The sequence below is a fragment of the Cellulomonas sp. Root137 genome, from assembly GCF_001426725.1.
Taxonomy (GTDB): domain Bacteria; phylum Actinomycetota; class Actinomycetes; order Actinomycetales; family Cellulomonadaceae; genus Cellulomonas.
The window spans coordinates 1-114,605 of sequence record NZ_LMFG01000004.1; the positions used below are offsets into that span (position 1 = coordinate 1).

The 114,605-nt window shown below is 71.6% G+C and carries 107 protein-coding genes, 2 tRNA genes, 1 pseudogene and 1 riboswitch (1 of these 111 running past the window's edge); of the genes and pseudogenes, 82 read left to right on the top strand and 28 right to left on the bottom strand.

Features of this window, described 5'->3' with window-relative positions:
- The first annotated feature begins 129 nt into the window (after nt 1–129).
- The 10 genes from ASD18_RS17575 to ASD18_RS17620 all read left to right on the top strand — a co-directional run bounded on the left by ASD18_RS17575 (nt 130) and on the right by ASD18_RS17620 (nt 8,982).
- Nucleotides 130–1,242, top strand: a complete 1,113-nt coding sequence (locus tag ASD18_RS17575; RefSeq protein WP_056096412.1) for a sugar-binding protein — start codon at nt 130–132, stop codon at nt 1,240–1,242.
- A complete protein-coding gene (locus ASD18_RS17580; RefSeq protein ID WP_056095308.1) occupies nt 1,239–2,843 on the top strand; it encodes a methyl-accepting chemotaxis protein in 1,605 nt (534 codons plus the stop codon). Before ASD18_RS17575 ends, ASD18_RS17580 begins: the two co-directional genes overlap by 4 nt.
- Before the next feature lie 75 nt (nt 2,844–2,918).
- On the top strand, nt 2,919–4,037 hold the full coding sequence (locus ASD18_RS17585) for a chemotaxis response regulator protein-glutamate methylesterase (protein ID WP_056095311.1): 1,119 nt from the start codon (nt 2,919–2,921) through the stop codon (nt 4,035–4,037).
- Nucleotides 4,028–4,945: a protein-glutamate O-methyltransferase CheR gene (locus ASD18_RS17590; protein WP_056095313.1), complete on the top strand. Its 918-nt coding sequence runs from the start codon at nt 4,028–4,030 to the stop codon at nt 4,943–4,945. Before ASD18_RS17585 ends, ASD18_RS17590 begins: the two co-directional genes overlap by 10 nt.
- Nucleotides 4,942–5,325, top strand: coding sequence for a response regulator (locus ASD18_RS17595; RefSeq protein ID WP_056095316.1), 384 nt, complete (start codon nt 4,942–4,944; stop codon nt 5,323–5,325). The genes ASD18_RS17590 and ASD18_RS17595 overlap by 4 nt, the downstream gene beginning before the upstream one ends.
- Nucleotides 5,322–5,807, top strand: a complete 486-nt coding sequence (locus ASD18_RS17600) for a chemotaxis protein CheX (RefSeq protein WP_056095318.1) — start codon at nt 5,322–5,324, stop codon at nt 5,805–5,807. Before ASD18_RS17595 ends, ASD18_RS17600 begins: the two co-directional genes overlap by 4 nt.
- On the top strand, nt 5,804–6,166 hold the full coding sequence (locus tag ASD18_RS17605; protein ID WP_082574212.1) for a response regulator: 363 nt from the start codon (nt 5,804–5,806) through the stop codon (nt 6,164–6,166). Before ASD18_RS17600 ends, ASD18_RS17605 begins: the two co-directional genes overlap by 4 nt.
- Nucleotides 6,163–6,651 (top strand): hypothetical protein, encoded by a 489-nt coding sequence (locus ASD18_RS17610; protein WP_056095321.1) that lies wholly within the window; start codon nt 6,163–6,165, stop codon nt 6,649–6,651. Before ASD18_RS17605 ends, ASD18_RS17610 begins: the two co-directional genes overlap by 4 nt.
- 174 nt (nt 6,652–6,825) lie before the next feature.
- The gene (locus tag ASD18_RS17615) at nt 6,826–7,440 is read left to right on the top strand and encodes a CAP domain-containing protein (protein ID WP_162251762.1); all 615 of its coding nucleotides are present in this window, start codon (nt 6,826–6,828) and stop codon (nt 7,438–7,440) included.
- A gap of 42 nt (nt 7,441–7,482) precedes the next feature.
- Entirely contained in the window at nt 7,483–8,982 is a 1,500-nt protein-coding gene (locus tag ASD18_RS17620) for an NCS2 family permease (RefSeq protein ID WP_056095326.1), read from the top strand.
- 54 nt (nt 8,983–9,036) lie between these two features.
- Here ASD18_RS17620 and ASD18_RS17625 read toward each other — a convergent pair whose 3' ends face one another.
- Nucleotides 9,037–9,663 (bottom strand): protein-tyrosine-phosphatase, encoded by a 627-nt coding sequence (locus ASD18_RS17625; RefSeq protein WP_056095329.1) that lies wholly within the window; start codon nt 9,661–9,663, stop codon nt 9,037–9,039.
- A 153-nt stretch (nt 9,664–9,816) separates the two neighbouring features.
- Here ASD18_RS17625 and ASD18_RS17630 point away from each other — a divergent pair, with 153 nt between their 5' ends.
- Nucleotides 9,817–11,682 (top strand): DUF4012 domain-containing protein, encoded by a 1,866-nt coding sequence (locus tag ASD18_RS17630; RefSeq protein WP_056095333.1) that lies wholly within the window; start codon nt 9,817–9,819, stop codon nt 11,680–11,682.
- 68 nt (nt 11,683–11,750) lie between these two features.
- Nucleotides 11,751–12,272 (top strand): peptidase, encoded by a 522-nt coding sequence (locus tag ASD18_RS17635; RefSeq protein WP_082574214.1) that lies wholly within the window; start codon nt 11,751–11,753, stop codon nt 12,270–12,272.
- Nucleotides 12,273–12,646: 374 nt separating this feature from the next.
- On the opposite strand, the gene ASD18_RS17640 is transcribed toward ASD18_RS17635, so the two are convergent.
- Nucleotides 12,647–14,206 (bottom strand): polysaccharide biosynthesis tyrosine autokinase, encoded by a 1,560-nt coding sequence (locus tag ASD18_RS17640; RefSeq protein ID WP_056095339.1) that lies wholly within the window; start codon nt 14,204–14,206, stop codon nt 12,647–12,649.
- A 279-nt stretch (nt 14,207–14,485) separates the two neighbouring features.
- On the opposite strand from ASD18_RS17640, the gene ASD18_RS17645 reads away from it, so the two are divergent.
- From ASD18_RS17645 to ASD18_RS17690, 10 genes are all read left to right on the top strand, one after another.
- A complete protein-coding gene (locus ASD18_RS17645; protein WP_082574216.1) occupies nt 14,486–15,967 on the top strand; it encodes a sugar transferase in 1,482 nt (493 codons plus the stop codon).
- An 8-nt stretch (nt 15,968–15,975) separates the two neighbouring features.
- The gene (locus ASD18_RS17650) at nt 15,976–17,076 is read left to right on the top strand and encodes a glycosyltransferase (RefSeq protein ID WP_235522463.1); all 1,101 of its coding nucleotides are present in this window, start codon (nt 15,976–15,978) and stop codon (nt 17,074–17,076) included.
- 25 nt (nt 17,077–17,101) lie between these two features.
- On the top strand, nt 17,102–17,995 hold the full coding sequence (locus ASD18_RS17655; RefSeq protein WP_162251763.1) for a glycosyltransferase family 2 protein: 894 nt from the start codon (nt 17,102–17,104) through the stop codon (nt 17,993–17,995).
- Nucleotides 17,995–18,891 carry a glycosyltransferase gene (locus ASD18_RS17660; protein ID WP_056095353.1) on the top strand — a complete coding sequence of 299 codons (897 nt, stop codon included), beginning with the start codon at nt 17,995–17,997 and terminating at the stop codon, nt 18,889–18,891. Before ASD18_RS17655 ends, ASD18_RS17660 begins: the two co-directional genes overlap by 1 nt.
- A complete protein-coding gene (locus tag ASD18_RS17665) occupies nt 18,888–19,799 on the top strand; it encodes a glycosyltransferase (protein WP_056095354.1) in 912 nt (303 codons plus the stop codon). Before ASD18_RS17660 ends, ASD18_RS17665 begins: the two co-directional genes overlap by 4 nt.
- A gap of 77 nt (nt 19,800–19,876) precedes the next feature.
- On the top strand, nt 19,877–21,154 hold the full coding sequence (locus ASD18_RS17670; protein WP_156388075.1) for an O-antigen ligase family protein: 1,278 nt from the start codon (nt 19,877–19,879) through the stop codon (nt 21,152–21,154).
- The gene (locus ASD18_RS17675; RefSeq protein WP_082574219.1) at nt 21,151–22,494 is read left to right on the top strand and encodes a lipopolysaccharide biosynthesis protein; all 1,344 of its coding nucleotides are present in this window, start codon (nt 21,151–21,153) and stop codon (nt 22,492–22,494) included. The genes ASD18_RS17670 and ASD18_RS17675 overlap by 4 nt, the downstream gene beginning before the upstream one ends.
- A 19-nt stretch (nt 22,495–22,513) precedes the next feature.
- Nucleotides 22,514–23,380: a glycosyltransferase family 2 protein gene (locus tag ASD18_RS17680; protein WP_156388076.1), complete on the top strand. Its 867-nt coding sequence runs from the start codon at nt 22,514–22,516 to the stop codon at nt 23,378–23,380.
- A gap of 115 nt (nt 23,381–23,495) precedes the next feature.
- Nucleotides 23,496–24,821, top strand: coding sequence for a UDP-glucose/GDP-mannose dehydrogenase family protein (locus tag ASD18_RS17685; RefSeq protein WP_056095363.1), 1,326 nt, complete (start codon nt 23,496–23,498; stop codon nt 24,819–24,821).
- 2 nt (nt 24,822–24,823) lie between these two features.
- Nucleotides 24,824–25,312, top strand: a complete 489-nt coding sequence (locus ASD18_RS17690) for a CAP domain-containing protein (protein WP_056095365.1) — start codon at nt 24,824–24,826, stop codon at nt 25,310–25,312.
- On the opposite strand, the gene ASD18_RS17695 is transcribed toward ASD18_RS17690, so the two are convergent.
- Together ASD18_RS17695 and ASD18_RS17700 are read right to left on the bottom strand one after the other, a co-directional pair.
- Nucleotides 25,313–25,732, bottom strand: a complete 420-nt coding sequence (locus ASD18_RS17695) for a VanZ family protein (RefSeq protein ID WP_056095368.1) — start codon at nt 25,730–25,732, stop codon at nt 25,313–25,315.
- A complete protein-coding gene (locus ASD18_RS17700) occupies nt 25,729–26,148 on the bottom strand; it encodes a VanZ family protein (protein WP_056095371.1) in 420 nt (139 codons plus the stop codon). Before ASD18_RS17700 ends, ASD18_RS17695 begins: the two co-directional genes overlap by 4 nt.
- A gap of 56 nt (nt 26,149–26,204) precedes the next feature.
- Here ASD18_RS17700 and ASD18_RS17705 point away from each other — a divergent pair, with 56 nt between their 5' ends.
- From ASD18_RS17705 to ASD18_RS17725, 5 genes are all read left to right on the top strand, one after another.
- Nucleotides 26,205–26,627 (top strand): MarR family winged helix-turn-helix transcriptional regulator, encoded by a 423-nt coding sequence (locus ASD18_RS17705; protein WP_056095374.1) that lies wholly within the window; start codon nt 26,205–26,207, stop codon nt 26,625–26,627.
- A complete protein-coding gene (locus ASD18_RS17710; RefSeq protein WP_056095377.1) occupies nt 26,624–27,955 on the top strand; it encodes an MFS transporter in 1,332 nt (443 codons plus the stop codon). The genes ASD18_RS17705 and ASD18_RS17710 overlap by 4 nt, the downstream gene beginning before the upstream one ends.
- A 170-nt stretch (nt 27,956–28,125) precedes the next feature.
- Complete coding sequence (locus tag ASD18_RS17715) at nt 28,126–32,580, top strand: carboxypeptidase regulatory-like domain-containing protein (RefSeq protein WP_082574225.1); 4,455 nt, start codon at nt 28,126–28,128, stop codon at nt 32,578–32,580.
- 135 nt (nt 32,581–32,715) lie between these two features.
- On the top strand, nt 32,716–34,545 hold the full coding sequence (locus ASD18_RS17720; protein WP_056095382.1) for a DUF4012 domain-containing protein: 1,830 nt from the start codon (nt 32,716–32,718) through the stop codon (nt 34,543–34,545).
- Between the two features lie 103 nt (nt 34,546–34,648).
- Nucleotides 34,649–35,353, top strand: a complete 705-nt coding sequence (locus tag ASD18_RS17725) for a hypothetical protein (protein ID WP_056095385.1) — start codon at nt 34,649–34,651, stop codon at nt 35,351–35,353.
- Nucleotides 35,354–35,410: 57 nt separating this feature from the next.
- Here ASD18_RS17725 and serC read toward each other — a convergent pair whose 3' ends face one another.
- The gene (gene serC, locus ASD18_RS17730; RefSeq protein WP_056095388.1) at nt 35,411–36,544 is read right to left on the bottom strand and encodes a phosphoserine transaminase; all 1,134 of its coding nucleotides are present in this window, start codon (nt 36,542–36,544) and stop codon (nt 35,411–35,413) included.
- A gap of 140 nt (nt 36,545–36,684) precedes the next feature.
- Here serC and ASD18_RS17735 point away from each other — a divergent pair, with 140 nt between their 5' ends.
- The 4 genes from ASD18_RS17735 to ASD18_RS17750 all read left to right on the top strand — a co-directional run bounded on the left by ASD18_RS17735 (nt 36,685) and on the right by ASD18_RS17750 (nt 40,445).
- Nucleotides 36,685–37,389 carry a metal-dependent transcriptional regulator gene (locus ASD18_RS17735; protein ID WP_056095391.1) on the top strand — a complete coding sequence of 235 codons (705 nt, stop codon included), beginning with the start codon at nt 36,685–36,687 and terminating at the stop codon, nt 37,387–37,389.
- 292 nt (nt 37,390–37,681) lie between these two features.
- A riboswitch (cyclic di-AMP (ydaO/yuaA leader) is annotated at nt 37,682–37,847 on the top strand.
- A 2-nt stretch (nt 37,848–37,849) separates the two neighbouring features.
- Entirely contained in the window at nt 37,850–38,629 is a 780-nt protein-coding gene (locus tag ASD18_RS17740) for a C40 family peptidase (RefSeq protein WP_056095393.1), read from the top strand.
- 288 nt (nt 38,630–38,917) lie between these two features.
- Nucleotides 38,918–39,379 carry an HNH endonuclease gene (locus ASD18_RS17745; protein ID WP_056096423.1) on the top strand — a complete coding sequence of 154 codons (462 nt, stop codon included), beginning with the start codon at nt 38,918–38,920 and terminating at the stop codon, nt 39,377–39,379.
- A 127-nt stretch (nt 39,380–39,506) separates the two neighbouring features.
- The gene (locus ASD18_RS17750; RefSeq protein WP_056095396.1) at nt 39,507–40,445 is read left to right on the top strand and encodes a universal stress protein; all 939 of its coding nucleotides are present in this window, start codon (nt 39,507–39,509) and stop codon (nt 40,443–40,445) included.
- Here ASD18_RS17750 and ASD18_RS17755 read toward each other — a convergent pair.
- Nucleotides 40,442–40,915: an Lrp/AsnC family transcriptional regulator gene (locus ASD18_RS17755; protein ID WP_235522464.1), complete on the bottom strand. Its 474-nt coding sequence runs from the start codon at nt 40,913–40,915 to the stop codon at nt 40,442–40,444. The genes ASD18_RS17750 and ASD18_RS17755 overlap by 4 nt on opposite strands.
- Before the next feature lie 187 nt (nt 40,916–41,102).
- Here ASD18_RS17755 and ASD18_RS17760 point away from each other — a divergent pair, with 187 nt between their 5' ends.
- Entirely contained in the window at nt 41,103–42,248 is a 1,146-nt protein-coding gene (locus ASD18_RS17760; protein ID WP_056095401.1) for a hypothetical protein, read from the top strand.
- 120 nt (nt 42,249–42,368) lie between these two features.
- Here ASD18_RS17760 and rocD read toward each other — a convergent pair whose 3' ends face one another.
- From rocD to ASD18_RS17775, 3 genes are all read right to left on the bottom strand, one after another.
- Complete coding sequence (gene rocD, locus ASD18_RS17765; RefSeq protein ID WP_056095404.1) at nt 42,369–43,577, bottom strand: ornithine--oxo-acid transaminase; 1,209 nt, start codon at nt 43,575–43,577, stop codon at nt 42,369–42,371.
- Entirely contained in the window at nt 43,574–44,419 is an 846-nt protein-coding gene (gene ddaH, locus ASD18_RS17770) for a dimethylargininase (protein ID WP_056095407.1), read from the bottom strand. The genes rocD and ddaH overlap by 4 nt, the downstream gene beginning before the upstream one ends.
- A 105-nt stretch (nt 44,420–44,524) precedes the next feature.
- On the bottom strand, nt 44,525–44,992 hold the full coding sequence (locus ASD18_RS17775; protein WP_056095410.1) for an SRPBCC family protein: 468 nt from the start codon (nt 44,990–44,992) through the stop codon (nt 44,525–44,527).
- Nucleotides 44,993–45,026: 34 nt separating this feature from the next.
- Between ASD18_RS17775 and ASD18_RS17780 the strand changes: the two genes are divergently transcribed.
- Nucleotides 45,027–46,016 (top strand): aldo/keto reductase, encoded by a 990-nt coding sequence (locus ASD18_RS17780; RefSeq protein ID WP_056095413.1) that lies wholly within the window; start codon nt 45,027–45,029, stop codon nt 46,014–46,016.
- Between the two features lie 3 nt (nt 46,017–46,019).
- On the opposite strand, the gene ASD18_RS17785 is transcribed toward ASD18_RS17780, so the two are convergent.
- From ASD18_RS17785 to ASD18_RS17795, 3 genes are read right to left on the bottom strand one after another with little or no spacing between them, the layout of a single operon-like run.
- Complete coding sequence (locus tag ASD18_RS17785) at nt 46,020–46,760, bottom strand: hypothetical protein (RefSeq protein ID WP_056095416.1); 741 nt, start codon at nt 46,758–46,760, stop codon at nt 46,020–46,022.
- Nucleotides 46,760–47,218 carry an OsmC family protein gene (locus ASD18_RS17790; protein WP_056095419.1) on the bottom strand — a complete coding sequence of 153 codons (459 nt, stop codon included), beginning with the start codon at nt 47,216–47,218 and terminating at the stop codon, nt 46,760–46,762. The genes ASD18_RS17785 and ASD18_RS17790 overlap by 1 nt, the downstream gene beginning before the upstream one ends.
- A 43-nt stretch (nt 47,219–47,261) precedes the next feature.
- On the bottom strand, nt 47,262–48,131 hold the full coding sequence (locus ASD18_RS17795; protein ID WP_156388077.1) for a hypothetical protein: 870 nt from the start codon (nt 48,129–48,131) through the stop codon (nt 47,262–47,264).
- 133 nt (nt 48,132–48,264) lie between these two features.
- Between ASD18_RS17795 and ASD18_RS17800 the strand changes: the two genes are divergently transcribed.
- Both ASD18_RS17800 and ASD18_RS17805 read left to right on the top strand, forming a co-directional pair.
- Nucleotides 48,265–49,560 carry a nitrate/nitrite transporter gene (locus tag ASD18_RS17800; RefSeq protein ID WP_056095425.1) on the top strand — a complete coding sequence of 432 codons (1,296 nt, stop codon included), beginning with the start codon at nt 48,265–48,267 and terminating at the stop codon, nt 49,558–49,560.
- 64 nt (nt 49,561–49,624) lie between these two features.
- A tRNA-Arg gene (locus ASD18_RS17805) sits at nt 49,625–49,697 on the top strand.
- Nucleotides 49,698–49,978: 281 nt separating this feature from the next.
- On the opposite strand, the gene ASD18_RS21625 is transcribed toward ASD18_RS17805, so the two are convergent.
- The 3 genes and pseudogenes from ASD18_RS21625 to ASD18_RS21630 all read right to left on the bottom strand — a co-directional run.
- Nucleotides 49,979–50,614: a relaxase domain-containing protein gene (locus tag ASD18_RS21625; RefSeq protein ID WP_235522465.1), complete on the bottom strand. Its 636-nt coding sequence runs from the start codon at nt 50,612–50,614 to the stop codon at nt 49,979–49,981.
- A 1,304-nt stretch (nt 50,615–51,918) separates the two neighbouring features.
- Nucleotides 51,919–54,666, bottom strand: coding sequence for an SIR2 family protein (locus ASD18_RS20850; RefSeq protein ID WP_082574231.1), 2,748 nt, complete (start codon nt 54,664–54,666; stop codon nt 51,919–51,921).
- Nucleotides 54,667–54,788: 122 nt separating this feature from the next.
- Nucleotides 54,789–54,996 (bottom strand): annotated as a pseudogene (locus tag ASD18_RS21630) (hypothetical protein); the annotation flags it as partial.
- Here ASD18_RS21630 and ASD18_RS17815 point away from each other — a divergent pair.
- Entirely contained in the window at nt 54,962–55,447 is a 486-nt protein-coding gene (locus ASD18_RS17815) for a hypothetical protein (RefSeq protein WP_056095430.1), read from the top strand. The pseudogene ASD18_RS21630 and the gene ASD18_RS17815 overlap by 35 nt on opposite strands.
- A 28-nt stretch (nt 55,448–55,475) precedes the next feature.
- On the opposite strand, the gene ASD18_RS17820 is transcribed toward ASD18_RS17815, so the two are convergent.
- On the bottom strand, nt 55,476–56,285 hold the full coding sequence (locus ASD18_RS17820) for a hypothetical protein (RefSeq protein ID WP_056095433.1): 810 nt from the start codon (nt 56,283–56,285) through the stop codon (nt 55,476–55,478).
- A 171-nt stretch (nt 56,286–56,456) separates the two neighbouring features.
- Here ASD18_RS17820 and ASD18_RS17825 point away from each other — a divergent pair, with 171 nt between their 5' ends.
- The 5 genes from ASD18_RS17825 (at nt 56,457) to ASD18_RS17845 (ending at nt 59,926) form a co-directional block, all read left to right on the top strand.
- Nucleotides 56,457–56,732 carry a hypothetical protein gene (locus ASD18_RS17825; RefSeq protein ID WP_162251764.1) on the top strand — a complete coding sequence of 92 codons (276 nt, stop codon included), beginning with the start codon at nt 56,457–56,459 and terminating at the stop codon, nt 56,730–56,732.
- A 284-nt stretch (nt 56,733–57,016) separates the two neighbouring features.
- Nucleotides 57,017–57,610 carry a hypothetical protein gene (locus ASD18_RS17830; protein WP_156388078.1) on the top strand — a complete coding sequence of 198 codons (594 nt, stop codon included), beginning with the start codon at nt 57,017–57,019 and terminating at the stop codon, nt 57,608–57,610.
- A gap of 242 nt (nt 57,611–57,852) precedes the next feature.
- Nucleotides 57,853–58,272 (top strand): hypothetical protein, encoded by a 420-nt coding sequence (locus tag ASD18_RS17835; protein WP_156388079.1) that lies wholly within the window; start codon nt 57,853–57,855, stop codon nt 58,270–58,272.
- A 119-nt stretch (nt 58,273–58,391) separates the two neighbouring features.
- Complete coding sequence (locus tag ASD18_RS17840) at nt 58,392–58,955, top strand: RNA polymerase sigma factor (protein ID WP_056095444.1); 564 nt, start codon at nt 58,392–58,394, stop codon at nt 58,953–58,955.
- The gene (locus ASD18_RS17845; protein ID WP_056095447.1) at nt 58,952–59,926 is read left to right on the top strand and encodes a hypothetical protein; all 975 of its coding nucleotides are present in this window, start codon (nt 58,952–58,954) and stop codon (nt 59,924–59,926) included. Before ASD18_RS17840 ends, ASD18_RS17845 begins: the two co-directional genes overlap by 4 nt.
- Nucleotides 59,927–59,954: 28 nt before the next feature.
- On the opposite strand, the gene ASD18_RS17850 is transcribed toward ASD18_RS17845, so the two are convergent.
- Nucleotides 59,955–60,365 (bottom strand): hypothetical protein, encoded by a 411-nt coding sequence (locus ASD18_RS17850; RefSeq protein ID WP_056095449.1) that lies wholly within the window; start codon nt 60,363–60,365, stop codon nt 59,955–59,957.
- A gap of 343 nt (nt 60,366–60,708) precedes the next feature.
- Here ASD18_RS17850 and ASD18_RS17855 point away from each other — a divergent pair, with 343 nt between their 5' ends.
- The 5 genes from ASD18_RS17855 (at nt 60,709) to ASD18_RS17875 (ending at nt 65,559) form a co-directional block, all read left to right on the top strand.
- Nucleotides 60,709–62,862: a DEAD/DEAH box helicase gene (locus tag ASD18_RS17855; RefSeq protein ID WP_056095452.1), complete on the top strand. Its 2,154-nt coding sequence runs from the start codon at nt 60,709–60,711 to the stop codon at nt 62,860–62,862.
- 84 nt (nt 62,863–62,946) lie between these two features.
- Nucleotides 62,947–63,768, top strand: a complete 822-nt coding sequence (locus tag ASD18_RS17860) for a VanZ family protein (RefSeq protein ID WP_056095455.1) — start codon at nt 62,947–62,949, stop codon at nt 63,766–63,768.
- Between the two features lie 18 nt (nt 63,769–63,786).
- Nucleotides 63,787–64,272, top strand: coding sequence for an isoprenylcysteine carboxylmethyltransferase family protein (locus tag ASD18_RS17865; protein WP_056095458.1), 486 nt, complete (start codon nt 63,787–63,789; stop codon nt 64,270–64,272).
- A gap of 20 nt (nt 64,273–64,292) precedes the next feature.
- Nucleotides 64,293–64,964 carry a Type 1 glutamine amidotransferase-like domain-containing protein gene (locus tag ASD18_RS17870; RefSeq protein WP_056096429.1) on the top strand — a complete coding sequence of 224 codons (672 nt, stop codon included), beginning with the start codon at nt 64,293–64,295 and terminating at the stop codon, nt 64,962–64,964.
- Nucleotides 64,965–65,016: 52 nt separating this feature from the next.
- The gene (locus ASD18_RS17875) at nt 65,017–65,559 is read left to right on the top strand and encodes a GNAT family N-acetyltransferase (RefSeq protein ID WP_235522466.1); all 543 of its coding nucleotides are present in this window, start codon (nt 65,017–65,019) and stop codon (nt 65,557–65,559) included.
- Here the strand turns inward: ASD18_RS17875 and ASD18_RS17880 are convergent.
- Nucleotides 65,533–66,174, bottom strand: coding sequence for a hypothetical protein (locus tag ASD18_RS17880; RefSeq protein ID WP_056095464.1), 642 nt, complete (start codon nt 66,172–66,174; stop codon nt 65,533–65,535). The genes ASD18_RS17875 and ASD18_RS17880 overlap by 27 nt on opposite strands.
- A gap of 86 nt (nt 66,175–66,260) precedes the next feature.
- Here ASD18_RS17880 and ASD18_RS17885 point away from each other — a divergent pair, with 86 nt between their 5' ends.
- On the top strand, nt 66,261–66,755 hold the full coding sequence (locus ASD18_RS17885; protein ID WP_056095466.1) for a hypothetical protein: 495 nt from the start codon (nt 66,261–66,263) through the stop codon (nt 66,753–66,755).
- Between the two features lie 11 nt (nt 66,756–66,766).
- On the opposite strand, the gene ASD18_RS17890 is transcribed toward ASD18_RS17885, so the two are convergent.
- Together ASD18_RS17890 and ASD18_RS17895 are read right to left on the bottom strand one after the other, a co-directional pair.
- Complete coding sequence (locus ASD18_RS17890) at nt 66,767–67,270, bottom strand: DUF6584 family protein (RefSeq protein ID WP_162251765.1); 504 nt, start codon at nt 67,268–67,270, stop codon at nt 66,767–66,769.
- 228 nt (nt 67,271–67,498) lie between these two features.
- Nucleotides 67,499–68,518, bottom strand: a complete 1,020-nt coding sequence (locus ASD18_RS17895; RefSeq protein WP_056095472.1) for a LacI family DNA-binding transcriptional regulator — start codon at nt 68,516–68,518, stop codon at nt 67,499–67,501.
- 136 nt (nt 68,519–68,654) lie between these two features.
- On the opposite strand from ASD18_RS17895, the gene ASD18_RS17900 reads away from it, so the two are divergent.
- Genes ASD18_RS17900 through ASD18_RS17915 form a run of 4 tightly spaced genes read left to right on the top strand, consistent with a single transcriptional unit; the run spans nt 68,655 to nt 73,923 of the window.
- Complete coding sequence (locus ASD18_RS17900) at nt 68,655–70,034, top strand: ABC transporter substrate-binding protein (protein ID WP_156388080.1); 1,380 nt, start codon at nt 68,655–68,657, stop codon at nt 70,032–70,034.
- Nucleotides 70,035–70,064: 30 nt separating this feature from the next.
- Nucleotides 70,065–70,991 (top strand): carbohydrate ABC transporter permease, encoded by a 927-nt coding sequence (locus tag ASD18_RS17905; protein ID WP_056095475.1) that lies wholly within the window; start codon nt 70,065–70,067, stop codon nt 70,989–70,991.
- Between the two features lies 1 nt (nt 70,992).
- Nucleotides 70,993–71,850 (top strand): carbohydrate ABC transporter permease, encoded by an 858-nt coding sequence (locus tag ASD18_RS17910; RefSeq protein ID WP_056095478.1) that lies wholly within the window; start codon nt 70,993–70,995, stop codon nt 71,848–71,850.
- A 30-nt stretch (nt 71,851–71,880) separates the two neighbouring features.
- Nucleotides 71,881–73,923, top strand: a complete 2,043-nt coding sequence (locus ASD18_RS17915; RefSeq protein ID WP_056095481.1) for a glycoside hydrolase family 2 protein — start codon at nt 71,881–71,883, stop codon at nt 73,921–73,923.
- 4 nt (nt 73,924–73,927) lie between these two features.
- On the opposite strand, the gene ASD18_RS17920 is transcribed toward ASD18_RS17915, so the two are convergent.
- Nucleotides 73,928–74,596, bottom strand: a complete 669-nt coding sequence (locus ASD18_RS17920; RefSeq protein WP_056095484.1) for a DNA alkylation repair protein — start codon at nt 74,594–74,596, stop codon at nt 73,928–73,930.
- A 54-nt stretch (nt 74,597–74,650) separates the two neighbouring features.
- On the opposite strand from ASD18_RS17920, the gene ASD18_RS17925 reads away from it, so the two are divergent.
- The 12 genes from ASD18_RS17925 to ASD18_RS17970 all read left to right on the top strand — a co-directional run bounded on the left by ASD18_RS17925 (nt 74,651) and on the right by ASD18_RS17970 (nt 88,168).
- Complete coding sequence (locus tag ASD18_RS17925) at nt 74,651–75,409, top strand: DinB family protein (RefSeq protein WP_056095488.1); 759 nt, start codon at nt 74,651–74,653, stop codon at nt 75,407–75,409.
- Between the two features lie 83 nt (nt 75,410–75,492).
- Nucleotides 75,493–76,182 (top strand): hypothetical protein, encoded by a 690-nt coding sequence (locus ASD18_RS17930; RefSeq protein ID WP_056095491.1) that lies wholly within the window; start codon nt 75,493–75,495, stop codon nt 76,180–76,182.
- 231 nt (nt 76,183–76,413) lie between these two features.
- Nucleotides 76,414–77,844: an MATE family efflux transporter gene (locus ASD18_RS17935; RefSeq protein ID WP_056095493.1), complete on the top strand. Its 1,431-nt coding sequence runs from the start codon at nt 76,414–76,416 to the stop codon at nt 77,842–77,844.
- A 47-nt stretch (nt 77,845–77,891) separates the two neighbouring features.
- A complete protein-coding gene (locus tag ASD18_RS17940) occupies nt 77,892–78,572 on the top strand; it encodes a TetR/AcrR family transcriptional regulator (protein WP_235522467.1) in 681 nt (226 codons plus the stop codon).
- A 51-nt stretch (nt 78,573–78,623) separates the two neighbouring features.
- A complete protein-coding gene (locus ASD18_RS17945) occupies nt 78,624–79,601 on the top strand; it encodes an NAD(P)-dependent alcohol dehydrogenase (RefSeq protein WP_056095497.1) in 978 nt (325 codons plus the stop codon).
- Nucleotides 79,602–79,633: 32 nt separating this feature from the next.
- Nucleotides 79,634–80,944: a helix-turn-helix transcriptional regulator gene (locus tag ASD18_RS17950; protein WP_056095500.1), complete on the top strand. Its 1,311-nt coding sequence runs from the start codon at nt 79,634–79,636 to the stop codon at nt 80,942–80,944.
- Between the two features lie 119 nt (nt 80,945–81,063).
- The gene (locus ASD18_RS21695) at nt 81,064–81,186 is read left to right on the top strand and encodes a hypothetical protein (protein ID WP_255355454.1); all 123 of its coding nucleotides are present in this window, start codon (nt 81,064–81,066) and stop codon (nt 81,184–81,186) included.
- Between the two features lie 82 nt (nt 81,187–81,268).
- A complete protein-coding gene (locus ASD18_RS21700; RefSeq protein ID WP_255355455.1) occupies nt 81,269–81,403 on the top strand; it encodes a hypothetical protein in 135 nt (44 codons plus the stop codon).
- A 359-nt stretch (nt 81,404–81,762) separates the two neighbouring features.
- Nucleotides 81,763–86,148 carry a hypothetical protein gene (locus tag ASD18_RS17955; RefSeq protein ID WP_056095503.1) on the top strand — a complete coding sequence of 1,462 codons (4,386 nt, stop codon included), beginning with the start codon at nt 81,763–81,765 and terminating at the stop codon, nt 86,146–86,148.
- Nucleotides 86,149–86,177: 29 nt separating this feature from the next.
- Entirely contained in the window at nt 86,178–86,432 is a 255-nt protein-coding gene (locus tag ASD18_RS17960) for a hypothetical protein (protein WP_156388081.1), read from the top strand.
- Nucleotides 86,433–86,500: 68 nt separating this feature from the next.
- Entirely contained in the window at nt 86,501–87,079 is a 579-nt protein-coding gene (locus ASD18_RS17965; RefSeq protein WP_056095510.1) for a dienelactone hydrolase family protein, read from the top strand.
- A 147-nt stretch (nt 87,080–87,226) separates the two neighbouring features.
- On the top strand, nt 87,227–88,168 hold the full coding sequence (locus tag ASD18_RS17970) for a DUF4862 family protein (protein WP_056095514.1): 942 nt from the start codon (nt 87,227–87,229) through the stop codon (nt 88,166–88,168).
- Between the two features lie 57 nt (nt 88,169–88,225).
- Here ASD18_RS17970 and mscL read toward each other — a convergent pair whose 3' ends face one another.
- From mscL to ASD18_RS17985, 3 genes are all read right to left on the bottom strand, one after another.
- Nucleotides 88,226–88,693, bottom strand: coding sequence for a large conductance mechanosensitive channel protein MscL (gene mscL / locus ASD18_RS17975; protein WP_082574233.1), 468 nt, complete (start codon nt 88,691–88,693; stop codon nt 88,226–88,228).
- A 107-nt stretch (nt 88,694–88,800) separates the two neighbouring features.
- Entirely contained in the window at nt 88,801–89,481 is a 681-nt protein-coding gene (gene cpaB, locus ASD18_RS17980) for a Flp pilus assembly protein CpaB (RefSeq protein ID WP_082574235.1), read from the bottom strand.
- Nucleotides 89,482–89,633: 152 nt separating this feature from the next.
- Nucleotides 89,634–89,945 carry an FmdB family zinc ribbon protein gene (locus ASD18_RS17985; protein WP_056095518.1) on the bottom strand — a complete coding sequence of 104 codons (312 nt, stop codon included), beginning with the start codon at nt 89,943–89,945 and terminating at the stop codon, nt 89,634–89,636.
- A 156-nt stretch (nt 89,946–90,101) separates the two neighbouring features.
- Here ASD18_RS17985 and ASD18_RS17990 point away from each other — a divergent pair, with 156 nt between their 5' ends.
- Nucleotides 90,102–92,669, top strand: coding sequence for a penicillin acylase family protein (locus ASD18_RS17990; RefSeq protein ID WP_056095520.1), 2,568 nt, complete (start codon nt 90,102–90,104; stop codon nt 92,667–92,669).
- Here the strand turns inward: ASD18_RS17990 and ASD18_RS17995 are convergent.
- Nucleotides 92,659–93,297: a 5-formyltetrahydrofolate cyclo-ligase gene (locus tag ASD18_RS17995; protein ID WP_056095523.1), complete on the bottom strand. Its 639-nt coding sequence runs from the start codon at nt 93,295–93,297 to the stop codon at nt 92,659–92,661. The two genes, ASD18_RS17990 and ASD18_RS17995, sit on opposite strands and share 11 nt — an antisense overlap.
- A 120-nt stretch (nt 93,298–93,417) precedes the next feature.
- Between ASD18_RS17995 and galU the strand changes: the two genes are divergently transcribed.
- The 5 genes from galU (at nt 93,418) to ASD18_RS18020 (ending at nt 97,502) form a co-directional block, all read left to right on the top strand.
- Nucleotides 93,418–94,320 carry a UTP--glucose-1-phosphate uridylyltransferase GalU gene (gene galU, locus ASD18_RS18000; RefSeq protein WP_056095526.1) on the top strand — a complete coding sequence of 301 codons (903 nt, stop codon included), beginning with the start codon at nt 93,418–93,420 and terminating at the stop codon, nt 94,318–94,320.
- Between the two features lie 26 nt (nt 94,321–94,346).
- Nucleotides 94,347–95,585, top strand: coding sequence for a gephyrin-like molybdotransferase Glp (gene glp / locus ASD18_RS18005; protein ID WP_056095528.1), 1,239 nt, complete (start codon nt 94,347–94,349; stop codon nt 95,583–95,585).
- Complete coding sequence (locus tag ASD18_RS18010) at nt 95,585–96,181, top strand: GNAT family N-acetyltransferase (protein WP_056095531.1); 597 nt, start codon at nt 95,585–95,587, stop codon at nt 96,179–96,181. The genes glp and ASD18_RS18010 overlap by 1 nt, the downstream gene beginning before the upstream one ends.
- Nucleotides 96,182–96,244: 63 nt before the next feature.
- Nucleotides 96,245–97,375, top strand: a complete 1,131-nt coding sequence (locus ASD18_RS18015) for a hypothetical protein (protein WP_056095534.1) — start codon at nt 96,245–96,247, stop codon at nt 97,373–97,375.
- Between the two features lie 54 nt (nt 97,376–97,429).
- Nucleotides 97,430–97,502 (top strand) — tRNA-Ala (locus tag ASD18_RS18020).
- Nucleotides 97,503–97,567: 65 nt separating this feature from the next.
- Here the strand turns inward: ASD18_RS18020 and ASD18_RS18025 are convergent.
- Nucleotides 97,568–97,843 (bottom strand): GlsB/YeaQ/YmgE family stress response membrane protein, encoded by a 276-nt coding sequence (locus tag ASD18_RS18025; protein ID WP_056095537.1) that lies wholly within the window; start codon nt 97,841–97,843, stop codon nt 97,568–97,570.
- A gap of 178 nt (nt 97,844–98,021) precedes the next feature.
- Here ASD18_RS18025 and ASD18_RS18030 point away from each other — a divergent pair, with 178 nt between their 5' ends.
- The gene (locus ASD18_RS18030; RefSeq protein WP_369817316.1) at nt 98,022–98,945 is read left to right on the top strand and encodes a bile acid:sodium symporter family protein; all 924 of its coding nucleotides are present in this window, start codon (nt 98,022–98,024) and stop codon (nt 98,943–98,945) included.
- 57 nt (nt 98,946–99,002) lie between these two features.
- Nucleotides 99,003–100,472 (top strand): family 20 glycosylhydrolase, encoded by a 1,470-nt coding sequence (locus ASD18_RS18035; protein WP_056095542.1) that lies wholly within the window; start codon nt 99,003–99,005, stop codon nt 100,470–100,472.
- A 4-nt stretch (nt 100,473–100,476) separates the two neighbouring features.
- Here ASD18_RS18035 and ASD18_RS18040 read toward each other — a convergent pair whose 3' ends face one another.
- Nucleotides 100,477–102,219 (bottom strand): dolichyl-phosphate-mannose--protein mannosyltransferase, encoded by a 1,743-nt coding sequence (locus ASD18_RS18040; protein ID WP_056095546.1) that lies wholly within the window; start codon nt 102,217–102,219, stop codon nt 100,477–100,479.
- 83 nt (nt 102,220–102,302) lie between these two features.
- Here ASD18_RS18040 and rsmI point away from each other — a divergent pair, with 83 nt between their 5' ends.
- From rsmI to ASD18_RS18090, 10 genes are all read left to right on the top strand, one after another.
- Nucleotides 102,303–103,163: a 16S rRNA (cytidine(1402)-2'-O)-methyltransferase gene (rsmI, locus tag ASD18_RS18045; RefSeq protein ID WP_056095550.1), complete on the top strand. Its 861-nt coding sequence runs from the start codon at nt 102,303–102,305 to the stop codon at nt 103,161–103,163.
- A gap of 46 nt (nt 103,164–103,209) precedes the next feature.
- On the top strand, nt 103,210–104,343 hold the full coding sequence (locus ASD18_RS18050) for a sorbosone dehydrogenase family protein (protein ID WP_056096443.1): 1,134 nt from the start codon (nt 103,210–103,212) through the stop codon (nt 104,341–104,343).
- A 33-nt stretch (nt 104,344–104,376) separates the two neighbouring features.
- Nucleotides 104,377–106,170 (top strand): methionine--tRNA ligase, encoded by a 1,794-nt coding sequence (gene metG / locus ASD18_RS18055; protein ID WP_056095555.1) that lies wholly within the window; start codon nt 104,377–104,379, stop codon nt 106,168–106,170.
- A complete protein-coding gene (locus tag ASD18_RS18060; protein WP_056095558.1) occupies nt 106,170–107,111 on the top strand; it encodes a TatD family hydrolase in 942 nt (313 codons plus the stop codon). The genes metG and ASD18_RS18060 overlap by 1 nt, the downstream gene beginning before the upstream one ends.
- Before the next feature lie 145 nt (nt 107,112–107,256).
- Nucleotides 107,257–108,456, top strand: a complete 1,200-nt coding sequence (locus ASD18_RS18065; protein WP_056095561.1) for a ubiquitin-like domain-containing protein — start codon at nt 107,257–107,259, stop codon at nt 108,454–108,456.
- Between the two features lie 336 nt (nt 108,457–108,792).
- The gene (locus tag ASD18_RS18070) at nt 108,793–110,055 is read left to right on the top strand and encodes a resuscitation-promoting factor (RefSeq protein ID WP_082574239.1); all 1,263 of its coding nucleotides are present in this window, start codon (nt 108,793–108,795) and stop codon (nt 110,053–110,055) included.
- 72 nt (nt 110,056–110,127) lie between these two features.
- A complete protein-coding gene (gene rsmA, locus ASD18_RS18075) occupies nt 110,128–111,075 on the top strand; it encodes a 16S rRNA (adenine(1518)-N(6)/adenine(1519)-N(6))-dimethyltransferase RsmA (RefSeq protein WP_056095567.1) in 948 nt (315 codons plus the stop codon).
- Nucleotides 111,072–112,010, top strand: a complete 939-nt coding sequence (locus tag ASD18_RS18080; RefSeq protein ID WP_056095570.1) for a 4-(cytidine 5'-diphospho)-2-C-methyl-D-erythritol kinase — start codon at nt 111,072–111,074, stop codon at nt 112,008–112,010. The genes rsmA and ASD18_RS18080 overlap by 4 nt, the downstream gene beginning before the upstream one ends.
- 48 nt (nt 112,011–112,058) lie before the next feature.
- Nucleotides 112,059–112,397 carry a helix-turn-helix transcriptional regulator gene (locus ASD18_RS18085; protein ID WP_056095574.1) on the top strand — a complete coding sequence of 113 codons (339 nt, stop codon included), beginning with the start codon at nt 112,059–112,061 and terminating at the stop codon, nt 112,395–112,397.
- 2 nt (nt 112,398–112,399) lie between these two features.
- The gene (locus ASD18_RS18090) at nt 112,400–112,873 is read left to right on the top strand and encodes an SRPBCC family protein (protein WP_056095576.1); all 474 of its coding nucleotides are present in this window, start codon (nt 112,400–112,402) and stop codon (nt 112,871–112,873) included.
- A gap of 6 nt (nt 112,874–112,879) precedes the next feature.
- Here ASD18_RS18090 and ASD18_RS18095 read toward each other — a convergent pair whose 3' ends face one another.
- Nucleotides 112,880–114,067, bottom strand: a complete 1,188-nt coding sequence (locus tag ASD18_RS18095) for an LCP family protein (protein ID WP_056095579.1) — start codon at nt 114,065–114,067, stop codon at nt 112,880–112,882.
- Nucleotides 114,068–114,154: 87 nt separating this feature from the next.
- Between ASD18_RS18095 and ASD18_RS18100 the strand changes: the two genes are divergently transcribed.
- Nucleotides 114,155–114,605, top strand: partial view of an ABC-F family ATP-binding cassette domain-containing protein gene (locus ASD18_RS18100; RefSeq protein WP_056095582.1) — the start only. 1,337 nt of this gene lie beyond the right edge of the window; only the first 451 of its 1,788 coding nucleotides appear in the window; its start codon is at nt 114,155–114,157; its stop codon lies off the right edge, out of view.

Here is a 114,605-nt window from a genome sequence, read left to right on the forward strand (position 1 = left end):
GGTCGCGTCCTCGGCGGCGTCGTCCTCGGAGGTGCTCGGTCAGATGGGTCAGGCCGTGGGCGAGCTCGCCCGGCTGTCCACCGACCTGCGCACCCGCGTCTCGGCGTTCCAGTTCTGATGGGCGCCTCGATGAAGCGCGCCGCGGCCGCCCTCGTGGCGGTCGGCCTCCTCGCGACCGGCTGCGCCGGACCCGGTGCCGACGACGAGACCCAGCTGGTCGGGGTCGCGATGCCCACCACGGTGCAGGAGCGCTGGATCGGTGACGGCGAGAACCTGGAGGCGCAGTTCACCTCTCTCGGCTACGACGTCTCCCTGCAGTACGCCGACGACAGCGTGGACACCCAGATCGCGCAGCTCACCGCGATGATCGACGCCGGGGCGGATGCCCTGGTGGTCGGTGCCGTCGACGGCAGCAAGCTCCGCGGGGTGCTGTCGCAGGCGGCGTCGGCCGGGATCGCGATCCTGTCCTACGACCGCCTCATCCGGGACAGCCCGGACGTCGGCTACTACGCGTCGTTCGACAACTGGAGCGTCGGCGTCCTGCAGGCGAACGCGCTGCTCACCGGCCTCGGCGCGATCGACGCGTCGGGTGCCCGGACGGCGGCCCCCGGTCCGTGGGCCGTCGAGATCTTCGCCGGTTCGCCCGACGACAACAACGCCACGGTCTTCTACCAGGGCGCCATGTCGGTGCTGCAGCCGTACCTCGACTCCGGCGTGCTCGTCGTGCCCTCGGGCCAGACCGACTTCGCCACCGTGGGGACGCCCGGCTGGAAGGGTGAGACCGCAGCGGCACGCCTGCAGACGCTGACCGGTCCGTACCTGGCGGGCCTGCACCTCGACGGGATCCTGGCCCCCAACGACGGCATCGCGATCGCGGTGCTGGACGCGGTGCGCTCGGGGCTCGGCTATGGCGGGGACGGACCGGCTCTGCCGGTGGTCCCGGGCCAGGACGCCGAGCTGGCGTCGGTGCGCTCGATCGTCGCGGGCGAGCAGTACTCGACCGTCTACAAGGACACCCAGCAGCTGGCCGAGGTGGCCGTGCAGATGGTGCGCGCGCTGCTGGCCGGCGACGAGCCCGAGGTGAACGACACGACCTCGTACGACAACGGCGTGCAGGTGGTCCCGTCGTACCTGCTGGCCCCGCAGCTGGTCACGCTCGACAACTACCGCGAGGTCCTCGTGGACGGCGGCTACTACTCGCAGGACGAGCTGGGCACCCCGCCCGCTGGAGGATCCAAGTGACGACGACCCGTACGCGCGCCCGCTGGTTCTGGGACCGGCCCATCGGCGCCAAGATCGCGACGGCCCTGGTGGTGCTGGGCACCATGTTCGGTCTGGTCGGCGGCGCCGGTGCGGTCGCTCTCTACCGCGCGGGCGAGCACCTGCAGGACATGTCCGCGCTCACCGGCCGGCTGCAGTCCGCGATGGCGGAGCTGCGGACCGCGCAGGCGCGCAGCCACCTGCTGGTGCACCGGGCGGTCGAGGCGGCCGACCCCGCGGTCCGCACCCAGCTGCTCACGTCGTCGGCCTGGGTGGACGGCGACGTCGCGCGGCAGATCGCCGTGATCGAGGAGTTCCCGCAGGCCGAGACCGCGCAGTGGTCCGACTTCGTCGCCCGCTGGGACGCCTGGGTCGAGTACCGGGACGCCACCCTCGTGCCGTTCGTGCAGGCCGGTGACCAGGTCGGTCTCGCCGCGGCGATCCGGGCGAGCGCGGCCGCCGACCCCGACGCCGCCGGTCGCCCGCTCGCGCTCGCGCAGGGCCAGGTCGACGCGCAGGTCGACGAGATCCTCGCCGCCGGCCAGGCCGAGGTCGACCGGACGATCCTGCTGCTCGCGATCGCGTTCGTGCTCGGTGCCTTGTGCTCCGGGGCGCTCGCCGCGGCGGTCACCCGGCGGATCACGCGCGCCGTCCGGAGCGTCCAGGCGTCGCTCGACGCCATGGCGGACGGCGACCTCACGGTAGTCTCACCCGTCGAGTCGGGCGACGAGACCGGCCGGATGGCCGCCTCGCTCACCCGCGCCCAGACGTCGCTGCGGGCCACGCTCGCGGGCGTCGTCGAGACCGCGGCCGGTGTCGCGGCCTCCGCCGAGCAGCTCACCGAGTCCAACGGGCGTGTGGCGGGAGCGGCGCAGGAGACCAGCGCGCAGGCCGGGGTCGTCGCCTCGGCGGCGGAGCAGGTCAGCCGCAACGTCCAGGCGGTGGCGGCGGGCGCCGAGCAGATGGGTGCCTCCATCCGGGAGATCGCGCAGAACGCGACGGAGGCCGCCAAGGTGGCGCACAAGGCGACCGGCGTGGCCGAGGCCACCAACCAGCAGGTCGCCCGGCTCGGGGAGTCCAGTCAGCAGATCGGCAACGTGGTCAAGACGATCACCACCATCGCCGCGCAGACCAATCTGCTGGCCCTCAACGCCACCATCGAGGCCGCGCGCGCCGGGGCGGCGGGCAAGGGGTTCGCCGTCGTCGCGGGGGAGGTCAAGGAGCTCGCTTCGGAGACGGCCCGCGCCACCGAGGACATCGCGCGCCGGGTGGAAGCCATCCAGCTGGAGACCGCCGGGGCGGTGTCTGCGATCGCGGAGATCAGCGCCATCGTCACGTCCATCAACGACTTCCAGCTGACCATCGCGTCCGCGGTCGAGGAGCAGACGGCGACGACGAACGAGATGTCGCGCGGTGTGGCCGAGGCAGCGACCGGGTCCGGAGAGATCGCCGCGAACATCACGGGTGTGGCGTCCGCGGCCCAGAGCAGCACCGACGTGCTCGTGGAGGTCGGCGGACAGGTCGACGAGCTCGCGGTCCTGTCGCACCGCCTGCGGGACAGGGTGTCCGCGTTCACCTTCTGACCCGCTCACAACGCCCGCACCCGCGCCGATAGGCAGCACGACACCGGAACCCCGGTGGCCGACCCAGGAGGAACCGTGACGAGGATCCGCGTGCTGGTGGTCGACGACTCGGTCGTCGTCCGCCGACTCGTCACCGACGCGCTGTCGAGGGACCCGGAGATCGAGGTCGTCGGGGTCGCGGCCAACGGGAAGCTGGCCCAGTCCAAGGTGGCCCAGCTGGCACCGGACCTGGTCACCATGGACATCGAGATGCCGGAGATGGACGGCATCGAGGCGGTCCGCGCGCTGCGACGCTCGGGGCACCGGATGCCGATCGTCATGTTCTCCACGCTCACCGAGCGCGGCGCGTCGGCCACCCTCGACGCCCTCGTCGCGGGCGCCCAGGACTACGTGACCAAGCCGGCGAACGTCGGCAGCGTCCAGGAGTCGCTCGCGCAGGTCGCCGACAACCTGATCCCCAAGATCAAGGCGCTGGTGGGACCGGTCCGCAGCCGCGGCCCGCTGGGGACGACGACTGCCGCGCGTCCCGCGGTGCTGCCGACGCCCGCACGGACGCGCGTCGCGGTGCGTCCGGAACCGGCGTCGCACCCCGTCCGCGCAGTCGTCGTCGGCTCGTCGACGGGTGGTCCGGAGGCGTTGTCCAAGCTGCTCGCGGCGCTGACGACGCCGCCGTCGGTGCCGGTGCTCGTGGTCCAGCACATGCCCCCGGTGTTCACCCGGCAGCTGGCCGCCCGGCTCGACAGGCTCGGGCCCGCGCACGTGGTGGAGGCAGAGGACGGCACGGAGCTGCGTCCGGGCACGGTGCACGTCGCTCCCGGTGACCGTCACCTGGAGCTCCACCGTCGCGGCGACGTCCTGCGGACGGTGCTCACGGACGGACCGCCGGTGAACTACTGCCGCCCGTCGGTCGACGTCCTGTTCCGCTCCGCGGTGCGCGTGTTCGGCGGCGACCTGCTCGCCGTCGTGCTCACCGGCATGGGCGCGGACGGCCGGACCGGGTGCGAGGACGTCGTCGGTGCGGGCGGGACCGTCCTGGTGCAGGACGAGGCGACCAGCGTCGTGTGGGGGATGCCCGGTGCGGTCGCGACCGCGGGGTTCGCCCACCGCATCCTCCCGCTGATGGAGGTGGCCCCGACGATCGAGCGCGTGCTCGCCGAGGCCCACGCCGGTGAGAGGAGCTCTCGATGGGTCTGACCCCGGAGTCCTTCTCCTTCGTCGCCGACCTGGTGCGGCGGCGCAGCGCGATCCAGCTGGCACCCGGCAAGGAGTACCTCGTGGAGAGCCGGCTGCTGCCGCTGGCGCGCGAGGAGGGGATCGTCGACGTCGACGCCTACGTGAGGCGCGTCCGCGGCGGCGGCCGGGAGGCCGACCTCGTCCGCGTGGTCGAGGCGCTGACCACCAACGAGACGTCCTGGTTCCGGGACTCCACCCCGTTCGGGGCGCTGCGCTCGACCGTCGTGCCGGCCGTGGTCGCCACCCGCGGGCCGGCCACGCGCCTGCGGGTGTGGTCCGCCGCGTGCTCGACCGGCCAGGAGCCGTACTCGATAGCGATGACCCTCGCGGACTGCCTGCCGTCGAGCGCGTCGTTCGACATCCTCGCGACGGACCTGTCCGAGCAGGTGCTCACCCGCGCACGGGAGGGCCACTACAGCCAGCTCGAGGTCAACCGGGGGCTGCCGGCGCCGATGCTCGTCCGCCACTTCGCCCGGGCGGGTGCCGGGTGGGAGGTCGCCCCGCAGCTGCGCACCCACGTGACGTTCCGTGCGCACAACCTGCTCGACGCGCCCCCGGCCGGCGGTCCGTTCGACGTGGTGTTCCTGCGCAACGTGCTCATCTACTTCGACCTGCCCACCAAGCGCGCGATCCTGCGCCGCCTGCGGCAGGTGCTCCGTCCCGACGGCGCGCTGCTGCTCGGCGCCGCCGAGACCACCATCGGCGTGGACGACGACTGGGTCCGCATGCCCGCCGGCGCCGGCTCGATCTACCGCCCGCTGCGCCCGGTGCCCGACCCGCCGAGCATCCCGCAGCCCCGGACCGCGACGTGGTCCGCCCCCACCCCCGTCGTCCCCGCCTCCGTGCTGACCCGAGGAGCCCCCCGATGAGAGCGCTCGTGATCGACGACTCGCGCACGATGCGACGCATCGTGTCCGGGGCCCTGCACCCGCTCGGCTTCGAGACGCACGAGGCCGAGCACGGCCGCGCGGCGCTCGACCTGCTCGAGGACGGGCTGCAGGTCGAGCTCGCCTGCATCGACTGGAACATGCCCGTGATGGACGGTCTCACGTTCGTCTCGGAGGTCCGCGCGAACCCGGCGTGGCGGAGCATCACGCTGATGATGGTCACCACCGAGAGCGAGCAGGGACAGATCGTGCGCGCCCTCGCCGCGGGCGCGCACGAGTACCTGATCAAGCCGTTCACCCCTGACGCCATCCGGGGGAAGCTCGACCTGCTCGGGCTCCTCGCGGTCGAGGAGCACGCATGAGCACCGTCGTCGAGCACGACCAGGTCCTGGCCATCGCGCAGGAGGTCTTCGCCGCGATGGTCGACGGCGACGTGGGCCTGCTGCAGCCGTGGCCCGGCGAGCTGCCGGAGATCGAGGACGGCGTCGTCGCGTGGGTGGACCTGCACGGCCCGTGGCCGGGCCGCGCGGAGCTGACCACGTCCGGCGCCACCGCGGACGACCTCGCCCGTGCGCTGCTCGGCATGGGCGACGACGAGGTCGTCTCGTCGCTGGACCTGGTCGACGCGTTCGGCGAGGTGGCCAACGTGGTCGGCGGCAACGTGAAGTCGCTCCTGCCCCTCCAGGGCAGCCTCGGCCTGCCGCAGGTGGCGCCTGCCGCCCCGGCCGTGCCCGGTGCCCAGCTCGTGCAGGAGCTCCCGCTGTCCTGGCGCGGCCGCCCGTTGGTCGTCGCCGTGTGGGCGTTCGCCCAGCCCGCTCTCCCGGAAGGAACCCGACTCCCATGATCCGAGTCCTCGTCACCGACGACAGCCGCGTGATGCGGCAGATCGTCATCCGCACCCTGCGCCAGGCCGGCTACGACTGGGACGTCCGCGAGGCGGCCGACGGCGCCGAGGCCCTGGAGGCCATCCGGGCCGACGAGCCCGACGTCGTCCTGTCGGACTGGAACATGCCGAACATGAACGGCATCGACCTTCTGCGCCGGCTGCGCGCGGAGGGGTTCGGGACCCCGTTCGGCTTCGTCACGTCCGAGGGCTCCCCGGAGATGCGCGCGCAGGCCGAGGCGGCAGGTGCCCTGTTCCTCATCGCGAAGCCGTTCACGCCGGACGCGTTCCGCGAGGTCATCGACCCGGTGCTCGCATGAGCGCGCAGACGCCGCTGCCCTCCGCGAAGGACGTCCGCGAGCTGGTCGAGGGGCTCATCGGGCGCGACGTCCAGGTGACCACCGGGGGAGCGATGCTCGACCCGAAGGACGGGGACGGCACCCTCGTGGGTGTCTACGTGGACAACAGGCTCGCCATGTCCGCGATCGTCCTGCTCGACCTGCCGCTCGCCGCGTACGTGGGTGCCGCGCTCGGGCTGGTGCCCGTGCGGGTGGCCGCCGACGCGATCACGGAGAGCGTCCTGCCGCCCGCACTGTCCGAGAACGCGGGCGAGGTGCTCAACGTCATGGCGTCGCTGTTCAACGCCGAGGGCGCGCCTCACGTCCGGCTCGACGCGCTCTACGAGCCCCGTCACCCGCTGCCGGCCGACGTCGCCACCTGGGTGCTCGCGTACGTGCGGCGCACCGACCTGGACGTCGAGGTGGCGGGCTACGGGGCAGGCAGGTTCTCCCTCCTGGTCCTGTGAGCACCCGGTGCGGACTGTCCGTTCTGTCCGGAAGCCGATAACGTCCCTCGGGTGCATCCCTTCACGCCCGTCCCGCGTGAGCACTGGCACCGCCGGGACCTGCGGGAACGTCGTGCTGGTGGCCGCCGATGGCCGCGTCGGTCGGCACTGGTCCTGCTGTCCACGCTCGCGCTGGTGACGACTCCGATCGCATTGAGCTCGGCCCCGGACCCGATCCAGCCGGGCGACTTCGCGGCGCTCCTGACGCTGCGGGACGACGACCCGGCCACGCGGTCGGGCGTACGGGCCCCGGCGAGCACGTCGCCGACCGCGACAGCGCCCGCGACGAGCGCACCGCCGGCCGCGGTCCCGCCGAGCGCCTCGGTCGCCCCGACCGCCCCGGCGACGTCCGCGGCACCCGTCGCGCCGGTCGCGCCCGCCCAGCCGCCCGTCCCGACCGTGAGCGACGAGATCGTCACGCGCACCAACGCCGAGCGTGCCGCCGTCGGGCTCGCGCCCTTGGCGGTCTCCGCCTGCGGGACGGAGCAGGCTGCGGCGCGCACCGCCCTCCTGGTGGCCGAGGACCGGTTCGAGCACGACCCGCTGGAGCCCGTCCTGGAGGCGTGCGCCGCGCGCGCGGTCGGGGAGAACCTGGCCCTCGGCTACCCGACGCCGCTGGCCGTGGTCGCGGGCTGGATGGGGTCCGACGGGCACCGCGCGAACATCCTCAACCCGACGTACACGCAGATCGGTGTCGCCTGTACCGCGAGCCCGAAGGGTCAGCTCTGCGCGCAGGTGTTCCTGGGCTGATCCCGCAACATCGGGGTCACACAGTTCTGCCACACTGCGCGCATGTCTTCGACCCCCTCCACGCAGACAGAGCGTCCTGCGCCCCCGACGAACGCCGTCGACCGCTACTTCAAGATCACCGAGCGCGGTTCGACCATCGGTACCGAGATCCGTGGTGGTCTCGTCACCTTCTTCACGATGTGCTACATCATCGTGCTCAACCCGCTGATCATCGGGACCGTCCAGTCCGGGGACGGCCTGTTCCTCGGTGGCGGCGACGCCCCGAACCTGGCAGCCGTCGCGGCGACGACCGCGCTGGTCGCCGGCGTGATGTCCATCCTCATGGGCGTCGTCGCCAACTTCCCGCTGGCGCTCGCGGCCGGGCTCGGCCTGAACGCCGTCGTCGCCTACTCCATCGCCTCGCTGCCGGGCATGTCCTGGCAGGACGCGATGGGCCTGGTGGTTCTCGAGGGCCTGATCATCCTGGTCCTGGTGCTCACCGGCTTCCGCGAGGCCGTCTTCCGCGCGGTCCCGCTCGAGCTGAAGACCGCCATCAGCGTCGGCATCGGCCTGTTCATCGCCTTCATCGGTCTGGTCGACGCCGGCTTCGTGCGGATCCCCGCCAGCATGGCCACCCCGGTGGAGCTCGGCATCGCCGGCTCGCTGGCCAGCTGGCCGCTCCTGGTGTTCGTGTTCGGGCTGCTGCTCGCCATCATCCTCATGGTCCGCAAGGTCCGGGGCGCCATCCTCATCTCGATCGTCTCGGCGAGCGTGCTGGCGTTCTTCATCGAGCTGATCGGCAACATCGGGAGCAAGACCGACGAGACCGGTGCCGTGGTCAACCCCGCCGGCTGGTCGCTCGAGGTCCCGCACTGGCCCGAGGGCGGCATCGTCGCGGCGCCGGACTTCTCGCTGGTCGGCCAGTTCTCGTTGTTCGGCTCCATCGAGTCCATCGGCCTGGTCGCGGTCATCCTGCTGGTGTTCTCGCTGCTCCTCGCCGACTTCTTCGACACCATGGGCACCATGGTCGCCGTCGGTGGCGAGGCCGGCCTGCTCGACAAGGACGGCAACCCGCCGAAGACCAAGCAGATCCTCATCGTCGACTCGATCGCGGCGGCGGCCGGTGGTGCGGGCAGCGTCTCGTCCAACACCAGCTACATCGAGTCCGCGTCGGGCGTCGGCGACGGTGCGCGCACCGGGCTGGCGGCGGTCGTCACGGGCATCGCGTTCCTGCTGGCCACGTTCCTGGCGCCGCTGGTGGCGCTGGTCCCGTTCGAGGCGGCCACCCCGGCGCTCGTCGTCGTCGGCTTCCTCATGGTCACCCAGATCGCCGGCATCAACTGGCGCAACTGGGAGGTCGCCATCCCGGCGTTCCTCACCATCATCATCATGCCGTTCTCGTACTCGATCACGGCGGGCATCGGCGCGGGCATCATCACGTTCGTGGTGATCAAGCTGGCCGTCGGCAAGGTGCGGGAGATCCACCCGTTCATGTGGGTGGCCTCGGCGATGTTCGTCGCCTACTTCCTCATCGGCCCGATCAAGGCTGCGTTCGGCATCTGACAGCTCACGCACGAGGGGCCGGGTCCGCGACGGACCCGGCCCCTCGTCGTCCGCTCAGCGCCGGACGGCCGCGACGATCGTCTCGACGGCGGGCAGCAGCTGCCCGAAGGACTTCTCGTACAGGGCCGCGTCACCGCGGTAGGGGTCGACCACGTCGTCGTCGGCCGGTCGGTGCGCCGCAAGCCCACGGCGGGCCGCGGCGACCGGGATGAGCGCCCGCAGGCGGTCGGCCGTCGTGGCGTTGGAGCCGGGGAGCGTGGCGGGGTCCACGTCGGTGGCCAGCCGTGCCAGTTCCCGCAGCGTGAACGTGCGGCGCACGGCGGCGGGGGCCAGCTCGACGATGGCGGACCGGTGCCGGCGGGTCAGCGCGAGCACCAGGTCGGCCTGCTGCACCATGCCGGCCACCAGCTGCCGCGCCTCGAAGTTGCGGGGGTCGACGCCCTGCGCCGCCACGAGCGCCGCGATCTCGTCGGTCATCGGGTGACCGACCATCGCGCCCGTGCCCGCCGAGCCCACCTCGATCGCCGGAGCCAGCCCGCCGGCGGCGTCCCGCCCGCGGTAGGCCGCGCCGAGCCCGGCGGCCAGCAGGCGCTCCGCCGCCGGCGACCGGCAGATGTTGCCGGTGCAGACGACGAGGACGCGCAGGGGCTCGGCCAGGTCAGAGGGGGTCACGGGCACCATCTTGGGGGACCGGCCCGCGGATCCTGGCATCGAGTGACCCGATCGGCGCACACATCTCACCCCCGACAGGGGGACCACCCAGGACACGCCGGTACCATTCCGACCGCGGTCGCCCGAGCCGGGCGGCGGCGTGTCCAGGGGGAGAGAGACGTCGTGACGCACCCGGGCTGGGGGGACGGCTGGAACGGGCAGCCGGTCCCGGAGGCGCCGCAGCACCCGGAGACGGTCCGGCGCCGGCGCTCCTCGTACGTCCGCGCTCGCCGTCGTCGCGTGCTCAAACGGGTGCTCATCGGGTGCGGCCTCGCGCTGCTGGTCGTCGTCGGCCTGGGTGTCTGGCTGGTGACCGACGCGCTGCGCGCCGCCGACGCCCTCGAGGCCGCGCGCGCCGACGTGCAGGAGCTCCAGGAGCAGGTGCGAGCGGGCGACTCGGAGGCGGCCGACAGGACCCTGGTGCAGCTGCAGGCACACTCGTCGACGGCCGCCCGTTCGACCACGGGACCCGTCTGGACCCTCGCCGGCTCCCTGCCCTGGGCGGGTCCGAACGTGCGGGCCGTGCAGACCGTCGCGGGCGCGGTCGACGACCTCGCGCAGAGCGCCCTGCCGTCGCTCATGCAGGCTACGACGATCGTCGACCCGGCGGCGCTGGCGCCCGTCGGTGGGCGCGTGAACCTGGCGCCCCTCCAGGAGGCCGCACCGGCGATCGTCGCCGCCGACGACTCCGTGCAGATCACCGCGCAGCAGCTCGAGGAACTCGACACCTCGGCGCTGATCGGCATGGTCGCCGAGCCCGTCGACACCCTTCGCGACCAGGTGGCCGACGTCGCGGTGACCACCGCCACAGCGGCCCGGGCCGCGCTGCTGGTGCCCGCAATGATGGGCGCCGACGGGCCGCGCGACTACCTGGTGCTCGTGCAGAACAACGCGGAGCAGCGTGCGACTGGCGGCATCCCGGGCTCGGTGATGCACCTGCACGCGGACGCTGGGGCGGTGACCGTGGTCGAGGAGCGGTCCGGTGGATCCCTTAGCGGACTGTCGGAGCCTGCGCTGCCCCTGACCGACGCTGAGAACGCGCTCTTCGGCCCCCTGCTCGGCACCGACATGCGCGACGTCACGTTCACCCCGGACTTCCCGCGGACCGGGGCGCTGGCCAAGGCGATCTGGGAGCAGAAGGTGGGCGGCACGATCGACGGCGTGCTCTCGATGGATCCGGTCGCTCTCGGGCTGGTCCTCGAGGCGACCGGGCCCGTGACGCTCTCGGACGGGTCGTCACTCTCGGCCAGTGACGCGGCGCAGCGCCTGCTCAACCAGGTCTACCTGGAGATCGAAGACCCTCGGCAGCAGGACGCCTACTTCTCGGACACCTCGCGCTCGGTCTTCGCCGCTGTGGTGGGGGGCCAGGGTGACGCGCCTGCGGTGATGGACGCGCTGGCCGAGGCTGCACGCCAGGGCCGGCTCATGGTGTGGTCCGCCGACGAGGACGAGCAGACCCAGCTGGCGCCCACGGTGCTCGGTGGAGCGCTCCGCGGGGTCGACGGCGACTCCGCCGTGATCGGGGTCTACCTCAACGACGGCACCCAGGCGAAGGTGGGCTACTACCTGGACCTGACCGTCGACGCGGAAGCGACGACGTGCCGTCCGGACGGCTCGCAGATCGTCGATGCCGTGGTCACGCTGACCTACGACGCCCCCGCGGACGCAGCCGCGCTGCCCTCGTACCTGGTGGGTCTGGACGACATTGTTCCCCTCGGGGACATTCGGACAAATGTCCTGATCTACGCACCGGCTGGTGGTGGAATCGAATCGGTGCGGGTGAAACCCGAGCCGCAGGGTGTGAACGCCCAGGTGCACGACGACTTGGGGGTAGCGGCTCGGACATTTACACTCAAACCGGGCGAGAGTGGGACGCTTGATCTGCAGATCGTGACCGGCCGGAAACAGACTGGAAACGTGCATATCCACACGACGCCGACTGCCCGCCAAAAGGGTGACGCAATCGCGGGTTCCGCATGTGAGAAGTAGCAGGTACGGTTGCCTCGGTACTCAACTCAAGCCACTCCTGTAACACGACCGTCCGGGGGGACACCCACATGAAGATTCGTCGCACCGCTCTGGTCGCTGTTGCTGCCGTGGCACTCGCGCTCGTTCCGTCCGCTGCCTTCTCCTACGGCGCCGGTGACTTCTCCAACAAGGGCACCGTCTCCGACGCCACGCCCGCCGCCGGTGAGAGCTTCACCGTGACCGTCACCGGCCCTGCCGGTGCCAACGTCACGCTGACCGTCACGAGCAACCCGGCCTCGCTGCCGGACTCGTCCATCACCATCGCCGGCACCAAGTCGCTCACCAAGGTCACCAACGCCTCGGGCACCGCGGTCTTCACCGTCACGCTGAGCCAGGCCGGCACGTTCACCGTGGTCGCCACGGACACGGCCTCGGGCGCCGTCCTGAGCACCCAGACGGTCGCCGTCGCGGCCGCTGCGGGTGCCGCGGGCAGCCTGAGCTCGACCGGTTCGAACGCGCTGCCGATCGCCCTGGGTGCCGGTGCGCTGGTCCTCGTCGGCGCCGGTGGCGTCGTCGTCGCCCGTCGTCGTCAGGCTGGCGTTCCGGCCTGAATGGCCTAGCACCTCACACGAGAGCCCCGCGCCGGATGGTGCGGGGCTCTCGTGTGTGTGGAGCAGTACGTGCGGTCTCTCTCGCCTGAGGGTTGAGCCTCTTCCCAGGCGGGTGCGGGTAGGCCTCCGGCTCCTCACGTCGGTTCGGAGCCTGGTCGAGCCTCCGGCGGCGCAGAAGCCCCATGGCGACCTCGCCGAGCGTTGAGAGCGCGGCGGGCGGATGCACGTGGCCCGCGAGTCGATGCGATGCTCCGGCACCGTCGGCGGATCCCCGGGTATCGCTCTGCGGCCACGCCGTGTCCTCACTGTGGAGGACATGCCGGTGGCCCCGGACACCAGTGAGTCCGGGGCCACCGTGACGGATCGCCGTGCGGTCAGCTGCCGGGGCGCTGGTGCTGCGCCGGAGCGTTCTGTGCCTGCTGACGCTGGAAGTCCTTCAGCTGTGTCTCGCTCAGGGAGTCGCCTGGCCAGAGGGTTGTGGGACCTGAGACTGCTCCGGTCGGCTCGGAAACCTGAGGAACGCGGCCGGTCACCGGGTTCTTGCGCTTCTTGCGGCTTGTCCGGCCGGAGTCCGCCGAGGTGGCTGGCGTCGGCGTGTAGTCGTAGTACGCGTACTGCTCGCCCTGCTTGCGTTTCTGGCGGTTCACCACGATGCCGAGGATGCGCGCGCCCACTGTCTCGAGGTTGCCAACGGACTCCGCCAGCTGGTTGCGGTGCAACTTGTCCGCACCGACGACGAGCAGCGCACCTCCGGTCAGCTTCGACAGGATCGCGGCGTCCGTCACGGGCAGCAGGGGAGCGGTGTCGACGATGACGACGTCGTACTGCTTCGTCAGCTTCTCCAGCAGGTTGGCCATGGCCAGAGAGCCGAGCAGCTCGCTCGGGTTCGGCGGCACCTGCCCGGCCGGCAGCACGTGCAGGAACCCGTTGCCCCATGGCTGGATGACATCCTCGACGCTTGCCCGACCGATGAGCACGGTCGTGAGCCCGACGCTGCCTTCGAGGCCCATGTACTTGGCCACGGAAGGGCGGCGCAGGTCTGCGTCGATGAGCGCGACGCGTGTGCCGGCGTCCGCCAGCGTGATCGCCACGTTGATCGAGGTCGTCGACTTGCCCTCGCCGGGGAGCGACGAGGTGATGACGATCGACTGCGGCCGGTCGGCGATGTCGAGGAACTGCAGGTTGGTACGAAGGCGGCGGAAGGCCTCGGACCGTTGGCTGTGCGGGCTGCTCTGCACGATTAGCGGGTGCTGTGGAGCGTCCTCGTCGTTCGGGATGATCCCGATGACTGAGGTGTCCGTGACGCGGGCAACGTCGGCGTCGGAGCGGACCCGAGTGTCGAGAACCTCGCGGAGGATTGCAGTACCGACGCCGACGGCAAGACCGACCAGCAGACCGAGCGCGATGTTCAGCTTGAGATTCGGCGACGAGGGGGCTTCGGGCGCTGCCGCGTCACGCACGATCGACACCTTGACTGAGGAGTCGCCGCCGCCGCTCGGGGTCTCGAGGTCCGCGATGACGTCCTTGAACTGCACAGCGACTGCGTTGGCCACCGCCGCGGCGATCGCCGGGTTCTCGTCTGTCACGGCGACGTTGATGAGCGAGGTGTTCAGCGGCGACTCGGCACTCACTCGCCCGGCCAGAGCATCCGTGCGCGTGTCGAGCCCAAGGTCGTCGATGACCGGCTCCAGGACGCGAGGGCTCGAGACGAGCTGTGTGTAGGACGTGACCTGCTGCCGTGTGAAGTTCGCACCCTGCAGGAGGTCGCTAGAGGACGCGCCGCCCTGGACAGACACGAAGAGCTGAGTCGAGGCGGTGTAGACCGGTGTCATGGCCAACGACGCGGCGACCGCAGCGGCGGTGGCGAGCACGGCGATGATCACGACGGACATCCAGCGCTTGCGCAGAATGACCAGATAGTCCTGAAGTTCCACGACCTGCTTCTCCCCGTGCCCCGTGCGCCGCGGGTGTGACGCGGGTCGATTCTCTCATGCGTTGAACCGGACAACTGCTCGGCGTCGATCCCGGGTGGGAGCGGACCCATATTGGGCGTCCGGGCGAGTTATCCGCCGTCTCGGATCGCGCCGAGCCAGCGCCCCGTGTCATCATTTGTCCGAATTGCTCGTGGAATTGGCGCTGTAGTATTGGGCACCTATTCGCGGTCAGATCGCGGACGCCTTCCAGGCCGGGGGACCAGGATGACCGATCAAGAGATGGCGCGCCGCCATGCCCCGGACACGGCGCAATCCGATGCGCCCTCCCGCGCAGACGGACTAGGGCGATGGTGGGTCGGCTACGCCGCCCGAACGGCCGCGACCGACGCAGTCTGCGTGATCCTCGCTCTCCTCGTGGCCTACGTGGTGCGGATCGATGGGAGCGTCACGACGGTCTCCGGTGAGTACTCGCCGAGCTATCTCGTCGTCACGATCGTGCTCGCTGCGGCCTGGCTCGCTTCGCTCGAGCTCGGCAGGACTCATGACAGGCGACTTGTCGGCACCGGACCAGCGGAGTACGCGCGGGTCTTCTCTGCGACATGGCGCCTCTTCGCCATCGTGGCCGTGATCGCCTACCTCCTGAAGATGGACATCGGGCGGGGATACCTGGCGATCGCCGCCCCTCTAGGTCTCACGATGCTGCTTCTCACGCGCTACCTCTGGCGCCAGTGGCTGCACGGCAAGCGCGACGCCGGCGGCTTCCAGTCCGGGATCGTCGTCATCGGACACCGGCAGCAGGCAGCCAGCCTCATCGATGAGCTCGGCAAGAACCCGCGAGCCGGTTACACCGTGGTCGGGGTCTGTGTTCCGGCTGGCGAGGTAGAGCCTGGCGAGCACGTCTACACGGTGCCGGTGCTCGGGACCCTTAGCGATGCTGCGGACGTCGCGGTGAGGATCCGCGCGTCCGCCGTTGCCGTGGCCGGGTCCGATGTCATCACCTCGGAAGCGGTTCGTCGGCTGGGCTGGGATCTTGAAGGAACGAACGTCGACCTCGCGTTGACACTCTCCCTGATCGACGTCGCCGGTCCCAGGGTGCTGATGCAACCAGTGAGCGGACTACCTCTGATGTATGTCGACGAGCCGCGCTTCACTGGGGTGAAGTACGTGGCGAAGGTCATCTTCGACTGGACGGCGGCTGCGGCCTTCACGGTGCTGCTCTCACCCGTGCTGGTCTTCATAGCCATCATCGTGGGATGCACCAGCCGCGGACCGGTGCTTTACACCCAGGATCGCATCGGCAAGGACGGCAGGAACTTCCGGATGTTCAAGTTCCGATCGATGGACGCTGACGCGCACAGCCGGTTGGGCGAGGTGCTGGCGGCCGAGGGGATCGGCGAGATCGGCATGTTCTACAAGCCCAAGAACGATCCAAGGGTGACGACCGTGGGGCGATTCCTCCGGCGCTACTCCCTCGACGAGCTTCCTCAGCTCTTCAACGTGCTTCGGGGAGACATGAGCCTTGTGGGACCGCGACCGCAGATCGCGGAGGAGGTGGCGCGGTACGACCGCACCGGCCATCGGCGTCTCCTGGTCAAGCCCGGCCTCACCGGGCTCTGGCAGGTCTCGGGGAGATCTGATCTGTCGCCTGAAGCTGGGCTCAGGATGGACGTGAACTACGTCGAGAATTGGACCCTTTTCGCGGATCTCCTGATCCTGGCCAGGACGATGAAGGCGATGCTGGGTCGCGAGGGCGCGTACTAGTGGGCGGCGTGATTGCTCACGAGTGGATCAGCAGGACCGGAGGATCGGAGAAGGTTCTCGACGCGATGGTCGCTGCTTTCCCGGGCGCGAAGGTGCTGACGCTGTGGAACGACGATGCCGGTCGGCGCTACCCCGGCAGGGACGTCCAGGAGTCGTGGATGGCCCGAACTCCGTTCCGTCGGCACAAGGCCCTCGCCCTGCCGGCGATGCCGATGACCTGGCGGGACCGCGACATCGCCTCGGTCGACTGGATCCTGGCGAGCTCTCACCTCTTTGCACACCATGTGTCGCTCGCCGGTGCACCCGACGTGCCGAAGTACGCCTACGTCTACACCCCGGCTCGCTACGTCTGGACTCCCGAGCTCGACACCCGGGGTGCCGGACTCGCCGCGCGTGCACTCGCGCCGGCCCTCAAGCACATCGATCGCAAGCGAGCGCAGGAACCGGACAAGATCGCAGCGATCAGCAACTTCGTCCGAGAGCGGATCGAGAGCTCGTGGCTGCGGGACGCCGATGTGATCTATCCGCCGGTCGACGTCCGCAACATCCAGGCGGGTGAGCCCTGGGCGGACACGCTGGAGGGGAGGGACCGGCAGATCTTCGAGTCGCTGCCTGCCGACTTCGTCCTTGGCGCCTCACGGTTCGTCCCGTACAAGCGACTAGAACAGGCGATCGAGATCGGTGAAGCGGTCGGGCTGCCCGTGGTTCTGGCGGGCGACGGGCCTGACCGGCGTCGGCTCGAGGCCCTCGCGGAAGATTCTGCGACGGACGTCTTCTTCGTCGGTGCGCCGTCGGATCAACTGCTCTACGCCCTGTTCGAGCGCGCAGTCGTGTACGTGTTCTTGGCCATCGAGGACTTCGGCATCATGCCCGTGGAATCCCTGGCCTTGGGCACACCTGTGATCGTCCCCGATGCGGGTGGGGCGAGCGAGACCGTCGTGGATGGCCTTCACGGGGCGCATATCCACGAGCTCTCATCACCCGAGGCAAAACGAGATGCCTTCAACCGGGCGACCAGCGTGAGTGCCGAGGCGTGCAGGATCCGCGCGCGAGACTTCGACACCGAGCGCTTTGATCAAGAGATCACCACTTGGGTGGCGAACGCATGAGCGCGTCAGTCCGGGGAGGTTCCGCGTGAGTGGCGCAACCGTGCGTGTCAGTTGCGTCGTCCCGACGCACGGCAGGCCGGCTGAACTGACCCGAGCGGTCGCTGGCATCTGCGGTCAGACGCTCGTGCCGCTCGAGACGTTGATCGTCGACGACGTCGGGGACGGCGCTGCGGCCGACGCAGTCTCCACGGCCAGCTTCCGTACCGCTGGTGTTCGGGTGGTGGAGGACCCGACGGACGACGGGTCGGCGGGGCGGTCCCGTAATGCAGGAGCTCGACTCGCCGTCGGCGACGTGATCGCCTTTCTGGACGACGACGACGAGTGGGATCCCGAGTACCTCGAGCGCGCGGTGCGGGCGCTCGAGGACGACGCGGTCGGCTTCGTGGTGACCTGGACGCGCAGGTCGGACGGGGTGCGAACGGTCCCTGACGGAGCGATGCCCCCGGGATTGGGGCCTTCTGACGTCTACGGGGACAATCCGGGCTTCTATGGAAGCAACGTGATCTTCCGCCGATCCGTCCTTGACGACGTCGATGGCTTCGACGAGTCGTTGCGAGTCCTGAACGACCTGGACCTGCTGGTTCGGTTGCTCGAACACGGGGAGGCGTATGCCGTGGTGACGCAGGCCGGAGTTACGCGTCACGTGCATGCTGTCGGGCAATTGTCGTCGATCGCGACACCTGGGCGTCGAGGCGCTGGGTACATCGCCAAGCACTCGGCGAAGTTCAATCGACAGAATCGTCGGCAGCTGCGGCGCATGGACTTCAAGTCGACGCTGCTCCACGACGCCAGTCGGTGGCGCCGCGCTGTCGCGGCGATCGGTCTTGCCCTGAGCACGTCGCCAGCCGAGTACTGGCGAGCGGCGTCGAAGCGCTGGCGGGGGACGACGATCGAGTACGTCTCCCGGGGTCGGAACTGATGGTGAGCCAGATAGCAGTCTTGGTGGTGAACTATCACTCGTCCTCGTCGGTCGCGACCATGCTGGCGAGCGTCCTGGCGGCGGAGGAGGACCTCGCCAGGGTCGTCGTGTCTCTCGTGGACAACTCGGTGGACGCAGCAGAGTGGGTGTCGCTCGAGGAGATCGTCGCCGACGCTCGCGCGCGCGGCCTGCAGGTGACACTGACGCGGGCACCGGAGAATCTCGGGTTTGCGGCGGGGAACAATCGCGCCTATGCGGCGGTGGCCTCCGCGTCGCCCGCGGCGGTCCTGCTGCTGAACCCGGACTGCGAGGTGACCAGTGGCTCCCTTGGATCTGCTCTGGCCGATGTCTTGGAGGACGAGGGAGCGGCGCACTACGCGCCGACGCGGCAGGGTGGCCGTCGACTGTCAGGTGTCTCGGAGCTCAGTCTCGTCAGTGGCCGGAAGCGACAGCTTCCCGCTGGTCAACTCGGCGCCGAGCGACCGTGGCGCGTGAGATTCCCGGATGGTCATTGCATCGCATTGAGCCGAGAGCTCTGGGAGCGGGCCGGAGGTCTCGACGAGAGATTCTTCTTGTACTGCGAGGAGGCGGACCTGGTGCTCCGGACGCAGTGCCGGCTGAGGGCGCTGTCTCGCCTGGAGATCGACCACATCGGCGGAGGCACCACGGGAGGCGGAGACGCGAAGTCCGACGTCACGTACTTCCACGGAAGTGAGAGCGTGGTCCGACTTGTGAAAACGCACTTCGGTTGGTCTGGTTGGTTGATGGGTGTCCTGAGCGGCAGAGGGGCGCTTGCGGGACAAGCGTTCTTGTCGGGTCATCGATCGGGCTCGCTGGCCGTCATTCAGGGCTCTATCGCCGGAATGCGCCCTTCACGAAAGGCTCGCGCCGCATGAGTGCGCTTGACGGAACCGCGCCGGTCGAGCCGCCGCAGCCGGGCTCGGTGTTCGCTACGGTGATCCCCTGCTTTCGACCGTCCGTGGCGGAGCTTGAGCAGGCGTGCATGCGAATGAAGGAGTTTGGTCTCGTCGTGCTCGTCGACGACTCGGGGGACGAGGTCAACGCGCTCGACACGTTGGGTTCGGTCGCCGAGATCGTGGTGATGCCTAGCAACAGCGGGATCGGCGCGGCTCTCAACGCTGGCGTCTCAAGGGCGATCGGCCTTGGCGCACAGGTGGTTATGACGCTTGATCAGGACAGTCTTCCCGACAGCGCTTATGTCGCCGCTGCGGTAGCGCTCGTGGCGGACCCAGGACGCGACTACCCGGTGGTGGTGCCAGCACGGATCGGGCCGGGACCCGAAGCGGTAGACGGCGGTCAACTGCAGGCCCGCTGGCCCATCCAGTCCGGCATGGTCATCGCAGCGTCGGCCTTCGCCGAGGTCGGATCGTTCGACGAGTCGATGTTCATCGATTCCATCGACGTCGACTTTGTGATCCGACTCCGAGCTGCCGGGCGTGCTCCTGTCGCACTGGACACTGGGTACGTCTCTCATCGGCTAGGGACGGTTGGTTCGCTCCGTTCGCCCGTCGGTGGACGCACACTCCAGTACACCTGGCACTCCCCGACGCGGAGGTACTACATCTTTCGGAATCGCGTGCGACTGCTCCAGAAGCACGGCGCCCGTTACCTCATGCCTGGAGTTGCAGGGCTTGCGCGAGAGGTGCGGTCGCTGTGTGCGTGCTTGGCAGGTGGACCTGAGCGCCGTCCTTCGCTGTCCGCAGCGGTGCGAGGTCTCTGGGACGGGCTGACCCGCGTTGAGGGCCGAATTCCGGAGCAGCATCTGGCGGCGATCGACAAATGATCCAGACAAGGACTGCACCGCAGGCGAAGGCTGTGGACAAAGCCGCGGACGGCCAACCCCGCCAGCAGAGATCATTCGTGCTCTTCGTCTCTCTGGTATTCGCCTATACCGTGCTCGGGCCTGGAGTGAACGTTCTCCTGGGCGGCCGCCTGCCTCCGACGATCTATGCAACGGCTCCCGTCACTGCTACACGCCTGGGCGGACTCGTGGAGACGGCGTGCTTTCTCGCCGTCGTCGCCGTGGCGTGCTGGATCCTTGCCCGCTCGCTGCGGGGAGTCCAGGCGCCGCTGTGGCACGCCGTTACGTTCAGCACGCTGCTTGTCGCGATGTCGCTGGTCACCGTCGTGACATCGGGATCAGCTCCCAATCTGCGCACCCTGGTGGTGCTTCTGCTCGTCTGCTGGACGATGCGCGCACTCCGCCCATCGGTCCGGGATCTCGCGCTTTTCGGCTACCTCACGATCACCCTCGCCACGGTGAGCCTGGCAATGGGTGTCTTGTCGGACGCCGGCTGGATCTTTGGATCGAACATCGAGGGTGCCGAGACAAAGGGGCTGATCTACAGCGGGCTCCTAGCAGGGCCGTACTCCCAGATGAATCCGCTCGGTATGGCGCTCGCGATGGGCCTTCCGTTCGTTTCTCTGGTGCCTCGGGCGTGGCTCCGCCGTGCTGGCTACGCATTCGTTCTCGGAGCCTTGGTGCTGACCGCGTCGCGTACCGCGCTGGTGGCCGCGGTCGTGATGCTGGTGGTGTTCCTCGTCTCGGTCGCCGTGCGGAGCTCAGCGCGAACTGTCCTGGCTGCAGCGTCTCTGGTGATCTCGGTCGTCATCGTGGCACTCCCACTGTCGACAGAGAACGCCCGAGCGTTCACAGAAAGGGGCCAAGTCTGGGTGCAGGCGCTCGACACGGTCCGAAGCGGAGCAGGTCCACTGACGTTCGGCCAAGGGACGAAGGCTTTCCAGGCCGGCTCGGCACTGACTGACTCGATCGGCTTCGTACGTAATCACGGTCACAACCAAGCCGTCACGCTTCTCGTCATGGGCGGAGCACTCGCGCTCGTGTGCCTGGGCGCGCTTATCTGGGCTGCTGTCGTGCGTGCCGCTGCAGTGGCGCCCGCGTCGCTAGCGCCGGGCCTGTTCGTCGTCTGTCTCTTGACGATCGGTGTTGCAGAGACCGCGTTGCGGTTCGAGGTATTCGACGGGAACGCGTGGATCGCGTGGTGCGGCGTGTTCGCAATCATCAATCTCTCCGCTGATCCGACGGGCGTACCAGGCAACGCGCAGCCTGAGGGCCGTCGTCGCGCGCTGCCGACCTCACCCCGACCGCGTGTCTACACGACGTTCGGGCGCGCATGAGCACTGGCCCGTCCAGCGGGTCGATGTCCCGCCACGTACTTCTCTCAGTTGCAGGAAACGCATTTCCGCCGCTCGCGGCGCTGATCATCGCTCCGATCCTTGCGCGGACTCTGGGTGTCGACGACCGTGGAGTAGTCGCGGCAGCGCAGGGCCCCTTCGTACTTCTGGTGACAATCGCTGGATTCGGCATCCCCGAGGCGGTCACCTACGCATCCGCACGGTTCCCGTCCACTCAGCGAGTGGTGTTCCGTCGAGGACTCGGCTGGGTGTCGGTCGCCGGAGTCGTGGGGTCGCTCCTCGCGCTTCTGGCGTCGGACTGGCTCAGTGACGGGAGCTCCGCCACTCAGGCACTGATCGTGCTCTCGCTGCTCGGCGTCGTCCCCACGCTCTGGCTCGGGGTCCTGAGGGCGCGGGCGTCAGCCCTCCATGCGTGGAGCGTGGTTGCGCAGGAGCGTGCCAGCTCGGCGGTTCTGCGAGCCGGCGCCATTGCTGCGCTCGCCGCCACAGGCGAGCTGAATACGCTGAGCGCCACGGTGGTCCTGACCTTCGGGCCGATTCTCGGCGCTGTTGCGTATCTTCGGCTTCCTGCTCCGATGGCGGATCCCGAGGCGAGCTCGGACACCTTCGGAACACGCTCGATGTTCGCCTACGGCTCGCGTGTCTGGCTCGGTGCGGTCTCCGGCATTCTTCTCATCAGGCTCGACCAGGCTGTCATGGCGCCGCTGGCCGGAACGAGGGAACTCGGGTACTACGTCGTGGCGGTGGCGATCGGCGAGGTCCCGCTCATCGTCAACAGCGCAATCCGTGACGTGACGTTCACAGCAGAGAGCGTAGGTGGGGCCGCGTCGTCGACCACGCGGTTGACCGCCGCCGCGCGCGTGTCGGGCTCGATCACTGCCGCGATCGCTGTCGTTCTTGCGCTTGTGACACCATTCTTGGTGCCGCTCGTGTTCGGGCTCGAGTTCTCCGACGCGATTCCCGCCACTCTCGTACTCCTAGCTTCTGTCGCGATTTCCACTCCGGGGTCGGTAGCAGGGGCGGGACTTGCTGGCCGCGGAAGGCCCGGCCTCCGCAGTGCGAGCCTTGCCACGGCTTGCGTGGTGAACGTGATCGCACTCGTGCTGCTGGCGCCGATTCTGGGTGCACTCGGCGCGGCTCTTGCAACGTTCGTCGGGAATCTGGTGTCGGCGAACCTCAACATCCTTGCAATGTCGAGGACGTCGGACGCGCGTGCGACAGGCTTCTATGGCCTGCGACGGACGGACGTCGACCTGCTCAGACAGGTCATCCGACGTGTTCGAGGCCGCCGCCGCCCGCCTGCTGGGTCCGAGGTCAACTGAAGTGGTAGCGGGGAGAGCTGTGATCGTGGATGTGCGTCAACAGGTCAGGCGTCTTGCGAGCGCGCTGCGTGCGCGCAGCATCTGCGCGCTCCTCGAGGTTCGAAGCATGCTGAGCCGGCGGCCGCTCACCGGCGATCCGGAAAGCCCCACCGTGTCGATGACGACGTATGGAGCACGAGCTTCGCGAGTCCACCTTGCCGTTGAATCCATCGGACGCGGGCGGAGGAGGCCGGGCCGACTGATCCTCTGGGTAGATGACCCCGACCTGTACAGCCACCCGCCCCGCGGAGTGTCTCGTGCGATGCAGCGGGGAGTCGAACTGATGCTCACGGAGAACCGCGGCCCTCACACGAAGTACTACCCGACTGTTCAGGCTGGCGTTGGTCAGGGCGTTTCTCTCGTCACCGCCGATGACGACATCCTCTATCCGAGGCGGTGGCTCGGGGCGTTGTGTCGCGCAAGCCAAGAGAGCCCGGGGGCGGTCATCGCGTTTCGCGCACACTGGATAACGACAACGGAGGGCGCACTTGACGCCTACGCGAGCTGGCCCTCGTGCCCGATCGAGACTCCGTCACGTCGCGTCTTCGCCACGGGCGTCTCGGGGGTGCTCTATCCGCCAGACATGCTCGACGCGATTGCGCAGCGTGGCGACGAGTTCATGGCGGTGTCGCGGAGGAACGATGACATTTGGCTGCACTGGGTTGCTTTGCGAGCCGGTGTCGCCGTCCGCCAGGTCGGTCCTCGATCGGAGCACTTTCCCATCGTCCCGCGCAGCCAGCAGAGCGGGCTGCTGCTCAAGAATCTGGGGCAGTCGTTCAACGATCAGATCATTGCCGAGCTGTACGCCCCAGAGGACGTCGCGTTGATCGACGAGCACCCGGCCTGAGCGCGTCTTCAACGCGTATCTCGAGGTCGTTGAGCGGCAGCTGCGCACCACGTTGCAGCCCTAACGCACAGGTACAGTGCGGGGCGGATCGTCAACCACTTCCGGGGGAGTTCCCGTGCGCTTGTCTGTCATCGGCTGCGGCTACCTCGGTGCCGTCCACGCCGCGAGCATGGCCCAGCTCGGCCATGACGTCATCGGCATCGACGTCGACGTCAAGAAGATCGAAGCCCTCCGCGAAGGCCGCGCGCCGTTCTACGAGCCGGGCCTGCCGGAGCTGCTCACCGAGGCGGGCGCGACGGGGCGACTGAGCTTCAGCACGGACATGGCCGACGCGCACGGCGCGGACGTCCACTTCATCTGTGTCGGCACGCCCCAGGTGCACGGGGAGTTCCGCGCGGACCTGACCTACGTGAACTCGGCCGTCGAGGCGCTGCTGCCGCACCTGCGGGCTGGTGACGTTGTGGCCGGCAAGTCGACGGTGCCGGTCGGCACGGCGGAGGCCATCGCGGACTCGCTGCAGGGCACGGGCGCGATCCTCGTCTGGAACCCGGAGTTCCTGCGCGAGGGCTTCGCGGTGAAGGACACGCTGCACCCGGACCGGCTGGTCTACGGGGTTCCGACCGACGAGGACGGGGAGCCGACGCCGGAGGGTGCGAAGGCGAAGGGCATCCTCGACGAGGTCTACGCGACCCCGTTGTCGGAGCACACCCCGCTGGTGGTCACGGACTACGCGACCGCGCAGCTGGTGAAGGTCGCGGCCAACTCGTTCCTCGCCACCAAGATCTCGTTCATCAACGCGATGGCCGAGCTGTGCGAAGCCACCGGCGCGGACGTGACGCGCCTGGCCGACGCCATCGGCTACGACGCGCGCATCGGGCGGCGGTTCCTGAACGCCGGCCTCGGGTTCGGCGGGGGGTGCCTGCCCAAAGACATCCGCGCGTTCATGGCGCGTGCCGGCGAGCTCGGGGTGAGCGACGCGCTGTCGTTCCTCCGGGAGGTCGACTCCATCAACATGCGTCGTCGGGTCCGCATGGTCGATCTGGCACGCGAGGTGTGCGAGGGCTCGATCGTCGGCAAGAAGGTCGCCGTGCTCGGTGCCGCGTTCAAGCCCGACTCCGACGACGTGCGCGACTCGCCCGCCCTCTCGGTCGCGGCCCAGATGCAGCTGCAGGGCGCCCACGTCACGGTCACCGACCCGCAGGCGGTCGCGAACGCCGCCGCCAAGTGGCCGGACCTGCACTTCGCGGCCACCGCGCTGGAGGCGGCGAAGGATGCGGACGTGGTGCTCCTCGCCACGGAGTGGTCCGAGTACCGGGAGATCGACCCCGACGCGCTGGCGGAGGTTGTCGCGCACAAGCGGATCCTCGACGGTCGCAACGTGCTCGAGCCCGCGGCGTGGCGTGCGGCGGGCTGGACCTATCGCGCGCTGGGCCGTCCCTGACCGTGGCCCGCAAGGGGGCGCTCGGCTGGGTGCTCGTCGTGCTCGGCGTCGCCCTGGCCGTCGTCGCGGTGCTGCTGGTCGTGCGGCCGGACCGGGGTCTGCAGCCGTGGTCGCCCGACGGGGCCGACCCGCAGGAGTACGCGTCGCAGCTGGTCGCGGAGACCAACGAGGCGCGCGCGGACGAGGGACTGCCGGCGCTCACGGTCTCGGAGTGCGCGGTCGGCGAGGCGGACCTGCGGGCGGAGGCGCTGGTGGGGGAGGAGCTGGAGCACGCTCCGATGACTGCGGTGCTCGAGGCGTGCCCGCCGTCGACGGTGGCGGCCGAGAACCTGTCCCGCGCGGCAGCGACCCCGCACGACGTCGCCGATGCCTGGCTGGCCTCGGCGGGCCATCGCGCCAACCTGCTGGACCCGAGCCTGGAGCAGGTGGGCATCGGCTGCCTGCTCGACGACGGGGAGATGCTCTGCTCCCAGGTGTTCCTCGGGCCGTAGTCAGCGGGCCGGGACGGGTTCCTGCTGGCGCGTGCGGGCGGCCAGCAGCACCGCGACGCCCACCGCCGTCCCCAGCGTGTTCGCGACGAGGTCGCGCACGTCGGCCACCCGGTCGGGCAGGAACAACAGCTGCGCCAGCTCGATGGCCACCGAGGTCGCGAGACCGAGCCCGACGACCGTCCACGGGCGGAGCCGGGTGAGCAGCGCGACCAGGAGGCCGAACGGCACGAAGAGCGCGATGTTGGCGACGAACTCGGTGGCGCTGTAGGTGAGCGGGAACCCGTGGACGTCGAGCCAGGTGAGCACGGTGCGGACCAGGTCGAAGCCGTCGTCGGGCCCGAGCTTCGGCCAGAGGGTCACGCGGACCAGGCCGGCGAGGTAGACGACGAACAGTGCCGTCTGCACCCTGCGCGCGGTCATGCGGGCGCCGGCCTGCGGACCAGCAGCGACAGCCCCACGCCGATCGCCGCGCCAAGGGAGTTGCCCAGCACGTCCCGGGCCGACGGCTGCCGGTAGGACAGCCCGAACGCCTGCACGACCTCGATCCCGACCGACAGGGCCACCAGCGCGACGAGCACCACCCACCAGCGTCGGCGGGGGACCAGCAGGGCGCCGAGGAGCCCGAGCGGGACGAAGAGCGCGATGTTCGCGGCGAACTCGGCGGCGTGCACGTTGAGCTTCTCCGGCAGGCCGAGCACGTGCAGGCGTCCCAGGCCGCGGGCGATCGGCGCGTCGAGCGCGTCGTGCAGGTGCCACGGGTTGAGCACGAGCACCGCGGCGGCCACGAGCGCGCCGACGAGCAGCCCGATCACCACCCGCCGCTGCCGCTCGTCCATGCCGACAGCGTACGGGCAAGTGTCCTTACGCAAGGTAATGAGTTAGAGTAAGGATCATGCCCTCAGCCTCCGCCCTCGCCGGTGAACTCCGGATCGCCGTCGGCCGGGCGTCCCGGCGCATCCGGGCCGAGCGGGGCGAGGCCGGCCTGACCGATCCGCAGTTCACCGTGCTGGCGTGGCTGACCAAGGACGGCCCCCTCACGCCGGGGCAGCTGGCCGAGCGCGAGCGGATCCAGCCGCCGTCGATGACCCGCACGGTCAACGGCCTGGTGGAGCTGGGCCTCGTCGCCAAGTCGGAGCACCCGACGGACGGCCGGCAGGTCGTCGTCACCCTCACGGACGCGGGCGTCGCCGAGGTCAACGAGACCCGCCGACGCCGCGACGCCTGGCTGGCGGAGCGCCTCAGCAAGATGACCAAGGACGAGCGCACGCTGCTCGCCGACGCCGCCGAGCTGCTGCGGAGGATCGCCGCCTCATGAGTCCCACGTTCTCCTCGCTGAAGTTCCGGAACTACCGGCTGTGGTTCGCCGGGGCGCTGGTGGCGAACGTGGGCACCTGGATGCAGCGCGTCGCCCAGGACTGGCTGGTGCTCACCGAGCTCACCGACGAGTCCGGCGTGGCCGTCGGCATCACCACCGCCCTGCAGTTCGCGCCCGTGCTCCTGCTGTCCCCGTACGCCGGTCTGCTGGCGGACCGGGTGGACCGCCGCAAGCTGCTCATGGCCACGCAGGTGGGCCAGGGGGTGCTCGCCGCCGGGCTGGGTGTCCTGGTCCTCAGCGGGCACGCGCAGCTGTGGCAGGTGTACCTGTTCGCGCTGATGCTCGGCTGCGTCACCGCCATCGACGGACCGGTGCGTCAGACGTTCGTCGCGGAGCTGGTGCCGGCGTCGAAGCTGGCCAACGCGGTGGGCCTGAACAGTGCGTCCTTCAACGCCGCCCGGCTGATCGGTCCGGGCGTCGCCGGCCTGCTCATCGCGGCCGTCGGCACGGGCTGGGTGTTCCTCATCAACGCGGTGACGTTCTTCGCGACGATCCTCGCGCTCACCCGCATGCGGACGTCCGAGCTGAGCCCGATGCCCACCACCGCTCGGGCCAAGGGCCAGCTGCGCGAGGGCATCGCCTACGTGCGCGGGCGCAGCGACATCATGGTGATCATGGTGGTCGTCGGCGTGGTGTCCACGTTCGGCCTCAACTTCCAGCTGACCAGCGCCATGATGGCGCGCAGCGAGTTCGGCAAGGGCGCGGGGGAGTACGGGATCCTCGGGTCGGTGCTCGCCATCGGCTCCCTCACGGGTGCCCTGCTGGCAGCCCGGCGGGAGCGGCCCCGGGTCCGCCTGGTGATCGGCTCCGCGTTCGCGTTCGGGATCACCACCGGCGTGATGGCCCTGATGCCCACCTACGTCGCGTTCGCGATCGCCTGCATCCCCGTGGGGCTGGCGTCGCTGACCATGATGACCGCGGCCAACGCGACCATCCAGCTGAGCACCGACCCCGCTGTACGCGGGCGCGTGATGGCCCTGTACATGATGGTGTTCCTGGGCGCGACGCCCATCGGGTCGCCCATCGTCGGGTGGATCGGTGAGACGTACGGCCCGCGCTGGGCCATCGGCATCGGCTCGATCTCCGCGCTGCTCGTCGCCACCGGTGCCGCGCTGTGGGCGTGGAAGAAGTGGGACGTCACGGTGCGGTACCACGTGCGCACCCGGCCCCACCTCGAGGTGCTCTACCCGACCCTGCCCGACCGCCGCGCGGAGACCGCCTCCCGGCTCGCCACCCAGGAAGCCGCGGACCGCCAGACCGCCGCCTGAGAATTTCACCCGCTCGGTTGCCCGGGTATATCACCATTGCTCGGTCCGGGGTCGCCGAAGCCCCGCGCGATGTCGGAACGCACCGCTACCGTCCGCCTTGGTACACGCACAGCGCGCGTCCAGGCGGCCTCCCCGAACGGGCAGCACCCGCCGTTCCGAAGGGGAGAAGCATGCGTCGAACGAGCCCGGTCAGGGCCGACCGGTGGAAGGCGGGCGGGCGACGTCTCGCCGCCATGGTGGGCCTCGCGGCCCTGGTTGTCGGGGGCGCATCGCTTCCTGCGGCCGCGACGATGCCGGGCAACGGCGCCATCGCCGGCACCGTCTCGGTGCCCGCGGGTGAGTCGCCGTCGGCGGTCGCCGTGAGTGCACAGTCGACCGCGACCGGCGAGTGGAACTACTACTCGTGGAACGCGAACGAGGACGGCACGTACCTCCTCGACGACGTGGAGCCCGGCACCTACCGGGTCGAGTTCAGCACCATGGGTTCGAGCGACCTGATGGGCGAGTTCTACGACAACGCTGCGACGTCCGCCTCGGCCTCCGTCGTGACGGTCGTGGCCGACCAGACGACCGCCGTGAGTGCCGCACTCGGGCTCGGCGCCAGCGTCGACGGTCGCGTCACCGACTCCACCGGCGCCCCGGTCGTCGGGGCGTCGATCTCGGTGACCCCCACGGACCTCATGGGCATGGGCCGCTACGCGACCACCGACGAGAACGGTGAGTACCACGTCGGCGGCCTGCGATCCGGCGACTACCGCATCTTCGCCTCGTCGTGGGGCTCCGCACTCGTGGACAGCTACTACGGCGGGTCGAGCCCGGCCGCGCAGATCGTCCCCGTCGCCGACCTCGCACAGCTGCAGGGCAAAGACATCGTGATGCCGGTGGCCGCGATCGTCACCGGCCGCCTGCTGCACGCCGGCGCACCGGTCTCCTGGGCGTCGGTGAACTTCACCAGCACCACGGACGGCACGATGACGACGGCCCCGACCCTGCTCGACGGCACGTTCTCCAAGAACCTCGCGCAGGGCACCTACGTCGTGCGGTTCGACCCTCCGTACGGCGGTGGCATGGTCACGCAGTACTGGCAGGGGGCAACCACCCAGGCCGGCGCGACGCCGCTCACGGTCGTCGCCGGACAGACGACGCCGCTCGGTGACGTCACCTTCGCGGACGGCGGCGCGATCACCGGGACGGTCACGGACGCCGCGGGCGACCCGGTCGCCGACGCGAACGTGTTCCTCTCCCCCTCGACGGGAGGTGCCATCGTGGGGGCGACGACCGGGGTCGACGGCACGTATCGGGCCGCCGGCCTGACGGCCGGTTCTTACCGGGTGCAGTTCCAGGGCGCGACGGGATCTCTCCTGCGCGGTGAGTACTACGACAACGCCCACGAGTACATGGATGCCGATCTCGTGACCTCCACGGGCTCGGGCACGGTCACGGGCGTCGACGCCCAGCTCGAGCCCGCGGGCGCTGTCGAGGGCCGCGTCCTCGACGCAGACGGTCACCCGGTGGCCAACGCCTGGGTCATGGCGAGCCCGCGGTTCGCCGGGGCGGGCTACGTGAACTCGACCACGACCGACTCCGAGGGGTACTACTCCCTGGGCGGACTGGCGCCGGGCAGCTGGGCCTTCCAGGTCCAGGCGCCGACGGGCAGCGCGTGGGCGAACGAGTGGTACCTCGACGCGGGCGGCTCCGACTCCGCGACGCCGGTCACGATCACCGCAGGCGTGCGCACCGAGCTCGAGGATGTCGCGCTCGAGCGCGGGGTCTCGCTCACAGGACGCGTGCTCGACCCCGACGGCGTCGCGGTGCAGGGCGCCTTCGTGTCCGCGCACAGCAGCGACGGCATGAACCTCTCGGCCTCCACCGACGCGACCGGCACGTACACGCTGCGCGGCCTGCGGCCGGGGGCGGTGTCGCTCTACGTCAGTGCGCCCATGAGCTCTGACCTGCTCTCCGGTTACTACCCGGACGGCGGCGTCCCCGAGTCGCCGCAGAAGATCACGATCGGCACGGGTCCGGAGCAGCAGGTGCCCGACACCCGGCTCCAGCGCGGCGCGATCGTCTCGGGCACCATCACGCGACCGGACGGGACCCCCGTGCGCAACGCGGCGGTCTGGGTCGAGAGCGTCAGCCCTGCCGGCTACGGCGGCACGGGCAACACGGACGAGAACGGTGACTACCGTGTCACGGGCATCCGTGCCGGGGACGTGACCGTCCTGGCCAGCGCGACCCTCAGCGCGGAGCCGTGGGGGTCCGACTACTCCGGCGTCGGCACCTACTACGCCGGTGCGACCGGCACGCCGCGCTACTCGCACGCGACGCGCCTGCCCGCGGCGGTGGGCGCCCCCGTGGAGAACATCGACATCGCGCTGCCGCCCCGGGGTTCCGTGGTCCCCGAGGTGGAGATGTCCCTTGCGCCCAGCACGCCGGTGAACGGTCGCCCCGTGACCGTCACGATCGACGTCTCCGGAGCCTCGGGCACGCCCTCCGGCACCGTCGACTTCTACGCCAACGGCCGGTATGCGGACGCCGCGCTGAACGCGCAGGGGCGGGCGTCGTTCACCTTCACACCCGATCCCGCGATCGAGTACTTCGAGCTGAACGCCCTGTACAGCGGCAGCGCGACCTATGACGAGGCCTGGGGCTCGGTCGAGTTCGACCCCGGCGAGCCCGCGCCGGCCCCCACCGTCGCGGCTGTCTCACCGGCCACGGTCAGCGCGGTCGGCGGTACCCAGGTGACGATCACGGGCACGGGCTTCGACCCGAGCGCGAGCGTCACGGTCGGCGGGGCTCCGGCGACCGGCGTGGTCGTCGACTCCGCCACGTCGCTGCGCGCGACCGTCCCGCCGCACGCGGCGGGCGAGGTGCCGGTCGTCGTCACCACCGAGCTGGGCGGCGCGAGCAGCCCGGCGACGCTGACGTACGCACCCGAGCCGACCGCGCTGGCGCTCACCAGCTCGGCGCCGTCCGTCACGGTCGGCCAGGCGGTCACGTTCACCGCGACGGTCACGTCCGCCGCGGGCACGCCGACGGGCCTGGTGCAGTTCGCGGTCGACGGCGGGACCCCGGTCAGCGTGCCGGCGGTCGCAGGCGTCGCCTCGTACTCGCCGACCGGTCTCGCGGCCGGGACGCACTCGGTCACGGCCTCGTTCGCGGGTGACGGCACGTACGGGGCGAGCACCGCCACGCTCGCGCAGTCCGTCGTCCCCGCGGGTCCGACCGTCTCGACGGTCTCGCCCGCGGTGGCGACCACCGACGGGAACGTCCGCGTCACCGTCACCGGGACGTCCTTCACGGGCGCCACGGCGGTCACGTTCGGCGACACCCCGGGCACGGGCCTCGAGGTGGTCTCGGCCACGCAGGTCTCGGTCGTCGCCCCCGCGCACGCCGCGGGCACGGTGCCGGTCCGGGTGACCACGCCGGCGGGGACCTCGACGACGAGCGCGTCGTTCCTCTTCGTCGACGTGGCGGACGGTGTGGTGTCGCAGACGCCGCAGCGCGCGGTGAGCTCCCCGGCCGTCGTGCCGGGTACGCCCACGTGCGTGCAGATCGCCGGCACCAACGGCGTCCCGGTCGGCGCGTCGGGCGTGGTGCTCAACGTGACGACGGTCCACCCGTCGGCGCTCGGCTACGTGGTCGTGTACCCGGACTCCGACGGCGCCGGTGCCACCGCGCCGCCGGCGGGCTCGACCGTCAACTTCGAGCCCGGCGCGGACGTCGCCAACGCGGCGTTCGTGCAGCTGCCCGCCAACGGCAAGGTCTGCTACTTCACCAGGAGCAGCGGCACCGTGGGCGTGCTCCTCGACGTCACCGGCTTCACCATGCCGGACGCGGGGATCGTCACGCAGGCGTCCCGGCGGCTCGTCGACACCCGTGCCGGGTCGGCGCACGTCGGCACGGTCAACGGACCCGTGGCACCGCGCACGGTCCAGACGGTCCAGGTCACCGGCGTCGCCGGGGTGCCGGCGGACGCCAGCGCCGTGATCCTCAACGCCACGGTCACCGGGGCGACCGCGCAGGGCAACCTGCGGGTCTTCCCGGCCGGCCAGGCCGTGCCCAACGCGTCGGTGGTCAACTTCGCCGCCGGCAAGGACAAGGCCAACGCGACGATCGTCGACCTGCCCGCCTCGGGAAAGGTGTCGTTCTACTCGGACACCACCGCCTCCGTGGGCACCTCGCCGGTCCAGGTGATCCTCGACGTCACGGGCTACGTGGTCGGTGACACCACGTACTCGGCGCTGACGCCGACCCGCGTGCTCGACACCCGGCCGGGCACCGGTCACCTCGGGACGATCGCCGGCGCCCTCCAGGCCCGGACGGTCTACCAGGTGCACCTCCCGGGCACCGGGGGCATCCCGGCCGACGCGTCGGCCGTCGTGCTCAACGTGACGGCGATCGGCCCGTCCGCGCTCGGCAACCTGCGGGTCTACCCGAACGCGACCGGATCGACCACCCCGCCCACGGCGTCGACCATCAACTACGTGCCGGGACGCGACGTCCCGAACCTCGTGGTGGTGGCGCTGCCGGACGACGGGATCGTCAACCTCTACTCCGACATGTCACCCGGCGGGACGGTGCACGTGGCCGCCGACGTGGTCGGGTACATCTCGGGGAGCTGACGAGCGCACGACCACCACAGGTCCGGTCCGGGGAACTCCTCGGGCCGGACCTGCGGCGTCCGTCCGGGTGGATGCTCGGGTGAAGAGGACGCCCAGGCATGTCGTCCGAGATGTCCGAGATGTCACGATCAGTGGGTGAGTGCCACCGTCGACGAGCCGCGCGCGCCTGAGGCGACCGCGCCCGGCGACGAACCCACCGTCGAACCTCCCCGACGCCGCCGCCGAACTGCCCGCCGCATCGCGTTCGGCATCCTCGTCGTCCTCGTCGTGCTGGTGGTCGCCGCCGGCTGGCTGGCGTTCCGCGGCTACCAGGCCGGCACCGCGCTGCTCTCCGCCAAGGACGTGGTGGTCGACCTGCGCAGCGTGGTCGGTGACGGTGACACGCAGCAGATCGAGGCCCGCCTCCCGGAGATCCAGGCGGATCTCGCGGCCGCCCGCCGGGCGACGTCGGACCCGGTGTGGCGGGTGGCCGAGCACGTGCCGTGGGTGGGCGCGCAGCTCGAGGCCGTCCGGGTGGTCTCCGTCTCGCTCGACGACGTGGTGCGCGACGCGTTGCCGGCCGTCGGGCGCATCGACGACGTCCTGCACGCCCAGGAGGCGCGCGGCACGGACGGTCGGATCGACCTCGCCCCCCTGGTGGAGGCGGCCCCGGACATCGCGGCCGCCGCCGCGAGCGCCCACACGGCGCAGGCCGCGGTGGCCGCGATCGACACCGAGGCGCTCGTCCCGCAGCTCGCCGGGCCCGTGACCCAGCTGCAGGACGGGCTGGCCCAGGTCACGGGTGCGCTCGACGCGGGCGCCCAGGTGGCCGCGCTCCTGCCGCCGATGCTCGGCGTCGACGGCCCGCGCACGTACCTCCTGGTCTCGCTGAACTCCTCGGAGCTGCGCAGCGCCGGGGGGATCGTCGGGGCGTTCGCCGTGCTCAAGGCCGACGACGGCACCATCGACCTCACCGAGCAGCGCACCACCGCGGACCTGCCGGGGATCGAGACCTCGATCCTGCCGCTGAGCGACGAGGAGCTGCGCTTCGACACCGACCGGCTGGGCCGCTGGGTGCAGAACGCGGTGATGACCCCCGACTTCCCGCGGAGCGCCGAGCTGCTGACGGCCCGCTGGGAGCGGGACATCGGCACGCACGTGGACGGGGTCATCGCCACCGACCCCGTGGCGGTCTCCTACCTGCTCGGCGCCACGGGCGCGGTCACGGAGCCGAGCGGTCAGCAGATCGACGCCGGGAACGTCCTGCAGGTCCTGCTGCGCGACGCGTACCTCACGTTCGGCGACGACGCGGCCGCGGGCGACGCCTTCTACACGGGGGTCGCGTCGACGATCTTCCGCGCGGTCGGTGCCGGCCAGGGCGACTCGCGGGCCGTCGTCGACGCGCTGGCCCGGGCGGGTGCCGAGGGCCGGCTGCGGATGTGGTCGGCGCACCCCGAGGAGCAGAAGAGGCTGGTGGCGACGAGCGTGGGCGCTGCCTTCCTCACCGGCCCGTTCCCGGACGCCACGGGGGTGTTCCTCAACGACGGCACCGCGGGTAAGCTCGGCTACTACCTGAGCACTGCCGTGACGGTCGAGGACCTGCGCTGCGACGGCCCGGAGCCCACCGCGACGGTCCGCCTCGACCTCGACTACCGGCCGCCCGCGGACGTGGCGACGTTCCCGCGGTACGTCACCGGGTGGAGCTTCACCTCGCTGCCGACCGGGTGGCTCGCGACGAACATCACCGTGTACGCGCCGGTGGGTGCGCCGCTGGAGGCGCTCGGGCGGAACGAGGGCGCCGTCTCCGGGGGCACCGGGCAGTCAGCCGGCCGCAACGTGCAGGTGGTGACCTCCTGGCTCGAGCCCGGCGCGCGGGAGACCTACCGGTTCGACGTGCCGGTCCGCGACGGCCGGGTCGACGTGTGGACCACGCCCACGCTCACCAGCCCAGGCCTGGTCACGGCGACGTGCTCCCCGGGAGAGTGAACGGGCGAAACGTCCGAAATCACCCGTTATGCCCATGTGTAAACCCCCGACGGCAGGACACAATGGGGACCGAAATGTCCGATTAGCCGACAGGGGCACGATCATGGTCAGGCTCGTACGGGGCGCGGTCGTCGCGTTCCTCGCAGTCTTCGTCGCCCTCGCCGGCGCGCTGCCCTCCTCGGCGGAGGGCCCCAGCCCGTCGCCCTCCGTCTCCGAGACGGCCGAGCCGGTGTACGGCTGCATCGACAAGGTCGACGGCTACGGCGCCCCGCGCGCCTGCCAGCTCAACGTGCTGGTCAAGGCGCCGGTCTGCGACAACGACGTGCCGAAGCTGAACTACGCGCTCGAGGTGATCGGCTCGCCGAGCACCACGACGACGATCACCTTCGTGAACCCCAGCGGTCCTGACGTGATCTACGCGGACCAGCCGCTCAGCGGCACGGTCAACTGGCCGGGCGCGGTGGCCGGTCCCGACGGGCGCGGCATCGACTGGCCCGGCTGGACGCAGCTGTCCGACGGCTCCTGGGTCGAGGGCGACGAGTTCGACTGGGTGCGACCGAGCGTGCAGGTGCTGTTCCAGGTGAACCCCGAGGCCACCGTCACGGTCGCGTACCCGCCGTCGACCCCCACCTGCAACACCGACCCGGAGGACAGCGAGGTCCTCGTCGACAACCCGACGGCCGCCGTGCTCTCCGCCACCGGCTCGGAGGTCCAGCCGCTGCTGCTGGCCGGCGGTGCGCTCGTCCTGGTCGGCGCGCTCGCCGTGGCGCTCGTCTCGATCGCCCGTCGCCGCCGTCCGACGGCCTGACCCCCACAAGCACACCGACTCCGCCTCCCGCGCTGACCGCGGGAGGCGGGCCCACGCTCAGACGAGCTGGTCCACCACGTGGTCGACGCAGGCGGTGAGGGCCAGCACGTCCTCCGGTTCGACCGCCGGGTACATGGCCACGCGCAGCTGGTTGCGGCCCAGCTTCCGGTAGGGCTCGACGTCGACGACGCCGTGGGCGCGCAGCACGCGCGCCACCGTCGGGGCCTCGATCTCGGGGTCGAGGTCGATGGTGCCGACGACGTTGGAGCGCAGCGCGGGGTCGGCGACGAAGGGCGTCGCCCAGTCGCGCGAGTCCGCCCAGCCGTACAGGTGGCCGGCCGACGTCGCGGTCCGGTGCGCGGCCCAGGCCAGGCCGCCGTTGCCGAGGATCCAGTCGAGCTGCTCGGCCAGGAGCACGAGGGTCGCGATGGCCGGCGTGTTCAGCGTCTGGTCGAGCCGCGAGTTGGCCAGGGCCGTGGTGAACGAGAGCGACTCGGGGATCCACCGCCCGCCCGACTCGAGCCGGGCGGCACGTTCGATCGCGGCGGGGGAGGCGGCGGCGAGCCACAGGCCGCCGTCGGAGGCGAACGACTTCTGCGGCGCGAAGTAGTAGACGTCCGTCTGGGCCACGTCGACCGCCAGGCCCCCGGCGCCCGACGTGCCGTCGACGAGGACCAGCGCGCCCTGCGCGTGCGAGCCGGCGACCCGGCGCACGGGCGCGGCGACGCCGGTGGACGTCTCGTTGTGCGGCCACGCGTAGGTGTCGACGCCGTCCGCGAAGGCCGGCACCGCCACGCCGCCGGGTTCCGCGCTGGTGACCACGGGCTCGCCGACGAACGGGGCACGGGTCGCGGCGGCCGCGAACTTGGCACCGAACTCGCCGAACGTGCCGAACGCCGCCCGGTCCTCGATCAGGCAGAGGGTCGCCACGTCCCAGAACAGGGTGGAGCCGCCGTTGCCCAGCACGATCTCGTAGCCCTCGGGCAGGTCGAACAGGGCGGCGAGCCCGGCTCGCACGCGTCCGACGAGAGCGCGGACGGGGGCCTGCCGGTGCGAGGTGCCCAACAGCTCCGCGGCGGGTCCGGCCAGCGCGTCCACCTGGGCGCGCCGGATCTTCGAGGGGCCGGAGCCGAAGCGGCCGTCCGCGGGCAGCAGGTGCGCGGGGATCGTGATCTCGTGAGCATCGGGCACGTCGCTGAGGTTAGTTGGTCTGGCGGACAGTCGCGGACCCCGCCCCCGACTGTCGGCTCGACCAACTAATCTGTGACAGCGCGCGCCCCATCCCGGCTGGGGCCTCCGTGCGACGACGACCCGACGCGGGAGGCCTTGCAGTGAGCGACCTGATCGACACGACGGAGATGTACCTCAAGACGGTCTACGAGCTCACCGAGGAAGGCATCACCCCCCTGCGCGCCCGCATCGCGGAGCGGCTGGGGCACTCGGGGCCGACGGTCTCGCAGACGGTGGCCCGCATGGAGCGCGACGGGCTGGTGGTCGTCACCGGCGACCGCCACCTCGAGCTGACGGAGCTGGGCATGAGCAAGGCCGTCCGCGTCATGCGCAAGCACCGGCTGGCCGAGCGCCTGCTCACGGACGTCATCGGCCTGGAGTGGCCGTACGTGCACGAGGAGGCCTGCCGCTGGGAGCACGTGATGAGCGAGCGAGTGGAGAAGCGGCTCGCGTCGCTGCTCGACCACCCCCACTTCGACCCTTACGGCAACCCGATCCCGGGCCTGGGGGAGATCGGCGAGGAGACCACGCACGTGAGCTTCCTCGACGGCGTCACGTCGCTGGTGACCTACCGCGGCGAGCAGGGTGCCGACGGCGTCGAGCGGGCCGTCGTGGCCCGCATCGCGGAGCCGCTCCAGGTGGACGTCGAGCTGCTCACGCGGCTGGCGGAAGCCGGGGTGCTCCCGCACCAGGAGATCGCCATCGAGCGCAGCCTCGGCACCGTGACGGTGTCGACGCCCGGGTCGGAGACCGTGCTGGACCTGCCCGAGGACGTCGCGCGGCACATCTTCGTCGGGGCCCGCTGACCCGTCTGAGAGGCCCCTGGGCGGCCCCTGGGAGTGCTCCGTCCCGCACGACCGTGATCTTCGCGATCCCTCGTGGGTGTGATCCGTGCGCGCGCTCCCACGCCTCTGATCGGCGTCTTTGCAGGTCACCTCGGAGTTCGGACCACGCGTCCAAGACGCGTGTCCGACAAGAGCAGAGATTTCCGTGATCGGAACGTGACAATCGCCGCGGGCGTCCTGTACGTTCGACCTGCTTCTCCAGAACCCTCCTCCGGAGAAGCCCTCGAGCGGAACGCCTAACCCTGCCGCCGCCACGAGGTCCGCACTGACCGCCGGCAGGGGCGGGGGACCCAATTGCGGGCACCGGAAGTTCGGTGTCCTTGGGGTGAAGCCGGAGATCCGATCTCGATCGGGGACACGGCCGGGTGTTCTCCCACCCGAACCCGACAGCTGACCTCGTAGGCATCAGGAGAGGCAACGCGTGACCGTGAGCACCACTCGCGCCCGCCATCGTGCGGCGCGCCGTCCATCGACGCCCTTGACCGAGTTTGCTGCAGCCGCCTCGGACCAGATGGGCACCGTCGGACGCCGTACAGCCGTCGTCGCCGCATCGTCGGGCCTCGTCGTCTCGATGCTCGGCTCGCCCGCCAGCGCCGCCCCCGGTGGTGACGCAGGCGCACTCCCCGCCGTGGACACCGCAGCGCTGACGGCCTCGGCCCGCGCCGTGCTGAACACCGCCCCCGTCGTGACCGCCCCGGTCGAGGCCGCGTGGACGTTCGACGCCCCGGTCGTGACGGCCGAGACGCCGCCGCCCCCGCCGCCGGTCAAGGTGAAGGCCGCCGTTGCGTCGCGCAGCACCACGCGTGCCGCCACGACCACCGCCGCAGCCGCTCCGGCGGTCGCCAACGCACCGGCCCCGTCGTCGGTCTCCGGCAACGCGGTCCTGGAGATCGCGGCCCGCTACGTCGGCACCCCGTACCTCTCCGGCGGCACCACCCCGGCCGGCTTCGACTGCTCGGGCTTCACCAGCTACGTGTTCGCGCAGCTCGGGATCTCCCTGCCGCGCACCTCGGCCGGACAGAAGGCTGCGGGCACCATCGTCTCGCGGGCGGACGCCCAGCCTGGTGACCTCATCTGGAGCCCCGGCCACATCTCGATCTACGCCGGCGGCAACGAGCAGATCGACTCGCCCCGCCCGGGCAAGACGATCCAGTTCCGCGCCATCTGGCAGAGCTCGCCCGTCTTCATCCGGATCGGCTGACACCGAACCGCGTTCTACGACGAGGCCCCGACGACATCGATGTCGTCGGGGCCTCGTCGGTTTCCTGCGGCCCTCCGCACCGACCGGCGCGTACTCTGGCCGTGCACCACGCTGTTGCTTCGCTTCGCCGGGCCGGCAGCCAGCCGGTTCGACCCCCGAGGTCGGGAGAACGCCGTGCTCATGAATGCGTCGAAGCTGTCCACCGAGGCCGTCGGTGGGGCAGCCACTGAGGTCGGCTCACCAGGGCTGATCGCGTCCGGAGCACGCACCCTGCTGCTCAACGCCAGCATGGAACCCCTGTGCATCGTGAGCCTGCGGCGCGCCGTGGTGCTCGTCATGTCCGGCAAGGCGACCGTGCTCGAGACCGACGGTCGCCTGCTGCACTCCGAGCACGTGTCCGTGCCCCTCCCGGTCGTCCTGTGCCTGACGCGCTACGTGCACGTCCCGGTGCGCCGCCCGGTGCCCCCCACCCGCCGCACGGTGCTGCAGCGCGACAACCACCGCTGCGCCTACTGCGGCGGGGGAGCGGACACCGTGGACCACGTGAACCCGCGCTCGCGCGGCGGCCGCCACGAGTGGACCAACGTCGTCGCCGCCTGCGTGCGCTGCAACCACCGCAAGGCCGACCGCCTGCTGCACGAGATCGGCTGGGAGCTGCCGTTCGTCCCTCGGGCTCCGCGGTGGTCGGTCGCGTTCGGCACCACATCGGTCCGCTCCGAGCCGCTGTGGTCCCAGTACGTGGTGGCCTGACTCTCGTCTTCGTCAAGAATCCACCAACGTATGGCATCATTCCGGCTACTCACGGGTGCATCGGCGCACTGGTGGGAGACACTGGGACGAGCGCACGGTGGGCTCGGCACGAGCACGGAGGCTCCGGATGACGCGTGACGATGTGGTCCTCGTCGGGGTGGACGGGTCCGCGGCGAGCCTGCACGCGCTCGACTGGGCGGCCGCGCAGGCCAGGGCCCACGGGTGGGGCATCCGGCTCGTCTGCAGCTACTCGCTCCCGTCGTTCACGGCGGCCTCGCTCGACGGCGGCTATGCGGCGCTCGACGACACGGCCATCCAGGAGGGCGCCAAGGCGGTGCTCGCCGAGGCCACGCAGCGGGTGGCACCCCTGGGGATCCCCGTGACGGCCAAGGTGCACACGGGCGACGCCGCCGGCGTGCTCGTCGACCTGTCGCACCAGGTCCGGCTCGCCGTCGTCGGCACGCGGGGGCGCGGCGGGTTCGCGGACCGGCTGCTCGGCACCGTCTCGTCGGCCCTGCCGGCGCACGCGTACTGCCCGACCGTCGTCGTGCCCCTGCGCGAGGGCGGCCGGACCCTGCCCGACGACGCCCCCATCCCGGCACCGCGTCCGGTCAAGCGCATCGTCGTCGGCGTCGACGGCTCTCCCCAGGCCGAGCACGCGCTCCGGTACGCCATCGGGGAGGCCGAGGCGTGGGGCGCCGAGCTGACCGCCGTCGCGGGCGTGCCGGTGGGCTCGATGACCGGGGTGCTGGCGTGGCTGCCGGCCACGGTGGACCACGAGCAGGTGCTGCGGGACGTCACCGAGGGTCTGCACGTGGTGGTGGACCGCGCGCTGGTGGACCACCCGGACGTGACGGTCCGGCGGATCGCGCTGGACGGCACGGGCGCGGAGCTGCTCACCGAGTTCTCGGTGGCCACCGACCTGATCGTCGTCGGCTCGCGCGGCCGCGGCGGGTTCGCCGGGCTGCTGCTGGGCTCCACCAGCCAGGCGGTGCTGCACCACTCCGACTGCCCCGTCATGGTGGTCACCAACCGGTGCGCCACCGCGGAGGCCGTGGCCGGTTAGCCCTCCGGGGCCGGCGGGACGTCCGGGCGGCGGACCAGCGCCGAGAGCACCACGGTCGAGCGGGTGCGCGCCACGAACGGCTCCGCGGCGAGCCTCTCCACCACCCGCTCCAGGTGCCGCATGTCCCGCGCCCGCACCTGCACCATGAGGTCCACGTCCCCGGTCACGGTGCTCGCGGCGACCACCTCGGGGTAGTGCTCGACCGCCGCGCGCATGGTCGCCGGGCTGGTGGAGCCCTGGCAGAACAGCTCGACGAAGGCCTCGGTCTGCCAGCCCATGGCCGCCGGATCGAGCCGGACGGTGAACCCGCGGATCACCCCGCGCTCGCGGAGCCGGTCGACCCGGCGTTTCACGGCCGGTGCGGACAGCGAGACGTGCTCTCCCACCTGCGCGAACGTCGCACGGGCGTCGAGTGCGAGCACCCGAAGGATGGCGGTGTCGAGGGCGTCCAGCCCGGAGTCGTCGGTCACGGTCACATCATCGTCGGTCGGGCCCCGATTGGTGTTAGCCCGAAAGAACTGACAACCTGCACCAGGCACTACTCCGAACGGGTGATTCACCAAAAGGGGCATCTGGCCTCAAGCCGGACGCTGTACGTGCCGAGATGAGAGGGAGCCCCGGTCACGCCGCATGCAGGGGTCCCGCGAAGGAGGCGACGTGGTCAAGGACACCAAGAAGCTGCTCGACGTCGTGCCGAGCCAGCGACCGTCGGTCATCAGTGCACCCGTGCCGGTGGTCGACGACGTCCCCACCCAGGTCGATGTCCCGCACCAGCGGACCGCGCCGTCCCCGCTCGTCGAGGAGACCGCGGCCCGCATCGCCGCCGTCCGTCGCTCGGTGTGGGTCGGCCTCGCGGCCGGTGTCGCGATCGCCGTGGCCGCCGGGGGTGGCGTCTACGCCGCCGAGCAGCAGGCCCAGACGGCGCGGGCCAAGGCGCTCGAGGCGGACCTCCGCGTGGACCAGTCCGTGCAGGCCGCCGCCCGCGACGCGGTCGTGGAGCGCCAGACCGACGCCGTCGTCGCGCAGACCGCGTACGTGAGCAGCCGCGCCGCCGCGACGGCGAGCGCACAGGCCGCCGTCGACCACGCGAACGCCGTCCTCTTCGTCGTCCCGAATGCGGGCGACGCCTCCCGCACCGCCCTCGCGAGCGCCAGCGGTGCCGTGGGTACCGCGCTCACCGCGTCCGACGTCAGCCTCGCGTCCCTGCGCTCCCTGGTCGCCGGGGTCGCTGCACCCGAGAAGGCCGCCGTCGACGCGCAGGTCGCGTGGCAGGCCGCCGAGACCGCCCGCATCGCCGCCGAGCAGGCCGCCGCTGCCGCCGCCGCGCAGGCCGCTGCCGCCGCCCGGTCCACCACGAAGGCGCCGACGCGGTCGACCGCCCGTTCCACCGCCCCCACGTCCGGCTCCGCCGCCGCGCCCGTCGCGCCGTCGGTGGGCATCCCGAGCGGCGGCAAGGTCTGCAGCGGTTCCGGTGGGTCCGGTGCCGGCGAGTCGAGCGTCTCGGCGATCGGCTCCGCGATCAACGCCTACCGCGCCTCCCTCGGCCTCTCGCAGCTGTCGGTCTCCCGCAGCGGCAGCCTGGTCAGCCACGCGATCACCATGGCCAACGCGGGCGGCATCTGGCACTCCGGCGGCGACAACATCGTGGCCTGCGTGAGCAACGGCTCGGCGTCCTCGATGGTCTCCGCCTGGTCGCGGTCCGCCGGTCACGACGCCCAGATGCGCCGCACCGACGTGTCGAGCATGTCGGTCGGCGGCGCCGGCCTGAACGGCTGGCTCTTCGGCGCAGTCCGCTTCAGCTGACACCCGCAACGTCCGAGCATCTGGTTGCCCTGGCAGCCACATGCTCGGACGTTGTGGGGTGCACTCGCCGAGCGTCCGAGGAAGTGGTCGCTCGAGCAGCCACTTCCTCGGACGTCCGTGTCAGCGCAGCGCGTCCGTCAGGCGGTCCGTGGCCAGGTGCAGGTCCTCCGTGCTGATCGTCAGCGGGGGAGCCAGGCGGATCGTGCTGCCGTGGGTGTCCTTGGCCAGCACGCCGCGGGCCAGGAGCCGCTCGCACAGCTGACGCCCCGTGCCGCGGCCCTCGGCCACGTCCAGCCCCGCCCAGAGGCCCACGCGGCGCGACGAGGCCAGCAGGCCGGCGTCGACGAGCGCGTCCAGGCGGGCACCCCACTCGATCCCGAGCGTCGTGGCGCGAGCCTGCAGCTCGCCGGTCTCCAGCAGGCCGACGACCGCGAGGCCGACCGCGCACGCCAGCGGGTTGCCGCCGAACGTGGACCCGTGGGTGCCCGCGGTGAGGACGCCGAGCACGTCGGAGCGGCCGACGACGGCCGACACGGGGAGCACCCCGCCGCCGAGCGCCTTGCCCAGGGTGACCAGGTCGGGCTTCACGCCCCAGAGCTCGGACGCGAGCGTGGTGCCCGTGCGGCCGAGCCCGGACTGGATCTCGTCGGCGATGAACAGGACGTCCTGCGACGTGCAGAGCGCGCGCACGCCGGGCAGGTAGTCGTCCGGGGGCACGACGACGCCCTGCTCGCCCTGGATCGGCTCGAGGAGCACGGCGACCGTGGTCTCGTCGATCGCGTCGCGCAGCGCCTCGAGGGAGCCGTACGGCACCACCCGGAACCCAGGCGTGTACGGGCCGAAGCCGCGGCGCGCGTCGGGGTCCGTGGAGAACGACACGATCGTGGTCGTGCGGCCGTGGAAGTTGCCGTCCGCCACGATGATCGTCGCGCGGTCGGCGGGCACGCCCTTGACGTCGTAGCCCCACTTGCGTGCGGCCTTGATGGCGGTCTCGACGGCCTCGGCGCCCGTGTTCATCGGCAGGACCATCGGCGGACCGGCGACCAGCGGCCCGATCAGAGCGGCCAGCCGCGCGGCGAACGGCTCGAGCAGCTCGTGGTCGAACGCGCGGGACGTGAGCGTCAGCTTGTCGATCTGCGCGTGCGCCGCGGCCGTGAGCACGGGGTGCCGGTGGCCGAAGTTCAGCGCCGAGTACCCGGACAGCAGGTCGAGGTAGCGGTTGCCCTCGTCGTCGGTGACCCAGGAGCCCAGGCCGTCGACCAGGGTGACCGGGAGCGGGTGGTAGTTGGGGGCCAGGACCGACGCCGGGGCCACCTCCACGAGAGTCATCGCCCGGAACCGGAGGCGGGCCGGATCTCGAGCGTGCAGCACTTGGCGCCGCCGCCGCCCTTGAGCAGCTCGCTGGTGTCCACGGGGATCGGGTTGTACCCACGCTCGGCGATCGCAGCCGCGAGGTCCACGGCACCGGGCGCGACGACCACGTTGTACCCGTCGGACACCGCGTTCAGGCCCAGGGCGACCGCGTCGCGCTCGGTGGCCTCGACCGCGTCCGGGAACAGCTGCTGCAGGACCGCACGCGAGCCGGCCGAGAACGCCGGCGGGAAGTAGGCGATCTGCGGGTCGGCGGGGTCGCTCGACAGCACGGCCAGCGCGGTGTCGAGGTGGTAGTAGTGCGGGCTGACCAGGTCGAGCGAGATGACCGGGCGGCCGAACAGCTCCTGCAGCTCGGCGTGCGCGGACCGCTCGGTGCGGAAGCCGGTGCCGGCCAGGACCAGGTCGCCGACGACCAGCAGGTCGCCCTCGCCCTCGTTGGTCTCGGCGGCGGTGTGCGTGACGTAGCCGCGGTCGGCGAACCACTTCTGGTACGCGGGACCCTCGGGCTGACGCTCGGCGTAGCGGAACTTGGCGGAGTACACGACGCCGTCCAGCACGGTGGCGCCGTTGGCCGCGTAGACCATGTCCGGCAGGCCGGGGATCGGGTCGATCGTCTCGACGGTGTGGCCGAGGTCGAGGTACGTGTCGCGCAGGGTGCGCCACTGACGGACCGCGAGGTCGGCGTCGGTGAACCGGGTCTTGTCCATCCACGGGTTGATCTCGTAGGACACCGTGTAGTGGACGGGCTCGCACATCAGGTAGCGGCGATCGGTACGTCCGGGGGCGGTCGGGGTCATGAAGGCTCCTCGTGGCGTGTCGTTCCCACGAGGGTACGAGCCGGTACGGCCCGGACCGTTCATCTCGGATTGCGCGCTGGGGCACGATCCGTTGCGCAGATCCGGCTAGGAGTTGCGATCTGTTGCGCGGACCTCGTTGCGAGCACGCCTCAGCGCGTACCGGACCATGACGCCGAGGAACGGTTTCAGCACGGCCCCGGTGAGTCGCCGGGGGAGCGGGCCGGCCAGGTAGACCTCCTCGCTCCAGAAGACCTTGCTCGACGACGGTCCGGCGGGCACGACGACGATGCTCGCGTGGCCCTTGAGCACGCGGCCGACCTTGGTGTACGTGGCGATGCCGGGCTCGTCGCCGGTCGGCGGCTCGTACGTGTCGATCGTCATCACGTCCGTCAGCCCCGGGAAGCCGCGCTTGGCCAGGGGACCGGAGACCGCCGTCACGGTCGACCCCTCCACGGTCACCCGGGTCAGCGGGATCCACCGTTCGTGGTTGCGCAGGTCGGTGACGAGGTCCCACGCCGTCGTGGCGTCGACCGGGAAGGAACGGACCACGGCGTCGATCGGGATGCTCGTCACCTGGCCATCGTCCGCGCGGGTAACGTCGCTGTCCATGGAGACGAGGCTTCTGGGACGTACGGGTCGGTCGGTCGGAGTGGTGGGGCTGGGCTGCTGGCAGCTCGGTGCGGACTGGGGATCGGTCACCGAGGAGGCCGCGCTGTCCGTGCTGGAGGCGGCCGTCGACTCCGGCGTCACGTTCCTCGACACGGCCGACGTCTACGGCGACGGACGCTCCGAGAAGCTCATCGGCACGTTCCTGCGCTCCCGCGGCCCGGACCACGGCATCACGGTCGCGACGAAGATGGGCCGCCGCGCCGACCCGCACACCGCGGAGGCCTACACGCTCTCCTGGTTCCGCGCCTGGACCGACCGCTCGCGCGAGAACCTCGGCGTCGACACCCTCGACCTGGTGCAGCTGCACTGCCCGCCCACCGAGGTGTTCCGCCGCGAGTCCACCTACGACGCCCTCGACGTGCTGGTGGACGAGGGCAGGATCGCGTCCTACGGCGTCTCCGTCGAGACCGTCGACGAGGCCCTCGAGGCGATCGTCCGCCCGCACGTCGCGACCGTGCAGATCATCCTCAACGTGTTCCGTCGTAAGCCGCTCGAGCAGGTGCTCCCGCTGGCCGTGCAGGAGGGCGTCGGGATCATCGCCCGCGTGCCCCTGGCGTCGGGACTGCTGTCCGGCAAGTACGACGAGGACACGCAGTTCGCAGCCGACGACCACCGGTCGTACAACCGCGCCGGGGAAGCGTTCGACGTCGGCGAGACGTTCGCGGGCGTGCCGTTCGAGGTCGGCGTCGCGGCCGCGCGCGAGGTCGCGTCGCTCACCCCTGAGGGCTGGACCACCGCGCAGCTCGCCCTGCGCTGGATCATCGACCAGCCCGGCGTGTCCGTCGTCATCCCCGGTGCGCGCTCAGCCGCCCAGGCGGTCGGGAACGCGGCGGCAGCGTCGCTGGCACCGGTCGACGAGGAGACCCTCGGCGGGCTGCGCGGGATCTACGACGGCCGGATCCGCCAGCACGTGCACGCGCGCTGGTAGGACCTACTTCTTCGAGCCGATCCGCTTGAACCTGCCCGTCAGCCGCTTGGGCTCGGCGGGCAGGATCACGGGTGTGTCGTTCGGGCCCGCGATCTCGATGACCTTCGGGAACGTCAGCGGCGGCGGACCGAACGCCTTGCGCGCGCCCTCGATGACGTTCTTGCCGAGCGCCCGTGCGCCCGCGACGCCGACCACCAGGCCGATGCCGAACGGGATCAGCCGCCCGACCGCGAGCCCGGTCTGCTTGGTCAGCTGCGTGCGGACCAGCCGGCGGGTCATCGTGGTGTTCACCTTGCGGACCGTCGCCATCGGCATCCGGGTCAGCAGCGCCCGCGCGACGCTCACGCTGGTCAGCTCCGCGCCGTCGGTGATGATCTTGCCGCCGGAGTCGCCCAGGATCGTGGTGAGCAGGAGCGCGCGACGCCGGTCGGAGTCCTCGACCTCGATGCCGTGCACGCTGGCCACCGCGAGCGAGAACGCCGCCGACGCCGCGAAGAACGTGGCCACGTCGCTGGCCGTGAGCACCAGCGCGACGCCCGTGCCCACCGCGGGAGCCGCCGCCGACGCGCCCACCGCGCCACCGGCACCCTGCACGACCAGCAGGTACTCCTTCTCCAGGAGGCGCACCAACTGCTCGGGCGTCGCCTCCGGGTTCCGGCGGCGCAACGAGTCGACGTGCGCGTGGATCGTCGCCGACGGGATCGTGACGGCCTTCGCCAGCGCCGCCTCGACGAGGGCCGGCATCAGCGCTCCCCGGTGACCGTCAGCTGCACCGTGGCGCCGGCGTCGAGCGTGCGGCCGACCGTGCAGTGCGAGTCGATGGCCCGGTGCACCAGGTTGATGAGGCGCTCGCGCGTGGCCGCGTCGAGCGCGCTGAGGTCCACGACCAGCTCCTCCGCGATCGCGGGGTACCGGTCCTCCTCGGTGTCACTCATGCCGGAGGCCTTGATGGTCACGTCGACGTCGTCGCCCAGGTAGTGGCTCAGCTTGGCGTCCGCCGCCAACCCGCTGCAGCCGGCCAGCGCGATCTTCAGCAGCTCGCCCGGGCTGAACACGTTCTCCACGCCCACGCTGCCGATCAGCACCTCGGCCCCGCGCGAGTTGCGGCCCGTGTAGAGGCGCTTGCCCGTGCGTTCGACCCACAGCTCGGTGTCGCCCGCGTTCTTGGTGATGTCGGGCGCCTGCTTCTGCTCCGTCGTCATCCCGCGATCCTGCCACGCGGAACTGACTGTCTCGCGTCGAGCGCTAGACCGCTCCGGCCGCTGCCTCCGCTGCCTTCTTCGCCCTCGCGGGGGAGTCCCAGTTCCGGATCGTCTCCCGCACCCAGAAGATCAGGAACAGCCCGACCTCCCACCACTCGGCGATGGCCACGTGGTAGCCACGGAACAGCCAGTACGCCAGGAGGAGGACGGCGATCCCGCCGAGCGTCATGCCCACGGCGATCCACTTGTAGAGCGACTGGTCCGGCAGGTCGTCCTCGCCCGCCGCCTTCGGCCACCCGTTGCACGCGACCGCGACCGACATGCTGATGATCAGCCCGAACGTCGCCGCGTAGTGGATCCAGGCGAAGTCCGTGCCCTCCCAGATGCGATAGACCAGCAGCGCCACGAACACGGCGGCGAGCAGCCAGGACAACCGGTAGAAGCCCTTCGCCTTCTTCGGCTTGGAGCCGAGCGCGTCGCCGGGCCAGTTGCCGGTCAGCTTCTCGGCGATCACCAGCACCACCGCGGCGACCAGCACCGAGATGGTGGACACCCGGATGCCGTTGACCATCTCCTCGCGGATGGCGGGGTCCGTGATGCCCCGCAGGGTGTCGTCCAGGTCCGTCGGCACGAACGCCACGAACAACGCGTAGAACCCGGCCAGGTTCAGCGCGAAGTCCTCCAGCGTCCGCCCCCGGTAGGCCACCAGGCACACCGCGATGCCGACGAGCGCCGCGACGAACACGTCGCGCAGCGGCCCCAGGTAGTTGGCACTGATGGACCCCTCGAACTTGCCGAAGAAGACGAGCCCGAAGATCGAGCCGATGAGCAGGAACGCCGCCAGCGCGACGAGGATCATCCTCAGATGCCGGTACGTCTCCCGTGCCAGATCAGCCTCACGCAGCGCAGCCATCGCGGTCCCCCTCCGCTGAGCCTTCCCCTGCGGCGATCGTCCCGCGGTTGGTCTGCGCGGGTCTATGGGCGTTTGGGGTGATTCTGCGGCGGACGCCCAGCGGTGGCCTCGTGCCCGCGGGGTACGGTGCCGCGTGCGAACGACGCGATCGGGAGAGACTCCCCGCACCGCGGGCGTCGTGTTCGCCGCCGCCGTCGTCGTGTACTTCACGGCCGTCATGCACCGCACGGCCCTCGGGGTGGCGGGCGTCGACGCCATCGACCGGTTCGGGCTCTCCGCCACCATGCTCGCGCTCTTCTCGGTGGTCCAGCTCACCGCGTACGCGGGCATGCAGCTCCCCGCGGGCCAGCTGCTCGACCGGTTCGGAGCCCGGTCCGTGCTCGTCGCCGGGTCCCTGGTGATGGCCACGGGACAACTTCTTCTGGCGGTCTCCGACGAGGTCGGGTGGGCCCTCGTGGCCCGCGTGCTCATCGGTGCGGGCGACGCCCCGATCTTCATCGGCGCGTGCCGGTTGGTCGCCGAGTGGTTCCCGCCTCGCCGCGTGCCGGTGATGGTGCAGACCACGGGCCTCATCGGTCAGGCAGGCCAGCTCGCCTCCGCGATTCCGGTGGCGTGGCTGCTGCACTCGCGGGGCTGGACGGTCGCGTTCGCGACGCTGGCGGGCCTCGGGGTCGTGGCGGCGTCGGTCGCCTTCGTCGGCATCCGCTCCGCGGTGTCGTCGTCGCCCACGTCCGAGCGCTTCTTCTCCGCGGTCCGCTCGGCGGCACGCCCGCACGGCACGCGACTCGGCTTCTGGAGCCACTTCCTGTGCCCGTTCTCCGCCAACGTGGTGGCGCTGCTCTGGGGCGTGCCGTTCTTCGTCACCGCCCAGAACCGCACCCCCGGCGAGGCCAGCCTCCTGCTCATCGTCCTCACCGTCTCCGCCATGGTCACGGGACCGCTGGCCGGGCACTTCACCGCCCGCCACCCGCTGCGCCGCAGCTGGGCGGTGCTCGCGACGGCCGGCGCCACCTTCGTGGCCTGGGCTGTCCTGCTGGCGTTCGACACCCCGCGGCCGCTGTGGCAGCTGCTGCTGTTCGTCGTCGTCCTCGGCGCCGGGGCACCCATCTCCCTGGTCGGCGTGGACTTCGCGCGGACCTTCACGCCCCCGGACCGGCTCGGGGCGGCGACGGGGTTCGTCAACATGGGCGGGTTCACCTCGACGATCCTCGGGGTGCTCGCCGTCGGGCTGGTGCTCCAGCTGGTCTCACCGCCCGGGGCCGCCACGTACACGCTCGACGCGTACCGCATCGCGTTCGCGGTGCTGCTCCTGCCGTGGCTCGTCGGGCTCGCAGGGGTGCTGCACCACCGCCGGCACGCCCGCACCGACCTGGCCGCCGAGGGTGTGTACCTGCGGCCCGTCCGCGACGTGCTCCGGTGGCGCCGGTGAGGCGTTCGCCTTCGGTCGTTCGCCCGCGCGTTCGGTAGGCTCTCCGGCGTTCCCCGTGGATCGCGCGCCTGTAGCTCAGGGGATAGAGCACCGCTCTCCTAAAGCGGGTGTCGGCAGTTCGAATCTGCCCAGGCGCACAGTGTGTTGGTGCAGGTCAGAGCGATCCTGAGTGCGACTGGTGTCGTGGTCGCGACCGCAATGTCCGGTTCGTGGTCAGCATGTGGTCAGCAGTGACGCTGGAAGGCAGGTTGCGACTGGTGGAACTCAAGCTCGGGGTGTCTCGCTCCCTGCTCGGGAGCACCTGGTCCTACCCGATCCACGGCCTCCGCCATCCGCCGACTGCCGACACCTCGGGCTGGTACTGCTGGACGGGTGAGCTGCGCCCGGACGGCGACTTCTTCGTTCCGATCCATCAGCATCACTTGGTGGAACGACTGCCAGAGATCTCTGACTTGCTGGCAATGCCACCCGGCTCGCGGTTCCTCATCGCTCCTGAGTATCGAGACACGTGGCACGACCCGTCGCTCCTCGAGGTCTGATCCTGCCGCGGCGCGCGCAGTGACTCTGTGGTCAGCAGGAGCGCCCGCGTCTTTGCGCAGCGGCCGGCCCACCGACGCCCGCTCAACGTCGCACAGGGTCGTCGCTCCCGCGTAGCACTGTGCGCGTCATGGAGAGCGGTTCGCGTCCGGTCGTCGGCCAGCCCCCAGAGGATCGAGACCGACTTTGGCGCCGTGAAGGTCAGGTCGTAGCCGGCGACGGTGTGCCAGCCCTCGTCGGGCACGATCTGCTTGTAGGGCGTGCCCAACGGCTCGAAGGTGATGGGGTCGCGGCCGTCGCGGAAGACCGCCGTCATCGAAGCCTCGGAGACGGCCGCGCCGACCCTGAGCCGGCCGTCGCCCAGTGCGCTCAGACCACCGCCGATCCACCGGCCGTGCGGGTTACCCGTCAGCTCGTAGTACGCAGTGAGCGAGTCGCCAGCGGCCAACCCCGCGTCGCCGGCCGCGACATGCCGCGTCAGGTACGCGTATCCGTCGCCGACGGTCAGCTTGTGCATCGACAGCACCGCAATCACCTCCCGTGGGAGCAGCTCTGGCGAGTGCTCCTACAGATTGCTGCGCGGAAATGTGCGCGAGACGCGAGGTAGATTTCGCCGGCGCGCAATCCGTGCCTGGGTGCGACCATTACGGGCTCCGAACCTCCCTCGCCACCGAGCACCGCGGAAGGCACCACGGGCGGCGGGTTGCGTGTGCCACGGAAGGCACCACCGCTCAGCCGCAGAGTCAGCCAGTCTCGTCGGTCTCTACCGACGGACGTACCCGTGTGAGATAGCCGCCGGGTGGTACGTCGAGCGGCGGCTGAGCGGCCGGATACGCCTGATCAAGCAGGCTCGGCCGCAAGACCTCAACCGTCTCGGCCGCAGCTCGAAGTGCTTCGGCATCCACGGTGAAACTCGACTCGTCCACGCCGAGGCCGGGTCGGCGACGACGAGTACCGGGGCTCCGGGCGGCGGCGCTGGGGTCATCCACAGGGCGCTCGACATCTCGCGGCCACCACCCCAGTCGGTGAGCCTCGGCTGGTCTGCTGCCGGCCAGTTGTTCCGGACGTAGCGCCCGGCTAGGGCGGCGGTACGTCCTTCGGCGATTTCCACTCCGGCGAAGAGTCCCGCGTCGACTGCCGGGTGCACGCGAGCGCCGAGGTCGGGATCGAGACGACACCGGATTGCCAGCTCGATCTGCAGTCCGGCGGTGTAGCGAGTGAGGCCGACGAGTAGGTTCACCACGTCCGCCGGCCGCCCGATGACGCCGCTCCCACCGAGAGCGGAGGGGGCTCGGTTGTCCGGCGGTCCGAACCGGGATCTCGCCTGCGCGACGTCGTCCGCGTTGCCGGAGACAGCCAGGGTCGAATGCATGAGGCCGACCCTTGTCCGCATCCCGCAGGTGGTCAACGTCTTTCGTCCTGGAGCTGTCTGCCATCGCTAGAGCCGAGCTGCGTGGCCGCACAGTCTCTAGCGGCTCATCGGCGACGGGCAACGTGCTAGCGAAGGATCACAGCCCGACTCTTCTTGCATGTCTGCGATGCACGGGCTCACCGGGGTAGGCGCAGCCTCGCCGAGCGTGTGACCGACGCCCGCGACGCCAGTACCTGCACGGCAGGCTCGTCAGTGCGTCCCGGGCCACGCATCGCCTGTTCCGTCTCGAAATGCGAAAGCATGAACCGACGGGCTCTGGTGGCGGGAAACGCGGCCCGCATCTAGCATTTGACAATGTATTACAGTATGAATAGTGGGCCAACGTCTGCGAGCCGACCGTATTGCGCCTCGACTGACGAAGAATTGAATTGGAGTGATCAGCGCCGACGTCAGATCCCCAACAGGAAAAGAAGGTCGTGAATCTCGTCTGCTCGAGCCCGCAATTGGCGGGCGGGGCCGGTGTTTGATAGCGTCAATGAAATGCGCACGGAGTCGCGGACGACCTGTCGGTGCGAGGCGTCGTTCTTTGCCGTCTGATATCCGTCGTAGACCGCGCGGCCGAGCGTTCGCTCGGCTTGGGCACGCGTTTCCGAATCTGTCGCAATATTCATGGCCTCCTCGGCGCAGGTTCCGGCGAACTGCGTAGCCTGCTGAAGAGTGTCTGGACCCAATTGCTGCAAGCAAAAAGCAAGACCCGAAAGCGCGCGTCCGGCGTTGTTTCGATCGTTTCTATCCGCCTCAGGAAGGTCTAGAAGCGCGCAGGCATTCAGGGCCGCCGATGCGCGGTAGTCTCCCAACAGTCCGACCACCCGCGACCACTCTCGGTAGAACGAGCGCATCGCAATTCTCGTGTCCGACAAGGTGGAGAAATCGGACCACGCACGCGAACATACCTTCTCGGCCAGATCGAATTTCTCGAAGCGGCGATATACGCCAATCTGTGCGCATCGAAGACGCAGTTGGGACGGATCTCCGGCAACCGCACCGGCCATAGCCGCAACTGCCACGTCCTCACTCTCGATGCGTTGCCCAGCGAATACAACAGCAAGAGTCTCCTCGCCCCAACGTGAACCCACCGAGTGTGCGGTCACGTCGGCGACGAAATCGTGCAATACTTGATCGAGCGGCCGGCCAAATTCTTCCGCCAGCTCGATAGCAACTCTTGCAATCCTAGGATGCCGCGGAGCCAGGTAGTCGCCATGGCGTTGAGCAGCCGCCTCAAATCCAAGGCGGTTAACGACGAGTGGTAGAGTTTCTGCTTCGGTCAGACCAAGAGCCCACGCGAGATGTTCGATCGCCGTCGATCCGAGACCCATCTCATGTACCGCGCAGACGATCAGATAGCCATCCAGCAGTGTCTTTCGTCCCGGGAGGGCAACTCTTCCTAGCCGCGCAAGCAATTCGCGAATATGTTCGCGAAACTCCCCGCCGTAGCGCGTGCTCAGGAGAGCGCCGAGGAGCGCGCTTTCGCCGGCGCCCAGGCTCTGCTGATACAGATGCTCCGCACGGGTTGCGGATGAACCGGATATGTCGGCCAAGCGCCCCAGTCCGCGACCGCCCCACGCGCTCCAACCCTCAACCAGCATGGTGGCGTCGGCGAGCGATATTCCGTTGACAATGTGACGGACGTAACGACCATTCGGGATCGGGTATCGACTCGCTGATCGCCTCCAGTCTGTGTCCCGGGCGGCCATAAAGACACGGATGTCTGTGCGTTCGTCCGCTTCGATTCGTTCCAGCAGCTCCGCCAACTCGGCCACGTGGAGGTCCGCGTCGTCGACAAAGAGACAAATTCGAGCGGACGTGACCGACAGCGCGAGCAAGGCGTCGACGTCAACCCGGTCGCCCTGATTCGCCCACCAAACTTGGTATTCGGACCTTTCCGCGAGCGCGCCGGCGACCTGCTTCAAGACTGTCGATTTACCCTCTCCAGTTGGCCCTTCGATCAGGTAGCCGGGGGAGGCGATTTCCCAGAGAAGCGCATCCCCGAGAATTGCCCTCGAACGGGCAAGAGGAGCAGCTACTCCGCCGAAGATATCGCCCCAGTTGGGCTCCCGTCCATCAAAGAATGCGAGTGTGCGCGCAGGACTGGAGTCGCGCGCCATTTCAAACCTTCGAAATTCGGTGTCGATAGGAGTGCACCCGCTGATGGCCTGGCGATTCTTCCTAAATAGCGCGGAAGTCAGTCGGTATTTGGAACGCGATGCAAGTGCATTGTCGACGGCGGGCATTAGAGAATTAATGTCAACGTTCACGTATGGCTGAATTCGGCCCGGCAAGTCGTTGCCGCGCAGTGCGCCGAGGGTGGGCTCCGGACCATGGTTGGCCCACAACACCTCCAGCAAGCGCTGATTGCCCTCTGCGACCAGCTGGAGGATGGACGACGTGAGGATATCGTCCCAACCGCCGTACCCCAGCACTACACAGGTCGAGTTCGTCAGTATCTGCCGAAGGCTTGCCAGCAATCGGGGTCGAGGCCGCTCTAATTGCGCCGACGTGTGGAGTGTGTCTCCGAGCCGCCAATAGCCGTGTAGGTGCGCAACGGGCACAATGGCCGACGGCCGCTCTGGATATGTGAATGAACCATCTCCGTCGGCAACGATCGGATAGGATTCGATTCCACATGCGTGCAGGGCGGTCTCGAGCAGTGGATCAAAGTTTGTTGTAAGGATCGGACCGCGAACATCGATGGGTACTCTGGACAAGACTCGAGCGATGGCCGCGATTCCCTGTGGAATTGCCCATCCGGCGAAGTCGTCTTCGAGATCCTTCAATCGTGATTCGTCGTTGAGATAGTTCCGCGCGAGTTCGGCAGAAACGGTAGGGGTTCGTGCTCGGAGAGTGGCGAGCCTAATCACGCGATTGAGATGGGTTAGTCCTGCGCGCTCGATTAGGAAACGGGCGGCGGCCTGGTATTGCTGTGCCCCATCAAGAGTGCGCACCGTGGATTTGAAGTCAGCGAGGTCCTCCGGGTCTGAGGCGAGAGACTTTTCAAAGTAGTTGACCATTTCGGCGGTTCCGGGGACGGCACCCACAGATGCGCCAGCTCCGAGGATGAACACGAGCGGCCTCGCGTCCTCATCGAGGCAAGCTCGCCGTATGCGGTGTTGAAGCTCGGACTGCCCCGGGATGTCCATAGCGGGACACTAGCGCTCGCGTCGTCGGCTCGGTATCGGTGCATCTCATCGCTGTCGTTCTACGCCGGGAGGCGCTGTCTGGGCATCAAGGATGCCGGCCGGCCGGCTAGGTTTGGGTCGCTTCAGAGGGGGTCTCCCGGGACTGCTGCACCTGGTGAACAGGCCGCAATGGCTGCGGTCTGGTCGGTGAAGGCGAGTCCGATCTCGACGGGTGTGAGCGTGCCGAGGGCGCGCTGGCGTCGGCGGGGGTTGTAGGTGCGCTCTGTCCAGAACACGATCGCTTGGTGCGTCGCGGGTGCGCCACCGACGCCGGTTCGGGACGTTCTTTTCGGAGAATCCGGTCGCGTACGACAAGGCGAAGTGGCACTACGACGGCGACTTCCCGCGATGGACCCGAAAGCGTCAGGCCTTCGTGCACACGGGCTTCTTCCTTGCGTGGATCGCCGACCGCAACATGGTCGGGGACATGCTCGTCACCGAGAGTCCCCGCAACATCGCAGCGCTCCGCAACCGCCGCGGGCGCCCCGACGACCTGTACGCCGAGTGGGACGGCGTTCTCATGTCGTCCATGCTGAATGCCGAAGCCAATGCCTTCGCTGGCGCCTATTACGAGCGGCTCTATCTCGAGGACTGCGAACGCGTCTTCCCGGATGCCGGCCCATACCAAGTTCGGGGGACTTGGCAGAACTACGACCGCATCGCGCCCGTGCTCGACGAACGCCTCGAAGCGTGGCGCGCAGGAGCGGGGCACTGGCCGGAGGGCGGACACGAAGGACTCTAGGGCCGCACGCATCGGACGCGCTGACGCCCTATGTCGCGAGGTTCTCCCAGCGGCAGAGAGCGTTGGAGATCGAGATATCCGAGGCCACTGCCTGCATGATCTCGTCGGGCGCGGGCCGCACGACATCAGGTGTCGCCATGGTCCCCAGATTCTCCCAACCCATCCGACGCAGATGGGCCTTGCTGAGCGTCCCTAACCCGGCGGGTCGACCCTGAAGTCGTTCGACGGCACGAGTCAGCGTCGGTCGTTCCGGCTCGATCGTGAGGTCGCGCTGGACCGCATACCAGGCCAGGTAGCCCAGCGCGTGGTCTGCGGCTACGACGACGCAGCAGCCCCAGCCGACGGGATCCATGCCGGCATCGACGCCGTCAGGGAAGTAGGGGTTTCGGACATTCCCGCGGGCGTCGACCGGGAAGGCGAACACCTCGCCCGGCGATACGAGCAAGGGCTGGGGCGAGCGAAGCACCCGTCGCGGCTTGTCCGGGAGTGGACTCTCGAGCTTGCCGCGGAGCGTCCTCAGAGCGACCTCGCGTTTGCGCAGGTCTGCCTCGGACATCTCACGCTCCGCGAGACCGATGAGGTTCGACCGGTCGTCGATGATGGACAGCGCGCGCTCTCGGGAAGTGGAGGCGATTCCGCGCTGATGCAACTGGTCGGCGACGACCAGCCAGAAGGTCGTGTAGTCCTCGTCGTCAGCGGTCGCGGCCACCGGCTCGAGCTCCTGGAGGAGTCCCACGATCTCCTCGCCCGAGAGGGGCAGGCGGCACACCGTCCTGATCGTCGTCCTCAGGTCGGCTGCGAAGTCATCCGAGTAGAGCCCCGGTCCCCATGCGCCCACGACGTGCTCTCCTTCCGGCGATCCACCACCGTTCGACGACAGTAGGGCCGCCCGAGCGCACAAGGACGCAAGACCACATCGGCCCAGGGCAATGTGCCCCAAGTGAACCCACCCGCCGGCGGTCCGGCTGCTTGTAGGTTGCGATTCATCGGCTAACGGAAGGTAGTGCCCGTGACGGCTCAATCCAGATCGCGAGCGATGCTCTGGATCGGTGTCGCCCTCGTCGCGATATCTGTCGTGACCATCGTCGTTCTGCCGTGGGGCATCCCCGTGTACTCGGACTACCCCTCGCCTGCGGCTAGCTCGAACTACCTGTCGCCGGCTTGGCGAAAGGCGGCGATCGTGGTGATCGCGGGTGCCTCGGTCATGGGGTTCCTGCTTGTTGCCATGTCGCTCCGAGGTCTCGGCCGTGACGTGGCCGGTCCGGAAGAACCAGGTCACCGCTGAGTTTCTCCACGCGGCTGCCGTCGTAGGTGTGCCCGGCGCCCACCGCGGACCTCGGACCGCGGCGACTCTTGACCGTCGTCCCGCTTCGGTGGACGGTGATGAGTGACACCTCGCCGCGTGGAGGACCCGACCCGAGTCGGGGCTACCTGGCTGACGCGACCCGAACAAGCGCTCACGGAGCCGCTCGCTCGACCGTGACGCACACGGAGTGCTGCGTGCGGTACGGCCGCGGGGGATGTCCGATGGTGGCGAAGCGATCCGCAAGGCGGAATCGGGTGGTCAGGATGGCCGACGTCGAGCTCGTCGAACCCTCCGACCCGTCGGCCGCGCCTCTGGAACAGCGTCGCCGGCGTCGCGGGAAGGCGTGGCTCCGGTCGGCAGCACTCGTCGGTGCGGCGGCCGTCGTGATCCTCACCTCGGGCAGGTTGGGCCTCACCACGCCGCCCGACGTGCCCGAGGACTACGTGCTCGCACAGGACTACGTGCTCGCACTGGAGTCGGTCGGTGCGGACGCGGATGAGCCGAAAGACAATCACGGCACTCTCAACGCGCTGAATCTCAGTGCCGATGAGATGCGGCGCTATGAGGACGTGGGGGGCCTCAGTGTCTGGAGCGGAGAGTCTCGCTACGGCACGACGTGCCTGCTCGTGGCCCACCCCGGCCAGGGGCTCAGGGAGGGGATCGGTGCCGAAGTGTGTTCGCCCCAAGGCGACGACCCCATCGCCGACCTGGGGCCGTTCTACAGCTTCTCCGTCCTCCCCCCGGGAGTCTTCGCCGGCCTGCCGGACGGCAGTGTCATCCGGTTCGCGCTCGAGGGCGACCACGTCAACGTCTACGTGTTCGTGAGGGCCGCCGACCCGGCCGCGTCGCGCGGATAGCAGGGCGCCGCGCCACTGTTCCGGTCCACAGCGCGAGCAGTCAGCCCGGCTGATCCGATCGAGAGGACCCGCAGATGAACGGCCGTGAGCACGATCCGACAGTGCCCGATGCCATGGGCCGCCAGCCCCCGACTGAAGGCGGACAAGCCGACGGGCCGGCGCTCGACACCACACCACGAGATCCACACGACGGGCGTGTCCGACGCGTCCTGCCATGGGTCATCGCCGCGGTTGCGGTGCTGGTGGCAGCCGTCACCATCGGTGTCCTCGCCGTCAACGAGTCGAGCGAGCCCGCACCGGTAGCGCAGCTCACGCCGCAGGCCGATCCCGACCGGGGGGCCATTCCTCTCGACGACGAGACCGCCACGAACCTGGGCGTGACGGAGGCCGACTTCGTCTCCTACGGCTCGTACGGCGAGCTGCAGGTCTGGAGCGCGACGACGCCGGAGGCGAAGCGGTGCCTCGCGATGGTCGCGGAGAATCGCATCGTCATGGTCCGCTGCTCAGCACCGTCGCTCGACCCCGTCGCCGATCTCGACTTCCCGCCTGAGATGTTCCCACCCGCACCGTCGGGCGAGCCGACCTCACAGGTCCGGTTCGTGCTCCGCGACGAGCTGGTCGACGTGTACCTGGCACCGAATCCTGAGGGCGGGTTCTACTGACGCCGGTCGCGTGCAACGCCGGACTCGATACGCACCGAGCGAGGTGCCTCGGCCGTGCAACGCTCGGTTCCCGGCCGGACATGTGGGCAGCATCGGGTCTCGTCGTCGGAAAGGGCCTCATGACCTCGCCGGAGGAGCGCTTCGCAGCGCTGTTCGACGCCACGCACCGCGCACTGCTGGCCTACGCCGTCCGACGCGTCGCCGACCCCGCCGACGCAGCCGACGTCGTCGCCGAGACGTACCTCGTCGCCTGGAGAAGGCTCGAGGACGTCCCGCCCGCCGACCAGGCACGCCCGTGGCTGTTCGGCGTCGCGCGCCGCGTGCTGGCGAACTACTACCGCGGCGAGCGGCGGCGGCACGCTCTCGCGGACAGGCTCCGCGACGGCCTCACCGACATCGCGGCACCGCCCGCGGACCTCAGCGACGTGACCGTCGCGCTGGAACGGCTCGGCGACGATGACCGCGAGCTGCTGCGCCTCGTCGCCTGGGAGGACCTTGCGCGCGACGAGATCGCGGTGGCCCTGGGCGTCTCGCGCGCCACGGTCCGGGTCCGACTGCACCGAGCCCGCCAGCGGCTCCTCCGTGAGATGACCGCCCTCGCGGACGAGCAACGGGTGGCCCCATCCGGACACGTAGGGGATGGATGGGCACCCGCCCGTCCCGAGGTGGAGGAGGTCCGATGACACACGACGACGTGATCGCGCAGCTGCGCAGCGCCGACCCGGTCGCCGGGCTGGACCTGTCGCACCTCGACCCAGGTGCCGTGCGCGCCCTGCGTCAAGGAATCACGATGACCGAACGAGACTCTTCATCCACCTCGCGTCGGCGCCGCATCGGCCGTCGAAGCACGCTCATCGCGGGTCTGAGCATCGCGCTCGTCGGCGGCGGCTCCGCCTACGCCGTGCACCAGCAGTGGTTCGGCGGCACCGGGGACGGCCCGAACTGCCAGAGCGTCTGGAACGAGACCGCGGCCGGCGTCGCGATGGTCTCCGGACCGAACCTCACCGGCGACCCCGTCGCCGACTGCGACACCTACCGTGCCCAGGCCGGCCTTCCACCCCTGAGCGATCCCGTCGCGTTCGAGTACGGCGACGCGGTCTTCGTGACCCCACGCGGCCAGGTACCCGAGGGTGCCGAGCTGCTCGCGGTGTCCCCGACCGCTGGCGCCGAGCGGGAGCTGCGCGCATCCATGAGGGACTGGGTCGACGGCGGCTCGTCCCACTGCTTCTCCACCTCCGAGGCCGAGGAGTTCGCGCGGGCTGAGCTCGACCGCCTGGACCTGACCGGGTGGACCATCGTGACCGACGACGTCCCCGACGCCGACCTGCTCCCACCCGGCATGGAGTGCGCCGCCCTCGACATGCTCGATCCCGCCAGCCACACCATCGACGTGCTTCCCCTCCGCTCCGAAGACTGGGAGCGCACCGCCGGACCCACCACGTCCGGTATCCGCACCGCTCTTCGCGTGGGAATCGCTCACACGTGCGTGAGCCTCGGGGATGCCCAGAAGGTTGCGGAGGCTGCCCTCGGCACCGAGCACCACTGGCCGACGACCGGCGTCCCCGACGAGGAGGTGGACTGCGCCCGGGTCGACATGGAGGTCGGTGGCAGCATGCAGATCACGATCTACGGACCAGCCACTGCGCGTCCCTGACGGCTCGGCGGCACCGGATCGGCCGCTTCTACGCGAGGAAGTCACCCCAGCGAACATCGGCCTCGACGAGCAAGAGGACGCGCCCATCCTCGCCGCGGTACTCCGAGATGCTGCCGTACGCCTTCTTGGTTCGTCGGATGTTCGGGCGGCCGGCGACGACCATGCGAGCCACATCGACGACGTCGAACCAACGGAGCCCGCAGTAGCCGCCGCAGCCGCAGGGGTCCCAGGCCACCTGAGCGCCCGCGGCCGCGGCGTCGTGGGCGGCAGCCGAGGAGATGTCGCGTGCGGTCTCGGTGTAGGCACGTCCGAGCGGGTCGATGATCTGGCCGTCTGCGCGGACGCCGGGTCGATCCGATTCGGGGGGTGTGGCCGCTGGCGTCGCCTTCACCGCGTCCACGATCTCGCTGAACGACGGCTGACGGCGCTGCGTGACCATGCAGCCAGTATCCCGATCGCGATGTGGTGCTGCGGCTGGGTCGGGATCGCCGACCCAGCGAAAACTCCGGGCATTCAGCGCCGCCGCTGACCAGGTCGAGGTACTCGGCGGTAGGCTCCCAGTGCTCCGGCGATCACGCCGGACCATGACCGTGCCGCGCGGTGTTCACGAGGAAGCCCGGCGGCGTGTCACCGTCGGCGTCGGTGCCGGACCGCGTGCCCCGCACGCGGGGATGCTGCGCGGTGACCGATCCGAGCGCCCTGGCCCGAGCCTGTGGCCCGGTGCTCGTTGCACGACGCTCGGCGCCGCAGTCGCGGCGCGCGATGCTGGCGAAGGAGGAGACGTGGCTCGACCAGGCCAACGCGGGTCCGGTCGCGCGCGCACCGACCCCGGCGCCCAGCGCCGCCGCTCCCCGCAGCGCCCGACCGAGCAGGGCATCATCCCGGTGCTCGCCGACGTCGCCCGCGAGGTCGACCGCGCGGTGCAGCGACCGCCGACGCGCCCGGCGATGCGCACGAAGTTCCAGGTCGTCGCTCTGCTGGTGCGCGAGGAGCGGGCCCGGGTGAAGGCCGACACCGGCCTGACCACGGCGAAGCGTGCCGAGCAGCTCAAGCGGCTCGACGGCGTGGCGACGATGCTGGCCAGGACCGCAGCCCGCGACACGTCGCTGCTCGCGCTGCTGGCCGAGGATGCCAAGGTCTCCGACGCGGCGCACGACTACAAGGCGACCCTGATGCGCGAAGGAGGGCTGGAGCCCCCGGAGCCGCCCGCGCCCGCCGCGCCCGCTGCGCCGGCGCCCGGCGTCGAGAACCGGGTGGTCCCGCGGTCGGTCATCTCACGCCAGCTCTCGAACCCGTTCCTCGCTCCGGACTACGAGGCGGCCGCCGCCGCGCGGGTCGCTCCGCGGACCCACCGGCTGGCGGGCTGGGAGCTGCTCGAACCGCTGTTCCGGTCCTTCGAGGTCGCCGCCACCGGCGCCCCCGCCTGCATGACGCTGCCCGAGGCCCGGCCCGTGTCCGTCTCCGCGGGACGGGAGCTGATGCCGCACCAGGCGCGAGTCGTCACGGCCGCTGCCAACGGTCACCGCACGTTCCTGCTCGCCGACGAGCCCGGGCTCGGCAAGACCGCCCAGGCGCTGCTCGCCGCGCAGGCGGCCGACGCCTTCCCGCTGCTTGTCGTGGTGCCCAACGTGGTGAAGACCAACTGGGCGCACGAGGTCGGGATGTGGACGCCGTTCCGCAGGCCCACGGTGGTGCACGGCGACGGGGACCGGATGGACGGGTTCGCGGACGTCGTGATCGTGAACTACGAGCTCCTGGACCGGCACGTCGGCTGGCTCGGCGACCACGGCTTCCGCGGCATGGTCGTCGACGAGGCGCACTTCATCAAGAACAAGTCGTCGCAGCGCTCCAAGCACGTCCTCGCGATCTCCGAGCGGATCCGCGCCCGCACCGCACGGCCGCTGCTCATGGCGCTCACCGGCACGCCGCTGATCAACGACATCGAGGACTTCCGGGCGATCTGGCAGTTCCTCGGCTGGATCGACGACACCAAGCCGCTCGGCGCGTTGATGACCGCCCTCGAGGAGTCCGGGCTCACCCCGGCCGACCGCGGGTTCTCCGCCGCCGCGCGGTCCAGCGTCATCGACATGGGCATCGTCCGTCGTCGCAAGATCGATGTCGTCGCCGACATCCCTGCCCGCCGGGTGGCGGACCTGCCGGTCGAGCTCGACGGCGCGGTCGGCCGCTCGATCCGCGCCGCCGAGGCCGCCCTCGCGACCCGGCTGGTCGAGCGCTACCGGGCCGCCGTGGAGTGGCACACCAGCAGCGGCGCCGTGGTGGAGGGCATCGACGACCACCTCGTGCGCCGGGTCGCGGCCGCGGAGCTCAAGGACTCCAGCTCGCAGACCGGCGGCGAGAACGTGTTCACGATGGTCCGTCGGATCGGCCAGGCGAAGGCAGGGCTGGCCGCCGACTACGCGGCGCAGCTGGCCCGCAACGTCGGCAAGGTGGTGTTCTTCGCCAGGCACATCGACGTGATGGACCAGGCCGAGCAGACGTTCGCCGACCGCGGCATCAAGTACGCGTCGATCCGCGGCGACCAGACCACGAGGACGCGCAACAAGAACATCGCCGCGTTCACCGACGACCCCGAGGTGCAGATCGTCGTCTGCTCCCTGATGGCCGCCGGCGTGGGGCTGAACCTCCAGGTCGCGTCCAACCTGGTGCTGGCCGAGCTGTCCTGGACCGACGCCGAGCAGACGCAGGCGATCGACCGGATCCACCGGATCGGCCAGGACGAGCCCGTCACCGCGTGGCGGATCATCGCCGCGCAGACCATCGACGCCAAGATCGCCGAGCTGATCGACAGCAAGGCAGGTCTGGCTGCACGGGCGCTGGACGGTGCCGGGGACGAGGACGCCTCGTCGACCGACGTGCAGCTCGAGGCCCTGGTCGGTCTGCTGACCGACGCGCTCGCCGCGCAGGACGTGGACTGACCCCGCGACGTCCGACCGTGGGCTGACGGACGGTCCGGCCGTCGGGGGACGCGCCGGCCTACGTCGCGCGGTGACGCTGGTGCGGTGACCGATCAGCGCGCTCCCGCCCTCCGCCGCGCGGCCACCGTGGCGTTCGTCCTGTACCTCGTGGTGCTCGCCGGTGCGGCGTTCCTGCCGCTGCCGTCCATGCAGCTCGAGAGAGGCACGGGCCCCTCCTACGACCTCGCGCTGCGGCGGCCCGACCTGCTCGGCGGGTGGGAGGTCCAGCGCAACGTCCTCATGACGATCCCGTTCGGCATCCTGCTGCCACTGGTCGTGCGCTGGCGGTACGAGGCGCTCGTGCTCGCGTGCTTCGGGGTCACGCTCCTGATCGAGACCGTCCAGCTGCTGGTGTCCGCGGCGGTCGGGTGGTCGTGGCGCGCGTTCGACGTCAACGACCTGCTTCTCAACACGATCGGCGGGCTCCTCGGGCTCGCCTTCACGGCAACCGTGCTGGCGGTCGTGCGTCGCCCGTCGCTGCCGTCGGCGCGCCGGCTCCTGCCCGGTGGGCTGGCGGCGGCGCTCGTCGCGTGGGCGGTCGTCGCCACCGTGACGACGCCTCCCGAGCGCGAGGTCGTGTACGCGTGCGACGAGTTGCCGGCCGGGTCGATCACCGAGCTCCCCGGCGGCGCCAGCGCGTACGCGGGTCGCGACGGGTCGGTGTGCCTGCTGGCCGACGGCGGCACGGCCTCGCTGCCGTTCGACGCCGGCCCGGGCCCCGCACTCACCTACGAGCGGCCCGACGGCACGTGGGAGGTCGGCACCGCGCAGCCCGGCGACGTACTGACGGCGGGCGCGGGTGGTCCCGTCGTGGAGCTGCACGAGGTCGACGGGTCCGGCGTGCTGGTCTGGGCCGCGCGCCGCTAGCCGGACGAGACTGACGCCATGGCGAGCGGTCCTGCGGGCGTCGTGGCGTTCCGGCTCTGGCCGCCGGTCGCGATCGGTGCGCCGCTGGTCGTCGGCTGGCTGGCCACGCGAGCCTGGGGAGACCCGGTCGACCTCGGCGGCTGGCGGATCCCGCTCGGCTGGGCGTTGGTCGCCCTGGTCGTCGTGTGGAACGGCTGGTCGTTGTGGCTGTTCGGCCGGCACGAGACGGGGCTGCTGCCGGGGCAGGCGACGCGCGCGATGATCGAGGAGGGCCCGTACCGGCTCTCCCGCAACCCGTTGTACGTCGGCCTGCTCGTGCTCTACCTCGCCCTGGGGTTGCTGGTACCGACGTTCTGGGGGCTCGCCCTCTTCCCGGCGGCAGTGCTCCTCGTCCTCTGGGGCGCGATCCTCCCCGAGGAGCGGTTCCTGCACGAGCGGTTCGGTGCGCCGTACGACGACTACCGGCGGCGGGTGCCCCGGTGGCTGGGCCTCGTCCGTCGGTGACCGTCGATACGGTGGGCGTCGTGAAGCTCCTCCTCACCTCCGGCGGCGTCACCAACCCGAGCATCCGCGAGGCGCTGGTCGCCCTGCTGGGCAAGCCCATCTCCGAGTCCACCGCCCTGTGCATCCCCACCGCGCAGTACGGGCACCCGTGGGTCGGCCCCGGCGTCAAGCCCTGGGAGTTCATCAGCGGGACCTCCGAGAACCCCATGGTCGACCTGGGCTGGAAGTCCGTCGGCGTGCTGGAGCTCACCGCGCTGCCCAGCATCGACGACGAGCGCTGGGTGCCGCTGGTCCGGGAGACCGACGTGCTGCTCGTGGCCGGCGGCGACGCCCTCTACCTGTGCCACTGGATGCGCGAGTCCGGGTTGGCCGACCTGATCCCGTCGCTGCGCGAGACCGTCTGGGTGGGACTGAGTGCCGGGAGCATGGTGATGACCCCCCGGATCGGCGAGGACTTCGTGGGGTGGAAGCCGCCGACCGGCGACGACAGCACCCTGGGGATCGTCGACTTCTCGATCTGTCCCCACCTGGCTCCCGACGGCACGCCGGGGAACTCGATGGCCGCCGCGGAGCGCTGGGCGGCCCGCGTCGGTGGGCCCGCCTACGCGATGGACGACCAGACGGCCATCACCGTGGTCGACGGTGCCGTCGAGGTGGTCTCGGAAGGGCAGTGGAGGCACTTCCCGTCCTGACGGTGACCTAGGTCCACCCTGGCACGCCTGCGCCGAGGCCAGGCTGGTGGGCGTGATCACCAAGCAGGGCGCCGGCGCCCTCGAGAAGATCCGCACCGACAGGTTGACGATCCGGCGTTTCACCGCGTCCGACGGCGATGCGCTCCACGGCTACCTGTCGCAGCCGGAGGCCGTCCGCTTCGAGCCGTATGGCGTGCAGAGCCGCCTGCAGTGCCACGAGCTCGCGTTCGACCGCGAGGGCGACGAGTCGTTCTGGGCCGTGTGCCGCAGCAGTGACGACCGGCTGATCGGCAACCTGTACCTGCACCGCGACGACCCGCACACGTACACCCTCGGGTACGTCTTCGACCCCGGTCAGTGGGGTCAGGGTTACGCGACCGAGGCGTGCGCCGCGCTCCTTGACGTCTGCTTCCGGAGCTGGGGTGCGCACCGCGTGACCGCCGGATGCAGCCCCGACAACACCCGGTCGTGGCGGCTGCTCGAGCGGCTCGGGATGCGACGCGAACCGTCACCGCAGGATCGCGACGCCTACCAGTACGCCGTGCTCGAGGACGAGTGGTCGGCCGGTTCAGCCGGCGGGCTCGTCGGTCGGTAGGGCGGCGAACGCCCTCTCGAACCAGCCGCCGGGCGGTACGTCGACGGGGTTCTGCCGGACCGCATGGTGCACCTGGTCCGGCTCGCGGGGCCACAGGACCTCGGCCTTGTCGGCCGCGGCTCGGAGCGCCTCGGCGTCCACCGTGAACCTCGACTCGTCGACGCCGAGGGCCGGGCACGCGACGACGACCACCAGGTCCCCGGGCGGCGGCGCAGGCGTCAGCCAGAGGGTGCTCGACCACTCGCGACCACCGCCCCCACCGCCCCGGTGGGTGAGCAGCGGTTCGTCCGCGGCGGGCAGGTTGTTCCAGTCGTCGTACCCGGCGACGACGGTGCCACCGTCGGCGAGCTCGACGCCGACGAGCAGCCCCGCGTTGAACGTGACATGGAGGTGGTCGTCCGGCCCGGGGTCGAGGCGGCGGCGGATCGCCAGGTCGATGTGCAGCCCGCCGGTGTAGCGAGCGAGGCCGACCAGCAGGATCGCGGTGTCGGTGCCCCGCCCGATGACGCCGCTCACGCCGACGGCGGCGGGGGCCTCGTTGTCGGGAGGGGCGAACCGGAATCTCGCCTGCGAGAAGTCGTCCGCGTCGTCGGAGAGTGCGATCGCCGAGTGCATCGCCCGACCATGGAGGACATCCGTCGTCCGCGTCAACGGCTCCGGCTGGAACCACGCGGGGGAGAAGGTGCCGCATACTCTCGCGCGTGTCATCGACGGCAGAGAACACGGCGCGCGGCGTCGTTCGGACGCGCACCTATCGCGCCGTCGCCGTTGCGTACTGGACCCTCTTCGCCCTCGTGTGCGTCGGGGGCATGATCGATCCCGGTCCTGCGGCGCAACCGGGGTTCCCCCCGATCGGAGCGCTGCTCGCGGCCGTCTCGATCGTCGCGGCGGTCCGGGCGGCGCGGATGGGTGTCGCGGTTGCCGACTCGCACGCGGTCGTCCGCAACCTGCTGAGCACGCGTCGGATCGCCCTCGCCGACATCGACGACGTGCGGGTCCGCAACTACGACGGCCTCATCGTCCGGAACAGCCCGACCTCCTGGCTGCGCACGGTCGCTCTGACGACGAAGGCCGGCACGGTGGTCAAGGCCTATGGACTCGTCGGCTTCGATCCCAGCGTTTCCCGGGCTGCTGCTCGCCTGCAGGAGCTGATCGGCCTACCCCGGGGAACGCGTCCGCCGCAGCACCGCGTGTGAGTCGCGGCCGTTCAGACGATCCACCGGAACACCGTGACTGCGCCGACGACCACCAACCCGACGAGCATCAGGCCGACGATCGCGCACCCGACTGCCGTCAGGCCCTCCCACCAGGGCCCCGACACGTCGCGCTCGCGGTCCGACCAGTCAAGCTTCTTGCCCGCGGCGGACTCCGCTCGCGCGCGGATCTCGAGCAGCCGCTGCCGCGCCAGCTCGCTCGCTGCCTGCTCCTCCGGCCCGCGCCACCGCAGTCCTTGCATGATCCGGACCGGGTCGCGGCCGCAGGCGCGCTCGAACGCGTCCACCTCGGCGGGGTCGCGCTGCTCACTGAGGTACGACCAGCGCCCGGCCTCGGTCCGGTCGCCGTCGAGCCGGCAGACCTCGGCCAGGCGCTCCCGAGCGTCGAGCTCGTGCGGCAGGCTCTCGACGAGGCTCTTCAGGCGCCTGCGCGCCATCGCGACGTCGCCCGTGCGCAGGTCCTCGTCGACCTTCGCCAAGGTGCGCTCCACCGTCATCGTCGCGGCCCTGGCGGGGGCTGGTGGGCGACATCGGACGTGTGCATGCCCGGGACCCTATCCATGCGGGAATCGTGGATGCGCGCACGTAGTCGTCAACCAGCCGTGAGCCGAGTCCGCGGTGACGGGCAGCGTGGTGCCGTCGACGTCGGCGAGGAGCTGCGGGGCCGTTCAGCCATTCTCACGGGCGCGCCAGTCGGGCGCATCGTCGCTCACCTTGCGGAGGCGCTACTTGGCGCTGGTCGCCGTGCTCTCCCGCGCCAGCACCTGGTGCGGTGCCGTGATCTCGACCGCCGGCGCGTCCGGGTCCGCGATCCGCGCGGTGACTCGTGCGACGGCCTGGCTCGCGATGAAGGGGGTGTCCAGTGACACGGTGCTCAGCGAGGGCCGGGAGAAACGCCCCTCCTCGATGTCGTCGACCCCGATGATCGCGACGTCCTGCGGCACGCGCAGCCCGGCGTCGAACACCGCGCGCAGGGCGCCCATGGCGAGCAGGTCCGAGTAGCAGAAGATCGCGTCCGGGGGCTCGGGCAGGGTGAGCAGCTCGCGCGCGGCCGCGTAGCCGTCGGCCCGGCGGTAGTGGACGGCCGGGCGCAGGTACTCCTCGACGAGCGGCAGTCCGGCGGCCTCCAGCGCGCGCTGGTAGCCGGCGGTGCGCTGCTGCGGGGTGGCGTAGTTTTCCTGCGGCTGCGCGCCGATCGCGGCGATGCGTCGGCGGCCGCCGGCGAGCAGGTGCGCGGTGGCGTCGTGGGCGGCCTGGACGTTGTCGATGGCGACGTGGTCGTAGCGGCCGTCGAAGTCGTGCTCGCCCAGCAGGACCAGGGGCATGGTGCGGCTGCCCTGCATCTCGAGCAGCTCCTCGCGCGTGACCAGCGGGCTGAAGAGGACTCCGTCGAAGAGCATGTTGCGGTCGCCGCCGGTGAGCAGCTCGCGCTCGCGCTCGTGGTCGTGGCCGGTCTGGTCGATCATCACGCGGTAGCCCACCGCGGCGGCGGCGTGGATGATCTCGCGGGCCAGCTCGGCGAAGTAGGGGACGTCGATCTCCGGCACGACGAGGCCGAGGACGCCCGTGCGGCCGGTGCGCAGGGTGCGGGCGACCGGGTTGGGGCGGTAGTCGAGGTCGGCGATCGCCTTCTCGACGCGTGCGCGCATCTGCGGGCTGACGTGCTCGTACCCGCTGACCACGTTGGACACGGTCCGCACGGACACCTTCGCGCGAGTGGCGACGTCCCGCAGGGTGGCGACCACGTTTCATCCTCTCGCTCGCCGACGTGCTGATCATAGGCCTTGCAACGTGTGCAAACGAGGGCTACGTTTGCACACGTTGGCAAAGCGTTGCGGACCAGCCGCGCCGTCCGACCCCGAGTGCACAAGGGAGTGCTCCATGCACCAGCTCCACACCGGCTCGCGCCGGTCCCACCGCGCCGCGGCGATGCTCGTCGGCACCGTCCTGGCCACCTCCGCCCTCGCCGCCTGCGGACCCTCGATCACCACGGGCGACGCGACCCCGAGCGCCGACGCCGACGTCCTCGTCGCCCCCACCGCCGAGTCGCCGAGCGGCGAGATCACCATCTGGGACCGCTCCGGGGACCTGTTCAACGTCTTCGACTCGGTCATCGCGGACTTCAACGCGAAGTACCCCGACATCACGGTCCACCACGAGGCGATCGACATCGACGCCAAGCTGCAGAACACCCTGATCACCGGCACGGACGTGCCGGACGGCGTGTTCCTCGACGACGCCAAGGTGGCCGGGTTCTCCGAGTACCTGTGGAACCTCGACGGTGTGCTCGAGCCCTACCTCGGCGACATCTCCGAGCAGAAGGTCGGGGTCAACTCGCTCGACGGCGGCATCTACGGCGTCCCGTTCGACAGCGACCCCGGCCTGCTCTACTACAACGCCACCGCGCTCGAGGCGGCCGGCGTCGACGCGACGGCGATCGAGACCTACGACGACCTGCTCGAGGCCGCGCGCCAGTACCAGGCCGCCGTGCCGGGCGCCCAGCCGATCCACCTCGAGCAGAGCCCGTTCCTCGGGCAGCTGCAGCTCGAGATGTACGCCAGCCAGCTGGGCACCAGCCTGGCCGACGAGAACGGCGAGCTGCGTCTGGACTCCCCGGAGTACGAGCAGATCCTGACCTGGCTGGACACGGTCCAGAAGGAGGGGCTCGGCACGCGCGCGGAGTACCTGAGCCCCAGCGACATCGCGCCGCTGGAGTCTGGCCAGCAGGTCTTCTACCCCTGGGCCATCTGGTTCAGCTTCGCCCCGCAGCAGCTGCTCCCGGAGACCACGGGGGACTGGAAGGCCATGCCCCTGCCGGCGTGGGAGGACGGCGGCGCACGCAGCGGCGCCATGGGCGGCTCGTCGTTCGTGCTGCCCAAGCAGGGCGAGAACTCCGACCTCGCTTGGCTGTTCTACGAGTTCCTCATGTTCGACGAGGCCGGCTACACCGCGGTCTGGGGTCCGAACGACGTCTACCCCGACGGGCTGAACACGTCGATCCCGAGCTTCGTCCCCGCGGCCGACCCGGCCAAGCCGCTCTTCGGACCGGTCGAGGCGCTCGGCGGCCAGGACCTGTGGGCCACCGCCACCGAGGCCAGCACGGAGATCCCCGTCGGCACCCCGATCCCCACCTGGTGGACCGGCGCCGTCGACTACCTGGGCAACAACATCCAGCGCATGCTGGACGGCCAGCTGACCCCGGCCGAGGTGATCGACCAGTCCACGCAGGACATCCAGGCGAACCTCGTCGACCGGCAGTAGTACGCCCCACCACCTGAGGACACCATCGCTGTGACCACCGCAGTCGCCACCCGGCCGGCGGGGAGAGTCTCTCCGTCGCGACGCCGCCCGCACACGGCGTCGTCGCGACGGAGGCTGGCGCCCTACGCCTTCGTCTTCCCGTTCGTCGCCCTGTTCGTCGCCTTCAGCGTCTACCCGATGCTCTTCACCCTCCAGCTGAGCTTCACCGACTGGCGGGGTTCGGGGGCGGCGCACTGGGTGGGCCTCGGCAACTACACCTACCTGCTGCAGAACCCTGCCTTCTGGTCGTCGCTGGGCAACTCGGCGGCCATGTGGGCGCTGATCGTGCCGGTGCAGATGGTGCTGGCCCTGGCGATCGCCGTCCTGCTGGACAACGCCAAGACCCGGATGCGGTCGTTCTACCGGGTGGCGTTCCTCGTCCCGTTCGTGACGCCGCTCGTCGCTGTCGCACAGATCTGGGTGGTGGTGTTCGACCAGAAGTACGGCGCCGTGAACTCGGTGCTCAACGCGGTCGGGCTGCCGGACGTCGGCTGGTTGGTCACCAGCCAGTGGGCCAAGCCCACGCTGGCGCTGCTGTTCCTGTGGAAGACCACGGGGTTCATCGTGATCATCCTGCTCTCGGGCCTGCAGGCCATCGACCCGGCGGTGTACGAGGCGTCCTCGATCGACGGCGCGTCACGGCTCCGGCAGCTCCGGAGCATGACCATCCCGCTGGTGCGCCGGACGCTCCTGTTCTCGGTGGTCCTGCAGACCCTCGCGATCTTCCAGATGTTCGCGGAGCCGTTCGTCGTGACGCAGGGCGGCCCGTACAGCTCGACGACGACGGCCGGGCTCTACCTCTACAACCACATCACCCGCGCCGACCTGGGCACGGGGGCGGCCAACTCGTTCCTGCTGGTGATCATCGTGACGGTCCTGTCGCTCGGCTTCGTCCGGCTCCTGCGGTCGGAGGACTGAGATGACGCGCACCCGCCTCACCCTGAGCAGTGTCGTCACGCAGGTGTTCCTGGTCCTGCTGACCCTGCTGTTCCTGGCCCCCGTGGTCTGGGCGTTCCTGTCCGCGTTCAAGCCGGCCAACCAGATCATCAGCGACCCGCTCGGCTTCGACCCGTCCCAGATCACGCTCGACAACTTCGAGCGGATGTTCCAGGACGTCCCGATCGTGCGCGGGTTCGTCAACACCGGCATCGTGCTGGTGCTCAAGGGCGGGCTGACCCTGTTCTTCGCGCCGCTGGCCGCCTACGGGTTCGCCAAGTACGAGTTCCCGTTCAAGGACCTGCTGTTCGGCACGGTCCTCATCACCCTCATGCTCCCGACGATCGTCCTGATCATCCCGCTGCTGCTCGAGATGAAGGAGCTCGGCTGGGTCAACACGTACCAGGCGCTGATCCTGCCGGGCGCGATCGACGCGTTCGCCATCTTCTGGATGCGGCAGGTCATCGCGGCCGTGCCGGACGAGCTGCTCGACGCGGCCCGCGTGGACGGGTGCTCCGAGTTCGGGATCTTCGCGCGGATCGTGCTGCCGGTCATCAAGCCGGCGCTGGCCGGTCTGGCGGTGCTCACGGTCATGAACATCTACAACGACTTCGTCTGGCCCGTCGTGATCGCCAGCTCCGAGCGGATGTCCACCCTCCAGGTGGTCCTGTCCAGCCTCGCGCAGAACATCACCGGCAACCGGATCGGGGCGGACTACGCCACGGTCACCGGCGAGCTGCTGGCAGCGGCGTCGATCGCGCTCGTCCCGCTCCTGCTCATCTTCATCGTCCTCCAGAAGCACTTCATCAACGGCATCCTCGCCGGCAGCGTCAAGGGCTGAGCCCGACCCACCCTGAAAGGCACCACCACCATGACCTCATCCCCGCCGCGCTCGCAGTACCCGCGTCCGGACCGTGACCGGTCGGCCTCGTGGCTCACGCTCAACGGCGAGTGGGACTTCGACTCCGAGGACGGCCCCGCGACGATCGTGGTGCCCTTCGCGTGGGAGACCGCGGCCTCCGGGCTGCGGCGCACCTGGCTGGAGCGCGGCACGTACCGGCGCCGGGTCAGCGTCCCGGCCGCGTGGGGCTCGTCGCGCGTCGTGCTCTGCTTCGGCGCGGTGCACCACCGTGCCCGCGTCCTGCTCGACGGTGTCGAGGTGGGCGTGCACGTGGGCGGGTACGAGTCGTTCGAGCTGGACGTCAGCGACGTGCTGGCACCCGGCGACGAGGCCGAGCTGACCGTCGAGGTCGAGGCGCCCGCGGACAAGCGCGCGATCCCGCACGGCAAGCAGCGGTCCATCCCGCGCGACGACTACGACGGCGTCTCGTTCACCCCGACGTCGGGGATCTGGCAGCCGGTCTGGCTGGAGGCGCGCGGCCGCACCCACTTGGCGAGCGTGGCGCTGCGCGGTGACTCGCTCACCGGGTTCGACGTCTCCGGGGTGCTCGTCGGCGACGCGCCCGCGGGCACCTGGGTGACCGTCCGGCTCGCCGGCGAGACCGCCGGCGTGGAGCTCGTCTCCGACGAGGACGGCCGCGTGTCCGGGCGCCTCGAGGTTCCGGATCCGCACCTGTGGTCGCCCACCCACCCGCACCTGTACACCGTCGAGCTCACCGTCGACGGGGATCCCGTGGACCGCGTGCTGGTGACCGGCGGCCTGCGGCGCGTCGAGATCCAGGGCGAGAAGCTGCTGCTCAACGGCGAACGCCTCTACGTCCGCGGCGTCCTCGACCAGGGCTACTGGCCGGGCAGCGGGCTGACCGCGCCGACCGACGAGGCTCTCGTCGCCGACCTCGACCTGGCGCGCGACCTCGGTTACAACCTGGTCCGCAAGCACCTCAAGCTCGAGGAGCCCCGCTGGCTGCACGAGGCCGACCGGATGGGCATGCTCGTGTGGGCCGAGCCGCCCGCCCCGAGCCGCTGGTCGCCCGACGCCGCCGAGGCGTTCGAGGCGCAGCTGGCGCCGATGGTCGAGCGCGACGGCACCCACCCGAGCATCGTGGTGTGGGGGCTGTACAACGAGGAGTGGGGTCTGGACTGGGACATCCCCGGCAGCCCCGAGCGCGCGGCCGCGGCGGCGCACGCCTACGACGTCATGCACGCGCTCGACAGCACCCGCCCGATCGTCGAGAACTCCGGCTGGTCCCACGTCCGCAGCGACCTGGTCGACTGGCACTACTACGACGAGGACCCGCAGGCGTGGGCGGACAACCTCGCCGCCATGGCCGACGGGTCGCTGGAGCACTTCGAGGTGAATCTGGGCCCGGACTTCGTCGTCGACAAGTCGCTGTACGGCTCCCCGGAGTTCCCGCGGTCCGGGGTGCCGATCCTCAACAGCGAGTACGGCGCCGGGTTCACCAGCCTCGAACGCGCGTGGAGCATGCGCTGGCAGACGCAGGAGCTGCGCCGCCACGACCGGTTCGCCGGCTACGTCTACACCGAGCTCGCGGACGTCGAGCACGAGATGGCCGGGGTGGTGGACGCCGACCGACGGCCCAAGGACCTCGGCGGACTGGATCCCGCCCTCGTCAACGCGACGAGCGTCCTCGTCGTGGACCTGGTGCCGGCCCGCGCCGGAGCCGACATCCCGATGCCCGACAGCCCGCTCGCGCTGGACGTGCACGTGTCTCACCACGGGTCCTCACCGCTGGCGGGACGCGTGCGCGGCGCGTGGTCGACGCCCGGTGGGCGGCCGGACGTCGAGCGGGCGTTCGTCGTGGAGTCGGAGCAGCTGAAGGCCGAACCGTTCGTGCTGTCCGGGGCGGTGCGGCTGCGGGTCCCTGCTCCAGGGGACCTCCCGGCCGCACGCCTGCACCTGTGGCTGGTCGACGACGCCGACGTGGTGCACGCCCGGACCTTCGTCGACGCGGCCCCGATCGAGGAGCCGAACCGGCGGGGGGCGCGCCCCTGAGCGGCTACCCGACCGCCTGCCGCCGGACGATCTCGTTGATCCAGATCGGCGCGTACGGGGACGTGCAGCCGGGCGGCGTCGGGTAGTCCTTGAGCACCTCGAGCCGCTCACCGATCCCGAGCGCGCGGTCGCGGTACGCGGGGTGGTGGATCCCGATGGTCGCCAGGCACTCGTTCATCGCCCACTGCAGCCGGTCCGGGGCGTCCTTCATCTGCGCCTCGACGAGGTCGAGCAGCCCGGGCAGGTCCAGCCCGTCGGGCGACTTCGCGACGCGGTCGCTGGTCAGCGCCCAGCCAGCGCTCGCCACGACCGGGTCCGGGTCGGCGAACCAGAGGATGCGGAGCTCCTCGACGTGCGGGTTCTTCTTGACGACGTAGCCGACCAGCCAGTCGTGCACCTTGGGCACGCGGGCGTCGCGCAGCATCGCGTCCAGCTCGGCGGCGGTGTACAGCGTGGGGCGGCTGATCAGGATCGCGACGAGCCGGGCGGCGGTGTCGCCGGTCTCCCACAGCTCGCCGGCGAGGTCCTGCTGGATCTTGAGCTCCTTGGCGACCGCCCGCAGCTTGGTCAGGTTGACCCCGTGGTCGTCGCCGTGGCGCTCGTTCACCGCCCGGATCTTCGGGTCTTCCAACGCCGCGAGCTCGGCGAGCACGCCGCTGACTGTGGACTCCACGCGACCAGGGTAGGTCGTGGACAGCCCCGATCGGTGGCCACGACACTGGAGCCCGTGGCCACCTTCACCGGGTCCGACGACCTTCAGGGCGCACAGTTCCGCGGCGCCGACCTGCGCGGCGCCCGGTTCGTCGGGTCGGACGTGTCCGGCGTCGTGATGCGTGGGGTCGACGCGGCAGGCCTGGACGTCGATGCCCCGTGGCTGCTCGAGGGCGACTCCGTACTTCTCGTCAACGGGGTGAACGTCGTCCCGTTCGTCGAGGCCGAGCTCAACCGCCGGTTCCCCGGACGGGCCGACCAGCGCGCCCCGGACCCGGACGGTCTGCGTGCGGCCTGGGAGGTGCTGCAGCGCACCTGGGCGGCGACGCTCGCGCGGGTCGACGCGATGCCGGCCGGGACGGTCGACGTGTCGGTGGACGGGGAGTGGTCGTTCGCGCAGACCCTGCGGCACCTGGTCATGGCCATCGACACGTGGCTGCGCAGGGCGGTCCAGCAGGTCGAGCAGCCGTACCACCCGATCGGTCAGCCGAACACGGGGGCCAGCGGCGACGGGCTGGACCTGTCGATCTTCGTCACCGGGCGGCCGTCGTACGACGAGGTGCTCGCGGTCCGGGCGGAGCGCGTCGCGATGGTGACCGACTTCCTCGCGACCGTCACGCCCGAGGAGCTGGCGGCACCGCGCACCAACCCGTGGGCGCCGCAGCACCCGGAGACCGTCCTGTCGTGCCTGCACACGATCCTCGAGGAGGAGTGGGAGCACCACCGCTACGCCGTGCGCGACCTCGACGCGATCCAGGGGGCATCCACCGTCTGACGTATCTGCACCCTCCGGGCCCTCCCTTCCCTTACATCACACGCGTCGCACCGGCGCGCGACTCTGGAAGGGAAGGACCTCTGATGGCACTCGGAAATCAGCTGTCGCCCACGCAGACGCTCGTGACGTTCTGCCTGTGGGCCCAGCGCAACGGCTACTCGGTCGGGGAGATGCACGGCTTCTCCGCCGTCCACCCCGTGCACACGCACGGCTCGTGGCACTTCGACAGCGACGGCGGCTTCGGCAAGGCGGCCGACATCAACAAGAACGGTCCCGACGAGCGCGAGCAGCTGATCGCGGCCGTCGACCGGGCGCAGGAGCTCGGCCTCGGCGTCATCTTCGCGCGCGACGGCGTCGCAGGCGTCGCCGGCCACCACAAGAACCACCTGCACGTGGACGTCGGACCGTTCAGCCACCTCGGTCAGAGCTCGTTCACACCGCGCGGCGGCGGCGACGTGCTCACCGAGGCGCTCCAGCGCGCAGTGCGTGGGAGCGCCGACCAGGTGTGGGGTGCGGACACCGACCTGCGCGCAGAGGCGGTCAAGGCGGCGAGCAACCTCATGGGCGTCACCTTCCCGCACGGCATCGAGTTCACGCAGCGCGTGGTCGGCGTCGCCGACGACGGCGTGTGGGGCAACCAGTCCCGCGCGGCTCACGACCAGACGACCGCTGCGATCCAGCGGGCCCTCGGCCGCGCGCCGACGGGCATCTGGGACCAGGCGATGGTCAACGCGTACTCCCACGCGCGGAGTCTGCGGAACCGTGCCGTCTAGGCGCGACAGGCCCTACCACTGCGGGCGTCGGCGACCATCGCCGGCGCCCGCAGCCATGTCCGGGGCCCGGGATGCCCGAGTCCTCCGGATCCCGGCGGTACACGTGCTGTGACCTGCATCAATTAGCTTCGTCCCGGCGGGATCGTATCGATACGATCGACGTGCGACGCGACCCGGCACCCCGACCCCCGCGGACGTACGACCCCCGCCCCTCCGTCTCAAGGTTCCGCTGTGCCCAAGGTCCTCACCGCCGGTCGTCCCTGGCGCGTCATCCTCCTGTTCGCCGTCCCCCTGCTCGTCGGCAACGTCGTCCAGCAGCTCTACCAAGCGGCCGACGCCGTCGTCGTCGGCCGCGTGCTCGGCGTCGACTCCCTGGCCGCCGTGGGCGCCACGGGCGCGCTGCTGTTCCTCCTGCTCGGCTTCGCGTGGGGCATGACGAACGGTTTCGCGATCCCGACCGCGCACGCGTTCGGCGCGGGGGACCACGCCGCGGTGCGCCGGTCGGTCGCGGCCGGGGCGGTCCTGTCGGCGGCGACGAGCGTGGTGCTCACCGTGGCGGCGCCCCTGCTCGCGGGCCCGGCGCTGCGGCTGATGCACACGCCCGAGGAGCTGCTCCCGGAGGCGACGACCTTCGCGGTGATCAGCTTCCTCGGCGCCAGCACGATGATGTTCTTCAACTTCCTGTCGGCGGTCATCCGGGCCATCGGCGACTCGCGCACACCCCTGATCTTCCTCACGCTCAGCTGCGTCCTGAACATCGTCCTGGTGGTCGGCGCGGTGGCCGGTCTGGGGATGGGCGTGGCCGGTGCGGCGTGGTCGACGGTCCTCTCGCAGGGCGTCTCGGTGGCCCTCTGCCTCGAGTTCGTGCGGCGCCGCGTGCCCGTCCTGCACGTGCACCGCGCCGACTGGCGGGTCAGTGGCGCCGAGCTGCGCAAGCACCTGCGGCTCGGCCTGCCCATGGGCTTCCAGGCGTCGATCATCGCGATCGGCACGCTCGCCGTGCAGGTGCGCCTGAACGCGCTGGGCTCCGACGCGGTCGCCGCGTACACCACGGCCGCGCGGGTGGACGGGCTCGCGGTCGCGCTGCTGGCGTCGCTCGGCCTGGCGGTGTCGATGTTCGTCGCGCAGAACCTGGGCGCCGGCCGGCTGGACCGCATCCGGGAGGGCGTCGTGCAGGGCATGTGGATCTCGGTCGTCGGCTCGGCTGTCCTGGGTGTGGTGCTCGTGGCCGGCGGGTCCGCGATCATCGGCGTCTTCGTGGGCGCGGGGGAGGAGCGGGTCGTCGACATGGCCGCGCACTACCTGCTGGTCAACGGGGTGCTCTACGTGGTCCTCGGCGTGCTGTTCGTGCTGCGCGGAGCCCTCCAGGGCCTCGGCCAGACGGCCGTCCCCACCATGACCGGCGTGATCGAGCTGGTCTGCCGCGTCGGCGCCGCGGGCGTGCTCGGGGCGGCCTACGGGTACAGCGGCGTGGTCTGGGGCAACCCGCTGGCGTGGATCGGGGCGGTCGTCCTGCTGGTACCCGCCTACGCGGCCGCACAGCGACGGCTCACCGCGGCCGACGGGACGGTGGTGCGGGGGGCCGCGGCGCCGCGGCGGATCACCCGGGTGCGCCGCCGCGGCGTGCCGGCACGCGTCCGGAGCCGGGTCCGGTCGCACTGACCCGACGCTCACCTCGTACGATCCGCTGAGGAGAGAGGTGATGTCGCGTGACGGCCGACCCGGTCCAGGTGCCTGAGCAGCGCCTCCCGCTCAGCCGCGAGCGCGTGCTGCGGACGGCGGTCGCGATCGCCGACGAGCACGGGATCGACGCGGTCACCATGCGCCGGGTGGGCGACGAGCTGGGCGCCGAGGCGATGTCGCTGTACCACCACGTCGCCAACAAGGCGGACCTGCTGGACGGCGCGGTGGACCTGGTGGTCGCCGAGATCAACGAGGCCGTCGACGGCCTGGATCGCAGCGACGACTGGAAGGCCGCCGTGCGCGCCCGGATCCTCACCGCCCGCCGGGTGCTGCTCCGGCACCGTTGGGCCCCGCGCGTGCTGGAGACGCGCTCGGCGGTGAGCCCGAACGTGGTGCGCTACCACGACCGGCTCGTCGGCCTCCTGCACGAGGGCGGGCTGTCGTACGACCTCATCCACCACGCGCTGCACGCCCTGGGCAGCCGGGCGCTGGGCTTCTCCCAGGAGTTGTTCGACCCCGGCGCCGGCGAGTCGACGGCACCCGTGCCGGCCGACCTCGCCGCCGACCTCCCGTTCCTCTCCGCGATGCTGGCGGAGGTCGCGCACGACGACCCCGACTCGACCATCGGCTGGTGCGACGACCGGACGGAGTTCGAGTTCGGGCTGGATCTGCTGCTCGACGGTCTGGAGCGGCGCGCGGGGTCTTGACCAACCTTACCTTGTAAGACAGTCTTCCCTTACGACGTAAGGAGGACTGTCATGAAGGCGATCGTGCAGAGCCGCTACGGCTCCCCGGACGTGCTCACGCTCGACGACGTCGAGCAACCGGTGCCCGCGGCCGACGAGGTGCTGGTGCGGGTGCGCGCGGCGTCGCTGAACGCCCGTGACTGGCACCTCATGCGGGGCGACCCGTACATCGCGCGGCTGTCCCCGGAGTTCGGCCGACGAGGACCGAAGGAGCCGATCCGGGGCTCCGACTTCGCCGGCACCGTCGAGGCGGTCGGCCGGGACGTCACCGGCCTGCAGGTCGGCGACGAGGTCTACGGGGAGTCGGACGGAGCGCTCGCGGAGTACGTGAGCGCCCCCGAGCGGCTCGTGGCGCGCAAGCCGGCGAACCTCACGTTCGAGCAGGCCGCGGCCGTGCCCCTCGCGGGGACGACCGCCCTGCAGGGTCTGCACGGGCTGGTCCAGCCCGGCCGACGCGTGCTGATCAACGGTGCGTCCGGGGGCGTCGGGACGTTCGCGGTGCAGCTGGCCCACGCCTGGGGCGCCGAGGTGACGGCGGTCTGCAGCACCCGCAACGTCGACCTCGCCCGGTCGCTCGGCGCCGATCACGTGGTCGACTACACGCGCGACGACGCGTTCCGGGGCGACCGCCGGTACGACGTCGTGCTCGACCTCGTCGGCAACCGCTCCCTGCGCGACCTGCGCCGCGCGCTGACGCCCGACGGGACCCTGGTCCTGTCCGGCGGGGGGGTGTACGAGGGTGGCTCGCTGCTCGGCCCGATCGTCCTGCTGGTGCGGAGCCGGCTGGCGGCAGCGTTCGCGCGGCGGCAGCGGATCGTCTCCCTGTCCACGCGGCCCGGCGCCGAGCACCTCGACGCCCTGCGCGAGCTGGCGGAGGCCGGGACGATCACCCCGGCAGTCGACCGGACGTACCCGCTGCCCGCCGCGGCGGACGCCCTGCGGTACCTCGAGAGCGACCACGCACGGGCGAAGGTGGTCGTCACGATGTAGCCGGTCGCGGCGACGGTCCCTATCGTGAGTACGTGAATCCGCTGAGCAGACGTGTGCGCGACGCGCGGCAGAAGGCCGGGCTGAGCCAGGGCGAGCTCGCGCGTCGGGCCGGAGTGCACCCCACCTACATCTCCCACGTCGAGCGCGACCGCCGCACCCTCGGCGAGGACGCCCTGGCCCGCGTGGCCGACGTGCTGGGCGTGTCTGTGGCGTTCCTCCTCGACGGAGAGGAGGCGCCCGAGTACCGCTCCGCCGAGGGGGCGCTCATCGAGGCACGCCGGTTGTCCCGGATGGGCGAGGCGGCCCAGGCCGCCGACGTGCTCGCGCAGGTGCAGCTGTCCGGTCTCGACGTGGACACCGCCGCTCGTGTCGGGCTCGCGCACGCGGAGGCCCTCGACCTGGCGGGAGACCTGGAGGCGTCGGTCGAGGCGCTGGAGGGCGTCTGTGCGCAGCTGATGGAGGCGCGCCGGTACACCCAGGCTGCCTACGCGGCGATGCGGATCGTCATGGCGCTGACCGAGTTCGCGGACCTGCACCGGGCCGTCGCACGCGGGGAGGCCCTGCTGGCGCAGCTGCCCGAGTCGGTGACCGGCAGCGACGAGGTGGTGCGCCTCGAGTCGACGATCATCTGGGCGTACATCGCCCGCGGGGACACCACGTACGCGCGCTACCGCGGCCGGCAGCTGCTCGCGCACACGCGGCGGCACGGCTCGGCGCGCGCGGTGTCGTCGGTGCACTGGAACCTGGCGTTCGTCGACGACGCCCTGGGGGAGCCCGACGCCGCCCTGGAGCAGCTCGAGGCGGCGATCGCGCTCGCGGGGTCCGACGAGATCGACCGAGACCTGCCGCGCCTCCGGCTGGACCGGGCGCTGCTGCTCGTCTCGGTCGACCCCCCGCGGCCGGCCGAGGCGCTCGCCGACCTCGACGCCGCGCAGACCGCGCTCGAGGTCGGCGAGTCGCAGATCGAGCTGGCCCGCGCCGACTCAGTCCGGTCCCGCGCCTGGTTGCTGCTGGAGGACCCGGCGCGGGCCCAGCAGTACGCGAAGCAGTCGGTCGACCTGCTCCGCGAGGGAGTGCGCCGCGACGCCGCGTCCGCGCACGAGGCCCTGGGCGACGCCATGCTCGCGCAGAGCGCCCGCACCGAGGCCGTCAAGCAGTACCGCTCCGCCGCCGAGCTGCTGGACATGATCTCGTCGGGACGGTCCGCCGCGGTGCTCTGGCGCCGCATCGGCGATCGGCTCCGTGTGGCCGGCGACGAGGACGAGCGCGTGGTGGAGGCGTACGGCCGGGCGCTCGCGGCGGCCGGCATCCGCGGGGTCCTCCCGCCGCCCAGGCGGGTCTGAAACCGGCCTCGAGCCGATGTCTACCCCCCCGTTGTCCTGCGTCATTGCGGTCCAGACACGGGCTAGGGACCATTCCAGGTGTACGGGACAGCCCCGTACGTCCTCGGGAAGGCACCCTCATGAAGAAGCTCAGCATCGCCCTGGCCATCGCCCTCGCCGCTTTCGCCGGTGTCGCAGGAGCCACGGGCTCGTCCGCCGACGCCCCCGTCACCGCTCAGCCGTGCTGCAAGGGCACGTTCTGAGACCACCGTCAGGACGCGTCGCCGCAGCTGCCCCCGGAGGCGGCGACGCGTGAGGAATGACACGTACTCGGAAAGGTCTCTCATGAAGAAGCGCAGCATCGCCCTGACCCTCGTCCTCGCCGTCACCGCCCTCACGGGTGTCACGGGAGCAGCCCTCACGCCACCCGCGGCCGGCGCCTCCGTGCTCGCTCAGCCGTGCTGCAAGGGTGGCTCGTGACCAGCGGGACCTGAGCCCTCCGACGCCTCGACCACGGTGCGGTGACGCCCGCACGCGGCACACGGACCGGTGCGCGCCATCCGGCGCTCTCCGGGGTGCATCTCAGGGTCTTCCCAGGTTGGCGAATCCACCCGCGGGATTCACCCGCATGGGCGGCCTGGACGTTTGACCAGCACCGTATTCGTGCCGCACACTCGTCTTGACGGTGCGCATCGCCTGCCCCCTGCGCGGTGCGCACCGTCTTCGCGTCCAGAGAGCGGGACGGGTCCCCTGACCCGTCCCGCTCTCTGTGTGTCCGGGTCGGCCCCCTACGGCGCGCCATGCCCGAGATCACGCGGCAGCGCGGTTAGCGTTCCAGCGTGACCGTCCCCGTGCGCGCCTCCGGCCCGGGACCCGACCAGGCTCCTGAGACCGGCGCAGACCCAGCCGACCGCCCGGTGCTCGTCGAGCCCCCCACGCCTGCCGAGCTCCTCGAAGGAGCCGTCGCCACCTGGCGCGCCTCTCTCGTCGAGGCCGCAGGGGGGTCGACGCTCGTCGACGTCGAGCTGCTCGGCGACGCCGCGCTCGACCTGTCGGCCGCGCACCCGTCCGGCATCTCGCAGCTGTTCGCCGGCCGCGAGACGCGCCTGTCCAACCTGATCCGCGAGGGGTCGGCCCTCTCGACCGCCCGCCGTCGCGCCCGGGCGGTGAGCGCCCGCGCCGCCGTGTACGCGCAGCGGTACGGGATCGCGCCCACGTCCCTGGCCATCGGCGTCGCCACCTGGACCGAGCGCACCACCCCGGACATCGCCAGCGACGACGTCGCAGCCCTCGCCTCGGTGACGCGTCAGCGGTCGGGGGAGGGCGAGCAGCACGACGCCGCCGCCCCGCGCACGGTCCGCGCTCCCGTCCTCCTGCGCCCGGTCACGCTGCGCGCCCGCGGCTCGGGCGAGAGCGACTACGAGCTCGCGCTCGAGCCGTCGCTCGAGGTGAACCCCGTGCTCGCGCGGGCCCTGCGCGCCCGCGGCGCACTGCTCGACCCGGCTGCCGTCGCGCGCGGCACCTTCACGTCGAACGGGTTCGACCCGCGCGGCGCGCTCCAGCGGCTCACGTCGCTGGGGGAGGCCGTGCTCGACGACTTCTCCCTGAGCGAGCGCGTCGTCGTCGGCACCTTCGTCCACCCCGGGCAGATCCTGGTCGACGACCTGGACGGCCTGTCCGGCACGCTGGAGCGCCACGAGGTCGTCTCCGCGCTCGCGGGCGTCGAGGAGTCCCGGGCGCGGCTGCGTCGGGTGCTGCCCGTCCCGGTCCGGGGCGACCGGGACCCCGGGCACGAGCGCGGCGTCGGCGACCTCGACCCCGCGCAGCAGCACGTGCTCGACGTGGTGGCCACCGGCACGCACCTGTTCGTCGACGCCCCCGCCGGTGCCGACGTCACCGGCACCCTGGCGGCCCTCGTCGCCGATGCCGCCGCGACCGGTCGCACCGTCCTGTACGTGCCCGGGCACCGCCGCGCGGCCACCGCGCTCGCGGACCGGCTGGGCGCGCTGGGCCTGGGCGACCTGCTGCTCGACGTCGCCCCCGACGCCGGCTGGCGGTCCGCGATCGCGCGACGCCTGCTCGGCGCGATGACTCTCGAGGCTCCCGCGGTCGACGCGAACGGCGTCGTCGCGCTGCGCAGCGAGCTGGTCGCCACACGGGAACGCCTCCGGGCGTACGTGGACGCGCTGCACGCCGAGCGCGCGCCGTGGGGCGTCTCGGCGTACGACGCGCTGCAGCAGCTCGCCCGCCTGACCTCCACGCGGCCGACCCCCAAGACGACCGTGCGCCTGTCGCCGGACGTGGCCCGGGTGCTCGACGCGGAGCGCCGTGCCGACCTGACGACCGACCTGGTGCGCGCGGGTGAGCTGGGCGCCTTCCGCCTGCGGCCCACGGACACCCCCTGGTACGGCGCCGACCTGCGCACGCGTGCCGACGCCGACAACGTGGTCCGCCGGCTGGCCCGCGTGCTCGACTCCACCCTCCCGGCCCTGGTCGAGCGCACCGCGCAGGTGGCCGCGGAGACCGGTCTGACCCAGGCGACCACCGTCGTGGCGTGGGCCGAGCAGCTGACCATGCTCGACGGCGTCCGCGCGGCGCTCGACGTGTTCCAGCCGATCGTGTTCGAGCGCACCGCCGCCGACCTCGTCGCCGCCACGGCCACCAAGGAGTGGCGGGCCGAGCGCGGGATGGAGATGGGCTACTGGCTCCGTCGCCGGCTGCGCAAGCAGTCGAAGGACATGGTCCGTCCCGGGCGTCCGGTGGCCGACCTGCACGCGGGGCTGCTCGAGGTGCAGGCGCAGCGGGAGATCTGGCAGGCGCACTGCCCGTCCGGCGGGTGGCCGCGGCTGCCCGACGGCCTCGAGCACATCGAGGAGGAGTTCGCCGCCGTGCGCGCCGACCTCGACGCACTCGACGAGGTGCTCGCGACGACCCCCGGCGGAGCCGGCCTGTCCAGCCTGCCGTTCGCGGCGCTGACCGAGCGCCTCACGCGGCTGCGCTCCGACACCGACGCCCTGTCCGACCTGCCCGACCGGACCGGTCTCCTGCACCGCCTGCGCTCGGCCGGCCTCGGCGCGCTCGTCGACGACCTGGCGACTCGCCGCATCGACCCCGCGCTCGCCCCGGCCGAGCTCGACCTGGCCTGGTGGAGCACCGTCATCGAGCAGATCCTCTCCGAGGACCCCGCGCTGGCCGGGTACGACGGCACCGCGCTGGGCGCGATGTCCGCGCAGTACGCGACGCTCGACCGCGCGCACGTGAAGAGCCTGTCCGGACCGGTGCTCGGCGCGGTCGTCGGCCATGTCTCGCACGCGCTGCGCCAGCACCGTGAGCAGGCCGAGGCGCTCTTCGCGGACCTGGTCGAGGAGCGGCTCACGTCGCTGCGCGACACGGTGGTGCGGCACCCCGAGGTGGCGAGGCGGCTGCGGCCGGTCATCGCGGCCAGCCCCATGCTGGTCCCGCAGGTGCTGCCGCCGACGCGCACGGTCGACCTGGTGGTCATCGACTCCGCCGCGCACCTGCCCGTCGAGGTCGCGCTCGCCGCGGTCGCGCGCGGGCGGCAGGTGGTCGTCGTCGGCGACGCCCGGTGCGCCTCCGGCTCCGCGGTCCGCGAGCTGGCCGACGTGCTGCCCTCGGTGGCGCTGCGCGCCGACTCGTCCCGCCGCGACCCCTACCTCACCGCGTTCCTCGCCGCCCACGGCTACGCCGGCGTGCTCCGCGCGACGCCCCTCCCGCAGTACCGGCCGCTGGTCGGCCTCGACCTCGTGGACGGCACGGGCATGCCCGACCGCGACACGGGGTCGGTGGACTCGACGCGCGAGGAGGTCGAGCACGTCGTCGAGCTGGTGCTCACGCACGCGCTGCTGCGCCCCGACGAGTCGCTCGCCGTCATCACCGCCACCTCCACCCACGCCGAGGCCGTGCGCGAGGCGGTCCTGTCCGAGGTCCGCGGCAACCCGGCGCTCGCCGCCTTCTTCGACTCCGGCCGCGTCGACCCGTTCGTGGTCACCGACCTGCCCAACGTCGCCGGGCTGCGCCGCGAGGCGATCATCCTGTCGCTCGGTCTGGGCCGGACCCCGCACCGCCGCGTGCTGCACACGTTCGGACCGATCTCCGCGCCCGGGGGCGACGCCCTGCTGCTCGACGCGCTGGGGTCCACGCGGCACCGGCTGACCGTGGTCGCCTGCTTCGGCGCCGACGACCTCGACCCCGAGCGCCTGCGCGGTCCGGGTCCGCGGCTGCTGACCGACCTGCTCGCGTTCGCCGCCCGCCGCGGTGCCGGTCAGGACGTGTCCGACCTGGTCACGCCGCCCGAGCCCACCGACCCGCTGCTGCGGACCCTGGCGGCTGCGACAGCCGCCGCGGACGAGGCCCTCGCCGCGGCGACCGAGCCCGACCGCCTGCTCCTCGACCTCGCCGAGCGCCTCTGGAAGCACGGCCTGCTGGTCGAGGCCGACCACGGCATCCCCGGCGGCGACCGGATCCCGCTGGTCGTCGGCCACCCCGACCTGCCGGGCGAGATGCTCGTCGCCGTCCTCACCGACGACGCCGAGTACACCGCCGAGCGCAGCGTCCGGGTCCGCGACCGGCTCACCGCCGACCGCCTCGAGCGGGTGGGCTGGAGCGTCATCCGCGTCTGGTCCGCGGCCGCGTTCATGGATCCGCAGGCCGAGGTCGACCGGATCCGCCGGGCCGTGCATGCGCGCGTCCCCGCACCGGCGGCGCCCCGCAGCGCCCCGCTGCAGCTGGGCCTGCTCGACGAGGCCGACGAGACCGAGGAGCTGCCGACGCCTGAGTCCTCGGCTGCTCGTGCGGCGGCGCGGGCATCGGCCCACCCGGACGAGCCCCGCCCTGCGACCGGGGTGTGGTCGACGGTCCAGGTCATCGAGGCCGCCGACGCGGAGCCCGCTGAGACTCCCGAGCCTGCCGAGCCCGCTGCGCCTTCTGACAGCGGAACCGACGGCGCCGACGAGCCGCCGAGCCGTGCCCTCCAGCTCGCCCTCGCGGTGCCCACGCGGCAGCGGCCCGACGTGCGACGCGGTCTGCCGATCGGTGCCTACAGCGACGACCAGCTGGACGAGCTGGTGACGTGGCTGCAGTCGGACGAGCAGGAGCGGACCCGCGAGCAGCTGGCTGCGGCCCTCCGGGACGAGCTGGGCATCACGCGGCGGTCGTACCGGATCGACACCGCGGTGCGCAGCGCGATCACCCGGGCGATGCGCTGACCCACCCACCCCGGTGGGATCATCGGACCGTGACCGCGTCCGAGAAGCCAGCACGTCGGCCGCGTCGTGCCGTGCGCCACGCGGGCACGGTCGGCGGCGACGACGCGAACCTCGTCTCCACCCACCCCGCTGTGGAGGCTCCGGCTCCGACGGGGTCGGCGGCACCCGCGCCCGAGCCGGTGGTCGCGCGGCGGAGCGTCGACGACTCCGACGTCGGCTGGGGCGACCGCGAGGCCGGTTCCAACGACGACCGGCTGAGCCAGGACAAGCCACCGCACTGGTAGCGCGCGCGTGTCGGACCCGTGCGGGAGGATCGCCGAGCCGACCGAGTGCACCCACGAAGGAGAAGTCGATGGCCGAGGTCCTGCTGTTCCACCACGCCCAGGGTCTGACGTCCGGCGTCCAGGAGTTCGCGGAGACGCTGCGTGGCGCCGGGCACACCGTGCACGTGCCGGACCTGTTCGACGGGCACGTGTTCGACGACCTCGAGGCGGGGCTCGCGTACGCCGGCGAGGTCGGGTTCGGCACCGTGATGGGTCGCGGCCAGCAGACCGTGGACACGCTGCCCGCCGCGCTGGTCTACGCCGGGTTCTCCCTCGGGGTCCTGCCCGCGCAGATGCTCGCCCAGACGCGTCCCGGCGCTCGGGGCGCGTTGTTCTACCACTCGTGCGTGCCGACGGCGGAGTTCGACAGCCCGTGGCCGGCGGGTGTGCCGGTGCAGATCCACGGGATGGACGCCGACCCGTTCTTCGCGGGCGAGGGCGACATCGACGCCGCCCGCGCGCTGGTGAAGGAGACCGAGCTCGCCGAGCTCTTCGTCTACCCGGGCGAGCAGCACCTCTTCGCGGACAGCAGCCTGTCCTCGTACGACCCCGCGGCGGCGCAGCTGCTCACGGAGCGCACGCTGACGTTCCTCGCCGCGCTGCGGTAGCGCAGGTTCCGGCCTGGCCGGCGGTGGTGGACGCCCTGATCGCTCAGACGTCATCTGTCAGGAGAGTCCGTTGAAGATCACTCAGTCCCCGCCCGGACGGCGCCGTGCTCTCGCCACGGTGCGCACCCTCGACACGTCGTCGAGCGCATGACCTCAGGAGCCGACAGGCCGTTCCTCGGCGCGTACGCCCTGGTCGCGGGCATGCCGCCGACCGCCGGGCGCGAGACCTTCCGACTGCTCGCCGACCTGCCGATCGCCGGCCTCGAGCTCCCGCTCGCCGCTGCGTCCGCCCCCGCGACGTGGTGGGACGAGCACGTCCTGCCGTCGTGGGACCTGGTGGTCACGGCGATCCCGACGGTGATGCAGCGACTCGGAGAAGACCCGCGGTACGGACTGGCGTCCACCGACGAGGGCGGCCGCCGCGCCGCGCTCGACGACGTCGCGGAGGCCGCTCGGCTCGCGCAGCAGCTCGCACAGCAGGCGGGGCGCGTCCGGGTGCGTGCCGTGCAGGTGAACTCGGCACCGACGACACTGGCCTCGCCCGACGCCCTGGCCCGCTCGATCGAGCAGATCGCTGCCTTCGACCTCGCAGGCGCGCTGGTCACGATCGAGCACTGCGACGCCGCCGAGTCGACGCGCGTACCGCAGAAGGGCTTCCTGTCCCTCGAGCACGAGCTCGCCGTGCTGGCCGGTGGACCGGCGCGTCTGACGGTGAACTGGGGACGGTCCGCGATCGACGGCCGCTCCGCATCCACACCGGCCGAGCACGTGCGTGCCGCGGTCGACGCCGGTCTCCTCGGCGGGGTGATGTTCTCCGGCGCGACCGACCAGGTCACCGCCTGGGGCCGGCCGTGGGACGACACCCACATCCCACCGGCGGGCGACGACCCGGCGCTGGCCGCGTCGAGCGCCAGCCTCCTCGATCGTGCCCAGGTGGACGCCACGCTCGCCGCCACCACCGGCACGGCGCGCTACATCGGCGTGAAGGTCACCACCCACCCCGACGCCACCCGGCCGGAGCAGCGCGTCGCCGTCGCACGCGCGGCGCTGGCCATGCTCGGCCAGCGCGCGCAGCCGGACGGCCGCTGACGGCCGTCGGCGGGCCCGGAGCTCGTCCGGCTCCCGCCGACGTGCGCAGGGGCCCGGTCAGACGGTCGGCGGGATCGACGGCGGCGGCGTGGTCGGGCCGGTTCCTGCGCCCGCGCCCGCGTCGTTGATGATCGCCGGCGTGAGGTTGCGGGCAAGCAGGTCGCGGATCTCCTGGAGCACCAGGACGTCCTCGGCCGGCGCCTCGGGCTCGACCTCCTCGCCGCGCTTGCGGCGCGCGGCCAGGGCGTTCATCGGCACGACGATGAAGAAGTACACGGCGGCGGCCGTGAACAGGAACAGGATGAGTGCCTGCAGGATCAGGCCGAACGAGAAGATCGCGTTGTTGATCTCGAAGGTCCAGACCTGGCTCAGGTCCGTCTGGCCGAGGATGGCCGAGATCAGCGGCCCGATGAAGCCGTCGACGAGCGACTGGACGACCGCGCCGAACGCGGCACCGATCACGACACCGACGGCCAGCTCGATCGCGTTGCCGCGGGAGATGAAGTCCTTGAATCCTTGGAGCATCGTCGCGATTCCCTTCGGTCGGTGGTCCGCCTTCTGCGGCCACTGAGGTGGGTCAGGGTTCTGGGGGTTGTCGTGCTCCGTCGGCGCAGCGCGCCCGGAATGCACGATCATGGCACGACGACCGCGGACAGCAACGCGGAAGCGGCGGCCCCCGCGAGAGCGGGCGCCTCGGTCGGGGAGACGGCGAGCAGGACCGGAACCGACGCGTCACCGGAGCCGCCCAGACCCAGCGCACCGCCGGGGCCGTCCTGACGGGCGACCGGCAGGACGAGCGCCCTCGTCGCGACCACCCCGCCCGGGCCGCCCTCCGCCGTCGCTGCCAGCACGTCCACCCGCACGCCCGGCGACAGCAGCCCCGCGACGGCGGGATCGGCGAACCGGACCGTCGCCACCACCGTGCCGGGCGGTCCGCGCACCTCGTCGTCGGCCAGCAGGCCGGGGAGCACCGGGACGCCGGTCGCGAGGGGGACGGCGGCAGCGGAGCCGACCACGTCCGCCGGGTCCGTGACCGCTCCGTCGGGGGCGACGGACCGGGGGAACCGGCTGACGCGGACGTCGGCGCTGGTCAGCGTGGTCCCGGCAGGGATCTCCCGCGCCGCGACCACCACGGCGGACGTCGGCGGGTCCGGCGGGCGCAGCGACTGCACTATGCAGGCGGCGGCGACGCCGAGGAACGCCGCGGCGACCGCGAACCGAGTGCGCCACAGGGCGGACCGCAGGGTCACCTGCCACGGGCGGCGGCGGTGGGGGAGCGGCGGCGGGCGGCCGGCGAGCAGGTGGGGGTGCATGACGGCCGACGGTAGAGCGGCCGCGGGTGCGGGAAGCCGGGGACGGCGACGATGTGAACAGCCCCCGCGTGCGCGAGGGCTGCGGGCGGCTCGACAGACGAGTTCGGCGCCCCCACCCGCAGGTGACGGCGCCGAGGCTCAGGCGACGAGGGTCAGGCGGAGGCGGCGGGCTTCGCGACCGGCGTGGGCGTCGAGGACGCGGCGGACGTCGAGGAGTCCGACGACGAGGACGCCGGCGCGGGGCTCGTCGTGCTCGCGGCCGGGGTCAGGGCCGACGACTTCGCACCGGCGCGCGCGTCGTTGCGGTAGAACCCGGAGCCCTTGAACACGACGCCGACCGAGGAGAACACCTTGCGCAGGCGTCCGTCGCACTCGGGGCAGACGCTCAGCGAGTCGTCACTGAACGACTGCACCGTCTCGAAGGCGTGACCGCATGCCGTGCAGGCGTAGGCGTAGGTGGGCACTGAAGTTCTCCTGGCAGCTCATCGAGCGGGTCAGTCGGTCTGGCACTCGCATCGTCCGAGTGCCAATCGTAACCGCTACGCCGCTCAGGACATTCCGACCGCCCGCGCCGGGCGCCACGCCAGCCGGACCGGTGGCGGCGAAGTACCCTCCGAAGCGTGTCTCGTCGCCGCCTCCTTCGTCTCTCCCTGGTCACCGTCGCCGCGGTGGTCGTCCTCGCGCTCGTCGCCGTGATGGTCACGGCCGTCATCGTGGTGCGGCGCCCGCTGCCCGAGGTCTCCGGCGAGAAGGAGCTGGCGGGCCTCGACGCCGACGTCATCGTGACCCGCGACGACCGGGGAGTCCCGACGATCACGGCGACGACCTCCCGCGACCTGTTCCGCGCCCAGGGCTACGTCGCCGCGCAGGACCGCTTCTTCGAGATGGACTACCGCCGGCACGTGACGTCGGGCCGGCTGTCGGAGCTGGTGGGGGAGAACGAGGACGCGCTCGCGGCCGACAAGGTGATCCGGACCTTCGGCTGGCGCCGGGTGGCCCAGCAGGAGTGGGACCTCCTGCAACCCGCCACGCGTGACGCCCTGCAGGCCTACGCCGACGGGGTCAACGACTACCTCGCCGACCGCGACCCGGGTGCGGTCGCCGTCGAGTACAGCGTCCTCGGCCTGCAGGTGGACGTCGCGGCGCCGGAGGAGTGGGACCCGGTCGACTCGCTCGCGTGGCTCAAGGCGATGGCCTGGGACCTGCGCGGCAACTACGACGCCGAGCTGGAGCGCGCTGCCTCGTACTCGACCATCGGTGACGTCGCCCGGGTCGAGGAGCTCTTCCCCACGTACCCGCAGGACCTCAACCTGCCGATCCTCACCGCGGCGGACCTGCCGGTCACCACGGTGGAGCAGGCGGCGTCGAGGACGACCTCGCTCGACCTCGACAGCGCGGACCTCCAGGAGGCGATGGCGTCGGCGTCCGCGGCGCTCGCCGCGGTGCCGCACCTCGTGGGCGACGGCGAGGGCGTCGGGTCGAACTCGTGGGTGGTCTCCGGCGCCTTCACCGAGTCCGGCAAGCCGCTGCTGGCCAACGACCCGCACCTCGGCATCTCGGCGCCGGGCATCTGGGAGCAGATCGGCCTGCGGTGCGACGACGTGTCCGCCGCGTGCCCGTACGACGTCTCCGGGTTCGCGTTCGCGGGCCTGCCGGGCGTGGTCATCGGGCACAACGCCTCGCTCGCGTGGGGCCTGACCAACCTGGGCGCCGACGTCACCGACTTCGTCCTCGAGCGGGTCGACGAGGACACCACCCGGCTCGACGGGGCGTCGGCGCCGATCACGGAGCGCACCGAGGTCATCAAGGTCAACGGCGGCGACGACGTGCGGCTGACCGTGCGGGAGTCCGTGCACGGGCCGCTGGTGTCCGACGTGCTGGACCTCGTGGGCGTCGGCACCGCCCCCGTCCCCGAGGGCGCGCCCGGCCGGACCTTCGAGGTCGCGCTCGCGTGGACCGCCCTGCAGCCGGGTCGGACCATGGACGCCGTGCTGGCGATCAACGTCGCCAAGACCGCCGCGGACATCCAGGCGGCCGCCGCGCTGTTCGACGTGCCGTCGCAGAACATCGTCTTCGCGACGACGGACGGCCACATCGGCTACCAGGCTCCGGGCCGGATCCCTGTCCGCGCGAACGTCTCCGACGGCCCGGTGCCCTCCGACGGCACGTGGCCGCGGCCGGGCTGGGACAGCCGGTACGACTGGCAGGGCTTCGTCGACGCGGCCGCGATGCCGCGCGCGCTCGACCCGGTCGAGGGGTTCGTCGTCACGGCCAACCAGGCGGTCACCCCCGCCGGCGTGGGCCCGTTCCTCACCGACGACTGGGACTACGGCTACCGCGCGCAGCGGATCCGCACCCTGCTCACGGCGGCGACGACCGACGACAAGGTCGACGTGGCGGACATGGCCCGGATCCAGAGCGACGAGCACAGCCCCTTCGCGGACGTGCTGGTCCCGGTGCTGCTGACCCTCGACATCGAGGACTCGTTCTACGACGACGGGCAGGAGCTGCTCCGCACGTGGGACCGGGTGCAGTCCTCCGACTCGGCCGCAGCCGCGTACTTCGCGGCCGTGTGGGTCGACGTGCTCCGGTCGGCGTTCGCGGACGACCTGCCCGAGGGCTACGGCCCCAACGGGGGGTCGCGCTGGCTCGAGGTGGTCCGCCGGCTGCTCGAGGAGCCGGCGTCACCGTGGTGGGACGACAAGACGACCGCGGGCGTCGTCGAGGGACGCGACGAGGTGCTGACCCGCGCCATGGTCGAGGCGCGCCGCCAGCTCACCGCGCAGCTGGGCCGCGACGCGTCCGACTGGCGGTGGGGCCTGGTGCACACGGCAGCCCCCGAGCACCCGGTGCTGGGCGGTGCGTCGCTGCCCGGGGTGATCCGCAACCTGGTCAACCCGGACGCTGTCGCGGTGGGCGGCGGGTCCTCGATCGTCAACGCCACCGCCTGGGACGCCAGCTCCGAGTCGTTCGGGGTGACCGCGGGGCCGTCGATGCGCATGGTCGTCGACCTCGGCGACCTCGATGCGTCGACGTGGGTGACCTTCACCGGCGCCTCGGGGCACCCGGCGAGCGTGCACTACTCCGACCAGCTGGGCCCCTGGTCGCGCGGGGAGACCTTCCCGTGGCCGTTCACCCAGGCCGCCACCGAGGCGGACGCCCGGGACAGGCTGACGCTCACGCCGTGATGCGGTGCCACTCCTCGGGGGTCGCCACGGCGTCCACCAGCCGGTCGTGCGGCTCGCGGGGCAGCGGGCGCGTGCCGGCGTCGTAGAGCTCCTCGGGGAAGACCAGGGCGATGACGGGGACGCCCGGCCGGATGTGCTCCAGCGCCCGGTCGTACCAGCCGCCACCCTGACCGAGCCGCGCGCCGGTGGTGTCGACGGCCAGCGCCGGGGCGATCACGACGTCGGCCTCCGCCAGCGCAGCCGCGCCGAGGGTGGGACCGCCCGGCTCCGGGGGGCGGCCGGGGGCGCGCTCGCGCAGGTCGTCGGCGCCGGAGTACTCGGCCCAGTCGCGCTGCAGGCCGCTGCCCAGCACGGGCATGAGCAGGCGGACGCCGCGGGCCGCCAGGGCCTCCAGGAGGGGACCGGTGCCGGGCTCGGGGGCCCGCGCGGCGTAGACGGAGACGCAGGAGGCGTCGGCGACGGCGGGGATGGTGAGGACCACGTCGGCGAGCTGCTGGGCGGCTGCCTCGCGGAGGCGCACGGAGCGCATCTTGCGGGCGTTGCGGATCGCCACCCGGAGCCGTTCCTTGACGTCCTCGACCTCGTCCCCCTCGGACACGCGCGGATACGGCTGGGCGACGCTGCTCATGGGACCAGTGTCGCAAACCCGGAGGCTCACCCACGACCGACCGGGGTATGACTTGTCTCCTCGTCCAGGTGGTGACGGACGCCACTGCGCACCGCCCACCCCCGCGGCTAGGGTCCGGACATGACCATCCACAAGGCAGTCATCCCCGCCGCGGGCCTCGGGACCAGGTTCCTGCCCGCCACGAAGTCGACTCCCAAGGAGATGCTCCCGGTCGTCGACAAGCCGGCCATCCAGTACGTCGTCGAGGAGGCCGTGCGGGCCGGGCTCGACGACGTCCTGCTCATCACGGGCCGCTCCAAGCGCACCCTCGCCGACCACTTCGACGCCGTTCCCGAGCTCGAGGCGGCGCTGGAGGCGAAGGGCGACCTCGAACGGCTCGCCAAGGTCCGTGAGTCCACCGACCTCGGCCACGTGCACTTCGTCCGCCAGGGCCAGCCGAAGGGTCTCGGCCACGCCGTGCTCCAGGCCAAGCACCACGTCGGGCACGAGCCGTTCGCGGTCCTGCTCGGCGACGACCTGATCGACGAGCGCGACGAGCTGCTGAGCACCATGCTCGCGCTGCAGGAGCGCACGGGCGGCTCGGTCATCGCCCTGCTCGAGGTGCCCCCGGCGCAGATCTCGATGTACGGGTGCGCCGCGGTCGAGGCGTTCGACGGCGCGGCGGACGTGGACCAGGTGAAGATCACCGGGCTCGTCGAGAAGCCCCCCGCCGACGAGGCCCCCAGCAACCTCGCGATCATCGGCCGCTACGTCCTGCACCCCGCGGTGTTCGAGGTGCTCGAGAGCACCGCACCCGGCCGCGGCGGCGAGATCCAGCTGACCGACGCCCTGGCCACGCTGGCGGACCTGCCGGCGTCCGAGGGGGGCGGCGTGTACGGCGTCGTGTTCCGCGGACGGCGCTACGACACCGGCGACCGGCTCGACTACCTCAAGGCCGTCGTCCAGATCGCGGTCGACCGCCCCGATCTGGGCCCCGACTTCCGCACCTGGTTGGGCGAGTTCGCGCAGACCCTCACCGACTGACCCCCCGGGCGGGGCACAATGCGCGCATGAGATCGGTCCAGGATCACCTCGCGGCCGTGCTGGCCGCCGTCGGACCGGTCGCACCGCTCGACGTCGTGCTGCGCGACGCCGTCGGCTGCATCCTCGCGGCCGACGTCACCGCGACGCACGACCTGCCCGGGCTCGCGGTGGCGGCGCGCGACGGGTACGCCGTGGCCGCGCACGAGACCGCCGGTGCCGGGTACGCGAGCGCGCAGGCGCTGCCCGTGGCGCACGACGTCCGCCCGGGGCCCGGCGGCCCGCTCCGGCTCGTGCCCGGCACGGCGGTCCGCATCGCGTCCGGCGCGCCGCTGCCGCTGGGTGCCGACGCCGTCGTGCCCCTGGAGGAGACCGACCGCGGGACCGCGCGCGTCGCCATGCAGCGTCCGGCGGTCGCCGGCCAGCACGTGCGCGCGGCGGCCTCCGACGTGCGCGCGGGCGAGGTGGTGCTCGAGGCGGGCACCCGGCTCGGCGCCCGGCAGCTGGCGCTGGCCGCCGCGATGGGCCGAGGAAGGCTGCGCGTGCACCCGACGCCGCGCGTGGTGCTGCTGTCGGTCGGCGACGAGCTGATCGAGCCGGGTACCCACGCGGACCGCACCGGGGCCGAGGTGTTCGAGGCGGACGGGCACGCGCTCGAGGCGGCCGTCCGGGACGCCGGAGCCGCGGCCGTCCGGGTCGGCATCCTCGGCGACGACCGCGCGATCCTGCGCGAGGCCATCGAGGACCAGCTGGTGCGCGCCGACCTCATCGTCATCACCGGCGGGCTGTCCGAGCTGACGCACGACACGGTCAAGGACGTGCTGGCCCCGATGGGCAGCGTCCGGCTGGACCAGATCGCGATGACGCCGGGTCAGCGGCACGGCTTCGGCACGGTGGCCGACGACCTGGCGAGCGACAAGTCCGTGCCGATCTTCGCGCTGCAGGGCCACCCCGTCGCCGCGCAGGTGTCGTTCGAGGTGTTCGTCCGACCGGCGCTGCGGGCCATGGCCGGGCACGCCGAGCTGTTCCGCCCGTCCGTCGCCGCCGAGGTCGTCGAGGGCTGGGTCTCGCCGCCGGGGCTGCGCCAGTTCGTGCCGGCCACCGTGCTGGGCTCGCCCGACGAGGGCTACCGCGTGACGCCCCTCGGTGACCCCTCGGCACCCACGGTAAGCGCCCTCGCGCACGCCAACGCGCTCGCGGTCGTCGGCGAGCAGGACCTGACCGTGCACCCCGGACAGGTGGTCCACTGCCTCGTCCTGGAGGGCTGATGGCGACCGGGTGGCCCGCCGTCCTCGTCGAGGGCAACGTCCGGCTGCGTCCCCTGCGCCGGCGCGACCAGGACACCTGGATGGCGCTGCGGGCGCAGAACGCCGCGTGGCTCGAACCGTGGGACGCCACGAGCCCCGTGCCGGTCACGGGCCCCCGGCCGTCGTTCGGCACGTTCGTGCGGTCGCTGTCCTCACAGGCACGCGCGGGCGTGACGCTGCCCTTCGCCATCGACCTCGACGGTCGGCTCGTCGGACAGCTGACCGTGTCGTCGATCACCTACGGGTCGCTGCGGTCCGCGGCGGTCGGGTACTGGGTGTCCGAGCACGTCGCCGGGCTGGGGGTGACCCCGACGGCCGTCGCGCTGGCCACCGACCACTGCTTCGACGCGCTGGGCCTGCACCGGGTGGAGATCAACATCCGCCCGGAGAACGGGCCGTCGCTGCGGGTCGTCGAGAAGCTGGGGTTCCGGGACGAGGGGCTGCGCGAGCGGTACCTGCACATCCAGGACCGCTGGTGCGACCACCGCTCGTTCGCGCTCACCGTCGAGGACGTGCCGGGCGGGCTGCTGGAGCGGTGGCGCGCCCGGAACGGGTGACGCACAGGCCGACACGCCGCACTGGTCCCGGGTGGGCGCGGTCGGGACGCCTACCGTCGTGACGTGAACGATCTCGCAGGACCGGTCGCGCTCGCGCTGGTCGGCCTGTGGGTGGCATACCTGGTGCCGCACAAGCTGCGGCACCGGCAGCAGCTGCTCGAGTCCCGGGCGGACGACCGGTTCTCCGAGGCGCTGCGCGTGGTCGCGGTGAGCGACCGGCGCATCCGCCTCGAGGCCTCGTCCGCGGAGTGCGGGCCGACGGCGAGCAGTACCGCGGGGCTGCTGACCCCGGGCAAGGGGCTCCCGGTGGCCACCGGGAGCGCGACAGGAGGCACCACCGTGGACCGACCGCACGGCACCCAGGACCGGATGACCGCCGACGCGGCTCGCCGCGCCGCGCAGGCACGTGCCGCGAGAGCGGCCTCGGTCGCCCGTCGTGGCGCCGCCGCGCGCCGTCGCGCGCTCCTGGCCGGGTTCCTCGTGGTCGCGACCGTGGTCGGCTGGACCGTCGTCGGGCTGAACCCGCTGGTCACCTGGGTCGCGGGCGCCGTGCCCACCGTCCTGCTCGGCTCCGTCCTGGTGCTCGGCCGCCGCGCGGTGCTGGCCGGCCGGGAGGCCGACGAGGCCTGGGCGCAGAAGATCGCCGACGAGCGCCGGGTGGCCTCCGGGCCGCGCACGGGTGCGATGCGCGCGGTGGCCACCGCGTCGCGGACCGCCCCGGTCGCCAAGCCCGCACCCACCCCTGCGCAGGAGGCGCCGGCTGCACCGCTCGAGGCGCCCATGGCCTTCGTCACCGGCCGCGCCGTCCACCCGTCCGACGCCAGCACCGAGGTGTTCGCCCGCATCGTCGAGGACAAGGGCGAGTCCGAGGGCCCCGCGCGGCACGCGTCCACCGGGCAGGTGCCGGTGGTCCGCAGGTCCGTCGCCGAGCAGTCCACCGGTACGGCCGCGGCCGAGGACGACGAGGCCTGGTCCCCGGTGCCCGTCCCGCGCCCCACCTACACGATGAAGGCGTCCGCACCGCGTCGTGAGCCGGTCCCGCTGGAGAACCTCGAGGGGTCGACCGCCGCCCGCACAGCCGACGTCGAGGCGCCCGCCGACACCGAGCGCACGCCGCTCGAGGCGCCCGTCGAGACGACCGGCAGCATCGACCTGAACGCGGTCCTGGCCAAGCGTCGCGTCGCCGGGGAGTGACCCGCCGGATTTCGCGATCCACCGGGCGCTGGTGTTAGTCTTTAGCCCGCTCGCGGGGCTGTGGCGCAGTTGGTAGCGCGTCTCGTTCGCAATGAGAAGGTCAGGGGTTCGAATCCCCTCAGCTCCACCCGCAGCACGAAGGCGGCCCCCCATCGGGAGGCCGCCTTCGTCGTTCTCGGGGGTCGCGCAGGCTCAGAGCAGGCTGCGGCGGCGGCTGCGGTTGCCCGAGACGGCGGCCACACCGACCGCGGCGAGCACCACCTGGAAGAGCAGCTCGATCCAGTCGACGCCGGCGGTGTCCTGGACGCCGACCAGCGACGCCAGGTAGGTGCCGATCAGGGCGGCGACGATTCCGATCACGATGGTCAGCAGCAGCGAGATGCGCTGACGACCGCGCACGAGGAGTCGGCCGAGGATGCCGATCACCGCGCCGATGATGATGGCGGAGATGATGCCTTCGGGTGTCATGTGGAACTCCTAGACTTCGAGGGGTTCGATCGGGTACGACCGATGAATCTAGGGGTGATTTGTCGGATTCGCGCGTCGAGCGCGATGGCACACTGTCGCCGTGCCCCGCGTCGTGCCTGCCCGAATCGCTTCACAGAGCCGCTGGAACCGGATTCGCGCGTGGGTCGACCCGCTGGTCGTGATGATCCTCTCGGCGCTCCTGCTGGGGCTGCTGCTGCCTGCGCGGGGCGGCGTCGCGGACGTGCTGGACGTGGTGCGCACCGCGGCGATCGTCGTCCTGTTCTTCCTGTACGGCGCGCGTCTGGCCACCGGCGACGTCTGGGCCGGGCTGCGCAACTGGCGGCTGCAGGGGTCGATGCTCGCGTCCACCTACGTGGCGTTCCCCGTGCTCGGCCTGCTGGTCCAGCTGCTGCCCGACGCGGTCCTCTCCTCCGAGCTCAAGACCGGGTTGCTGTACCTCGCGCTCCTCCCTTCGACCGTGCAGTCGTCGGTCGTGTTCACGTCGATCGCGCGCGGCAACGTGGCGGGCGCGATCACCGGCGCCACGATCTCGAACGTCGTCGGCATCGTGCTCACGCCGCTGCTCGTCGCGGTCCTCATGGTCCGCACCGCCGCGGTGTCGGGGAGCAACGTCACCGGGATCCTCCTGCAGCTGCTGCTGCCGTTCGCGCTCGGGCAGCTGGTGCAGCGCTGGATCGGGCCGTGGCTGCGTGCCCGGCCGCAGCTCACCCGGGTCACCGACCGCAGCACGATCGTGCTCGTCGCGTACACGTCGGTGAGCGAGGCGACCGTCTCGGGTGCCTGGTCGCACGTCACCTGGGTGGCTCTCGTCATCCTGCTCGTCGTGTGCGCGGTGATGCTGGTGGCGATGCTCCTGCTCACGTGGAACAGCGGACGGTGGCTCTCGCTCGAGCGCGGCGACCGCATCGCGCTGCTGATGTGCGGGTCGAAGAAGAGCCTGGCCACGGGCCTGCCGATGGCCGCCGTGCTGTTCGACCCGGCGCTCGCGGCCAGCGTCGCTCTGCCCGTGATCGCGTTCCACCAGCTGCAGCTGGCGACGTGCGCGGTGCTCGCGCGGCGACTTGCCGCCCAGGTCGAGTAGCGTCTCCCCGGAACGATTCGATCAGGTCGTCCACCGCCCGTCCCGCCGAGGAGCCCCGTGCCCGACGTGATCGCCGTCATCCCGCAGCCCGCTGTGCTGGAGCGGACCGGGGACGCCCCCTTCGTCCTGACCGAGGCGACCACCGTGGTGGCCGACGGCCGCCCCGACCTCATCGGCATCGCGGTGCTGGTCGCCGACCTGCTCGGCCGGGTGGGCGGACGGGCCGTCGAGGTGCGGTACGCCGAGAGCGGCGCGTCCGACATCGTGCGCCTGCGGCTCGTGGAGTCGCTGCCGCCCGGCGACGAGGCCTATCGCGTGATCTCCCGGAACGGGCGCATCGACCTCGAGGCGCGCACCCCCGCCGGCCTCGTCCGCGCCATCGTCACGCTGCGCCAGCTGATCGTGTCCGCGCCCGGCGGCGTCCTGCGCGTGCCCGCGGTGCGCATCGAGGACTCGCCGCGCTACGACTGGCGCGGCCTGTCGATCGACGTCGCCCGGCACTTCGTCCCCGTGCGGGACCTCAAGGTCGTCATCGGCGTCATGGCGCACTACAAGCTCAACGTCCTGCACCTGCACCTCACCGACGACCAGGGCTGGCGGCTGCACGTGCCGTCGCGCCCGCTGCTCACGCGGCTGTCCAGCAGCACGTCGGTCGACGGCGACCCGGGCGGCTTCTACTCGGCGGAGGACTTCGCCGACATCGTGGGCTTCGGCGCGGCCCGAGGCGTGCGGGTGGTGCCGGAGATCGACGTCCCCGGTCACGTCAACGCCGCCACCCACGCGTACGGGGAGCTCACGCCGTCCGGCGAGCCGACGGACCCCTACACCGGCATCGAGGTCGGGTTCAGCCGGCTGCACGCGGACCTGCCCGCCACGGGCGCCTTCCTCACCGACGTGTTCTCCGACGTCGCGTCGATGACGCCGGGCGACTACGTGCACATCGGCGGCGACGAGGTGCTCACCATGGAGGCGGACGAGTACGCGACCCTCGTCGCAGCCGCCTCCACCGCGGTCCGGGCCGCCGGCAAGAAGGTGGTCGGCTGGCAGGAGATCGCGCACACCCCGCTCGAGCCCGGCACGGTCGTGCAGTACTGGGACACGCGCGTGGACCCGGCGCCGTTCGTCGCGGCGGCCGAGGCGGGTGCGCTGCTGCTGATGTCCCCCGGGTCGAAGGCCTACCTCGACATGAAGTACGACGCGAGCACCGAGCTGGGCCTGGAGTGGGCCGGTCACATCGAGCTGCGCGACGCCTACGACTGGGAGCCGTCGACCCTGATCGAGGGAGTGCCGGGCGACGCGGTGATCGGCGTCGAGGCGGCCATCTGGACCGAGACGCTGCGCGACCTGCCGGCCCTGACGCAGATGCTCCTGCCCCGGTTGGCGGCGATCGCGGAGGTGGCCTGGTCCGCGCCGGAGCGCCGCGACTGGGAGGACTTCCGCACCCGGATCGCGCAGCAGGCACCGTTCTGGGACCGCCTCGGGCTGTCCTGGTACGCGAGCCCGCAGGTGGACTGGCCGCAGCGCTGAGCCGCTAGACCCAGGTCTGCAGCCACATGTGCGAGTGCCAGAAGTCGTAGGGCACGATCCACGCGGTCCAGATCGGGTAGAAGAACGCGCTCACGCCCAGGATCAGGGCCACGAGCACCCCGCAGCCCACGATCGCCCAGCGCCGACCGCGTTCGTCCACGTCCTTCGGCCCGACCACGAGACCGATGACGTAGACCAGGGTGAGCACCACCCAGGGCGTGAACGCGATCGAGTAGAACGTGAAGATCGTGCGGTGCGCGTAGGCGAACCACGGCAGCCAGCCGGCGACGATGCCCGACAGCACGGCGCCCGCCCGCCAGTCGCGGTACCGGAACAGCCAGACCGCCGCCACCAGGACCGCCGCCGCGGCGCACCACCAGAGCACCGGGTTGCCGAGCGCCACGATCGCCTGCGAACAGCTGGCCGCACCGCACGCGTCCTGGGCCGCCTGACCGGACAGCTCGGAGACCTCGGTCGGGTACCAGAACGACGTCGGCCGCCACTGCACGATCCAGCCCAGCGGGTGCGCGGCGTAGGAGTGCGGGGTCTCCAGGCCGTTGTGGAACGCCCACATGTCCTGGTGGTACTTCCAGAACGAGCGCAGCGCCGGCGGCAGCCACTGGACGCCCAGGTCCGGGTTCTGCTCGGCCCACAGCCGGCCGTAGGCGCCCCGGTGCGCGAACCACGACCACCACGAGCCGACGTACACGACGAGCGCGATGCCGACCATCGAGATCCCGGCGACGACGCCGTCCTTGAGGATCCCCGCACGCCACCAGAGGCGCACCCCGATGCTGCGGCGGGCGGTGAGGTCCCAGGCCACGCTGATCAGCCCGAACACCGCGAGGAAGTACATCGCCGACCACTTGGTGCCCAGCGCGAGCCCGAGCAGCACCGCCGCGGCGAGGCGCCACCAGCGGACGCCGAGCCGCGGGCCGTCGCCGAGCTCCTCCCCGGCGTCGAGGACCCGGGCGGTCCGTGCCGCCAGGCGTCGTCGCGCCTGGTCGCGGTCCAGCAGCAGTGCGCCGAAGGCGGCGAGCACGAAGAACATGAGGAACGGGTCGAGGAGGCTGATCCGCGACATGACGATCGCCTCGCCGTCGACCGCCATCAGCAGGCCGGCCAGGGTGCCCAGCGCGGTCGACGCGAACAGCCGACGGCCGATGCGCGCCACCATGAGGACCGCCAGGACCCCGCAGACCGCCGCCGCCAGCCGCCACGCCGCCGAGCTGCCGACCCCGCCGCCCACGTGGATCCCGAGCGCGATCAGCCACTTGCCCACCTGCGGGTGCACCACGTACGAACCCGTCGTGGTGAGGCCGCTGGTGTCGCCGGCCTCGAACGCAGGGTTGGGCTCCTCGCCCCAGGTGGCCTCGAACCCGTTGACCAGCAGCGAGAACGCGTCCTTGACGTAGTACGTCTCGTCGAACACGAGGTTGTGCGGGCGTCCCAGGTCCCAGAACCGCAGCACCGCCGCGAGCAGCGTGACCGCGAGCGGCCACAACCAGCCGGTCAGGCGGGCGCGGGGGGTCGCGTCCATCGCGAGCGTGTCGTCGCCGATCAGCCGCCGGAGCAGGCGGCGGTGGGTGGACTCCTGGGGCCCCTCGAACTCGCGGGGCTCGCCGGGGGGGACCGTCTCGGCGGAGTCCGGCAGCTCCGTGCCGACCTCGTCGGGATCCGGGGAGGGGGCGACGTCTCCCTGACGGGCGGTCAGGGTCGGGGCGTCGTCGTCTCCGAGGGGCGGCACGGCGTCATCGTAGGGGCGGCGCCTGTACGGCGGGGAGGGCTCAGCGCTGCGGGACGCCGTCGTGGAGGTGGCAGGCTGACCGCGTGAGCCACGCAGAGCAGCAGACCCCCGGCCGCCTCGTGCTGGCAGCGACGCCGATCGGCAACACGGAGGACGCGTCGGCGCACCTGCGCAGGCTGCTCGCGGAGGCCGACGTGGTCGCCGCCGAGGACACCCGACGGCTCCGCGCGCTGGCGGCTCGACTGGGCGTCGAGATCGGCGGTCGCGTGCTCAGCTTCCACGAGCACAACGAGGTCGAGCGCTCGGCGGAGGTGCTCGCGGTCGTCGCCGGCGGGGGCACGGTGGTCGTCGTGACGGACGCCGGCATGCCCGCCGTCTCCGACCCGGGGTTCCGGGTGGTGGGCGCCGCCGTGGCCGCGGGCCTGCCGGTCACCGCCGCGCCCGGTCCGAGCGCCGTGCTGACCGCCCTCGCGCTCTCAGGGCTGCCCACGGACCGGTTCTGCTTCGAGGGCTTCCCTCCGCGCAAGCCCGGGGAGCGCGCGCGGGCGTTCGAGCTGCTCGCCGACGAGCGCCGCACGATGGTCTTCTTCGAGGCGCCGCACCGGCTCGACGACACGCTGGCCGCGATGGCCGACGCGTTCGGCGGGGACCGCCCCGCCGCGGTGTGCCGCGAGCTGACCAAGACCTACGAGGAGATCGTGCGGGGACCGCTCGCGGACCTCGTCGCCTGGGCGTCCGCCGACCAGGTGCGCGGGGAGATCGTCGTGGTGGTCGGCGGGGCGCTGAAGGCGGTGGAGCTGTCGACGGCGGACCTGGTGGCCGAGGTGCTGTCCCGCGCGGACGGCGGGGAGCGGCTGAAGGACGCCGTCGCCGAGGTGGCGCTGGCGGCCGGCGTCCCGAAGCGGGACCTGTACGCGGCCGCGCTGGCGGCGAAGACGCGCTGACCCGGTCACGGGGTGCGCGGCCGCGCGGCGCGTGATCGGCTGGGGCATGACTGTGCGACGGACGGCGTGGGTCGGACTGGCTGTGGCCGTCGCGGGGCTCGCGGCCTGCACGTCCCCGGCGGAGTCCCCGGACCCGACGACCACGCCGACCCGGACCAGCGCCGAGAGCCCGCCGACCTCGGCTCCGGCCACCGGCCAGGTGACCGAGGTCGACGACATCATCGGGGACCTCGCCGTGCCCTGGGGGATCGCGTTCCTGCCGGACGGGCAGGCCGTCGTCACGCTGCGGGACGCCGCCCAGCTGGTCCTCGTCGGGCCCGACGGTGCCGCGACCGACGTGACCGGGCCGGGCGCCGACGAGCTCGCCGACGTCGTCGTCCCCGGCGGTGAGGGCGGGCTGCTGGGCGTCGCCGTGCTCGGGTCGTCGGACGGCGCGGTGGACCTGGCCCTGTACGCGACCGCGGCCGACGACAACCGGGTCCTGCGCGGGACGCTCGACGGGTCGACCCTGGGCGAGCTGCGCCCGATCCTCACCGGCATCGCCAAGGCGGGCAACCACGACGGCGGCCGGCTCGCCGTCGGGCCGGACGGGTCCCTGTACGTGACGACCGGCGACGCGGGCGACCCGCCCTCCGCGCAGGACCCGGACAGCCTGAACGGCAAGATCCTGCGCATCACGGCCGACGGTGACCCCGCCCCCGGGAACCCGGACGGGGACTCCCCGGTGTGGAGCCTCGGGCACCGCAACGTGCAGGGGATCGGCTGGGCTCCCGACGGGCGGATGTTCGCCTCGGAGTTCGGGCAGAACACGTGGGACGAGCTGAACCTGATCGAGCCGGGCGGCAACTACGGCTGGCCGGAGGTCGAGGGCGAGGGCGCTGTCGACGGCTTCGTGGAGCCCGTGGCCGTCTGGGGGACCGACGACGCGTCACCGAGCGGCCTGGCCGTCACCGCCGACGCCGTCTACCTGGCGGGGCTGCGCGGCGAGCGGCTGTGGCGGGTCCCGCTGACCGACGACGGCGTCGGCACCCCGCACGCGCTGCTCGACGGCGAGCGCGGCCGGCTGCGCGCGGTCGAGCCCGCCCCCGACGGCTCGCTGTGGGTGGTCACGGGGAACACCGACGGTCGCGGCAGCATCCGCCCGGGCGACGACCGCATCCTGCGCGTGGTCGTCGACTGAAAGCCCTCGCGCCGCTCACCTAGGATCGGGCGCATGTCTCGCATCCTCTCGGCCGTCGCGTGGCCCTACGCGAACGGCCCCCGTCACATCGGTCACGTCGCCGGCTTCGGTGTCCCCTCCGACATCTTCAGCCGGTACATGCGGATGGCGGGCAACGAGGTGCTCATGGTCTCCGGCACCGACGAGCACGGGACGCCGATCCTCGTGCTCGCCGAGCAGGAGGGTGTGGGCCCGCAGGAGCTGGCGGACCGGTACAACCGCGTGATCGTCGAGGACCTGACCAACCTGGGCCTGTCGTACGACCTGTTCACGCGGACGACCACGCGCAACCACTACGCGGTCGTGCAGGAGATGTTCCGCACGGTGCACAAGAACGGCTACATGATCGAGCAGTCGACCATGGGCGCCATCTCGCCGAGCACCGGCCGCACGCTGCCCGACCGGTACGTGGAGGGCACCTGCCCGATCTGCGGGTACGACGGCGCGCGCGGCGACCAGTGCGACAACTGCGGCAACCAGCTGGACGCGATCGACCTGATCAACCCGCACAGCCGGATCAACGGCGAGACGCCGAAGTTCGTCGAGTCGAACCACTTCTTCCTGGACCTGCCCGCGTTCGCGAGCGCGCTGGAGGCGTGGCTGCGGACGCGCACCGACTGGCGCCCGAACGTCCTGAACTTCTCGCTCAACCTCATCGACGACCTGCGCCCGCGGGCCATGTCGCGGGACATCGACTGGGGCATCCCCATCCCGCTGCCCGGCTGGGAGGAGAACCCCGCCAAGCGCCTGTACGTGTGGTTCGACGCGGTCATCGGGTACCTGTCGGCGTCGATCGAGTGGGCGCGCCGCCAGGGCGACCCGGATGCGTGGCGCCCGTTCTGGAACGACCCCGAGGCCCTGAGCTACTACTTCATGGGCAAGGACAACATCACCTTCCACTCGCAGATCTGGCCGGCCGAGCTGCTGGCGTACGACGGCCGCGGGACCAAGGGCGGCTCGCCGGGGCAGTTCGGCACGCTGAACCTGCCCACCGAGGTGGTGTCCAGCGAGTTCCTCACCATGGAGGGCAAGCAGTTCAGCTCGTCGCGCGGCGTCGTCATCTACGTGCGCGACGTCCTGTCCCGGTACCAGCCGGACGCGCTGCGGTACTTCCTGTCGGTGGCCGGGCCGGAGAACCAGGACTCGGACTTCACGTGGGCCGACTTCAAGACGCGCACCAACTCCGAGCTCGTGGCGGGCTGGGGCAACCTGGTCAACCGGACCGCGAGCATGATCCACAAGAACTTCGGTGAGATCCCGGCGCCGGGCGAGCTCCAGCCGGTGGACCAGGGCCTCCTCGCGACGACGACGGCGGGCTTCGGCAAGGTGGGCGAGCTGCTCGGCACCCACCGCAACCGCGCCGCGGTCAGCGAGGCGATGCGCGTGGTCCAGGAGGCCAACCGGTACATCTCCGAGACCGAGCCGTGGAAGCTGACGCAGGACCGCGACCGCCTGGGCACGGTGCTGCACACGGCCGCGCAGGCGGTCAGTGACGCCAACACGCTGCTGGCACCGTTCCTGCCGCACTCGGCGCAGGCGGTGCACGAGACGTTCGGCCGCACGGGGACGTTCTCGCCGCTGCCGCGCATCGACGAGGTCACCGACCTGGACGACGACTCGCGCCACTACCCGATCATCACGGGCGACTACGAGCTCGGCCGCACGGTCGCGCCGTGGCGCTCCGAGCAGGTGGTGCCGGGGACGCCGGTGGCCAAGCCGGTGCCGGTGTTCACCAAGCTCGACGACTCGATCGTCGAGGAGGAGCTCGAGCGGTTGCGCCAGGCCTGATGGCCCGGTCGAAGGGGGAGCGCGGCTGGCCCGCGCCGCCCGAGCCGCTGCCGGTCGCGGTCGTCGACAACCACACGCACCTCGACTCGGTGGTGACGTGGCGGGCCGACGGTTGGCACCGCGACGAGGGCGGCACGGCGGCCGACGGTCCGGCGGCGGACCTGGCCGCGCACCTGGAGCGCGCCGCGTCGGTCGGCGTGACCCGCATGGTGCAGGTGGGCTGCGACTTCGAGTCGATCGCGTGGACCGACCGCGTCGTCCAGGAGCACCCACAGCTGCTCGGAGCCGTCGCCATCCACCCGAACGAGGCGGTCCGGCACGCGGGGATCGTCGAGGTGGCGCCCGACGGGCTCGACCCGGAAGAGGCCCATCAGGTCGGCCTGGCCGATGCGCTGGACCGCGTCGAGCAGACGGCGCGGTCCAACCCGCGCATCCGCGCGATCGGGGAGACCGGCCTCGACCACTTCCGCGCCGGGCCGGCCGGGCGGGCGGTGCAGCGCGAGGCGTTCCGCGCGCACATCGCGCTGGCCAAGGAGCTGGGCCTCGCGCTGCAGATCCACGACCGGGACGCGCACGACGAGGTCGTGGAGGTGCTCCTGGCCGACGGCGCCCCGGACCGCACGGTCTTCCACTGCTTCTCGGGCGACGCGTCGCTGGCCCGACTGGCGGTCTCGCACGGCTGGTACCTCTCGTTCGCCGGCCCGGTGTCGTTCGGCGCCAACGACGAGCTGCGCGCCGCCCTGCGCGAGGTGCCGCCGTCGCAGCTGCTCGTCGAGACGGACGCGCCGTACCTGACCGTGCACCCGTTCCGCGGCCGCCCGAACGCGCCCTACCTGCTGCCCGGGACGGTCCGCACGGTCGCGGAGGTCACCGGCAGATCGCTGGAGGACGTGTGCACCGCGCTCGCGGCCACGTCCGAGGCGGTCTACGGCACGTGGTGAGCGGTATGACCCGGTCTGTCGCCGGACAGTCGGGTGATCCCGGTCCCGGAGGACGGACCTCGGGTTACCGCCTCGGTCACGGATCGGTTACGGTCGGACCTGCGTCCAGGACGGACGCATCCTTTGTGTCGAGAGGACCCACCGCGTGAGGCCCGATCAGGAGCGTGCGACCCAGCGTCGCGGACTCCGTGGTCGACGTGCCGCGCGTGTGGTGGCCCAGGCGGCCGTGCTGGCCGTCGTCGCCGCGGCGACCAGCGCGTTCGCGGTCCTGCACAAGACGGTCACGGTCGACGTTGACGGCACGTCGGTCGAGGTCGAGGCGTTCGGGCGCACGGTCGGGGACATGCTCGCCAGCGCGGAGATCGAGGTGGGGGAGCGCGACCTCGTCGCCCCCGCCGTGGACCAGCCGATCGCGCGGTCCGGCCAGATCGTCGTCCGGCACGGGCGCGAGCTCGCGGTCGAGGTCGACGGGTCCGAGCGCTCGGTGTGGACCACGGCGCTGACCGTCGGCGAGGCGGTCGACGGCCTCGGCCTGCGCGGTGACGACGTGCGCCTGTCGGCGTCCCGGTCCGCGTCGCTCGGCCGCGACACCCTGCGCGTGTCCACGCTCAAGACCCTGCACCTCGTGGTCGACGGCCAGGTCATCGACGGCGTGAGCAGCGCCGCCACGGTCCGCGACTCGCTGCGCGACATCGGCCTCGTGCTCAACGACGGCGACCAGGTGTCGGTCTCGCTCGACGCCACCGCGGTCGACGGGCTCGTGGTCCTGGTGACCCGGGCGAGCACCGGCGGCGAGACCGTGACCGAGGCCATGCCGTTCGAGTCCCAGGAGGTCGAGGACCCCGGGATGATCAAGGGCAACACGGTCATCGCCACCAAGGGCAAGGCCGGCGTCCGCACCACCACGTACGAGCTGCAGGTGGTCGGCGGCGTCGTCACCGGCCGCACGCCGATCGCCTCGGTCGTCACGGTCGCGCCGGTCACGCAGGTCACCAAGGTCGGTACCGCCGAGCTGCCGGACCCGTCCGTGGTCGCGGTCGAGCCGGGTACCGCGCAGGCGCTCGGCAAGGAGATGGCGGCGGCCCGCGGCTGGGGCGACGACCAGTTCGCGTGCCTGCTCTCGCTCTGGAACAAGGAGAGCGGCTGGCGGGTGAACGCCGAGAACAAGTCGTCGGGCGCCTACGGCATCCCGCAGGCTCTGCCGGGCACCAAGATGGCGACCGTGGCCGACGACTGGCGGACCAACCCGGCCACCCAGATCACCTGGGGCCTGAACTACATCGGCGGCCGCTACGGCGATCCGTGCGGCGCCTACGCGCACAGCCAGGCCAAGGGCTGGTACTGATCTGTCCGCCTCCGGGGGCAATTGCCCCTGTGACGGTGCTCACGCCCCTGACGTGCGAGAACGGCTGAACGGGCCACGCTTCTAGCGCATCGCGCGGGAGGCGCGCCTGGCGTTTCGATCACGATCCGGTTACGGTCGGTCACGCTCGGCGATCTGGACGGTGGCCCACCTGTGCCGCTTCCCTTCCTGCCGGGTGGTCGGCGCCCGCTCCAGGCGGGCCGCCGTGACGGCCGGATCGGGGATCCGGGACCGACGGGAGTCACCCCCCTCCGGGTGACCGCAGAGCCTCGAACCAGGGGTCCACCGTCGGGTGCTGCTAGCGGCACTCCGCACCCCGTGCCCGGGCACCTCGACGGCTGGAGCCCCGTGCAGTTCTCGACCCTGATCCCTGGTCTGTCCGCGCGATCACGCGCCACGTCCGAGCCTGACACCCCGGACGAGCTCCTCCCGACGGACCAGCGGTCCGGTCGGGCACGCATCCTGCCGATCACCGCCGCCGCGGTGGCGCTCGTCCTCGCGGGCGGCTCGGCCGCGTTCGCGCACGCCCAGAAGTCCGTGACGCTCGACGTCGACGGCGAGGTCACCAACCTCAGCACGTTCGCCGGGTCGGTCGACGGGCTCCTGGAGGACCAGGGTGTGGTCGTCGGAGCCCGCGACGAGGTGAGCCTGACGGGCGCGCTGCCCGAGGGCGCCGACATCGTCGTGCGCCACGCGCACCAGGTGGCGGTCAGCATCGACGGCCAGGAGACGTCCGTGTGGACGACCGCGCTGTCCGCCGACGAGGCGCTCGACTCGCTCTCCGCGCGCGGTCAGGCCGTGGCCCTCGTCGCGTCCCGGTCCGCCGCCGGCGGCCGCCCCGAGCTGTCGCTCGACCTGGCCCTGCACGGCCCGGCCGACGTCCTCGTCGACGGCACCACGCTCGCCGTCCCGGACGCCGACGCCCGCGTCGCGCAGGTGCTCGGCGAGCTGGGCATCACGCTGAACCCGCTGGACCGCGTCTCGGTGGTGCAGAGCGACACCGGGCGCGTCCAGGTGGTCGTCAACCGCGTCGCCGTGCAGGACGTCACGTCCACGCACGAGGTCGCGTTCGCGTCGACCACGCAGCAGGACGCCTCGCGCTACACCGACCAGAAGCGCACGCTGACGGCCGGCGCCCCCGGCGTCCGCACGCTCGTCGAGCGCGTCACCACGGTGGACGGGGTCGAGTCCGGCCGCGTCACCCTCTCCGACGCCGTCACGCAGGCCCCGGTCGACGAGGTCCTCAGCGTCGGCACGAAGGCCCGACCGGTCGTCACGAAGACGCCGGTCGCCAAGACGCCCGCGGCCACCGGCACCCCGGTCACCGCCGGGGGCGACGCCGACTCGCTCAACTGGGCCGCGCTGGCCCGCTGCGAGTCCGGCGGCAACCCCACGGCCGTGTCGAGCACCGGCAAGTACCACGGGCTCTACCAGTTCTCGGTGAGCACCTGGCAGGCCGTCGGCGGCGCCGGGCTGCCCTCGCAGGCCTCGCCGGAGGAGCAGACCGCCCGCGCGAAGATGCTCTACAACCGCTCCGGTGCCGGCCAGTGGCCGCACTGCGGGAAGAACCTCTTCACCTGACGCACCCTTCGAACCCCCCGTCCGGACTCCGGGCGGGGGGTTCGTCGTCCCCGCTCGCCTAGGCTCGTGCGCATGCCGACCACCACCACGCTGCTCGGGCCTGCGGAGATCCGCGAGCTCGCCGAGCGCGCGGGCGTGCGCCCGACCAAGGCCCTCGGCCAGAACTTCGTGCTCGACGGAGGGACCGTGCGCAAGATCGTGCGGCAGGCTGACGTCGCCGAGGGCGACCGCGTGGTCGAGGTCGGCCCCGGCCTGGGATCGCTGACCCTCGGCCTGATCGAGGCCGGTGCCGACGTCGTCGCCGTGGAGATCGACCCCACGCTCGCGCGTCTCCTGCCGGCCACGGTCGCCCGCCACGTCCCCGGGCTGACGATCCACGCGGGGGCCGACGACGAGCCGGTGGTGCTGCGCGACGAGTCCGGCCGCGACCGCCTGACGATCGTGCTGTCCGACGCGCTCGACCTGCACGCGCTGCCGGGACCGCCGCCCGTGGCCCTCGTCGCCAACCTGCCGTACAACGTCTCGGTCCCCGTGCTGCTCACGTTCCTCGAGCGGTTCGACTCCCTGGAACGGGTGCTCGTCATGGTGCAGGCCGAGGTGGCCGACCGCCTCGCTGCGCCCCCCGGCAGCCGCACCTACGGCGTGCCGTCCGCCAAGGCGGCCTGGTACGCGTCGGCCCGGCGCACCGCCACGGTCGGGCGCACCGTCTTCTGGCCCGCACCCAACGTCGACTCGGCACTGGTGCGCTTCGACCGCCGCGAGCCGCCCGCCACCGACGCGTCCCGCGAGGCGGTGTTCGCCGTGGTCGACGCCGCGTTCGCCCAGCGCCGCAAGATGCTCCGGTCCGCGCTGTCCTCCCTGGCCGGCTCGGCGGAGGCGGCCGTCGCGGCGCTCCAGGCGGCCGGTGTGGACCCGCAGGCCCGCGGCGAGCGGGTGGACATCGCGGGCTTCGCGCGCATCGCGGAGCACCTCGGGCACCCCGAGCCCGTCGGCGGCCGACCTGGCACAGTGGAGCCGTGACGCTGACCCCCGTGGCCCCGCTGCCCGATCACGAGGTCAAGGTCCGTGCGCCCGGGAAGGTCAACCTCTCGCTGCGGGTCGGCCCGCGGGAGGACGACGGGTACCACCCGGTGTCGACGATCTTCCAGGCGGTGTCGGTGTTCGAGGAGGTCGTCGCGACCTCGGCGGAGTCCCGCTCGCTCACCGTGAGCGGTCCGCAGGCCGAGCTGGTGCCCACGGACGGGACCAACCTCGCCCTGCGTGCGGCCGATCTGCTCGCCGAGCACGCCGGCATCGACGAGGGCGTCCACCTGCACCTGATCAAGGGTGTGCCGGTCGCGGGGGGCATGGCGGGCGGCTCGGCCGACGCGGCCGCCACGCTGGTGGCCTGCGACGCCCTGTGGCGCACCGGGCTCAGCCGCGACGACCTGCTCGAGCTCGCTGCCCAGCTGGGGTCGGACGTGCCGTTCTCGCTCGCCGGCCACACCGCGGTCGGGTCCGGCCGCGGTCACCTGCTCACGGCCGCGCTCAGCCGGGGCGAGTTCCACTGGGCGTTCGCGGTGCAGGACCGGGGGCTGTCGACCGCCGCGGTGTACGCGGCGTTCGACGATCTGCGCGCCGGCACGGTCGTGCCCGACCCCGAGGACGACGTGCCCCTGATGCAGGCGCTGCGGGCGGGGGACCCGCGGGCGCTCGGTGCCGCCCTGCACAACGACCTGCAGATGGCGGCGCTCGAGCTCGACCCGGGCCTCGCCGAGCCGCTCGCGGTCGCCGAGGACGCCGGGGCGCTCGGCGTGGTCGTGTCCGGGTCCGGCCCCACGGTCGCCGCCCTCGGCCGCAGCCGCCAGCACGCGCTCGTGCTCGCTGCCGCGTTCACGGCCTCCGGCGTCGCGGACCGGGTGCTGACCGCCTCCGGCCCGGTCGCCGGCGCGCGCGTGGTCAGCTCGACCGACTGACGTCACCCCCCTCTTGACATCTGTCCGTCAGGAGCAATACTTAAGCACATGCTTAACCATGGCGAGCTGGACAAGGTCTTCAGGGCCCTGTCCGACGCGACCCGCCGCGCGATGGTCGAACGACTGGTGCGCGGTCCGGTCTCGGTCAGCGGGCTCGCCGCACCGTTCGCGATGTCGCTCCCCGCCGTGCACCAGCACCTCGCCGTGCTCGAGGACGCCGGCATCGTCACCTCGCACAAGATCGGCCGCGTCCGCACGGTCCAGCTCGCCCCCGACGCCCTCACCGGCGCGGGGGAGTGGATGGGTCGCCAACGACTCCCGGCAGAGCGCCGGCTGGACCGGCTCGGCGACTTCCTCGCCACCGACACCTCGACGACAGGAGCTTGACCATGCCCACCGACACCACCGACACCAGCACCGTCGCGCACGCGACGTTCGTCGTCGACCGCACGTTCGACGCGCCCCTCGACCGGGTGTGGGACGCGTTCGCCGACCCGGAGCAGCACGCCCGGTGGTTCGGCTCCGACCCCGGGTTCACCGAGACCGAGGCCTCCGAGGACTTCCGCGTGGGCGGCCAGGCGGTGCAGGACGGTCAGTGGCACGACGGCCCCACGAGCCGGTACGTCGCCACGTACACCGACATCGTCGAGCGCGCGCGGATCGTCTCCACCTACGACATGTGGGTGGGCGGCCGGCACCTGTCCACGTCCCTGACCACGACGGAGTTCACCGCCGTCGAGGGCGGCACCCGCCTCACGTACACCGAGCAGGGCGTGTTCCTGGACGGCCAGGAGGACGGCAGCCAGCGCGAGGCCGGCTTCCAGGGCATCTTCGACGTGCTCGCGGAGTACCTCGCGCGCTGACGGTGCTCAGGCGCAGGTGGACGAGTCGTCCGCCGAGGTGAGCACGCCACCGGGCGGGGTCCAGGGGGTCTCCACGGCCGGCGGCGGGGTGGCCGGGGCCGCGGGGTCCGCCGGCGGCGCGTCGGCGGCCGCCGGGGCCTCGCCCACGGGCTGGTCCGCGGCGATCCGGGCCCACAGCTCGGCGGCCTCGGCGGTGGCCTCGACCCGGTAGCGCTGCCTGGTCGACGCGACCGTGGGCATCGACGCGAACACGATCCGGTCCGCCTGCAGGCCGCGCAGCGAGAGCCCGAACCCGGTCAGGTCGGTGAGGTCCCGGAACCCCGTGCTCGCGGTCAGCGAGCCGGTCGCGGCCTGGGCGAACTGGAACAGTGCGGTCGGGCTGGTCAGCACGTCGCGGCTCAGCACCGAGCGGACCATGGCGGCCATGAGGTCCTGCTGGCGCTTCATCCGTCCGGTGTCGGAGCCGTCGCCGATGTTGTGCCGGGCCCGGGCGAACTGCACGGCTGTGGGGCCGTCGAACACCTGCGGGCCGGCCTTGACGTGCAGGCCGGTGTACTCGGGGTCGTCGAGGTCCGTCGCCAGGCACATGGGGACGCCGCCGATCGCCTCGACCATGTCGCGCAGACCGACGAAGTCCACGAGCACCAGACCGTCCAGGCGCACCCCCGTGAGGCTCTCCACCGTCTTCCACGTGCACGCCGACGCGGACCGGACATCGTGGCCGTGGTCCCAGCCGATCCGGAACGCCTCGTTGAACTGCCGGGCCTCGCGTGCCGGCGTCGTGCTGCCGTCCGTCATCAAGCACGACGGCCGGTCGGCCAGCAGGTCCCGCGGGATGGAGACCAGCTCGACGCGGGACCGGTCCGCGGCCACGTGCGCGACGATCGTCGTGTCGGACTGCATCCCCTCCTCCGCGCCGCCGATCGTGCCGTTCTCGCCGCTGCGGTCGTCGGACCCGATGATCAGCAGGTTCACGGGCGATCCCGCGCGGGCGTCCCCGGGCGGCGGCTCCGTCACCTGGGGCCGTGCACTGTCGTCGCCCACGAGGCCGGTCAGGTCGACCTCGCCGATGTTCGACTGGAGCTCGAGGTAGACCGCGGCTGCGCCGGCGACGCCGAACGCCAGGACGCCGACGGCTGCGAGGCCGACCAACCGGGGCCAGGTCCGCCCGTGGGCGCGCGCGTGCTGCGTCATGCTCCGGACGCTAGTGCGCAGGTCAGTGCCGATATCGGCGGTCGGCGTGGAGGACCTGTGCGGGTGTGCGGGTAGCCTTCACAGGAAATGGCTCACCTTCTCGGCGCGGACCGCGTCACGCTCACGCTGGGCACGCGCACCCTTCTCGACGGTGTCTCCCTCGGGCTCGACGACGGCCAGCGGATCGGCGTCGTCGGCCCCAACGGCGCCGGCAAGTCCACCCTGCTGCGCGTGCTGTCCGGGCTCCAGCAGCCCGACGACGGCCGGGTCACCCGCGCCGGCGGCGTGCGGGTGGCGATCCTGGACCAGCGCGACGACCTGCTGGCCGGGAGCACCGTCCTCGACGTCGTGCACGGGTCCGCCGACGAGCACGAGTGGGCCACCGACTCCCGCATCCGCTCCGTCCACGCGGGCCTGCTGGCCGATGTCGCGCTCGACGCGGACGTCGCCACCCTGTCCGGTGGCCAGCGCCGCCGGGTCGCCCTGGCCGCGCTGCTGGTCCGGGACGACGAGGTGCTCGTCCTCGACGAGCCGACCA

Excerpts from the sequence above, each read along its gene's own strand:
- ASD18_RS17575 (WP_056096412.1), top strand. The coding sequence starts at position 130 with ATGAAGCGCGCCGCGGCCGCCCTCGTGGCGGTCGGCCTCCTCGCGACC.
- ASD18_RS17590 (WP_056095313.1), top strand. The coding sequence starts at position 4,028 with ATGGGTCTGACCCCGGAGTCCTTCTCCTTCGTCGCCGACCTGGTGCGG.
- ASD18_RS17595 (WP_056095316.1), top strand. The coding sequence starts at position 4,942 with ATGAGAGCGCTCGTGATCGACGACTCGCGCACGATGCGACGCATCGTG.
- ASD18_RS17600 (WP_056095318.1), top strand. The coding sequence starts at position 5,322 with ATGAGCACCGTCGTCGAGCACGACCAGGTCCTGGCCATCGCGCAGGAG.
- ASD18_RS17605 (WP_082574212.1), top strand. The coding sequence starts at position 5,804 with ATGATCCGAGTCCTCGTCACCGACGACAGCCGCGTGATGCGGCAGATC.
- ASD18_RS17610 (WP_056095321.1), top strand. The coding sequence starts at position 6,163 with ATGAGCGCGCAGACGCCGCTGCCCTCCGCGAAGGACGTCCGCGAGCTG.
- ASD18_RS17620 (WP_056095326.1), top strand. The coding sequence starts at position 7,483 with ATGTCTTCGACCCCCTCCACGCAGACAGAGCGTCCTGCGCCCCCGACG.
- ASD18_RS17625 (WP_056095329.1), bottom strand. The coding sequence starts at position 9,663 with ATGGTGCCCGTGACCCCCTCTGACCTGGCCGAGCCCCTGCGCGTCCTC.
- ASD18_RS17635 (WP_082574214.1), top strand. The coding sequence starts at position 11,751 with ATGAAGATTCGTCGCACCGCTCTGGTCGCTGTTGCTGCCGTGGCACTC.
- ASD18_RS17645 (WP_082574216.1), top strand. The coding sequence starts at position 14,486 with ATGGCGCGCCGCCATGCCCCGGACACGGCGCAATCCGATGCGCCCTCC.
- ASD18_RS17660 (WP_056095353.1), top strand. The coding sequence starts at position 17,995 with ATGGTGAGCCAGATAGCAGTCTTGGTGGTGAACTATCACTCGTCCTCG.
- ASD18_RS17665 (WP_056095354.1), top strand. The coding sequence starts at position 18,888 with ATGAGTGCGCTTGACGGAACCGCGCCGGTCGAGCCGCCGCAGCCGGGC.
- ASD18_RS17675 (WP_082574219.1), top strand. The coding sequence starts at position 21,151 with ATGAGCACTGGCCCGTCCAGCGGGTCGATGTCCCGCCACGTACTTCTC.
- ASD18_RS17695 (WP_056095368.1), bottom strand. The coding sequence starts at position 25,732 with ATGACCGCGCGCAGGGTGCAGACGGCACTGTTCGTCGTCTACCTCGCC.
- ASD18_RS17700 (WP_056095371.1), bottom strand. The coding sequence starts at position 26,148 with ATGGACGAGCGGCAGCGGCGGGTGGTGATCGGGCTGCTCGTCGGCGCG.
- ASD18_RS17705 (WP_056095374.1), top strand. The coding sequence starts at position 26,205 with ATGCCCTCAGCCTCCGCCCTCGCCGGTGAACTCCGGATCGCCGTCGGC.
- ASD18_RS17710 (WP_056095377.1), top strand. The coding sequence starts at position 26,624 with ATGAGTCCCACGTTCTCCTCGCTGAAGTTCCGGAACTACCGGCTGTGG.
- ASD18_RS17715 (WP_082574225.1), top strand. The coding sequence starts at position 28,126 with ATGCGTCGAACGAGCCCGGTCAGGGCCGACCGGTGGAAGGCGGGCGGG.
- ASD18_RS17725 (WP_056095385.1), top strand. The coding sequence starts at position 34,649 with ATGGTCAGGCTCGTACGGGGCGCGGTCGTCGCGTTCCTCGCAGTCTTC.
- ASD18_RS17745 (WP_056096423.1), top strand. The coding sequence starts at position 38,918 with ATGGAACCCCTGTGCATCGTGAGCCTGCGGCGCGCCGTGGTGCTCGTC.
- ASD18_RS17750 (WP_056095396.1), top strand. The coding sequence starts at position 39,507 with ATGACGCGTGACGATGTGGTCCTCGTCGGGGTGGACGGGTCCGCGGCG.
- rocD (WP_056095404.1), bottom strand. The coding sequence starts at position 43,577 with ATGACTCTCGTGGAGGTGGCCCCGGCGTCGGTCCTGGCCCCCAACTAC.
- ddaH (WP_056095407.1), bottom strand. The coding sequence starts at position 44,419 with ATGACCCCGACCGCCCCCGGACGTACCGATCGCCGCTACCTGATGTGC.
- ASD18_RS17780 (WP_056095413.1), top strand. The coding sequence starts at position 45,027 with ATGGAGACGAGGCTTCTGGGACGTACGGGTCGGTCGGTCGGAGTGGTG.
- ASD18_RS17785 (WP_056095416.1), bottom strand. The coding sequence starts at position 46,760 with ATGCCGGCCCTCGTCGAGGCGGCGCTGGCGAAGGCCGTCACGATCCCG.
- ASD18_RS17790 (WP_056095419.1), bottom strand. The coding sequence starts at position 47,218 with ATGACGACGGAGCAGAAGCAGGCGCCCGACATCACCAAGAACGCGGGC.
- ASD18_RS17795 (WP_156388077.1), bottom strand. The coding sequence starts at position 48,131 with ATGGCTGCGCTGCGTGAGGCTGATCTGGCACGGGAGACGTACCGGCAT.
- ASD18_RS21625 (WP_235522465.1), bottom strand. The coding sequence starts at position 50,614 with ATGCACAAGCTGACCGTCGGCGACGGATACGCGTACCTGACGCGGCAT.
- ASD18_RS20850 (WP_082574231.1), bottom strand. The coding sequence starts at position 54,666 with ATGGACATCCCGGGGCAGTCCGAGCTTCAACACCGCATACGGCGAGCT.
- ASD18_RS17830 (WP_156388078.1), top strand. The coding sequence starts at position 57,017 with ATGGCCGACGTCGAGCTCGTCGAACCCTCCGACCCGTCGGCCGCGCCT.
- ASD18_RS17840 (WP_056095444.1), top strand. The coding sequence starts at position 58,392 with ATGACCTCGCCGGAGGAGCGCTTCGCAGCGCTGTTCGACGCCACGCAC.
- ASD18_RS17845 (WP_056095447.1), top strand. The coding sequence starts at position 58,952 with ATGACACACGACGACGTGATCGCGCAGCTGCGCAGCGCCGACCCGGTC.
- ASD18_RS17850 (WP_056095449.1), bottom strand. The coding sequence starts at position 60,365 with ATGGTCACGCAGCGCCGTCAGCCGTCGTTCAGCGAGATCGTGGACGCG.
- ASD18_RS17865 (WP_056095458.1), top strand. The coding sequence starts at position 63,787 with ATGGCGAGCGGTCCTGCGGGCGTCGTGGCGTTCCGGCTCTGGCCGCCG.
- ASD18_RS17880 (WP_056095464.1), bottom strand. The coding sequence starts at position 66,174 with ATGCACTCGGCGATCGCACTCTCCGACGACGCGGACGACTTCTCGCAG.
- ASD18_RS17890 (WP_162251765.1), bottom strand. The coding sequence starts at position 67,270 with ATGACGGTGGAGCGCACCTTGGCGAAGGTCGACGAGGACCTGCGCACG.
- ASD18_RS17900 (WP_156388080.1), top strand. The coding sequence starts at position 68,655 with ATGCACCAGCTCCACACCGGCTCGCGCCGGTCCCACCGCGCCGCGGCG.
- ASD18_RS17910 (WP_056095478.1), top strand. The coding sequence starts at position 70,993 with ATGACGCGCACCCGCCTCACCCTGAGCAGTGTCGTCACGCAGGTGTTC.
- ASD18_RS17915 (WP_056095481.1), top strand. The coding sequence starts at position 71,881 with ATGACCTCATCCCCGCCGCGCTCGCAGTACCCGCGTCCGGACCGTGAC.
- ASD18_RS17930 (WP_056095491.1), top strand. The coding sequence starts at position 75,493 with ATGGCACTCGGAAATCAGCTGTCGCCCACGCAGACGCTCGTGACGTTC.
- ASD18_RS17945 (WP_056095497.1), top strand. The coding sequence starts at position 78,624 with ATGAAGGCGATCGTGCAGAGCCGCTACGGCTCCCCGGACGTGCTCACG.
- ASD18_RS21695 (WP_255355454.1), top strand. The coding sequence starts at position 81,064 with ATGAAGAAGCTCAGCATCGCCCTGGCCATCGCCCTCGCCGCTTTCGCC.
- ASD18_RS21700 (WP_255355455.1), top strand. The coding sequence starts at position 81,269 with ATGAAGAAGCGCAGCATCGCCCTGACCCTCGTCCTCGCCGTCACCGCC.
- ASD18_RS17965 (WP_056095510.1), top strand. The coding sequence starts at position 86,501 with ATGGCCGAGGTCCTGCTGTTCCACCACGCCCAGGGTCTGACGTCCGGC.
- ASD18_RS17970 (WP_056095514.1), top strand. The coding sequence starts at position 87,227 with ATGACCTCAGGAGCCGACAGGCCGTTCCTCGGCGCGTACGCCCTGGTC.
- mscL (WP_082574233.1), bottom strand. The coding sequence starts at position 88,693 with ATGCTCCAAGGATTCAAGGACTTCATCTCCCGCGGCAACGCGATCGAG.
- cpaB (WP_082574235.1), bottom strand. The coding sequence starts at position 89,481 with ATGCACCCCCACCTGCTCGCCGGCCGCCCGCCGCCGCTCCCCCACCGC.
- ASD18_RS17995 (WP_056095523.1), bottom strand. The coding sequence starts at position 93,297 with ATGAGCAGCGTCGCCCAGCCGTATCCGCGCGTGTCCGAGGGGGACGAG.
- galU (WP_056095526.1), top strand. The coding sequence starts at position 93,418 with ATGACCATCCACAAGGCAGTCATCCCCGCCGCGGGCCTCGGGACCAGG.
- glp (WP_056095528.1), top strand. The coding sequence starts at position 94,347 with ATGAGATCGGTCCAGGATCACCTCGCGGCCGTGCTGGCCGCCGTCGGA.
- ASD18_RS18010 (WP_056095531.1), top strand. The coding sequence starts at position 95,585 with ATGGCGACCGGGTGGCCCGCCGTCCTCGTCGAGGGCAACGTCCGGCTG.
- ASD18_RS18025 (WP_056095537.1), bottom strand. The coding sequence starts at position 97,843 with ATGACACCCGAAGGCATCATCTCCGCCATCATCATCGGCGCGGTGATC.
- ASD18_RS18050 (WP_056096443.1), top strand. The coding sequence starts at position 103,210 with ATGACTGTGCGACGGACGGCGTGGGTCGGACTGGCTGTGGCCGTCGCG.
- metG (WP_056095555.1), top strand. The coding sequence starts at position 104,377 with ATGTCTCGCATCCTCTCGGCCGTCGCGTGGCCCTACGCGAACGGCCCC.
- ASD18_RS18060 (WP_056095558.1), top strand. The coding sequence starts at position 106,170 with ATGGCCCGGTCGAAGGGGGAGCGCGGCTGGCCCGCGCCGCCCGAGCCG.
- rsmA (WP_056095567.1), top strand. The coding sequence starts at position 110,128 with ATGCCGACCACCACCACGCTGCTCGGGCCTGCGGAGATCCGCGAGCTC.
- ASD18_RS18085 (WP_056095574.1), top strand. The coding sequence starts at position 112,059 with ATGCTTAACCATGGCGAGCTGGACAAGGTCTTCAGGGCCCTGTCCGAC.
- ASD18_RS18090 (WP_056095576.1), top strand. The coding sequence starts at position 112,400 with ATGCCCACCGACACCACCGACACCAGCACCGTCGCGCACGCGACGTTC.
- ASD18_RS18095 (WP_056095579.1), bottom strand. The coding sequence starts at position 114,067 with ATGACGCAGCACGCGCGCGCCCACGGGCGGACCTGGCCCCGGTTGGTC.